The sequence below is a fragment of the Methanopyrus sp. KOL6 genome, from assembly GCF_002201915.1.
Classification (GTDB): domain Archaea; phylum JAADCQ01; class Methanopyri; order Methanopyrales; family Methanopyraceae; genus Methanopyrus.
On record NZ_CP019470.1, the window covers coordinates 1 to 114587 of the forward strand.

Annotated in this window: 132 protein-coding genes and 2 tRNA genes (1 of these 134 running past the window's edge); 63 read left to right on the forward strand and 71 right to left on the reverse strand. The window is 57.4% G+C overall.

From position 1 onward, the window contains the following. The coding region (locus tag BW919_RS00005) for a hypothetical protein (RefSeq protein WP_157665771.1) at positions 1-883 on the reverse strand (883 nt) is incomplete at its 3' end. 316 nt (positions 884-1199) lie between these two features. On the opposite strand from BW919_RS00005, the gene BW919_RS00010 reads away from it, so the two are divergent. The 5 genes from BW919_RS00010 to cutA all read left to right on the forward strand — a co-directional run bounded on the left by BW919_RS00010 (position 1200) and on the right by cutA (position 5093). After that, the gene (locus BW919_RS00010; protein ID WP_088334588.1) at positions 1200-2288 is read left to right on the forward strand and encodes a DUF512 domain-containing protein; all 1089 of its coding nucleotides are present in this window, start codon (positions 1200-1202) and stop codon (positions 2286-2288) included. A 137-nt stretch (positions 2289-2425) separates the two neighbouring features. Beyond that, positions 2426-3340, forward strand: coding sequence for a 2-phospho-L-lactate transferase (cofD, locus tag BW919_RS00015; RefSeq protein ID WP_232452981.1), 915 nt, complete (start codon positions 2426-2428; stop codon positions 3338-3340). A gap of 12 nt (positions 3341-3352) precedes the next feature. Continuing rightward, positions 3353-4051 (forward strand): SagB/ThcOx family dehydrogenase, encoded by a 699-nt coding sequence (locus tag BW919_RS00020; protein ID WP_088334592.1) that lies wholly within the window; start codon positions 3353-3355, stop codon positions 4049-4051. An 88-nt stretch (positions 4052-4139) separates the two neighbouring features. Further along, a complete protein-coding gene (locus BW919_RS00025) occupies positions 4140-4730 on the forward strand; it encodes a HemK2/MTQ2 family protein methyltransferase (RefSeq protein ID WP_157665772.1) in 591 nt (196 codons plus the stop codon). Positions 4731-4790: 60 nt separating this feature from the next. Further along, complete coding sequence (gene cutA / locus BW919_RS00030; protein WP_232452982.1) at positions 4791-5093, forward strand: divalent-cation tolerance protein CutA; 303 nt, start codon at positions 4791-4793, stop codon at positions 5091-5093. 12 nt (positions 5094-5105) lie between these two features. Here cutA and BW919_RS00035 read toward each other — a convergent pair whose 3' ends face one another. From BW919_RS00035 to BW919_RS00100, 14 genes are all read right to left on the reverse strand, one after another. Beyond that, positions 5106-6470 (reverse strand): AIR synthase-related protein, encoded by a 1365-nt coding sequence (locus tag BW919_RS00035; RefSeq protein WP_088334598.1) that lies wholly within the window; start codon positions 6468-6470, stop codon positions 5106-5108. A gap of 234 nt (positions 6471-6704) precedes the next feature. Then, positions 6705-7205, reverse strand: coding sequence for a bifunctional precorrin-2 dehydrogenase/sirohydrochlorin ferrochelatase (locus BW919_RS00040; RefSeq protein ID WP_157665773.1), 501 nt, complete (start codon positions 7203-7205; stop codon positions 6705-6707). Positions 7206-7322: 117 nt separating this feature from the next. After that, entirely contained in the window at positions 7323-8093 is a 771-nt protein-coding gene (locus tag BW919_RS00045) for a hypothetical protein (protein WP_088334602.1), read from the reverse strand. Positions 8094-8096: 3 nt separating this feature from the next. After that, positions 8097-9164, reverse strand: coding sequence for a DUF1786 domain-containing protein (locus BW919_RS00050; RefSeq protein ID WP_157665774.1), 1068 nt, complete (start codon positions 9162-9164; stop codon positions 8097-8099). Continuing rightward, complete coding sequence (locus tag BW919_RS00055; RefSeq protein ID WP_088334606.1) at positions 9139-9756, reverse strand: hypothetical protein; 618 nt, start codon at positions 9754-9756, stop codon at positions 9139-9141. Before BW919_RS00055 ends, BW919_RS00050 begins: the two co-directional genes overlap by 26 nt. Then, positions 9753-9989, reverse strand: coding sequence for a hypothetical protein (locus BW919_RS00060; RefSeq protein ID WP_148688159.1), 237 nt, complete (start codon positions 9987-9989; stop codon positions 9753-9755). Before BW919_RS00060 ends, BW919_RS00055 begins: the two co-directional genes overlap by 4 nt. After that, positions 9922-10416 carry a hypothetical protein gene (locus BW919_RS00065; protein ID WP_088334609.1) on the reverse strand — a complete coding sequence of 165 codons (495 nt, stop codon included), beginning with the start codon at positions 10414-10416 and terminating at the stop codon, positions 9922-9924. The genes BW919_RS00060 and BW919_RS00065 overlap by 68 nt, the downstream gene beginning before the upstream one ends. After that, positions 10413-11531 (reverse strand): tyrosine decarboxylase MfnA, encoded by a 1119-nt coding sequence (gene mfnA, locus BW919_RS00070; protein ID WP_157665775.1) that lies wholly within the window; start codon positions 11529-11531, stop codon positions 10413-10415. The genes BW919_RS00065 and mfnA overlap by 4 nt, the downstream gene beginning before the upstream one ends. After that, a complete protein-coding gene (locus BW919_RS00075) occupies positions 11528-12334 on the reverse strand; it encodes a MarR family transcriptional regulator (protein ID WP_088334613.1) in 807 nt (268 codons plus the stop codon). Before BW919_RS00075 ends, mfnA begins: the two co-directional genes overlap by 4 nt. Before the next feature lie 3 nt (positions 12335-12337). Then, positions 12338-12763, reverse strand: a complete 426-nt coding sequence (gene nikR / locus BW919_RS00080) for a nickel-responsive transcriptional regulator NikR (RefSeq protein ID WP_157665776.1) — start codon at positions 12761-12763, stop codon at positions 12338-12340. A 42-nt stretch (positions 12764-12805) separates the two neighbouring features. After that, complete coding sequence (gene yjjX, locus BW919_RS00085; RefSeq protein ID WP_088334617.1) at positions 12806-13318, reverse strand: inosine/xanthosine triphosphatase; 513 nt, start codon at positions 13316-13318, stop codon at positions 12806-12808. Continuing rightward, positions 13293-13757 carry a phosphopantetheine adenylyltransferase gene (locus BW919_RS00090; RefSeq protein WP_088334619.1) on the reverse strand — a complete coding sequence of 155 codons (465 nt, stop codon included), beginning with the start codon at positions 13755-13757 and terminating at the stop codon, positions 13293-13295. The genes yjjX and BW919_RS00090 overlap by 26 nt, the downstream gene beginning before the upstream one ends. Positions 13758-13762: 5 nt before the next feature. Next, on the reverse strand, positions 13763-14764 hold the full coding sequence (locus BW919_RS00095) for an ATPase (RefSeq protein ID WP_088334621.1): 1002 nt from the start codon (positions 14762-14764) through the stop codon (positions 13763-13765). Then, entirely contained in the window at positions 14673-15497 is an 825-nt protein-coding gene (locus tag BW919_RS00100; protein WP_088334622.1) for a DUF192 domain-containing protein, read from the reverse strand. Before BW919_RS00100 ends, BW919_RS00095 begins: the two co-directional genes overlap by 92 nt. 25 nt (positions 15498-15522) lie before the next feature. Here BW919_RS00100 and BW919_RS00105 point away from each other — a divergent pair, with 25 nt between their 5' ends. Beyond that, complete coding sequence (locus BW919_RS00105; RefSeq protein WP_088334625.1) at positions 15523-16242, forward strand: diadenylate cyclase; 720 nt, start codon at positions 15523-15525, stop codon at positions 16240-16242. Continuing rightward, on the forward strand, positions 16235-17428 hold the full coding sequence (locus BW919_RS00110) for a methionine adenosyltransferase (protein ID WP_088334627.1): 1194 nt from the start codon (positions 16235-16237) through the stop codon (positions 17426-17428). The genes BW919_RS00105 and BW919_RS00110 overlap by 8 nt, the downstream gene beginning before the upstream one ends. Positions 17429-17490: 62 nt before the next feature. On the opposite strand, the gene gatD is transcribed toward BW919_RS00110, so the two are convergent. Continuing rightward, a complete protein-coding gene (gene gatD / locus BW919_RS00115; protein WP_088334629.1) occupies positions 17491-18867 on the reverse strand; it encodes a Glu-tRNA(Gln) amidotransferase subunit GatD in 1377 nt (458 codons plus the stop codon). 37 nt (positions 18868-18904) lie between these two features. On the opposite strand from gatD, the gene hisH reads away from it, so the two are divergent. From hisH to BW919_RS00145, 6 genes are all read left to right on the forward strand, one after another. Continuing rightward, positions 18905-19501 (forward strand): imidazole glycerol phosphate synthase subunit HisH, encoded by a 597-nt coding sequence (gene hisH / locus BW919_RS00120; RefSeq protein WP_232452983.1) that lies wholly within the window; start codon positions 18905-18907, stop codon positions 19499-19501. A gap of 2 nt (positions 19502-19503) precedes the next feature. Continuing rightward, on the forward strand, positions 19504-19998 hold the full coding sequence (locus BW919_RS00125) for a V4R domain-containing protein (RefSeq protein WP_232452984.1): 495 nt from the start codon (positions 19504-19506) through the stop codon (positions 19996-19998). Between the two features lies 1 nt (position 19999). Next, on the forward strand, positions 20000-20626 hold the full coding sequence (locus BW919_RS00130) for an HPr kinase/phosphatase C-terminal domain-containing protein (protein ID WP_198324611.1): 627 nt from the start codon (positions 20000-20002) through the stop codon (positions 20624-20626). A 6-nt stretch (positions 20627-20632) separates the two neighbouring features. Further along, entirely contained in the window at positions 20633-20989 is a 357-nt protein-coding gene (locus tag BW919_RS00135) for a hypothetical protein (protein WP_088334635.1), read from the forward strand. Between the two features lie 5 nt (positions 20990-20994). Further along, positions 20995-21258: a PRC-barrel domain-containing protein gene (locus tag BW919_RS00140; protein ID WP_088334637.1), complete on the forward strand. Its 264-nt coding sequence runs from the start codon at positions 20995-20997 to the stop codon at positions 21256-21258. A gap of 222 nt (positions 21259-21480) precedes the next feature. Continuing rightward, positions 21481-22101 carry a helix-turn-helix transcriptional regulator gene (locus BW919_RS00145; RefSeq protein ID WP_088334639.1) on the forward strand — a complete coding sequence of 207 codons (621 nt, stop codon included), beginning with the start codon at positions 21481-21483 and terminating at the stop codon, positions 22099-22101. On the opposite strand, the gene cbiB is transcribed toward BW919_RS00145, so the two are convergent. Beyond that, positions 22067-22957, reverse strand: a complete 891-nt coding sequence (cbiB, locus tag BW919_RS00150) for an adenosylcobinamide-phosphate synthase CbiB (protein ID WP_157665777.1) — start codon at positions 22955-22957, stop codon at positions 22067-22069. The two genes, BW919_RS00145 and cbiB, sit on opposite strands and share 35 nt — an antisense overlap. A gap of 5 nt (positions 22958-22962) precedes the next feature. Further along, positions 22963-23994, reverse strand: a complete 1032-nt coding sequence (gene dph2, locus BW919_RS00155) for a diphthamide biosynthesis enzyme Dph2 (RefSeq protein WP_157665778.1) — start codon at positions 23992-23994, stop codon at positions 22963-22965. 37 nt (positions 23995-24031) lie between these two features. On the opposite strand from dph2, the gene BW919_RS00160 reads away from it, so the two are divergent. The 4 genes from BW919_RS00160 (at position 24032) to BW919_RS00175 (ending at position 25501) form a co-directional block, all read left to right on the forward strand. Beyond that, a complete protein-coding gene (locus tag BW919_RS00160) occupies positions 24032-24385 on the forward strand; it encodes a cobalamin biosynthesis protein (protein WP_257789237.1) in 354 nt (117 codons plus the stop codon). Continuing rightward, positions 24364-24900, forward strand: a complete 537-nt coding sequence (locus tag BW919_RS00165) for a hypothetical protein (RefSeq protein ID WP_088334645.1) — start codon at positions 24364-24366, stop codon at positions 24898-24900. The genes BW919_RS00160 and BW919_RS00165 overlap by 22 nt, the downstream gene beginning before the upstream one ends. 2 nt (positions 24901-24902) lie before the next feature. Continuing rightward, a complete protein-coding gene (locus BW919_RS00170; protein ID WP_088334647.1) occupies positions 24903-25124 on the forward strand; it encodes a hypothetical protein in 222 nt (73 codons plus the stop codon). Positions 25125-25237: 113 nt separating this feature from the next. Further along, positions 25238-25501, forward strand: coding sequence for a hypothetical protein (locus BW919_RS00175; RefSeq protein WP_088334649.1), 264 nt, complete (start codon positions 25238-25240; stop codon positions 25499-25501). On the opposite strand, the gene BW919_RS00180 is transcribed toward BW919_RS00175, so the two are convergent. Next, positions 25489-26436: a DNA cytosine methyltransferase gene (locus BW919_RS00180; RefSeq protein WP_088334651.1), complete on the reverse strand. Its 948-nt coding sequence runs from the start codon at positions 26434-26436 to the stop codon at positions 25489-25491. The genes BW919_RS00175 and BW919_RS00180 overlap by 13 nt on opposite strands. A gap of 122 nt (positions 26437-26558) precedes the next feature. Here BW919_RS00180 and modA point away from each other — a divergent pair, with 122 nt between their 5' ends. The 12 genes from modA to BW919_RS00240 all read left to right on the forward strand — a co-directional run bounded on the left by modA (position 26559) and on the right by BW919_RS00240 (position 37421). Further along, positions 26559-27314: a molybdate ABC transporter substrate-binding protein gene (gene modA, locus BW919_RS00185; RefSeq protein ID WP_088334653.1), complete on the forward strand. Its 756-nt coding sequence runs from the start codon at positions 26559-26561 to the stop codon at positions 27312-27314. Next, positions 27311-28096, forward strand: a complete 786-nt coding sequence (locus BW919_RS00190; protein WP_198324612.1) for an ABC transporter permease — start codon at positions 27311-27313, stop codon at positions 28094-28096. Before modA ends, BW919_RS00190 begins: the two co-directional genes overlap by 4 nt. Continuing rightward, entirely contained in the window at positions 28083-28769 is a 687-nt protein-coding gene (locus tag BW919_RS00195) for an ABC transporter ATP-binding protein (RefSeq protein ID WP_088334655.1), read from the forward strand. Before BW919_RS00190 ends, BW919_RS00195 begins: the two co-directional genes overlap by 14 nt. Next, positions 28756-30000: a molybdopterin molybdotransferase MoeA gene (locus BW919_RS00200; protein WP_198324613.1), complete on the forward strand. Its 1245-nt coding sequence runs from the start codon at positions 28756-28758 to the stop codon at positions 29998-30000. The genes BW919_RS00195 and BW919_RS00200 overlap by 14 nt, the downstream gene beginning before the upstream one ends. Positions 30001-30092: 92 nt before the next feature. Continuing rightward, the gene (locus BW919_RS00205) at positions 30093-30332 is read left to right on the forward strand and encodes a 4Fe-4S binding protein (RefSeq protein ID WP_088334659.1); all 240 of its coding nucleotides are present in this window, start codon (positions 30093-30095) and stop codon (positions 30330-30332) included. Between the two features lie 14 nt (positions 30333-30346). Further along, positions 30347-30742, forward strand: a complete 396-nt coding sequence (gene fwdD, locus BW919_RS00210) for a tungsten-dependent formylmethanofuran dehydrogenase subunit FwdD (RefSeq protein ID WP_088334661.1) — start codon at positions 30347-30349, stop codon at positions 30740-30742. Positions 30743-30820: 78 nt separating this feature from the next. Further along, complete coding sequence (locus BW919_RS00215) at positions 30821-32122, forward strand: formylmethanofuran dehydrogenase subunit B (RefSeq protein ID WP_088334663.1); 1302 nt, start codon at positions 30821-30823, stop codon at positions 32120-32122. A gap of 114 nt (positions 32123-32236) precedes the next feature. After that, positions 32237-32548, forward strand: coding sequence for a hypothetical protein (locus BW919_RS00220; RefSeq protein ID WP_088334665.1), 312 nt, complete (start codon positions 32237-32239; stop codon positions 32546-32548). A gap of 27 nt (positions 32549-32575) precedes the next feature. After that, the gene (locus BW919_RS00225; protein WP_088334667.1) at positions 32576-34321 is read left to right on the forward strand and encodes a formylmethanofuran dehydrogenase subunit A; all 1746 of its coding nucleotides are present in this window, start codon (positions 32576-32578) and stop codon (positions 34319-34321) included. A gap of 28 nt (positions 34322-34349) precedes the next feature. Beyond that, positions 34350-35147, forward strand: a complete 798-nt coding sequence (locus BW919_RS00230; protein WP_088334669.1) for a formylmethanofuran dehydrogenase subunit C — start codon at positions 34350-34352, stop codon at positions 35145-35147. Positions 35148-35209: 62 nt separating this feature from the next. Beyond that, positions 35210-35509, forward strand: coding sequence for a DUF2097 domain-containing protein (locus BW919_RS00235; RefSeq protein ID WP_157665779.1), 300 nt, complete (start codon positions 35210-35212; stop codon positions 35507-35509). Between the two features lie 97 nt (positions 35510-35606). Further along, the gene (locus BW919_RS00240) at positions 35607-37421 is read left to right on the forward strand and encodes a hypothetical protein (RefSeq protein WP_088334673.1); all 1815 of its coding nucleotides are present in this window, start codon (positions 35607-35609) and stop codon (positions 37419-37421) included. Here the strand turns inward: BW919_RS00240 and BW919_RS00245 are convergent. Then, positions 37374-38891 carry a prenyltransferase/squalene oxidase repeat-containing protein gene (locus BW919_RS00245; RefSeq protein WP_198324614.1) on the reverse strand — a complete coding sequence of 506 codons (1518 nt, stop codon included), beginning with the start codon at positions 38889-38891 and terminating at the stop codon, positions 37374-37376. The two genes, BW919_RS00240 and BW919_RS00245, sit on opposite strands and share 48 nt — an antisense overlap. A gap of 88 nt (positions 38892-38979) precedes the next feature. Between BW919_RS00245 and BW919_RS00250 the strand changes: the two genes are divergently transcribed. Further along, positions 38980-44307, forward strand: a complete 5328-nt coding sequence (locus BW919_RS00250; RefSeq protein ID WP_088334675.1) for a cobaltochelatase subunit CobN — start codon at positions 38980-38982, stop codon at positions 44305-44307. On the opposite strand, the gene BW919_RS00255 is transcribed toward BW919_RS00250, so the two are convergent. The 8 genes from BW919_RS00255 to BW919_RS00290 all read right to left on the reverse strand — a co-directional run bounded on the left by BW919_RS00255 (position 44273) and on the right by BW919_RS00290 (position 52924). Next, positions 44273-45562 (reverse strand): aspartate kinase, encoded by a 1290-nt coding sequence (locus BW919_RS00255; RefSeq protein WP_157665780.1) that lies wholly within the window; start codon positions 45560-45562, stop codon positions 44273-44275. The genes BW919_RS00250 and BW919_RS00255 overlap by 35 nt on opposite strands. A 43-nt stretch (positions 45563-45605) precedes the next feature. Next, positions 45606-45697, reverse strand: a tRNA-Ser gene (locus BW919_RS00260). 37 nt (positions 45698-45734) lie between these two features. Beyond that, entirely contained in the window at positions 45735-47636 is a 1902-nt protein-coding gene (locus tag BW919_RS00265) for a PINc/VapC family ATPase (RefSeq protein ID WP_088336443.1), read from the reverse strand. A gap of 68 nt (positions 47637-47704) precedes the next feature. Then, complete coding sequence (gene hisI, locus BW919_RS00270) at positions 47705-48130, reverse strand: phosphoribosyl-AMP cyclohydrolase (RefSeq protein WP_198324615.1); 426 nt, start codon at positions 48128-48130, stop codon at positions 47705-47707. Further along, the gene (gene hisS, locus BW919_RS00275; RefSeq protein WP_088334679.1) at positions 48127-49377 is read right to left on the reverse strand and encodes a histidine--tRNA ligase; all 1251 of its coding nucleotides are present in this window, start codon (positions 49375-49377) and stop codon (positions 48127-48129) included. The genes hisI and hisS overlap by 4 nt, the downstream gene beginning before the upstream one ends. A 15-nt stretch (positions 49378-49392) precedes the next feature. Continuing rightward, positions 49393-50745 (reverse strand): RsmB/NOP family class I SAM-dependent RNA methyltransferase, encoded by a 1353-nt coding sequence (locus BW919_RS00280; protein ID WP_088334681.1) that lies wholly within the window; start codon positions 50743-50745, stop codon positions 49393-49395. After that, complete coding sequence (gene moaA / locus BW919_RS00285; protein ID WP_157665781.1) at positions 50726-51649, reverse strand: GTP 3',8-cyclase MoaA; 924 nt, start codon at positions 51647-51649, stop codon at positions 50726-50728. The genes BW919_RS00280 and moaA overlap by 20 nt, the downstream gene beginning before the upstream one ends. Before the next feature lie 30 nt (positions 51650-51679). Continuing rightward, entirely contained in the window at positions 51680-52924 is a 1245-nt protein-coding gene (locus tag BW919_RS00290) for a hypothetical protein (protein WP_088334685.1), read from the reverse strand. A gap of 136 nt (positions 52925-53060) precedes the next feature. On the opposite strand from BW919_RS00290, the gene BW919_RS00295 reads away from it, so the two are divergent. Together BW919_RS00295 and BW919_RS00300 are read left to right on the forward strand one after the other, a co-directional pair. Further along, a tRNA-Tyr gene (locus BW919_RS00295) sits at positions 53061-53138 on the forward strand. Positions 53139-53329: 191 nt separating this feature from the next. Next, a complete protein-coding gene (locus tag BW919_RS00300) occupies positions 53330-54022 on the forward strand; it encodes a metal-dependent hydrolase (protein WP_088334687.1) in 693 nt (230 codons plus the stop codon). 57 nt (positions 54023-54079) lie between these two features. Here the strand turns inward: BW919_RS00300 and BW919_RS00305 are convergent, their stop codons facing one another. Both BW919_RS00305 and hypE read right to left on the reverse strand, forming a co-directional pair. Beyond that, a complete protein-coding gene (locus BW919_RS00305) occupies positions 54080-54829 on the reverse strand; it encodes a hypothetical protein (RefSeq protein ID WP_157665782.1) in 750 nt (249 codons plus the stop codon). Next, complete coding sequence (gene hypE / locus BW919_RS00310; protein ID WP_088334691.1) at positions 54829-55827, reverse strand: hydrogenase expression/formation protein HypE; 999 nt, start codon at positions 55825-55827, stop codon at positions 54829-54831. Before hypE ends, BW919_RS00305 begins: the two co-directional genes overlap by 1 nt. Before the next feature lie 62 nt (positions 55828-55889). On the opposite strand from hypE, the gene BW919_RS00315 reads away from it, so the two are divergent. Then, the gene (locus tag BW919_RS00315) at positions 55890-56294 is read left to right on the forward strand and encodes a 30S ribosomal protein S8e (RefSeq protein ID WP_088334693.1); all 405 of its coding nucleotides are present in this window, start codon (positions 55890-55892) and stop codon (positions 56292-56294) included. Here the strand turns inward: BW919_RS00315 and hypB are convergent. Next, positions 56291-56947 carry a hydrogenase nickel incorporation protein HypB gene (gene hypB / locus BW919_RS00320; protein ID WP_088334695.1) on the reverse strand — a complete coding sequence of 219 codons (657 nt, stop codon included), beginning with the start codon at positions 56945-56947 and terminating at the stop codon, positions 56291-56293. The two genes, BW919_RS00315 and hypB, sit on opposite strands and share 4 nt — an antisense overlap. After that, complete coding sequence (gene hypA, locus BW919_RS00325) at positions 56934-57362, reverse strand: hydrogenase maturation nickel metallochaperone HypA (protein ID WP_157665783.1); 429 nt, start codon at positions 57360-57362, stop codon at positions 56934-56936. Before hypA ends, hypB begins: the two co-directional genes overlap by 14 nt. A 58-nt stretch (positions 57363-57420) precedes the next feature. On the opposite strand from hypA, the gene cobA reads away from it, so the two are divergent. Together cobA and BW919_RS00335 are read left to right on the forward strand one after the other, a co-directional pair. Continuing rightward, positions 57421-58161, forward strand: a complete 741-nt coding sequence (gene cobA, locus BW919_RS00330) for a uroporphyrinogen-III C-methyltransferase (RefSeq protein WP_088334699.1) — start codon at positions 57421-57423, stop codon at positions 58159-58161. Continuing rightward, positions 58158-59303 (forward strand): NAD-binding protein, encoded by a 1146-nt coding sequence (locus BW919_RS00335; RefSeq protein WP_088334701.1) that lies wholly within the window; start codon positions 58158-58160, stop codon positions 59301-59303. Before cobA ends, BW919_RS00335 begins: the two co-directional genes overlap by 4 nt. 3 nt (positions 59304-59306) lie before the next feature. On the opposite strand, the gene BW919_RS00340 is transcribed toward BW919_RS00335, so the two are convergent. Genes BW919_RS00340 through BW919_RS00350 form a run of 3 tightly spaced genes read right to left on the reverse strand, consistent with a single transcriptional unit; the run spans position 59307 to position 61529 of the window. Continuing rightward, positions 59307-59993 (reverse strand): uroporphyrinogen-III synthase, encoded by a 687-nt coding sequence (locus BW919_RS00340; protein WP_157665784.1) that lies wholly within the window; start codon positions 59991-59993, stop codon positions 59307-59309. Next, positions 59990-60301 (reverse strand): signal recognition particle protein Srp19, encoded by a 312-nt coding sequence (locus tag BW919_RS00345; protein WP_088334705.1) that lies wholly within the window; start codon positions 60299-60301, stop codon positions 59990-59992. The genes BW919_RS00340 and BW919_RS00345 overlap by 4 nt, the downstream gene beginning before the upstream one ends. Beyond that, on the reverse strand, positions 60267-61529 hold the full coding sequence (locus tag BW919_RS00350; protein WP_088334707.1) for a hypothetical protein: 1263 nt from the start codon (positions 61527-61529) through the stop codon (positions 60267-60269). Before BW919_RS00350 ends, BW919_RS00345 begins: the two co-directional genes overlap by 35 nt. Before the next feature lie 24 nt (positions 61530-61553). Here BW919_RS00350 and BW919_RS00355 point away from each other — a divergent pair, with 24 nt between their 5' ends. Continuing rightward, on the forward strand, positions 61554-62069 hold the full coding sequence (locus BW919_RS00355; protein WP_088334709.1) for an ACT domain-containing protein: 516 nt from the start codon (positions 61554-61556) through the stop codon (positions 62067-62069). Beyond that, positions 62045-63058: a homoserine dehydrogenase gene (locus tag BW919_RS00360; protein ID WP_088334711.1), complete on the forward strand. Its 1014-nt coding sequence runs from the start codon at positions 62045-62047 to the stop codon at positions 63056-63058. The genes BW919_RS00355 and BW919_RS00360 overlap by 25 nt, the downstream gene beginning before the upstream one ends. A gap of 39 nt (positions 63059-63097) precedes the next feature. On the opposite strand, the gene BW919_RS00365 is transcribed toward BW919_RS00360, so the two are convergent. The 5 genes from BW919_RS00365 to BW919_RS00385 form a co-directional block, all read right to left on the reverse strand. Beyond that, a complete protein-coding gene (locus BW919_RS00365) occupies positions 63098-63625 on the reverse strand; it encodes a hypothetical protein (protein ID WP_088334712.1) in 528 nt (175 codons plus the stop codon). Continuing rightward, the gene (locus tag BW919_RS00370) at positions 63622-64059 is read right to left on the reverse strand and encodes a hypothetical protein (protein ID WP_088334714.1); all 438 of its coding nucleotides are present in this window, start codon (positions 64057-64059) and stop codon (positions 63622-63624) included. The genes BW919_RS00365 and BW919_RS00370 overlap by 4 nt, the downstream gene beginning before the upstream one ends. Positions 64060-64285: 226 nt before the next feature. Next, the gene (locus BW919_RS00375) at positions 64286-64687 is read right to left on the reverse strand and encodes an OsmC family protein (RefSeq protein WP_088334716.1); all 402 of its coding nucleotides are present in this window, start codon (positions 64685-64687) and stop codon (positions 64286-64288) included. A 16-nt stretch (positions 64688-64703) separates the two neighbouring features. Beyond that, on the reverse strand, positions 64704-65609 hold the full coding sequence (locus tag BW919_RS00380; RefSeq protein ID WP_088334718.1) for an AIR synthase-related protein: 906 nt from the start codon (positions 65607-65609) through the stop codon (positions 64704-64706). Further along, complete coding sequence (locus BW919_RS00385; RefSeq protein WP_088334720.1) at positions 65584-66243, reverse strand: hypothetical protein; 660 nt, start codon at positions 66241-66243, stop codon at positions 65584-65586. The genes BW919_RS00380 and BW919_RS00385 overlap by 26 nt, the downstream gene beginning before the upstream one ends. A 17-nt stretch (positions 66244-66260) precedes the next feature. Here BW919_RS00385 and BW919_RS00390 point away from each other — a divergent pair, with 17 nt between their 5' ends. Both BW919_RS00390 and BW919_RS00395 read left to right on the forward strand, forming a co-directional pair. Next, positions 66261-67157, forward strand: a complete 897-nt coding sequence (locus BW919_RS00390; RefSeq protein WP_088334722.1) for an AEC family transporter — start codon at positions 66261-66263, stop codon at positions 67155-67157. Further along, entirely contained in the window at positions 67154-67690 is a 537-nt protein-coding gene (locus tag BW919_RS00395; protein WP_088334724.1) for a hypothetical protein, read from the forward strand. The genes BW919_RS00390 and BW919_RS00395 overlap by 4 nt, the downstream gene beginning before the upstream one ends. Before the next feature lie 575 nt (positions 67691-68265). Here the strand turns inward: BW919_RS00395 and BW919_RS00400 are convergent. Continuing rightward, entirely contained in the window at positions 68266-69318 is a 1053-nt protein-coding gene (locus BW919_RS00400) for a GMC family oxidoreductase N-terminal domain-containing protein (protein ID WP_088334726.1), read from the reverse strand. Positions 69319-69549: 231 nt separating this feature from the next. Between BW919_RS00400 and BW919_RS07780 the strand changes: the two genes are divergently transcribed. From BW919_RS07780 to BW919_RS00440, 10 genes are all read left to right on the forward strand, one after another. Then, positions 69550-69741 carry a CAP domain-containing protein gene (locus BW919_RS07780; protein WP_343224399.1) on the forward strand — a complete coding sequence of 64 codons (192 nt, stop codon included), beginning with the start codon at positions 69550-69552 and terminating at the stop codon, positions 69739-69741. 107 nt (positions 69742-69848) lie between these two features. Next, positions 69849-70217, forward strand: coding sequence for a hypothetical protein (locus BW919_RS07785; protein ID WP_157665787.1), 369 nt, complete (start codon positions 69849-69851; stop codon positions 70215-70217). A 14-nt stretch (positions 70218-70231) separates the two neighbouring features. Beyond that, positions 70232-72466, forward strand: a complete 2235-nt coding sequence (locus BW919_RS00405; RefSeq protein WP_157665788.1) for a GTP-binding protein — start codon at positions 70232-70234, stop codon at positions 72464-72466. Between the two features lie 6 nt (positions 72467-72472). Beyond that, positions 72473-73150, forward strand: a complete 678-nt coding sequence (locus BW919_RS07790; RefSeq protein ID WP_157665789.1) for a hypothetical protein — start codon at positions 72473-72475, stop codon at positions 73148-73150. A gap of 2 nt (positions 73151-73152) precedes the next feature. Then, a complete protein-coding gene (locus BW919_RS00415; RefSeq protein ID WP_198324616.1) occupies positions 73153-73611 on the forward strand; it encodes a hypothetical protein in 459 nt (152 codons plus the stop codon). Continuing rightward, positions 73608-74159, forward strand: coding sequence for an MBL fold metallo-hydrolase (locus BW919_RS00420; protein ID WP_088334734.1), 552 nt, complete (start codon positions 73608-73610; stop codon positions 74157-74159). The genes BW919_RS00415 and BW919_RS00420 overlap by 4 nt, the downstream gene beginning before the upstream one ends. Positions 74160-74364: 205 nt before the next feature. Then, the gene (locus BW919_RS00425) at positions 74365-75372 is read left to right on the forward strand and encodes a hypothetical protein (protein ID WP_088334736.1); all 1008 of its coding nucleotides are present in this window, start codon (positions 74365-74367) and stop codon (positions 75370-75372) included. Further along, entirely contained in the window at positions 75369-76250 is an 882-nt protein-coding gene (locus tag BW919_RS00430) for a cation diffusion facilitator family transporter (protein ID WP_157665791.1), read from the forward strand. Before BW919_RS00425 ends, BW919_RS00430 begins: the two co-directional genes overlap by 4 nt. Before the next feature lie 556 nt (positions 76251-76806). Beyond that, positions 76807-78144: a cobyrinate a,c-diamide synthase gene (locus tag BW919_RS00435; protein ID WP_088334740.1), complete on the forward strand. Its 1338-nt coding sequence runs from the start codon at positions 76807-76809 to the stop codon at positions 78142-78144. Between the two features lie 13 nt (positions 78145-78157). Next, a complete protein-coding gene (locus BW919_RS00440) occupies positions 78158-78778 on the forward strand; it encodes an MBL fold metallo-hydrolase (protein WP_088334742.1) in 621 nt (206 codons plus the stop codon). 188 nt (positions 78779-78966) lie between these two features. Here the strand turns inward: BW919_RS00440 and BW919_RS00445 are convergent, their stop codons facing one another. From BW919_RS00445 to BW919_RS00470, 6 genes are all read right to left on the reverse strand, one after another. After that, positions 78967-80304 carry an RsmB/NOP family class I SAM-dependent RNA methyltransferase gene (locus BW919_RS00445; protein ID WP_343224400.1) on the reverse strand — a complete coding sequence of 446 codons (1338 nt, stop codon included), beginning with the start codon at positions 80302-80304 and terminating at the stop codon, positions 78967-78969. A gap of 18 nt (positions 80305-80322) precedes the next feature. Beyond that, positions 80323-81816 (reverse strand): APC family permease, encoded by a 1494-nt coding sequence (locus BW919_RS00450; protein WP_088334746.1) that lies wholly within the window; start codon positions 81814-81816, stop codon positions 80323-80325. Positions 81817-81905: 89 nt separating this feature from the next. Further along, the gene (locus BW919_RS00455) at positions 81906-82490 is read right to left on the reverse strand and encodes an ASCH domain-containing protein (protein WP_088334748.1); all 585 of its coding nucleotides are present in this window, start codon (positions 82488-82490) and stop codon (positions 81906-81908) included. Between the two features lie 18 nt (positions 82491-82508). After that, positions 82509-83120, reverse strand: coding sequence for a 30S ribosomal protein S2 (rpsB, locus tag BW919_RS00460; protein ID WP_088334750.1), 612 nt, complete (start codon positions 83118-83120; stop codon positions 82509-82511). 37 nt (positions 83121-83157) lie between these two features. Further along, positions 83158-83349, reverse strand: coding sequence for an ATP-binding protein (locus BW919_RS00465; RefSeq protein WP_088334752.1), 192 nt, complete (start codon positions 83347-83349; stop codon positions 83158-83160). A gap of 21 nt (positions 83350-83370) precedes the next feature. After that, positions 83371-83541, reverse strand: coding sequence for a DNA-directed RNA polymerase subunit K (locus BW919_RS00470; protein WP_011019948.1), 171 nt, complete (start codon positions 83539-83541; stop codon positions 83371-83373). A gap of 158 nt (positions 83542-83699) precedes the next feature. On the opposite strand from BW919_RS00470, the gene BW919_RS00475 reads away from it, so the two are divergent. Next, entirely contained in the window at positions 83700-84812 is a 1113-nt protein-coding gene (locus BW919_RS00475) for a M20 family metallopeptidase (protein WP_232452889.1), read from the forward strand. On the opposite strand, the gene BW919_RS00480 is transcribed toward BW919_RS00475, so the two are convergent. Both BW919_RS00480 and BW919_RS00485 read right to left on the reverse strand, forming a co-directional pair. Continuing rightward, positions 84809-85861, reverse strand: coding sequence for a DUF1611 domain-containing protein (locus tag BW919_RS00480; protein WP_088334756.1), 1053 nt, complete (start codon positions 85859-85861; stop codon positions 84809-84811). The genes BW919_RS00475 and BW919_RS00480 overlap by 4 nt on opposite strands. A gap of 33 nt (positions 85862-85894) precedes the next feature. Beyond that, on the reverse strand, positions 85895-87481 hold the full coding sequence (locus BW919_RS00485) for a DNA-directed DNA polymerase II small subunit (RefSeq protein ID WP_088334758.1): 1587 nt from the start codon (positions 87479-87481) through the stop codon (positions 85895-85897). A 62-nt stretch (positions 87482-87543) separates the two neighbouring features. Here BW919_RS00485 and BW919_RS00490 point away from each other — a divergent pair, with 62 nt between their 5' ends. Continuing rightward, positions 87544-88149 (forward strand): hypothetical protein, encoded by a 606-nt coding sequence (locus BW919_RS00490; RefSeq protein WP_088334760.1) that lies wholly within the window; start codon positions 87544-87546, stop codon positions 88147-88149. Then, positions 88146-88718, forward strand: a complete 573-nt coding sequence (locus BW919_RS00495; RefSeq protein ID WP_088334762.1) for a class II aldolase/adducin family protein — start codon at positions 88146-88148, stop codon at positions 88716-88718. Before BW919_RS00490 ends, BW919_RS00495 begins: the two co-directional genes overlap by 4 nt. Here the strand turns inward: BW919_RS00495 and BW919_RS00500 are convergent. Further along, positions 88702-88971, reverse strand: coding sequence for a UPF0147 family protein (locus BW919_RS00500; protein ID WP_148688226.1), 270 nt, complete (start codon positions 88969-88971; stop codon positions 88702-88704). The genes BW919_RS00495 and BW919_RS00500 overlap by 17 nt on opposite strands. A gap of 89 nt (positions 88972-89060) precedes the next feature. Between BW919_RS00500 and BW919_RS00505 the strand changes: the two genes are divergently transcribed. Genes BW919_RS00505 through ndk form a run of 5 tightly spaced genes read left to right on the forward strand, consistent with a single transcriptional unit; the run spans position 89061 to position 92733 of the window. After that, on the forward strand, positions 89061-89546 hold the full coding sequence (locus tag BW919_RS00505) for a sigma factor-like helix-turn-helix DNA-binding protein (RefSeq protein ID WP_088334766.1): 486 nt from the start codon (positions 89061-89063) through the stop codon (positions 89544-89546). Between the two features lie 37 nt (positions 89547-89583). Further along, positions 89584-90018, forward strand: a complete 435-nt coding sequence (locus BW919_RS00510; protein ID WP_088334768.1) for an Sjogren's syndrome/scleroderma autoantigen 1 family protein — start codon at positions 89584-89586, stop codon at positions 90016-90018. After that, the gene (locus tag BW919_RS00515) at positions 89981-91138 is read left to right on the forward strand and encodes an ATP-grasp domain-containing protein (protein WP_157665794.1); all 1158 of its coding nucleotides are present in this window, start codon (positions 89981-89983) and stop codon (positions 91136-91138) included. The genes BW919_RS00510 and BW919_RS00515 overlap by 38 nt, the downstream gene beginning before the upstream one ends. Beyond that, a complete protein-coding gene (locus tag BW919_RS00520; protein ID WP_157665795.1) occupies positions 91129-92235 on the forward strand; it encodes a hypothetical protein in 1107 nt (368 codons plus the stop codon). The genes BW919_RS00515 and BW919_RS00520 overlap by 10 nt, the downstream gene beginning before the upstream one ends. Positions 92236-92268: 33 nt before the next feature. Next, a complete protein-coding gene (ndk, locus tag BW919_RS00525; RefSeq protein WP_088334772.1) occupies positions 92269-92733 on the forward strand; it encodes a nucleoside-diphosphate kinase in 465 nt (154 codons plus the stop codon). Here ndk and BW919_RS00530 read toward each other — a convergent pair. From BW919_RS00530 to BW919_RS00540, 3 genes are all read right to left on the reverse strand, one after another. Beyond that, positions 92728-94032: a DHH family phosphoesterase gene (locus tag BW919_RS00530; protein ID WP_088334774.1), complete on the reverse strand. Its 1305-nt coding sequence runs from the start codon at positions 94030-94032 to the stop codon at positions 92728-92730. The two genes, ndk and BW919_RS00530, sit on opposite strands and share 6 nt — an antisense overlap. A 99-nt stretch (positions 94033-94131) precedes the next feature. Further along, positions 94132-94581, reverse strand: coding sequence for a 30S ribosomal protein S15 (locus BW919_RS00535; protein WP_088334776.1), 450 nt, complete (start codon positions 94579-94581; stop codon positions 94132-94134). A 6-nt stretch (positions 94582-94587) separates the two neighbouring features. Next, complete coding sequence (locus tag BW919_RS00540; protein ID WP_088334778.1) at positions 94588-95154, reverse strand: XTP/dITP diphosphatase; 567 nt, start codon at positions 95152-95154, stop codon at positions 94588-94590. 33 nt (positions 95155-95187) lie between these two features. On the opposite strand from BW919_RS00540, the gene infB reads away from it, so the two are divergent. Then, complete coding sequence (gene infB, locus BW919_RS00545) at positions 95188-97023, forward strand: translation initiation factor IF-2 (RefSeq protein WP_088334780.1); 1836 nt, start codon at positions 95188-95190, stop codon at positions 97021-97023. 56 nt (positions 97024-97079) lie between these two features. Here infB and BW919_RS00550 read toward each other — a convergent pair whose 3' ends face one another. Together BW919_RS00550 and pth2 are read right to left on the reverse strand one after the other, a co-directional pair. Next, positions 97080-97889: a succinylglutamate desuccinylase/aspartoacylase family protein gene (locus BW919_RS00550; protein ID WP_088334782.1), complete on the reverse strand. Its 810-nt coding sequence runs from the start codon at positions 97887-97889 to the stop codon at positions 97080-97082. Between the two features lie 7 nt (positions 97890-97896). After that, entirely contained in the window at positions 97897-98247 is a 351-nt protein-coding gene (pth2, locus tag BW919_RS00555; protein WP_088334784.1) for a peptidyl-tRNA hydrolase Pth2, read from the reverse strand. Positions 98248-98419: 172 nt separating this feature from the next. Here pth2 and rpl7ae point away from each other — a divergent pair, with 172 nt between their 5' ends. Both rpl7ae and BW919_RS00565 read left to right on the forward strand, forming a co-directional pair. After that, positions 98420-98791 (forward strand): 50S ribosomal protein L7Ae, encoded by a 372-nt coding sequence (gene rpl7ae, locus BW919_RS00560; RefSeq protein WP_088334786.1) that lies wholly within the window; start codon positions 98420-98422, stop codon positions 98789-98791. Between the two features lie 421 nt (positions 98792-99212). Then, a complete protein-coding gene (locus BW919_RS00565; protein ID WP_088334788.1) occupies positions 99213-99962 on the forward strand; it encodes a hypothetical protein in 750 nt (249 codons plus the stop codon). Here the strand turns inward: BW919_RS00565 and guaB are convergent. The 3 genes from guaB to BW919_RS00580 form a co-directional block, all read right to left on the reverse strand. Continuing rightward, positions 99922-101430, reverse strand: a complete 1509-nt coding sequence (guaB, locus tag BW919_RS00570; protein WP_088334790.1) for an IMP dehydrogenase — start codon at positions 101428-101430, stop codon at positions 99922-99924. The genes BW919_RS00565 and guaB overlap by 41 nt on opposite strands. Before the next feature lie 66 nt (positions 101431-101496). Continuing rightward, a complete protein-coding gene (locus BW919_RS00575) occupies positions 101497-102066 on the reverse strand; it encodes a hypothetical protein (protein WP_088334792.1) in 570 nt (189 codons plus the stop codon). A 52-nt stretch (positions 102067-102118) separates the two neighbouring features. Then, positions 102119-102832 carry a (5-formylfuran-3-yl)methyl phosphate synthase gene (locus tag BW919_RS00580; RefSeq protein WP_088334794.1) on the reverse strand — a complete coding sequence of 238 codons (714 nt, stop codon included), beginning with the start codon at positions 102830-102832 and terminating at the stop codon, positions 102119-102121. 95 nt (positions 102833-102927) lie between these two features. On the opposite strand from BW919_RS00580, the gene BW919_RS00585 reads away from it, so the two are divergent. From BW919_RS00585 to BW919_RS00595, 3 genes are all read left to right on the forward strand, one after another. Next, positions 102928-103476 carry a hypothetical protein gene (locus BW919_RS00585; RefSeq protein WP_088334796.1) on the forward strand — a complete coding sequence of 183 codons (549 nt, stop codon included), beginning with the start codon at positions 102928-102930 and terminating at the stop codon, positions 103474-103476. Then, positions 103446-105209: a type IA DNA topoisomerase gene (locus tag BW919_RS00590; RefSeq protein ID WP_088334798.1), complete on the forward strand. Its 1764-nt coding sequence runs from the start codon at positions 103446-103448 to the stop codon at positions 105207-105209. Before BW919_RS00585 ends, BW919_RS00590 begins: the two co-directional genes overlap by 31 nt. A gap of 397 nt (positions 105210-105606) precedes the next feature. Further along, positions 105607-106320 carry a 5-formyltetrahydrofolate cyclo-ligase gene (locus BW919_RS00595; protein ID WP_088334800.1) on the forward strand — a complete coding sequence of 238 codons (714 nt, stop codon included), beginning with the start codon at positions 105607-105609 and terminating at the stop codon, positions 106318-106320. Here the strand turns inward: BW919_RS00595 and BW919_RS00600 are convergent. The 13 genes from BW919_RS00600 to BW919_RS00660 all read right to left on the reverse strand — a co-directional run. Beyond that, positions 106303-107472 (reverse strand): acetylornithine transaminase, encoded by a 1170-nt coding sequence (locus BW919_RS00600; RefSeq protein ID WP_088334802.1) that lies wholly within the window; start codon positions 107470-107472, stop codon positions 106303-106305. The genes BW919_RS00595 and BW919_RS00600 overlap by 18 nt on opposite strands. A gap of 3 nt (positions 107473-107475) precedes the next feature. After that, on the reverse strand, positions 107476-108378 hold the full coding sequence (gene dapA / locus BW919_RS00605) for a 4-hydroxy-tetrahydrodipicolinate synthase (RefSeq protein ID WP_198324619.1): 903 nt from the start codon (positions 108376-108378) through the stop codon (positions 107476-107478). A gap of 18 nt (positions 108379-108396) precedes the next feature. Then, entirely contained in the window at positions 108397-108609 is a 213-nt protein-coding gene (locus BW919_RS00610) for a 30S ribosomal protein S17e (protein WP_088334804.1), read from the reverse strand. Further along, positions 108602-108874 (reverse strand): chorismate mutase, encoded by a 273-nt coding sequence (locus BW919_RS00615; RefSeq protein ID WP_198324620.1) that lies wholly within the window; start codon positions 108872-108874, stop codon positions 108602-108604. Before BW919_RS00615 ends, BW919_RS00610 begins: the two co-directional genes overlap by 8 nt. Continuing rightward, positions 108852-109694, reverse strand: a complete 843-nt coding sequence (locus tag BW919_RS00620) for a shikimate kinase (protein WP_157665796.1) — start codon at positions 109692-109694, stop codon at positions 108852-108854. Before BW919_RS00620 ends, BW919_RS00615 begins: the two co-directional genes overlap by 23 nt. Before the next feature lie 205 nt (positions 109695-109899). After that, positions 109900-110343 carry a hypothetical protein gene (locus BW919_RS00625; protein WP_088334809.1) on the reverse strand — a complete coding sequence of 148 codons (444 nt, stop codon included), beginning with the start codon at positions 110341-110343 and terminating at the stop codon, positions 109900-109902. Between the two features lie 4 nt (positions 110344-110347). After that, positions 110348-111691, reverse strand: coding sequence for a signal recognition particle protein Srp54 (locus BW919_RS00630; RefSeq protein WP_088334811.1), 1344 nt, complete (start codon positions 111689-111691; stop codon positions 110348-110350). Then, a complete protein-coding gene (gene ftsY, locus BW919_RS00635) occupies positions 111688-112725 on the reverse strand; it encodes a signal recognition particle-docking protein FtsY (protein WP_232452891.1) in 1038 nt (345 codons plus the stop codon). The genes BW919_RS00630 and ftsY overlap by 4 nt, the downstream gene beginning before the upstream one ends. A 41-nt stretch (positions 112726-112766) precedes the next feature. Beyond that, positions 112767-113240 (reverse strand): prefoldin subunit alpha, encoded by a 474-nt coding sequence (gene pfdA / locus BW919_RS00640; protein WP_088334813.1) that lies wholly within the window; start codon positions 113238-113240, stop codon positions 112767-112769. Next, the gene (gene rpl18a, locus BW919_RS00645; protein ID WP_088334815.1) at positions 113240-113482 is read right to left on the reverse strand and encodes a 50S ribosomal protein L18Ae; all 243 of its coding nucleotides are present in this window, start codon (positions 113480-113482) and stop codon (positions 113240-113242) included. The genes pfdA and rpl18a overlap by 1 nt, the downstream gene beginning before the upstream one ends. Before the next feature lie 26 nt (positions 113483-113508). Further along, the gene (locus BW919_RS00650) at positions 113509-114174 is read right to left on the reverse strand and encodes a translation initiation factor IF-6 (RefSeq protein WP_088334817.1); all 666 of its coding nucleotides are present in this window, start codon (positions 114172-114174) and stop codon (positions 113509-113511) included. A 2-nt stretch (positions 114175-114176) separates the two neighbouring features. Then, entirely contained in the window at positions 114177-114437 is a 261-nt protein-coding gene (locus tag BW919_RS00655) for a 50S ribosomal protein L31e (RefSeq protein WP_088334819.1), read from the reverse strand. A gap of 16 nt (positions 114438-114453) precedes the next feature. Further along, positions 114454-114587 carry the 3' portion of a 50S ribosomal protein L39e gene (locus tag BW919_RS00660; protein WP_011019986.1) on the reverse strand. It continues 22 nt past the right edge of the window, so 134 of the gene's 156 nt are visible here — the last part of the coding sequence; its start codon lies off the right edge, out of view; its stop codon occupies positions 114454-114456.

Below are 114587 nucleotides of genomic sequence, written 5' to 3' on the forward strand. Positions count from 1 at the left end.
TCGAGTTCAAAAACTCAACAAACTCGTATAATCTAGGATTGCACTCTCTTGCAATTCTAATACTCGGGTCTTCCACCATAATTATCTCATTATTATCCATGTCATAGAGTACGCTCATCATGGTATAACTCTGCTGGTCTATGCTCGGTAACCCACCATTAGACATTAACTTCTCAACCTCTTCATCCACTTTATCAGCCAATCTCTCCAGTCTTTCTAGCTCTTCACTCGACGGTGAACCCCTCCAAACCCTACCACTCGACAAGTCACAGTATAACTTGAAGAACTCCTTACTAGAACTCCTATAAACGTAGAATACTATAACATCACCCTGATGATCAACGCCTAAAATGAAATCCTCATTCGGTTTTAGAAGTCTACCAGTGTCGATCTTCACCACTTTATCAGGACTAGTACCAACCCATGCCTCCCAGAGTGTTGGGAATAAGTGATGACCGAACAAGTACTCTTTACCATTTTTTATCACCGAGAGCCCAATGTAATAGTATTCATCCGGTGGTTCACCCATGGTGGGTGGGGAGATTGGTATGCTACTGCTCATAGCAGCTATAATGTAAGCATAGGTATGGTCTGGGTTTAGTCTTATGGTATCAATTGTCTCACCGTCTACTGTAACTAATATTTTATCACCTTCAAGCCCGATCCCAATTGGCTCATTGGATATTATAACCTCCTTCTTATCCTTAGAGTAGTACAGTGTCGCTTCAAATGCCGCGTAAAGTGGGCCTTCTTTAATAGCCTTAATAGCCTTTTTCGTCGCCGTGATTCTCGCGTGTTTTAGGACTTCCTTCTCGAGTGATAAGGCTTGATCGTACACGTCCTGACAGTAAAAACCAGAGGATGGTGTCATCATAACGAGCACCGGGATTAAGACCATTACATAACCTAACATTAACCACTATCCCCCACGTTCCGTTATAAAATATCGTTACCAGTTTGACCACTCGCATAACCCGGGTTACAACCAGTGAGTGTTACTATGAACGGGCGGGGCGAGGGCAACTCACCCCGCGTTACCCTTCGAGAGGGTAGCCATCCCACTACAGAAATAAATTATGAGTCATAATAGGCGTGCCTAATCAGTTGACGCGTGCACTCAGATGCTCTGTCTGATCGTGTGGTGACCACCCTGAGAGAGGTTCTGGGGGGATCGGCGGATACCGTACGAGATCGATGAGATGGGAGTGGCACGGGAGATCGACGAGATCGACTTGGATTTGTTGGAGGAACCCGAGGATCTCGCGGTCGTCCCTCCATCGAGTGAGGCTGGATCGTGTGGTAATTCCTGCGTTTTCTGCTATATCAGGCAGAATCCACCTGAAGTGCTCAAGGAACGTGGCGGTAGTGTGGATACGACACGTCACGATACGTTGAACGATCCGAACTTGGAGGAGCGTGTGGAATCTGCCAAGGATAGGTACCATGATCTCAGGTTCAGGATAGTGGATACGGCTGGGAACGTCGGTGTTGATGAAGGGCGCATTGAGTCGTTGGCCGCGGCCGGGATCGATGAGATACAGATTTCGTTGCACACGACGGTTCCGGAGACCAGGAAGAGGTTGATGGGTAATCCTAATGCGGACGAGTTGTTGGAGCTATTACCGAAGTTTGAGGGTGTCGGTATCGACGTCATCGCCGATTTGGTACTCACTCCTGGGTACAACTTGGAAGAGTTACCGAGGACGTGTAAAGACTTGGAGAGCATGGGTGTTAGGCAAGTCCGCGTGTTCCCCGTCGGTGGTACTGACTACGCTCATGGGTTCCGGTTTCCGACGAGAGGTGAGCTGGAGTGGATGAGGGAAACTTCTCGACTGTTGGATCGTGAGCTGGACGTCGAGGTGATACCGTCACCGACCATTGACGCGCTGTTGGGGGAACCCGTGTTCGAACCTCCTGATCTTCCTGAGCCCGATTTTGAGGCTGTAATCGTCGTCGGTGAACTAGCGGCCCCTATCTTCGAACCGGCTGTTCGTGACCTCGAGAACGTGGAGCTGCTCGTGGTGAAGAACAGGGTGTTCGGTGGTGTGATAGGGGCGTCGAGCTTGCTCACGGCGAGGGATGTCTTGAGGGAGGTCGAGCGTTATGATTCTAGGACGGAGTTCCCTGTGATAATCCTTCCAGATGCCATGTTCGGTCCGGACGGTAGGACTCTTGACGGGTGGTCTCGTGAGGAGTTGGTAGGAAGGTTGGCGGCGCTCGGATACACGGTTATGACGTGCAGAAAACCCGAGGAGGTCGCCAGGATTCTCGCGTCCCCACTGCCGTAAGCCCTCCGCAAACGCTCCCTTCGTCATTGGTCCGTCCGGGGTGGGTTCGTCATCGGGCGCGGTAAGCATTTTGGTGCGGTACTTCATTCGAGTCGTGACCTTATCCCCCAGTAATGCGGGGTTTTAACTTGCGGCTGGTGGTGTTGTCAGGAGGTACAGGCACGCCGAAGCTGCTTCGTGGCCTCAGGGATCTTGACGCCGATTTTTCAGTAATAGTTAATACGGGGGAAGACGACGAGATTCTTGGATTGTACGTCTCTCCCGATGTTGATACTGTCCTGTACACGCTTGCTGGTATAGTCAACGACGAGACGTGGTACGGTATCGGTGGTGACGGGTTCCGCGGGCACGAGTTCTTGGAAAAGCTAGGAGTGAACGAGCCCTTGAGGATAGGTGACGCTGACCGCGCGCTTAAGCAGTATCGTACGTACTTGATGCAAGAGAAGGGGTTGAAACTCTCTGAGGCTGTGGACGAAATCCGACGTCGACTTGGTATCAAATGGAAGGTATATCCTATGACCGACGACCGTGTTACGACTGTAATCGAGACGGATGAGGGTGATTTGCATTTTAGGGAGTTCTGGGTCGAGCGTGGTGGTGAGCTCCCAGTACGTGGGGTTAGGTACGAAGGGGCGGAGGAAGCTTCTCCACCGCCCGACGCCGTCGACGAGCTCCTGAGGGCCGATGCGATCGTAATAGGACCGAGCAACCCGGTAACCAGTATTGGGCCTATCTTGTCGGTATCTGAGATCCGCCATATCGTTCGTGAGAAGTCCATCCTGATTGTGTCCCCGTTCATAGGCAAGGAGCCAGTGAGTGGTCCTGCCGGTAAGCTGATGAGGGCTGTCGGCTTCGAACCGTCGGTTCGAGGTCTCGTTGAGTACTATCGGGAGTGGGGGGTTGAGCCGGATATCCTCGTTATGGATGAGAGGGACGATGTCGAACCGCCGGACGACTTAGAGATCGTTCGGACTGACATCTTAATGCGTGATGAAAAGGACTCTGTGAGGTTGGCCCGTGAAATTCTCAGGGTCTTGGAGGGATTGGTGTAGAGGGGTAGCGAGATGTCTCCACGGATTATCGTGCCCGCCGTTATCGCCGTCGCGGTCGGTTGTCTAGCTTATTTGTATCTTCACCCGTCTGAGGGGGCTTCGGAGGTGCCCATCAAAGCTAGGGTGGAGCTGCCTAAGCCACTGAAGATGGAGATGTCGATGTCGGAGGCGTTGGAGAAGCGCCGATCGATCCGTGAGTACCGTGACGAACCTATAACCCTCAAGGAGCTCTCCACGGTGTTGTGGGCCGCACAAGGGATTACGGATCCGCGCGGCTTCCGAACGGCTCCCAGTGCGGGTGCTTTGTATCCGTTGAGGGTATTTGTAGTAGTTCGTAAAGTTGAGGGTTTAGCTCCAGGCATCTACGTGTATGATCCTAAGACCCACACGCTAGGACTCGTCAGGCGGGGCGATTTCACAGCGGAGTTACAACGAGCGTGTCTGGATCAAGAGTGGGTTGGTCGAGCCGCGGTTGACCTGGTCATCGTTGGGTACGAGCGGGTACTGCGTTCCAAGTACGGAGAACGATCGTTTCGGTATATGGCGCTCGAGGCGGGACACGTAGGTCAGAACGTGTACCTCGCGTGCACGGCGTTGGGTCTAGGTACAGTCGCCGTCGGAGCGTTCTACGACGATCGAGTTAAGGAGATCTTGGGAATAACCGAAGGTGATGCCGTACCGCTGTACGTCTTCCCGATAGGCCGGAAATAGCCGGGTCAGCACCCTCGGGACATCTCATCCCGGTCCCGGTCGAGCTGGGGCTAATCCCGCCATCATCCCCGGTGGCGGGTGGTCGGGCGTGGGTGTGGTCGTCAAGGACGTAATAGAGTACGGGCAACTTAAGCTCTTGGTGTTCGAGAACGTGTACTCGCCAGCAGAAGACTCATTCTTGCTCGTCGAGCATCAAGGAGTGTCCGGATCGGAACGCGTTCTGGACGTAGGGACCGGGTGTGGTATTCAGGGGTTATCTGCGGCCGCGGAAGGGTGCGAAGTGGTGGCGACGGACGTTAACCCCGCGGCAGTCCACTGTGCAATGTGGAACTCCCGTCTCAACGGTCTAGACGTCGACGTCCGCGAGGGTGATCTATTTGATCCGGTCCTGGGTGAACGTTTCGACGTCGTCCTGTTCAACCCGCCTTATCTACCCGGTCGTGAACTGCCTGAAGGTGACCCGATGTCTCGGGCCACCGAGGATCCGGTGGTCATTCGACGCTTCTTGAACGGTCTCCTCCGAGGGGAGATCCTGTGGGATGAAGCCAGGGTCGTCGTGTCCAGTCTGACTCCGGATGGGTGTTTGAAGCCGCTGAGGCACTTCGAAGTGGAGGTCGTGGCCGAGGAGTCGTTGTTCTTCGAGAGAGTCCGCGTGCTCGCGCTTCGACCTTGTGAGTAATTTGTGCGAGCGTTGATAATTTGTCGCGGTCTCACCTTCTACGGGGGATGGACGTTGTTCGTGGTCGTTTACTCCACCGCAGGAGACGAAGATGAGGCGAAGCGAATAGCCCGGAAATTAGTCGAGGAGGGACTTGCCGCGTGCGTGAATATCTGGCCGATACGGTCCGTGTACGAGTGGGGTGGAGAGTTACGCGAAGACGAGGAGTACGCCCTATTAGTCAAGACGACCGCGAAACGCGCAGGAGACGTCGTGGATAAAATCCTCGAGCTGCACTCGTACGAAACTCCAGCTGTACTAATCTTACCGGTGTTTGGAGGGTTCGAGGGGTTTCTGGAGTGGATAGTAAAGCGTACCGAGTGATCGTCCAACACTTTATCCGGACTCCTCGAGCAGTTCTAGTACCAGTTTGAGTTTTCGTTCGGCTTCCTCGTACGCTCGCTTGACCCTCTCCTTCATTTCTTCGAAGTCCTCAGGATGTTCCTCTCCGATAACACGCTTCACTTTGGTGTACGCGGCCTCCCGGAACTTCACGTCCAACTCGATTTCCTCGCCGTCCCGCTCGAGGAAGACACCGGAGCCCTCCTCGACGCGTCCTACGATGTCCGCACGCACTCCAGCACCGTCGAGGACCTCAACGCATCGTTCCGCCACGTCTTCAGGCGCTATAACCATGAGCATGTCCAGGGACAGCCCGAGGTAATCTATACCGAGCTCGTCGAGCATCTCTAAAACTCGGTCGTTCACGAGGGATCGTATCGCCTCCTCGTTGAATACGAGACGGACGCCTGCGGTCTCCGAGATTTCGGCCGCATCACCGCGGATGCCACCGTTCGTGATGTCGGTCATGGCGTCGACCTTCGAGAGTAGTTTCTCCTTGCGGAGCGCGTTAACCGCACGGACGAAATCAACGTTGAGGGTTTCCTCGACGACGTCGTAGTAACCGTGATAGATGGCGGTTGTGGATACGGTACCCCCTCCGGCGCCCTCCGTGAGAACGATCAGATCACCGGGCTTCGCGTTTCTTCGCGGTGTGAGATCGTCGGGTCGTGCGGTACCGACGCAGGCTATACCGGCGACTAGACGTCGCCCATGCACCATGTCCCCGCCGACGCGTAACGTACTACCGGCGAGTATCGGAACGCCGGTGGCAGCACCTACAGCGGTCACGCCGGCAGTGAAGTCGAAGAGACGACCTACATCCCCGTCGTCCGCTAAATGTAGATCGACTAAGAGACCGCGAGGACGAGCCCCGTTGACTAGTACGTCCCGCATGGCGGCCCTAGTCGCGTGAAAGCCGGCGAGAAAGGGGAACTCACTTAGCCGAGAGTGCATGCCGTCGACGGCACTCACTAGGATCACCTCATCCCGATCTACACGAACTGCGCCCGCATCATCGCGCTCTTCCGGCGATATCAGTGCGTTTTCCGACGCCTCGGCTGCGAGCTCCGTGAGCAATTCGTGTACGAAGAAATCACCTTCACCTCGAGATCCCACCCCCATTTCTCCCATACTAACTCCCGACTCAGGCGGTCGAAGGATGTCGCCTATCCCTCCGTCTATGGAGTGAGCTCTCCGGACGTATCGCACTTCATCGAGGACCGCATCCACGAATTCCCTGATTTCGTCCCTTGACCAATCCCGTTTCCATATTTCCACCAGGTCCGCGAGTAGCTCTCGGATTTCGTCCTCGGAGGCCCCTAAATCCATCATGTGCATAGCCAACCCTTCGAGATCCACCGCTCTGGCACCCCCGGGTCGGAGCTCACCTCGGTACCGACGCTCGAGGGAGAACCCGAGGGAAGCGTGATGAGGACGGATGTTCGAATGGTTGTAATCGCGGCGCTTTGGGCATTTTTGACTATAGAATCTCCGCTAGCAGTCGAACAGTCGAACCTGGTAATCTAGCGATCGGAGCGCGGGTCGCTGTTGAGATGGATTGTAGGAGGGGTTACTACGTAAGACGTGTAACGATCATCTCCTCACACCTGTCAATTCGCCTATCACACGCTCTAGCGACCACTTCCGGGCATCCTCTGGCAGTTCGGCGGCCTTCTTTAGGATAGGGCCCAGGAGTTCCGCGGCGATCATTCGGAGTGCCCTGGTAACTCGAGGTTTACCGGTGGAGATGGCCAGTACAGCGTCCCCACACCGGAGTACGGAGGGGAACCGCACTTTCGGTCTCGAGGTGTCGACGCGGTTGACGAGCGACAACTCCCTTTCCAATCGGGAGTTCAAGTCCGGGTCGTCCGTCGCAACCACATAAAGGTCAGCTTCAGGCAAGTCTTCCGGTCCCTCCACCCTCCGACGCACAAATTTCACTGGCAAGTCACGGGACCACTCTGGCTCTTCCGGTGCGACGACGGTCACGTCGACCCCGAGATCGATCAGGGTGCGCGCCTTCCGTTCGGCGACGCGTCCGCCGCCTACGATCACAACCCGCTCAACCCGGACGAATAGTGGTACGTACGGCAAGCTCCGGTCCCCGATCGATCCTCTCGCGGCCCACACTTGAAGCCGCTCGGTCTCCGGTCCGACGTGTCGACTTCTGGCGTAACCCTCTCGACCAGGAGTACTGTAGACGGGACGAGTTCACGCGTTCGGAAACTTCCTGTCCCAACTAGGCTCTTTCAATAATAGCTGGCCATAGACCTCTCGTCGATACTCGGGCGACATTCTGAGCAAATTACGTAGGAGCTCGGGGGAGTCTTTGGTCTTGACACGGAGCTCCGGATTAAGTCGTGGCGTTCCCACGACCCCGTGAACGTCCACTGGGATGAGACCCAGATATTCGCCTGAAACCAGGTCGAAGGAGGCGGCGACACCTATCCGGGCGTCCTCGCGGAGTATAGTTCGCTGCATCGCTTCGAAACCGCACACGTACCGTTTCACGCTCGGCTCGACGATCTCGAACCCTGCCTTTTTTAGGATCTCTTTGAGCTCCGTATCGTATTTCCGGGCCGCCTTACACTTCCGGTGTGGTATAACGACAGTGTTCGAGTGTGGCTCTCGGATCGGCTCGAGTTCATCGGGTTCAACCTCATCCACGTCGGGAAACAGCTCGAAGACGCGGTCGATCCTACCTTCCGGTCCACCGATTACGAGGACATCGTCTCCGGGTCGCGCGTCGACTACCTGTGCGACCCAAGGTGTTATGCAGGTGGAAGAGAGGCAGCCTTCTGGTGTCACGGTTCCGGTAATGGCGTTGCCGTTGACGCTGACCCGGAACCCGACGAGCCGTTTGAGCTCGAAATGTAAGTGCATAGGGGCGTGTCCGGTCCTGAAGACGTAGATGCGGTCCGGATCACCCATGAACAGCCACTTGGGGTCTAAGATATCGGTGGCGTCCACGTACACCGTCAACGATCACTCTCCCCGGTCGGTCAGGTACACCGCGGGTCCGTACGCTGGTATCATCCGATCGGGGAAGCGCTCCGGATCTCTACCTAGCTGGAACTCGGGCTTCTTCGGGCCCAGGGAGACGATATCTTCCAGCTCGTCCCAATCCATCGGCGAGACGTTGTGGCAACCGTGACCGCCGTCCCGATAGACATCCTCGTTCTCGAGTTTGCCTTCCACGAACTCGCGGATCTGCCTCTCGAACTTCTCCGACGATAATCGGATAGTGTGATGCTCGTAGACACCGACGACCCTGTCACCGTCGAATAGGAACGCCGTTACGTGCCCAGTCCCGTAGTCGATCACCAGAAGTCTGTCCGCGTCCGAATCGACTCGCCCGAGCATGGCGATCGGGACCTTCGAGTCCATCGCAACGGCGTCGGCTCCCGCCGATTCCGCTTCCATGTAAGCCGCGCGTAGTCTTGGGAAGTTCTCAGGCGGGACGTCGTCGAACGTCATCCGATCGAGCCTGCAACCGTTCGTCCCGAGATACCGGCGGAACAGCCGCTCGAACCTGTGCTTCCGGTTAGACTCGTAGTCCGGGTGATAACCATGGTCCTGGACGCAAGCCACGATCATCCCTACACCGTCCATGTCGACGTTCGAACGCTGTAGCGCCTCGAACACATCCGAAACACGGAAGTCGTACGTTTCGACCACGGGGGAGTCAGGTGGGACCTCCTCGATGGGGTCCTCGACAATATGAAGGTTGGGCATCTCCTTCAGCCTGCGCACGTCGTTATGAAGCGTCAGTGCCGCATCAAGCTCCGAGTAAATCTCGGTGCCCCTTTTCATGAGTTCCTTGAACTCGTGAGTGGTGGGTCCTCCGCCCATCGGAACGCCAACTAATGCCAAGTACCTCGGCGGTTCTCGCAGCATAGAGCGCAACCTCTGGGCTAGTGTCGACACGCGTGAGGGCCCCACGAATCTCGGTGAATACTCAGGATCTCCAGTGTAAGCCACCACGTCGGTCGTTCCCACTCCCACATCGATGACGATAGTTTTCACTTCATCCTGGAACGATACGGGTTCCAACGAACTCATCCCCGCGCATGGCTCTCAGGAGGTTGTCCGGGTTTCCTGCGTGAACGACGCGAAGTTCGAGATCGTACTCTTCTGCGAGTCTGGGGGCTACGGGATCCAAGGCGGTCCAGTTCCCCTTCAGTTCCCGAGCATCGATCTTGTGGATCAAAGAACCGGGGCACTTCGGATCCTCAAGGATGCCTGGTACGTCCTTAGCGAACACCACCAGGTTCGCGTCCGCTTCGGCTGCGACGTACACCGAGATAGCATCGGAGGTAACCTCCCACGAATGTGGCAGAGGATCTTTCATTCTAAGGTAACGGTACGGCAGTAACACCAGCTTATCGCCGAACTCTGGCTCCTCAGTGGTCGGCAGGTCGAGTAGGTCCGAGAGCAGATACCCGGTCTGGTCCATCGCGGCTATTGCCATCCAATGGGCCGCGTCGTCGGATAGATCCTCGTCTCCGTAGATCTCCCGCACGAGGTTCGCGAACCTCCATCCTCCCGGCACTACTAGGAGCTCGCCTTCGAACGCGACGACCGCGTCCCTCACGGCATCGATTTCCTTCACTGCCCCGGTTCCCGCTTTGAGTACTACCCTCACGATTTCAGCATCCCTTCCAGCTTATCCCTGAGGATACGCATGTCGGTGCGTTCCGTCTCAGTCTCTGCTTCCCGCTCGGCCTTTTCGAGGAACCTGATGACGCATTCCGGATCTTCGCAGCGGTCATACGCCCTCTCGAGTAGTCTGCGCGCTTTCTTGGCGTTCTCAATATAGGGCCGCGCTTCCACGTAGACCTTTGTCAGTAAGTCCTTCAGTTCCTTCGAGGACGACATCCTTCACCACCCGTACGACCGCGTCGGCGACGCTCTTAGCTTCCGGAGACATCGGGCCGAATCCCAACTTCACGGGGACGAGTCCTATCAGCAGGTGGATGTCCATCATCTCGTCGAGAGGTAGCCCGTGGGAACCCCTGTCCGGACCTAGTTTCGGCTTCTCCACCACAACCAGTGTTCCGGGCTCGCGATCGACACACACCGTGTCAACTAGAACTACGGGCTCGCTCGGTGGTCGAAGGCGTTCGAGCCACACGCCGGCGGCCACGGCTTTGAACTTGTGGGTCTTGAGGGGAGAAAGGCGTCGCGCGACCCAATGTCCGAATCCGTCATCCCCGGCCAATGGATTGCCGAGACCGACTAGAACGAATCCTTCTCCCAGTAGTTCTCGGAGGTAGTCTCGGAGTGGTTCCAAGGGTCCGATCATCCACCTAGCACCCTGGCGACGAGCTCGAGGAACCGTGAGACTGTCTCCGCGTTGAGGTGTGGCATCATTACTATCCTGACTCCGAGGGGATTGGTGGAAATGGAGATCTTCCAACCCTCCCGCTCCGCTTCCCGCAACAGTCGTTCCGCGGTCTCTCTGTCGGGCAACAGTATGTTTACCAAGTTGAGGTGGGGCGGGTCCACGGCTAGTTTTAGGCCGAGTTCTTTGGCCTTTTCTGCGACTTTCAGGGTCTCTTCGTAGCATCTGAAAGCTATCTTCCGATACCCTTCTTCCCCGAGCTCCAATATGTTCGCGTAGAGCGCTAGGACCGGAGCTCCAGGTCGTGTTCCGGTGATAGTGTACTGTGACGCCCCACCACCCGACAAGTAAGGTGCATACACCTCGATGGTTTTCGGGAACTCGTCGTCGCGGAACACGATACCACCCGCTGGCGGGGGTACCATCCCCATCTTATGGGGGTCGACGGTAACGGATACCACCGCCTCCAGATCGAAGCCGAAACGGGGTAATGGGTACTCATCCCGGAGGAACGGTGCCGTGAAGCCCCCGAACGCGGCGTCTACGTGGAGAGGAACGTCGTGATCCTCCGCCACGTCCGATAGCGCCTCGATGTCGTCGACGGACCCCGTCTCGGTGGTGCCGACGATGCCGACGATCAGCGCGGTATCCCGGGAAATCAGGTCCTGAACCGCGTCTACATCCACGGTATAGTCGGACTTCAGCGGCGCCTCGACGAGTTTCATACGTAACATCCGCGCCGCCTTCTCGAATGAGAAATGGCGAGTGGCGGGAACTATGATCTCCCTACCGCCTGTGACTTCTCGAGCCGCGTACGCGGCTAGGATGTTGGCCTCGGTGCCTCCCGACACTATACTACCCTCGGCCTCCTCCGGATCGGGGTGATCTAGGAGCGTCTCCGCCAACCATTCAATGCACTCACGCTCGACCCGGTACGCGTTGGGAAAGAGGTAAGGATCACCCAAATTGACGTGAAGCCCAGCTACGAACGCTTTGGCGGCGACAGGGTGAGGTTCGGTGCACATTGATCCGAGTACGGTACCGTCGGAATAATCAGAGTCACGCTGGATGATCATACGTACTCTATCCGGTATTCGGCTCCCCGCCGTTCCGCCTTGCCCCTCGCCCTCCTCAGCATAGGGGTGGTGATTACCACTAACGCCTTCAGGCCCTTGAGCGCCGCCATGATGGCTCCGTCCACCACCCCGAATTTCAAGTCCGGTTCGATCCCGAGCATGTTCAGGGCCGCCTTCGCCGCGGTGCCGGCCGCTCCGATAAGATCGTAGTCCTCCTTCTCCAGCACCTCTTTCAGCCTGTCGAGGTTCAGTTTGCGGGTCCCTCCTTCGCGCGCGCTCGGGACGCATACGAACACCACCTCCCCTTTTTCGAGCCCCGGAATGTCGCCCTCGATGTTCGTCACCGGCAGGTCTTGTCCTTTCTCCGCGTCGGCTTGGGCTATGGCTCGTGCTCCGGTCTTACGACTCTTCGACGCGTACAACAGCCCGCCTTCCATGTACAGGTGGACCTCTTCACCTTTCCGGATATCCTCCGCAGCTATGGCCGCCCAAGTCATGCGCTTCCCGAGAGCTTCCGCGATTTTAGCCGAGAACCTACGAATATTATTAATCGATTCGAGGGCTTTTTCAGCCCCTTTATCAGTCAGAACATATTCAGCTCGACCTTTTTTCTCTACCAATCCTTCGTCAATAAGTTCCTTTACGTAGTTGTGAATAGCCTGCAAGGAGACTCCTAACTCGTCCCCAATGTCACCTAAATGAACTCTAGGTTGACGCAATCCAATGAACGCTAATATCAAAGATTTCATCAGTTCGCGTCTATCCTTTAGCTCATTGGGCACCCTGATAGGTCCTTCTACCATTTCTTATTCACCCTCACTCGAAACTACAGTCAGCTTAGCTTGTTCCACCCCTCGGACCCCACGAATGCGCTTCGCGAGCTCGGCAATCCGTTTTCCAGGTCCTTGTAATAACAGTACTTCGAGACACTTTTCGTGGGAAACGTGTATGTGTGTCGTAGATATTATCAAATCCGTGAATTCGTGCTGCACTTTCACTAGCTCGGGCTCGGCGCGCTCGTGATGGAACACGTACGTAAGGACGCCAAAGTACTCCTCATCTCCTAATCGTTCGGTCCATTCGATCCTCTGAAGGTATTCCCGTAGAGCCTGGCGGAAGATCTCCGATCGGCTCGCGAAGTACCCCGAGGCTATTAGTTCGTTAACTTTCTGGAGTAGGTTGTTTGGTATGGTTATCGAGGTTCGTACCAGATTGTCCTCGCCTTTGCTCACCCGAGGATCCCCCACACGGTGAATTAATACTTGGTATCACCGTCATCTTGAAGTCTCGAGACCTATTAAAGCCATCAGGACCGCGAGCTCGCAGAGGTCTTCCCTCAACACCTTTCCGTCGGATAGTACCCCTATTGCACCGGAGCGCTTGCCTATCTCCCTGACTCCGACGAGCTCCGAGAAGACTTCTCCTACCTCCTCACCCGACAAAGCTTCCTCCGTTACGTCAGGAGGCAGTTGGAACCCCGGGCTCGTTCCCACCGCTTCTCGTCCTTCGGGGTCCCGCACCACGGCCACGTGGATGTCCACGTAGACGTCACCGACTTTTATCAGTCCGGCTTCCAAGCCCACCGAGTAGCTACCCAGGTTCCACACCTTCCGAGCCCTGTTCTTAGCGCCCTGATGAACCTCTCTCGTTCCCACAGGTTGAGGTGATACGTCTGAGTCGACGCTCACCGCCTCGACGATGATCTCACGGTCCGGAAACGCTCTGAGAAACGCTCGCTCCGTAGCCCGAACTTTTACTGGGTTAGTCGTCCCGACACGGACCTTCATCCACATCTCCCCGCAGCTGGCTTGATGATATCTTCCTTCCGTCACCGTCCAGCACGAACGGAACGACAACGATGGACAACGGTGGAAGACCGCGCTTCCTCCTGAGTTCGTTGATCTCCAACGCCACCGGTTCCGTCTCCGGACTCACAACGATCGCGTCCAACTCGTCATCCTCCAGCGTCGTGCCGTAGCGATCCTCCAACGGAACGATCTCGACCCGGTCCGACGCTCCTTTTTTCTCGACGAATCTTCGGACGTCCCGCACCCTCTCCTCGAAGGGCTCGACCCCTCTTTTTCCCTCTTCACGAACGAAGGAGTCCGTCGTGACCCCTATCACCACTCGGTTTCCCAGTTCGAGCGCTACGGACAACAGGCGCTGGTGACCTGGATGTAACCTGTCGAATGTGCCCCCGACGACTACTTTGCGGAACCTGGTCAAGGAGTTCAACCTCCTAAGATATCGTAAACGGCCTTTAGAGCTTCACCCACTTCCAAGAAGCCGTGACGGAGTTCTCGTAGTACCCTCTGAATCGAGGCCCTTCGTAGGTGCGGATGGCGTTGGTGAACCTGATGCAGGAACGGACACGCGTACTTGTAGTCGTGAAACTTCGGGAGGACCTCCTCTACGAGACGGCGTAGCTCGAACTTGGTCTTCGCCAGGGCTGCGGGGACATGTAGTTTGAACCGATCGTCCTCTGGTTGTACGCAGTGATGGCCTGTGGGTAACCCGTCCCCGAACGCTACGACGTCGGTATCGGATTCTTCCATCACTCTTTTCCGGATCTTAGCGTTACAGCGTCCACAAGGGTGGAAGCGACCCTTCTCCAAAGCTCCTTCTACGACGTCGGACAGGTCCTCCTCGACGAATTTAGGTTCCGTGCCGAGGTATTCGGAGAGTATCTCGACGTTTCTGCGCATCTTAGGCGTCAGGAACATCGGACCCGGGTCTACCGTGACAGATTCGACCTCGTAACCCAGCTTTCGGAGTATTATCGCGGAGGCCGTACTGTCGTATCCACCTGACGCCGCAACGGTGATCCGGATGTCGCGAGGTTCTTCTCCCTCCCAGCGTTCCCAGTAGTCCCACGGCAGTTCCCCGTAGAGCCTGGCTTTCTCTATCTCGATCCCCCGAAGGACGCCCTTTAGATCGGGCTGGCGACGGGAGTACCGCTCTAGAACCTCGTGCGATGCGTACAATCTCAACAGTCTCATCTTCAGATCCGTCCAGGCCTGGACAACCACGCGGTCTACACCGAGCTCTTCTTTGAGTCTACCGGCGACGTATCCACCCGGACCGATGAAATAAGACATGTCGGAACGGTCCCTACCTACGATCACTAGCGTGCCGTCCTCCTCACGTACGTCCACGATGTCGGGCTCTCCCTTCCCCTTCGTCCCTATCTCCTTCCTCAACTTGTCCACTACGGTCATCAGTTCCTTTTTCACGTTGCTTTCCCCACCGCACCGGTTTGGGTTCCTCCAGGTACGCTAGCTCTCCCCCACCAGGGCGGGAGACGCCGATCTTCTCGAGGACCGAATGCACGTCCTTCACGATCACGACGAGAGAATGATCGTCGGAGAGTATCTTCGCTCGCCCTTCGACGATCTCGACGCTGTCCCCGAACGTCTCTTTAATGGTGTCCGCAACGATGTACTTGTCCTCCCCCGAGATGTGGATGCAACCAGTGTCTTTGTTGTAGAACACCTCGCCCTGTAGCCCGGATTTAGCTACCGCCCGCATGATCACCTGGGCGAGCTTTCTCGTGACCAGCTTTCGGTTGAGGATCCTAACGGCCAGCTCCGATTCGAGGTCCCCTGCCACAACTTCGACGGAGTCTCCAACCTCGGTATCGGTCGCACTGACGATGCCGGCAGGGAGTTCCACGATCTCTTCAGGAGATTCTTCTGGTACGTACATTCGCCACGGCTTAAGGCGCTCGACAACGTCCACCACTTCCCCGTCTGCCAGGAATACCACATCGATCGGGAAACGCATGAAGAAGGTGTGGATCGCGCAACGTCTACGTCCGCGGTAAGGAGGCTTCAGAATCAATCCTTCCCCCTCCTCCAATCTTCGACGGAACATCAACCCCCGAAGCCTTGCGAAGAACGACTCCGCGATCTCGGCACTGTGAGCGAGCACGGTGCCTTTGCTCCGATTGATCACCGCGGCTTTCAACTGATCACCCCAGGGGGGTGCGACTTTGGACTTCGTCGAGACGTTCCGTCGAGCCCTACGATGCTTACAACCGTCGGCAGTAGTCGTGGACTTCGATCTTCAAACCGAATCGCTCCGCTCCACTCCGGTTATCAAGCTCCCTTCAAGCATACTGCACTCAGTGGGTCCTGTTGAAGCCTGCGCCAGTTTAGGCTTGAAAGAGGGAGAAACCGTGCTCATAGCGTCGTATTCACGATGTAGTCTGGAGTTCCGCCCCATACGCCCCGAGGAGGCGAGACTGGCGGCACTGGATTACTACCGCGTGGTCAGCAGGGTATTGGAAACTATGATGGAGCTGGCGGTTGAGGGGGTGGAGGGAGATCGGGTAGGTACCTTGTGCGTGATATCGGAAGGTGCCGATCGAATGTACCGGACCACGGTTCCGGTCAAGGTGGAGGATGTCAACGTGATGACGGGTTCGGGGAAACGCGTTCTCAAGGCACTGGCTAGGCTCGACGGTGCTATCGTCGTGGATCCGGAGGGCAACATCGAGGCGGCGGGCGCGATCTTCGACGTGGATTCCGGGAGTGCGGAGCCCGGATTCGGCGCCCGACACACCACCGCACTCCACGTCTCTAAGGAGCTCAACTGTCCCGTAATAGTATTATCAGAATCCGGCAGGATCCGGCTGTACCATGGTGGGAAGGAGGTCCTGAAGATATCAGTCTCGGACCTCGTCGCTATCCGGGGGTTCTGTGATGGCTAGAAACATCGTCGTCGAAACCATGGAACGCAGTCCTTTCACCGAAACCGAGGTGGAGATAGTCGAGCGAAAGGGTGTGGGACATCCGGACAGCCTAGCTGATGGTATCGCAGAGAGCGTATCTAGGGCTCTATGTCGGGAGTACATCGAGCGATTCGGACGGATTCTACACCACAACACCGACGAGGTTCAAATCGTGGCGGGTGAATCGAGGCCGGAGTTCGGAGGCGGGGAGGTAATCCGGCCTATCTACATCCTGGTAACCGGACGCGCCACGGCGTACGTAGGGGACGAGAAGATCCCAGTCGGCACCATCGCGCTAGAAGCCGCGACGGAGTACTTAGAGGAGACCGTCAGACACCTGGATACCGAAAAGCACGTGGTAATCGAGCCGAAGATCGGCCACGGTTCGGCGGATCTGCGTGACGTGTTCGAGCGCGGTGGGGAGGTTCCACTGGCGAACGACACCTCCTTCGGCGTAGGGTACGCACCACTGACTACCACCGAGAGGCTCGTGTACGAGACCGAGCGGGAGATCAACTCCCAGAAGCTCAAGAAGGATCTACCGGAGGTCGGAGAAGATGTTAAGGTCATGGCGCTTCGGGAAGGAGATGAAATCGAACTAACCGTGGCCGCCGCGATGGTGTCGCAGCGTATCGACGATATCGACCACTACATTTCGGTGGTCGAGGAGCTGAGAGACCGAGTCGCGGACTTAGCGGCCGAGATAGCCTCGGATCACGAAGTAAAGGTGCGCGTGAACACTGCCGACGACTACGAGCGGGAGTCCGTATACTTGACAGTTACCGGCACATCGGCCGAACAAGGTGACGACGGTTCCGTCGGCCGTGGGAACCGCGTCAACGGTCTGATCACGCCGTTCCGTCCGATGAGCATGGAAGCTGCGGCCGGAAAGAACCCAGTGAACCACGTCGGTAAACTCTACAACGTACTGGCCCACCGGATGGCCCGGGAGATCTACGAGGAAACGTCAGCCGACGAGGTATACGTCCGACTACTAAGTCAGATAGGTCACCCCATCGACGATCCCAAGGCAGTCGACGTGCACCTCGTAGGGGACATATCGAAGGAGGACGAGCGCATGGCTCGACGCGTTGCGGACGAGCTACTGGAGAACATCACCGAGCTCACGGAACGCATTGTAGAGGGAGAAATCATGGTGTTTTGAAGTGATGCGTGTACCGAACTAAACACCACAGAGTCACGCCTCTGCGACTCCAGCTACATGCGCTACATGCGATGGTGTGGACCGTCCGCTGGCTCGAATCCTCCCAGAACTCGACAGCCTTCGATCTCTCCAGCGATGTTTGTCCTCATGAGTCTCTCGACCTCCTCGAGGTCGTCGGTTTTATGGAGCACGTACATGAGCTTCACGTAAGCAACCTCTGGCAACATATCTTCTCCCGGTATAACACCAGCGGCTCTCAGCAGTCGCCCTGTCCTGTACACGTTCATGTTCACACGTCCGTACAGGCACTGTGAGGTCATCACGACGGCGATTCCATCGTCCACAGCCCGTTCGATCGACTCCAACCACCGCTCCGAGACGTGGCCCAAACCGGTGCCTTCGAGGACGATTCCACGGTAGCCCCGATCCACGTAGAAGTCTAAGATTTCAGGATCCATACCCGGGGCGAACTTCACCAAAGCCACCTTATCCTCGAATCCACCCGAGATCTCAGGCTCCCCGTCCTCCGGCCTCCGGTAATCGCTTCGTAAGAACTCTATTTTGGGATTCCTGAGATCCATTATGTCAACCTTCGCGATTGGGATGGATTCCACCGACCTGAACGCGTCCCTGCGTGAGGTGTGCATCTTCCTGACTCTCACTCCCCGATGCACGAGGCATACCTCGTCGGAGGTCCACCCGTGCATGCAGACGGTGATTTCACCCACCTCTCCGTCGCCCGCGAAGGCACACGCCGCGATGAGGTTCGAGGCCGCGTCCGAAGACGGCCTGTCCGAACTCCGCTGCGCTCCGACCAGCACGACCGGTCCGTTGAGTCCCTCGATGACGAACGACAGCGCCGCGGCTGTGAACGCCATCGTGTCCGTTCCGTGTCCGATCACGATACCGTCTACGTCCGGATCTGAAAGGGCATCCACGATCTCTTCGGCAATCTTCATCCAGTGTTTGGGTTCCATGTTCTCACTGAGCAGGTCAAGCACGGCCCTGGCGTCCACGATGTTGACCACGTCGAGGAGCTCCGGGACCGCTCCGACGAGCTCCTCTGCTGTGAACGCGGGTTTCACGGCCCCTGTCTCGTAGTCCACACGACACGCGATGGTGCCGCCGGTCGACATCACCGACACGTTAGGGAGTTCCGGATCGTGTCCGATCTCCCCCTCTATCGGTTCGAAGCTAGGTTCGTGTCCTTTACCCGGGGCTTCGAGCTTCTCGATCCTGTCGACGCGAACCCCTACGTTGTAACCGTTGTCCATTTTGACGACGATGTGCTCGTCGTCTCCAAGTTCCGATCTGGGCATAATGATGCCTTCCACAACCACCCCATCGTCCCGGACTATACGAACCCGGTCGCCGACACTAAGCCCATGCTCCTGTAGCAACTCCCTGGCCTTACCCTTGTACTCGGACAATACCCTCACCCCAACCAATCCCACCAAGGGGGCATCCGGTTTGAAAGTGGCGATAGTAGAGTACGGCGTCGGCAACTTGAACAGCGTGTGCCGCGCGGTTAAACACTTGGGGTACGAGCCCGTCGTTACCAATGATCCCTCGGAGTTGCACGACGCCGACGCCGTAATTCTCCCAGGTGTGGGAAACTTCCGCGCCGCATCGGAAAAACTCGAAGAGACCGGATTATGTGACGAGATTCAAGAGCTACTGGAGTCCGTTCCACTCTTAGGCATATGCCTTGGGATGCAGCTCTTGATGGAATCGAGCGAGGAGAGCCCCGGGTCACGCGGTCTAGGGTTGTTCCGGGGAACATGTGTAGCGCTTCCGGATGACGTGAAGACGCCACACATGGGATGGAACACGGTGGAGTTCCGGACGGAGGAGTTTCGGAAGTTCGACGGTGAGATGTTCTACTTCGTCCACTCGTACCGGGTGGCTCCCGAAGACGACGTTGTCCTAGGTGAAACGGAGTACGGAGAACGGTTTCCGAGCGTGATCGGGGACCGGGATAGACTGATCTACGGGGTACAATTTCACCCCGAAAAAAGCGGACCAGTGGGGTTAAAGTTGCTCGGTGAGATTCTAACAGGGGCGCGTCGTTGAGGATGTCCCGCGAAAGAATATTTCGGGAAGTTGAAGAATCTATGAGGAACATCCGAGAGGTGAGATTCGAGCTAGGCGGCGACGTGTCGCTGTCGACCCTGCGTTACATCCTAGCATCGATGGTCATCACCCTGGGCCGAGGGGCCGGATCCACCTTCTACAGGGCCGGTTACGACATCGGTGTTTACAAAGCGAAATCACACGGCCTGGAGGGCGTCAAAGAGGCCTTTGAATACGTAGAGAAAGCGTTCGAGAAGACTGGTATAGGCATCATTGAGCGCTGGGAAATTGAGGATGATGATAAGATCAAGATCACTATGCGCGAGTCGGCGACGGCTGCCGGTTACGACATAGGGAAGAAGTTGTGTTACTACCAAGCCGGGTTCATCGCTGGGATCCTACACGGGGCTACCAGCGAGCGCTGGGAGGTGCACGAGACCAAGTGCATGGCCGAAGGTCACGACCACTGTGAGTTCGTGGCTATACGGAGGGGGTAACGTGGAGCGGGTCGTCGTACATGGCACACTGATGGACGTGTTCGGGGTAGGGGTGCTCCTGGTAGGTCCACGTGGGGTAGGGAAGAGCGAGACAGCTTTGGAACTCATACGTCGCGGCCACAGGTTAGTGTCAGACGATGCGGTGATCGTGGAGTGCGATGACAGTTACGAGTACCCCGTCGGCAGGCCGCCGGAGAACTTAGCCGGAAAAATGGAGATCCGACTTGCCCTTGCGGAGCTGTACTGCCCCAAGTGCGGTCGAGTATATACTTTCTCCGCCCTCAAGATGAAGGAAGGGTGTGACTGCGGTAGCGACCTGAAGCTACGTCCTATTCAGGATAAAATCGCCGTGGACGTCGCGGAACTCTATGGCATCCGGGCGCTCCGGAGCCGTAAGGGTATAGGCGTGGTCATTAAGATGATTCCGGGACCCCACCACCCGCATCACGATCCATCCATGAGACCGGATGAACCAGTCTCTTCCACGCCTTCCGAGGAGGAGAAGGTAGTGAAGTGGGTGAAAAAAAGGGATGGAAAGGTGTTCCATCTGGACGTGGTTCCGGGTCGAGACACCGCCACGCTGATCGAAACGGTAGCACTTCAAGAGAGCTTGAGGCGCAGGAGGTGAACCGCGGTGCTATCGATACCCGACTGGCTCGGTGCCGCACTGTTGCTTTCACTAAGTGACGAGCTGCACACCGGTCTCGTGTGGGGAGCCCTTCGCAGTCAGTACCTCCTGTTGGGAGCGTACCTCAGGGTCCGACATTCGGCTCTGTTTGTCTGGTTGATACACGAAACCTTGGAGTTCCTTTTCCACGCTGTGGTCCTGTCGTTGATACTTCCGGTTCCGATGGCGGTAACAGCGGCCTCAGTACACTTCGGAATCGACCTATTTCACGAAGCGCTGTTAGGAACCGTTAAAGGTCGAGTGACACACCGGCTGATGCACCTGTCTTTGGAGTCCGCAATATTGTACTGGCTGTGGGGGTGATACCTATGAGGATCTTGCGCGATCTCATCGGCAAACCCGTAATCGACTCCAATGCCAAGCACATCGGCGAAGTCCTCGATGTTGAGTTCGACGAAGAGTCAGGAGAAGTCACTACACTGATAGTGGGGCACTCCAAGCGCCCCGGCGTTCTTCGGAAGATAAAGTGGCTAAGTGGCGAAGAGAAAGCCATCCGCATACCTTACTCGAAGGTCGTTGCCATCGAGGACATGGTACTGGTAAAAGGACGGTGGGGATCCGGGAAAAACTAACCCTTAGTACCGCGGTGGAGGTTCCGAACTCCCCAACCCCCCGAACGGTTCACTTCCTCGCCGTTTGTGTGGGTTGCATCGGGGGTTGTCGGATCGGTCACGAACTCAACATCACGAAACGATGAGTAGTGACAGGGGCAATCTCTACGGACAATCTACTGCGACAATGCAGTTTCTCCTCCCTTACATCCCAGAAGGTGAGACTTCCAGGGGTTGCGACCCATGGACGAATCTGAGATCCTGAGAGTACTCCGTGACTGGATCTCTGACCCTTTTGAAGCGGTACTCGTGGATGACGTACCGGTAGACCTGTACGACCCAGAGGAAGGTCACGCGTACCTCGTGGCCAACAAGAGTACCGTAGAGAAGAAACTGGGTCGACTTACGAGACTCGTCGGGAAGGTCCCGAAAGCATCGATCGCGTACTCTGGAGATACCGACGAGCTCGTAGACCCGTTGAGGAGGCTCGGTGCAGGCCTCCTAGATGTCTCCCCAGAAGGCGTCGAGGTCGTCCTCGAACCAGAGACGTTCGATGCCGACCCTGACATACGCCCCATGTCCGGACATCATGACGAGCTCGTCGCCGTCCTGAAAGCACTCGGAGATGAGCGTCGTGTCGCCGCGCTCGAGATACTGGGGCACAGTGAGGAGTGTTTATGCAAGCTAGCCGAAATTTTGGGGGAGAACCAACCGTCGACTGCATATCACTTGAAGAAGCTCCTGGAAGTCGGTTTGGTCACCAAGCGCTCCGAAGGCGGTAGAACGTTTTACAGGCTTACCGAGCGTGGCGAGCGCGTATTGAGAGTGATTAGAGATTTAAAAGATCAGCTGCGACGTACGTGATACTCGGAGCGACGAGCCCGAATATCACGGCGATCTGAGCCGCGCGACGCACGTCGTCGGGCTTCGGAAGCCGGTCCCCTCCTTTTAGGACGTACACGTTCGGTTTCTCCAGTCGGACTCCCAGTGCGCAGGCTCCCACGTACATAGGCAACCAGGAGCTCGGGCTCGGGACCTCCCGTACCGCCCGCAACAGTGACCGGGGCCTCGCCCGAAGTATCCACCAAGGTAGAGTTACCGTAAGCGCCGCGGCGCATGCGGGCAGTGAGAGCACATTCAGCAGGTCGTCCAACCTCGCCGGAATCTTACCGAACATCTTGTATTCGCCTCGGTATCCGAACATGGCGTCCGCGACGTTCGTCGCTCGGTACACGACAGCACCCGGCCACCCGAGGATATAGTACCACCACAAGGGGCCCACGATAGAATCTAGTAAGTTCTCGAAACAACTTTCCACCGCGGCCGAAGCTACCTCCGCCCCGTTTAAACAGCTTACGTCACGACTGACGAGCCTCTTCACGGCCCGTCGAGCCACGTCTAAATCCCCATCTTGGAGCGCCCGCTCCACCGGAAGCAAGTGTTCGACAAGTCCCCGTACGGAAATGCACACCCACAGGACCAGGGCATCTCCCACCATCGGGATGGAGTGAAGCAAGTAACACACTCCCAGCAGGAACCCACAACCGACCGTTAGGGACAGTCCTCCCCAGATTACGTCGAGGATACTTCCGCACCGTACTTTCTTCTCCACGAGCTCCATCACCCGGCCGCACCATGCCACCGGATGGAAACGGTTCGGCGGGTCTCCCAGGAGCAGGTCCAGAGCCACCGCCAGGTACGCGGTAAGGAGGGGGTCCAACGCCATCACCGCCGTAGGACGTTGAGGACGTCCTCAGGGGTCGGAATCTCATCGAGGCGGTACTCTCTCCACCCAGCACGCACCGCGGCTAGTTCGGCTGGGTTCAGCAACACCCATCGCCTGAACCTAGAGGCCTCGTCGACGGGCACCCTGGGACACCCGCAGAACACGCATTGACGTCTGCGGAGCGATCTTAGCGCATCTTCCGTCAGATATCTCAACCTCCATATTGGGCGGTTCAGGATCTGTACCACGCCTGGTCTCCTCTGACCCAACGCGGTGCTCTCTACGATCTCGAACCCCTCTTCCCAGTCGAACTCACGGATTTTAGACAGTCTAACGGCCAGAATCCTCTTGGTGACACCCTCCACGTCCTCTGGGTCTAAGACCCCCTTCGTGGGGTCGAGTTGTACCACGGGATGACTCGTCCTAATAGCGACACCGGCGGGATGGAAGCTTCCAGAACACACCACTACCGTTGGTAGGGAGGTATCGAGAGCGGAGAAATTGCACCCGAGCACCAACCCGGGCGTTGCCACCCTGCGACCGTCTCCCGATCGGATTACGGGCTCGATACCGGATTCCTGTAGGATCTCTGACACGAGCTCGAGATCGGTCACGTACTGTGCCGTTGCGCAGATATTCACACGCTCGATTCCTAAGTTTCGAAGTACTTCGGCGACTTCCTCGACCATCCATGGTTCCACGCGTTTACGTCCACGTACCGGTAGGAAATGTGCGGTCGCCCCGAGCTCCCGTATCCGTCGCTCGACCTCGGGTATGGGATAATGGCCGATGTGAACGATATAATCCGTCCGGATCACGGTACCGGGAGTGATGTCGCAAGCTCCGAACACGCGACCTGCGTCGAGCTCCACCTCGCAGCCACGGGCTTCCAGCACGTCGGCAACCTCACGGGCGATTCGCTTCAGCCCATCCGGGGCCTGAACCAGAACACGCCCTTCAACGTTGAGGGACTCGACGGCCCTCGGCACTTCGTCCTCGTCATAGGATTCGGCGGAGGTGCATCTCGTCATCGGGAGCACCACCATGGAGGTGTGATAGTTGTATGCTTTGGGAGTCGGGATGAGGCGGAGAGTGCGACGGCAGGACCTGGTGACTGCGATACGATGGGGTCTGGAGGAAGCAGGCGAACTCGGTGAGATCATCACGATAACCCGAAAGCGGGACCAGCCCTCCGGAAAGGCGCTGGTTGAAATTGGTCGCCGGTTAGGGATCCCCGTACGGTTCGTCGAGAAGTTCGCTGACTACACACCGAGCGATTCCCGAGCGAGGGACCTACTAGGGGTTCGAGGTTCCGTGTGTGAGGGTGTCCTTATAACCCACGGGTACGAAATCGTTCGGCCGAAACGGACTTTCGGGAACACCGTTACCGCGGCTTTGGGGTGGAAAAGATCCCGAAAGTAGTCTGCATAATCGGAGGGCGTGGGGACGGATTCACACGAGTGGCTCGGGTGCTTTCGAAAGCTATCAAACGTTCGGGACGCACTGTTGGCGTTCTGATGCTTCCACAGTCCACAGGTGGGTCCGGGCGGAAGTGGATCGGTGGATATCGATGGAATTGCGACGTGATAGTGGCGACAGTGGATAGGGTCTCGGAGTGTGATTACGCCATGATACTCAGCAGGTTCGGGGCGTGTACGAACGCCCGAAGGGCGGTGTACGATTTCTCTCATCAGTCCTTCGTAGGGTTCGATCCGCCCGAAGGATGGATCGGAATAGACTGCTCCAGAGTCGCTCGAGATGAAAGGGTTCCTTCATTCCATTCTCTAATCTTATTAGGAGCCATGTGTCGCATCGCGCGCCTCTGCGAGTTAGAAGACGTGAAAAAGGCGCTGCTTTCGGAAGAGGGACGGCTCGGTGCAGTATCCTATCGGGCCGTACAAGCCGGTTGGGAGGAGGCAAGGCGACGGGGGTACTGACGTTGGTTAACGCCCGAATCCATGTGGACCGTACGACCAGCTTCGACGCGGAAAACGGTACCAAGAGCTACGTGATTAAGGTGACCGTAGAGTTGGAGACCGACGACTACGACGAGGCGAAGCAGCTCACCAAGCGCTTGGAGGAGTTCATCGACGAGTTGAAGAGTGTTGTCAAAAGTGAGCTCCTGGAAAAAGACCTGGGAAAACGAGAACTGATACTGTAGTCAGGGGGGATGAGGAAGAGGCGGAGGAACGTACGGAAGCGTATGAAGGAGAGGAATACGAGGAGTCATATCGCGAGGAATCGTACGAGTACGGAGAGTACGAGGAGCGTGAGGTGGAAGGGATCGGCAGGGCCGAGAGTACCGAGGAAGATGTGATACTCACCGAGCGCGGGGAGGAGTTCTTCGGTAGGGCTCATGAGAGAGCAGAGGAAGCCGAGACCATTCCTCAGGAGGTTACCTGGGTAGAGGAGCCCGGAGAGTGGGATGAGTGGAGACCCAGGAGGTTACCGACGGTTCCGCTACCTAAGGAGTACCTCATTGTAGCCGCCGTGGCTATCGGCCTGTTAGTGGCGGCGCTACTATATTACGCGAGGTGATCACGGACTTCCTCGGCGATAACGCGTGCGAGCTCCGGCGGCACCGACTCCCCTACCTGGTCGTACTGCGTCTCGTACCCCCCTTCGAACACGTGATCGTCGGGATAACTCATAAGCCGGGCTTGCTCCCTGACGGTAAGCAGTCGGTCCTCGAACGGGTGTATGAACCTGGACCCACCCATCACAGTAGGGGCCGGCTTGAAGGGGTGCAACCTGAGCCAGTTCTTGAAGCTACCTCTAGCCCCCCTTATGACGCTCAGGGCCTCCCCCCACCTAAGGCGTCGGATCCTGCGGAGCTTCCTCTTGGACATGGGACGCAGTTCGTGGTTGGGAATCTCCGAGTCAGGGCTGGGGAGATCTCCGATAGCTTCCCACACAGTTTTCGGCCGTTCCGCTGTGGGTTCGGGGTCTATTCTTACGTTTGAAATGAAGACGCGGCGCCGATACGAAGGTACCTCGTAATGTACCGCTTGGAGTACGTTGAAGTGTATCCTCTCGTATCCAACACGTGCGAACTCCTTCCTCAACGCTTTTTCTAAAGGCCCCTCCATGATTGCGGGGACGTTCTCCATGACGAAAACCTCGGGCTGGAGGTCACCGATAATCCTCACGAAGTGGAGTACTAACCTGCCTACGGGATCGTCGTAGAGTCGATCCAGCGGGTTAGGTTTCCGATCCGCGTTGGCGGCTGTGAACGGCTCGCAGGGCGGCCCTCCGATAATCACATCCGGTTCGCCTAACTCGTCCACGATTTCCTCCGAGTCGACCCGCTGGATATCACGCTCGATCACCTCGGCTTCCGGGAAGTTCTTCCGATATGTCGCGGCCGGCGCGGGGTTGTTCTCAACACCTCCCAAGACCTTGAACCCAGCTTCCCTGAAACCCCTAGAGAAACCGCCGGCCCCGCAGAATAGATCCACCACTCTCGGCTTCAACGGATCACCCCCAGTCGAATTCTACTCAACACCCGCCGGTAGACGCCCCATAAATAAGAGGTAGTGGCCGGACTACTCCGACCATGCGAATCGCATGATCATATCAATCGGGGGTGTGGAGCGTGCGCGGGGTGCCGATCGCAATAGGGATCCTATCAGTAGTAGTGATCGCGGCGGCCGCCGGTTACTACTACACGTCCTCGAACCAGCTCACGGTGTTCGCTGCGGCCAGCCTGAAGAAACCACTCACCAAGCTCGCGAAGCAGTATGAGAAGGAAAAAGGCGTCAAGGTAGCCCTCAACTTCGGTCCATCCGGAGGACTGACTGCGCAGATACTCCAAGGGCAGAAGTGCGACCTGTTCTTCTCCGCGGATTGGAAGTACGTGGTCAAGCTCCAGAAGGCCGGCAAGACTATCAAGACTAAGAAGTTCCTGAAGGACTACCTCGTTCTGGTGGTATCCAAGACGGGCAAGGAGAAAGGCATCAAGGACGTCAAGGACATCACAAAGCCTGGCGTCACGGTTGCCGTGGCTGACCCGAAGGCACCTGTCGGCGAGTACACACAGCGCGCGCTGAAGAAGCTCGGACTCTGGGACACTATCGTGAAAAACGGGAACCTGAAGGCCAGACCGGGCACCGTCAACCAGGTCGCCACGATGGTGAAGAAAGACCAGATCGATGCCGGTTTCGTCTATCGGAGTGTGGCAATCGGCTTCGGTCTGCCGATCGTGCAGATGTTCCCTCACTCCCTGACTGGGCCGATAATCTGGGGAGCGGCCGTCATCAAAGGAGGTAACGAACGGCTCGCGGAGGACTTCCTGAACTACTGTCTCGAGCACATCGACGAGTTCAAGAAGTACAGGTGGAGTCCAGCATGATCGGGAGGTACGAAATCCTGAGTACTCTGTTCCCTCCCCTGTTCTTCGTATTCATAGTGTTCCCGTTGATAGCACTGACCATGAACCTAACGCCCCAAGGGATAGCGTGGGCGTTCAGTGACCCCTACTTCTGGTCCGCCACGTTCAACACGGTGCTCTGCGCTGTCGCAGCCGCCGCCGTGGGTGTGGTGATCGCGATAGGGTTTGGCTACTATCATCTGTTCAAGCGAAACTCGGTGATCTACAGGGTAGCGGACTTCCTAAACGACCTACCCATCGCCTTGCCGCACACCGTAGCAGGACTAGCGCTACTGTTGGCGTTCGGTCGCAACTATTTCGGATGGTTGGGTGAAAACGGGCTCGCGTTCACTTTGATCGCAGTAGTCCTCGCCATGCTCTTCGTATCGTACCCGCTAGCGGCCAGGACCGTACAGTCGGGTGTCGAGGAACTAGGACGTGAGCTCGTGGACGTCGCCCGCACGCTCGGTGACGAACCGCCAAAGGCCTACATACGAGTGGTCGTACCTGCTCTGCGGGAGGCGCTGCTCGGCGGTTTCCTACTAGGGTTCTCCAGATCCCTGAGCGAGTTCGCCGCGGTGATCATGTTCGGAGGTAACCTTCCAGGTAAGACACAGGTACTCGCATCGTACGTGTTCACCCGGGTGGAAGCAGGAGATCTAGAAGTCGCCGTCGCCGCCAGCGTGTTCTGTATGGTCCTATCGCTGACCATGGTCGCGTTAGTGCGCTCGGTAACAGGGGGACTTCGCCGTGCTGAGGGTTGAGGGAGTCGAGTTCTCCTACGGAGACCGGGAGGTCCTACGCGGTGTCGACCTGGAAGTAAAGCCTGGTAAAGTACGGGTACTCTTCGGTCCCAACGGGAGCGGTAAGTCCACGCTCCTCAAGATCGTCGCCGGCATTCTGAAGCCCGACAAGGGTCGCGTGATCATCGGAGAGGAAGACGTCACCGACCTCCCACCCGAGGAGCGCCACGTTGGGTATGTCCCACAGCAACCTGCGCTGTTCCCACACATGACCGTCAAGGACAACATCACGTACTCCCTCCAGAACGGTCGCGGCGATCCCGATCGACTGGACGAACTCGTGGAGCTCCTCGGACTGAAGGAATACCTCGATCTGAAGCCCGACGAGCTCAGCGGCGGGTACCAGAGTCGGGTATCACTCGCTCGAGCCCTATTCTCCGATCCGAAGGTGATGCTTCTGGATGAGCCCCTCAGCGACGTCGACCTGGCCGTGAAGGCGGACCTCGTCCCGAAGTTCCGCGAGGTACTGAAGGAAACGGGCGTACCCGCCCTGTACGTCACGCACGACCCATGGGAAGCCGAGCGTATCGGTGACACCTTCACGGTTTTAGTAGGGGGTAAGGCGGTGGATGTGGGTTCAGTGGACGAGGCGCTCGAGAAGTTGAAACGGGGTGTGGAAAGTGTCAAAGCGTAAGTACAAGGGCTTCGTGTACACAGACGATCTGGCCAAGCCCGAGGAGTTCATCCAATTCCTACGACGCTTCGTTTCACCTCCGGAACCCGAGACCGTGGAAGTAGGGTCCGAACTTTCAGGACGCGTGCTCGCGGAAGACGTTCGTGCGGAGCGCCCCTCTCCACCTTTCACCCGGTCCGCTATGGACGGGTACGCCGTGAGATCCGAAGACACCGAGCCCGGAACCAAGTTGAAAGTCGTGGGTAAGTCGAGGATAGGAGAAGGGACCGACGTCGAGGTTGGTCCGGGAGAGGCCGTGTACGTCGACACCGGAGCTCCGGTTCCGGAGGGTGCGGACGCCGTCATCCCCGTAGAGTTCGTGGAACGCGACGGTGACGAGATAATTGTGGAGAAAAGCGTCGATCCGGGGGACAACCTGGATCCGGCCGGCTGCTACGTCGAGGAGGGAGAAGTTCTCTACCGGTCTGGCCATCTCGTCGAGCCCGTGGACGTCGGAGTGATGCTCGAACACGGAGTGGAGGAAGTGGATGTCCACAGACCCCTGCGTGTCTCGGTCGTAGTAACCGGAAACGAGCTCGTCCACCGTCCATCGGAGCTGGAGAGTGAGACGCAGGTTGTGGATTGTATCGGCCCAGTGCTCACCGCGGAACTCGAGAACATGGGCTGTGTCGAGGTAGTAGGAATGAGCTTGGTCAAGGATGATCCGGAAGAGATCCGTGAGACAGTGAAGGACTACGCCGATTGCTCCGACGTAGTTCTGATCACTGGAGGATCCTCGGTTGGGGAGAGAGACCATGTCAAGGACATACTGGACGACACGTTCGATGCCTTCATCCACGGGATCAGAGCCCGACCCGGACGTCCATTTGGTATCGCCGCACGGGAGGGAACCGTCGCCTTCACCCTGCCAGGATGGCCCACCTCGTGTTACTCTACTTTCCGGGTTTGGGTGATACCTTCGCTACTCATGCTGGCCGGAGCGGACCCGTTAGTGGTCGGTTTCGAGGCAGAAGCCTCCGGGATCAAGTCCAAACGCGAGGTCGGCGTGATAGCACGTGTTCGTCTTTCCGATGGTGTCGAGAGGATGTCCAGGGACCGTTCCAGTCACTTCGCGCTGTTTCGGGAGACCGACGGCTTCGCCCTCGTTCCTCCCGGAGGCTCGGAGCGTGCTCTGATTCTCCCACTGCGCGGGTTCCTTAACTTGTTCGATGAGGTAGAGCGTAGGTTCTGAAGGCGTCCACCGATCATCCACTCGTCCCCACCGACCCCACTTATTTAACTCCTAACTCCGAGGCGGGCGTGAAGACTGGCGGGGGTCGCGGGTTGGTAGAGATAATCATCCGCGAGGAACGCTGTCACGGATGCGGTAACTGCGTGATCGCTTGCCCGGTCAACGCTTGTAATTCTCCAAACGCATGGGGTGGAAAGGGTCCCGAAGATGGTGAAGATGTGGTGATCAAGGTCGTGAACGGGACAGTCTCGGTGATTAACGAGGACTTGTGTGAGGCATGCATGACTTGCGAACTCGCTTGTCCCGTGGACGCTATCGAAATCAAAACGTAGGGGAGCCACGGGGAATGGTCGAATTCATCCTGCTCACGGGTCGAACGATCTGGCAGGGCGAAGCTATCGAAACCGACAAAGCTGGCGAGATTTACCCTAACGCCACTGCAATATGCTACTTCAATCCAAAGGACATGAGAGAGCTCGGCATTAGCGAAGGTGATCCAGTTAAGGTCAAGTCCGAATACGGTAAAGTAATCGTACGGGCTAAAGCCGCGGACACCGACGTGCCGCCTCGCGGTGTGGTTTTCATCCCGATGGGTCCCTGGGCAAATAAAGTCGTAGATCCGAACACCAAGAGCACGGGAATGCCCGGTTTCAAGGGGATAAAAGTCGAGATAGAACCCACTGACGATGAGCCGATCGAAGATATGTCAGAATTCATGCGCTCTGAGTACCTCTCTGAATAACCCGTGGTAGCTTGACAGCCGATCATTTTCATCTTCATCGAATATCAACATCGACTACAACTGAAAGGGGGTGAAAAAATGGCGAGGAAAGTAATCAGGGATGTGGTTTGTCCGTTCTGTGGTACGTTGTGTGATGATTTGGAGGTGGTCGTGGAGGACGGTGAGATCGTGGAGGTTCGGCACGCTTGTAGGATTGGTGCTGCAAAGTTCTTGAGTGCGCAGGAGGAGCATCGTCATACGGAACCAATGATCAGGGAGGATGGAGAGTGGAAGAAGATTGACTACGAGGATGCTGCGGAAGAAGCGGCTAGGATACTCGTTGAGGCTAAATTACCGATCCTGTACGGTTGGTCCGCGACGTTGGTAGAGGCACAGGAGAAGGGTGTTGAACTAGCAGAACTAGTCGGTGGCGTCATCGACAACACGGCCTCAGTGTGACACGGTCCTTCGGTGTTGGGGTTGCAGGATGTTGGTGTTCCGGGGTGTACGTTGGGCGAGGTGAAGAACAGGGCTGATACGGTGATTTACTGGGGTTGTAATCCGATGCATGCTCATCCGCGGCATATGAGTCGGTATCCAGTGTTTGCTAGGGGTTATTTCAGGCCGAAGGGTCGTGGGGATCGTACTGTGATCGTCGTTGACCCGCGGAGGACTGCCACGTCTAGACTGGCTGACGTTTACATACAAGTCAAGCCGAACGAGGATTACGAGTTAATCAGCGCGCTTCGAATGGCTGTTCATGGGCTTGAAATCGAGTGTGAGAAAGTGGCTGGGGTACCGGTAGAACTAGTCTACGAGGTCGCTGACTTGCTCAAGGAGGCTAGCTTTGGTACACTATTCTGGGGAATGGGTTTGACAATGTCTCGCGGTAGGCATCGGAACATTGATAATGCAATCTGCCTAATCAGGGATTTGAACGAGTACTCGAAGTGGACTCTAATCATGATGCGAGGTCATTACAATGTGACTGGGTTCAATGAAGTACTAGCATGGACGACGGGATACCCGTACGCTGTAGACTTCACTAGAGGATACCCGCGGTATAACCCGGGTGAAACGAGTACTGTAGACTTACTAGTCAGAGGAGAAGCCGACGCGATGATGGTCATCGCAAGCGACCCAGGCGCACACTTCCCACAAAAAGCAGTAGAACACATGGCTAGAATACCACTCGTATGCATCGACCCACACTGGACGCCAACAGCAGAACTCTCAGACTTATACATACCAGTAGCCATCGCGGGCATAGAATGGGAAGGAACCGCCTACAGAATGGACGCAGTACCAATCAGAATGAAGAAAATAACCGAACCACCAGAACAAATACCCAACGACAAACAAATCCTACAAATGATAATAGAGAAAATAGAGGAGATGTAAGCCCGGGCCGCCCCACGGGGCGAACCCCGTCCCGGGGAGCCCCGTGGGGTGAAGCGGGGGCAAGTCCCCCGCGGCCCGGGCCCCTCCACCTCGTATTCCTTGGGGTGAGTCTGTATGGAATACCGATGCCCGTATTGCGGCTCACGCTCCTGCGTGAACGAATCCGCTCTATCGTTATTCCTCAGGGCGTCCGAACGTGTCGCGAGGTACATGGTTGAGGAGCGAGACGACGTGGATGAAGATCCAAACTTCCGTCCCTCGTTCGGTGAAGTTGGAATCTGTAAGAAGACTTCCAAGCGTATATGGACGTGTCCGTACTGTCACTCCCTCATTCCGGAGCTAGAATCAGATGGGATGACAGCACGATGTCCCGAATGCGGGCGGGAGGCCAACGTGGCGCCTTCCCGCCGTAAGATCGTGTGTTAAACTCCGTACGGGGTTGGGGGGATCCGATTGGCCAAGGAGCTCCTGATTAAGAACGCGTGCGTGTACGACCCTCTCAACGGGATCGAGGGCGAGGTCATGGATATAGGTGTCAAGGATGGCAAGATAGTCGACCCGTCGGAAGTAGACGAATCCAAAGCGAAGGTCATCGACGCTGAAGGTCGTCTGACCATGGCCGGAGGCGTCGACATACACTCCCACGTGGCCGGTCCTAAAGTCAACGTGGGTCGTATATTTAGACCGGAGGACAGCCGTCGCCTGCAGATAGCGACCAAGAAACTTGGAACACGCTCTGGTACGGGATTTTCGGTTCCATCGACCACGATCACGGGATACCTGTACGCTCAGATGGGATACACCACCGTGATGGAGGCTGCCACTCCGCCGCTGCTGACCAGGCACACCCACGAGGAGATTAAGGACACCCCGATCCTGGACGAAGGCGCGTACACACTGATGGCTAATAACTGGATCCTATACGAGTACATCAAGGAGGGTGAGCTGGAGAAGGCAGCCGCGTACGCTGCCTGGCTACTCCGAGCGACTAAAGGCTTCGTGATCAAGATGGTGAACCCCGGAGGTACCGAGGCTTGGGGATGGGGCGAGAACGTCCATAGCCTGGACGATCCAGTACCATACTTCGAGATCACCCCGGCCGAAATCTACGAGAACTACGTAAAGATCAACGAGATGCTAGGTTTACCACACTCGATACACATCCACCCGAACCTGCTCGGCGAGCCCGGTAACTACGAGATCACGACGGACAGCTGGGATGTAATCAAGAAGACGGGTGTAGAACCGAACCCCGAAATAGGTGAGCGTGAGCAGATCGCACATAACACACACGTACAGTTTCATTCGTACGGCGGTGACTCGTGGCCCACTTTCGAGTCGAAGGCAGATGAAATCGCGAAGTACCTGAACAAGAACGACCATATGACGGTCGACCTGGGCGCGGTCACCCTGGATGAGACCACGACCATGACCGCAGACGGTCCGCTCGAATGGGAGCTACATGAGCTGACAGGCTTCAAGTGGGCAAACTACGACGTCGAGCTCGAGACGGGATCGGGCGTTGTACCGTTCATCTACAGCCCGAAGAACCCCGTGCACTCGGTTCAGTGGGCTATCGGTTTGGAGATCGCACTACTAACCGAGAATCCATGGCAAGTCGTGATCTCGACGGACCACCCGAACGCTGGCCCGTTCATCCGGTACCCGAGGATCATCGCGTGGCTGATGAGTGAACCGTACCGTGAGGAGTGGATCGAGAACATGCACCCGTGGGTGGGTCAGCGCGCGGCGATCGCGACCATCGACCGCGAGTACACATGGACCGATATCGCGATCACGACCCGAGCCGCCCCAGCGAAGATGTTGGGTCTCTCGGACCGTATCGGACACCTTGGTGAGGGAGCTTACGCGCACATCGCCATTTACGACATCAAACCCGACGAGGTGGATCCTTCTCGGGACTATGAGGAAGTGGAGAGGGCGTTCGAACAGGCGTGGCTCGTGGTGAAGGATGGGAAGATAGTAGTTCAGGAAGGTGTGGTGGTGAACGAGCCCGTCGGGCGTACTTACTGGGTCGATATTAAGGTCCCGGAGGATCTGCTCGAGGAAGTCAAGGAGGATCTCAAGACGAAGTTTCGGAAGTATTACTCGGTCAATATGGGTAACTATGAGGTCCAGGACGTGTACATACCGAAGGAGGAGCGAATTGAAATCGACGCCCGCGATCGCCTCTCGTAAATATTATTTTCCTTGGGGGGCACCTCGGTTGAAGGAGGTCGTGCTGACGCCGAAAGGAGAACCGGACGTACCAATCGAGGCCGAGGTCATATGTACGGACGAGTTCGCGGGTAAGTCCGAGGACGAGATTGCAGCGCTGAAGATATACGAAGGTAATTCGACAGTCGAGCTCGGCGAGTACTTCGACGTGGAAGGGGATGCGGGCGACTCGCCTGAGAACACCAGGATCGTGATCGAAGGAGACGTACCCTGGGTTAAGTTGATAGGGTACAGGATGAGCGCCGGCGAGATTCTAGTTAAGGGAGATATCGGACGGCACGCGGGTGCCGAGATGAAAGGGGGTAAGCTGGTCGTAGAGGGGGATGCCGACGACTGGCTCGGTCGGGAGATGAAGGGCGGGGAGATCACGGTGTACGGAAACGCTGGGAACTACGTGGGTTCCTCGTATCGAGGTGAGTGGCGTGGGATGAGCGGTGGCTGTATCCTAGTGAAAGGGGACGTTGGCGACGAGATAGGAGAGTGGATGTCTGACGGGAAAATCATCGTGGAGGGCGACGCAGGCATAATGATAGGAATCCACATGCAGGGGGGCACCATCATCGTGAGAGGAGACGTCGGAGCGCGTCCCGGCGCCCAGATGGAGGGAGGGACCGTCGTCGTCTGCGGCCGCGCCGAGGACGTACTGCCCAGCTTCCGATACGAAGGACTCCGAGAAGATCCGATAGGGGAAACCGGAACCTTCCATCTCTTTACGGGCGATTACGCGAACGGACCTAAGGTCGAGGGTGAACTGTACTTAAACGCAACGCTCAACGAGGTACCGTGAGCTCCGCCCCCATGACCTGTATCGTTATTTCCCCCTTAACGAACCTCCCGGGGATTGTCGACGTGAAGACGCTCCGAATGTCTCCTGAAGAGTTACTGAGGTACTTCCGAGAGAAGGTAGAAAAAGGGGATCAGTTAGAGCTCAACTACGCGTTCGTGCACGTACCCGGTGAAGTTGTTAAAATCACCAGGTACTACCTCCATCTGTACGTCGAGTCCGAGGTAGCACCAGGAATTCGACGCTACGACCTGGAAGATATATGCTCGATGATGCTGGAGGTAGTCCACAAGCCTAAGGCTGGGGAACCTGTCAAGATAGTCGTCGAGGGGACCGACGAGAGTCCGAGTATGAACATACTGTAATTCTCACGTGGCAGCCGTGTGTACTAGTTCTCAACACCGGAATGTTTAAGCTAAAGTTAAAATATATCAACTAAGGTTGTGTTGAAGGGCACATCGGTTGAGGAGAACTACCGCGCTACTGGCCCTACTAGCGGCGCTCGTAGGACAAGCATCGGCTGTTTCTGTGAGTCCTCAGCTTACCCTCGACACGGAGATGAAATGGGATCAGCAACAGGGCAGGTACGTGGACTCTGACGTGGCCGCCAGGGACGGTTACTACTACCAAGTCAAAGGGCCGGCCGTGGCAGTGGATAGTGCCGGTACGGTACTAGTAGCTTGGGAGGAATGGTCCGAGAACGGCAACGTGGTCGGTAGGATCGGCTTGAGAACTCCATCGGGTAGTGCTACCTATGTGACCCCGGAATCCGGCCACGTCGATTTCGCACCGGCTCTTGTGAGCTACGGTCAGGGTAAGTTCCTCCTGGCCGTGACGGAGGTGCCGCAGGACAACTTAGCCACTCAGGATTACGGCGAACTTCTGGTGTACAATGTCAGTGTCTCTGGTGATCAGATTTCGATGGATTCCCAACCGGTCCAAGTGGACGGGAACGCCGCGTATCCGCACATGGTATACCTCGGATCGGACAATGATGGTAACGAGTATGTGGCGATCGTGTACGAGAAGTGGAACGGTGGGAGTGGTAACGTCGTTCTACAGGTGCTCAAGATATACACGAACGGGAACATCACCCCGGTCTTGGGTCAGCCGCTAGTCATCGCGGAAAGTGTGTGCAAGGACTACGTCAAGGACGGCGTTCACTATTTCGGGCACGCCAGACCCGTAGCATCGGTGTACCAACAGGGCGGCTCTAAGTACCTCGTGGTGGTACTGACGGACTACTCGCAAGCGAGCCCCAACGTGACCAGCTGGGGCTTCTATGGCGAGTGGAAGGGATGCAAAGTGAAGGCGTACGTGGTGGATCTTCCAGCCGATCTATCGACGATCGGTGAATTGAACCAGGAGGACGTTCACGAGGTACAAGGATCACTATCGACCTCCGATGACACCAACGAGTGCCCGTGGGTATGCGACAACGTGGTAGTGTACCGGGTCGGATCGCTCTGGGGAGGGATGTCGGGAGACACCACAATCCCGGACATCAACGCCGCGCTGATAGTGAATTCAGGTGATGGGAACTGGACGTTCTCATCGGACACCACGATCTACCGCCGTATCTACACGCAGACGGGCCCCACAGTAGCCAAGGTTTACACGGACAACGGCACGTCGTACTACCTATCGGTGTTCGCGGATAACAGTGGCGGTTTTGGTAAGGAACGATTGGCGGGCGTCCTGTTCCGTGTCAAAGATGGCAAGATCCAGGTGATCGCGCAGTACGACCTCACTGGGTTCGGTAGTGGGTATTATTACTACTGTCCGGCCTTAGCCACGGTCAATAGCGAGTACAAGAACGCCGAGTTGGTCGTAGCCTGCTACAAGGGTGACAGTGGGAGCCGCGGCCATAGTATCGGCGACGCCGTCATACTGACGGTAGGCATCGGTGATCCCGTCGACGAGTTCATGTCGTCGGCCGCCGAGCTGCTCAACAACCTGACTGGTACCATGGATGTCGTGAACAACGCGATTTTCAACAGCTACTCAGGGCTCAAGAAGAAGGTCTCCGACCTGGAGAAGAAGGCGAGCGAGCTGATACAGACCGCTCAGGAGTTGAAGCATGCTATAGAAAACCTCGAAGGGAACCTCCAGGAGTTGAAGCATGCTGTAGAGAATGTAGAGAACCTCGAAGGGAACCTCGAAGGACGCGTGAAGAAGCTGGAGCAGAAGCTCGAGCGTAGGAAGGTCGCGATATCACCGATGGCGGTATTAGCGGCGATACTGACGCTGGCGGCGTACAGGAGGTATAGCCGGTAACAGAACCGGCAAACCCTTTCTTGACCTATCTCTCCTGTTCGTTTCCATCCCTCCTGACACGGTCTCACTCCTAGACACTTCGCTCCCGCTCGGTTTCGTTATTTTCCCGTAAAACAGCTCCGGGTTCAGGTAAGCCTCGAGTGCCCGCATAGCGTAGGCCGTAGCCCATATCGATGCCGGTTCGTAGCCAGCTCCACTATCAGTTGACATCACATTCCGGGCCGGCCACGGCCAAGCTCCGTACCACTCCGGGTGTTCGGTCCCTCGGTACTGCTGGGATACGAGCCACTCGACGGTGGCGTGAATGTTGTACTTCGAATCCGTCACGAGGTCCCGGAGCTTGCGTCTGCCCCCCGGCGTGCAGATTTCCGCGTCCGTCGCGACGTCGAACCACAGAGCCTTCAGCAGTGCCAAACTCAGGACGTTCCCTGTAACGGTCGTCTCCGGCGATCCCTGCGCCTCTAGGTAAGCCGAGGAGTACGCCCACGCGGGACCTCGACCGTGATTTCCAACTACCCACGCTATCCCGGACTTCTCGCTGTTGAAGAGCCACTCGATACCATTGCGGATGGCATTTAGGATCCGATCGCGGTCCACGTGGAGTCCGAGCCTGTCCGCTTTCAGGTAGACGTCGATCAGCGTCGAGAGGATGTACGCCTGAGTGTCGGCCGAGTACTCCTGACACATCAGCCCGGAGTACCAAGACCCGTCGGGGTTTTGACGCTCCAGCATCCAGGAGACTCCCCGCTCGATGGCGCTTTTGATCCGCTCTACCGTACGGTCGTCGAGGTTCAGCAGATCCCGGTGTTCCAACGCCATCAACAACGCCGCGACCGCCGCACGAGTGTGCCACGAAGACCCCTCCCGTGATTCCTCTTTCTTCCTGCTCCAGCTACCATCCCCAAGTTGTTGGTCCAGAAGCCAGGTCAATCCCCTGCGTACGGCGCTCACTAGCTCCTTGCACTCCACACCCGAATCGTGTCGCCGCTCGATCTCATGGATCAGCAGCATGACCGCTGCCGCAGTGTCGCTAGTTTGACTACCCGAGTGAGTTATACCCCGATACGTCCATGCTTGTCCCCAACCACCATCCTCGTTCTGGTTGTCTAGTACCCATCTGACGGCCTCCTCGGAAGCCTTAGGCCACTCCGATATCGGAGTCATCGCCGGCACACCGGCAGGTACCCTGTCGGCTAGTAATCCAGCGCGCTCAGCGCTCTCCAGCGTGGGATACGCCAGTGAGATCGCCTTCAGCTCGTATCCGAACGTCATCTGAGGGTTCCACAAGTGGATCGAAGCCAAGTAAGGACCGCCACGATCCGCGATGATGAACCACCATACGGTGCCCGCTTTCACGGCGTCCGTGCACTCCGTTTGGAGCTCCTTATACGGCTCCGTGTTCCTCCAGTCCAGCGCCGTCGTCGGTGCGGCGGTTACCAGAACGGCTATCGCGGCAGCGAGGACGCGCACGCACCCACCCCCAACTACAACGTATGGTAAGAGTAAGAAATAAAAATTTAGTAATCGCGCGACGGTTCGGTGGGGGTCCGCACGCCTCATGATACACTTGGCACCTTTCCTGATTCTCGTCGCCGTATCCTTAACCATTCCGACCCCAGCTCATTCGCTAGACGTGGTGATATTTGGGAACGCTGCGAGGGGATCACCCGAAGAAATCCACGCAGTGGAGGAGCGTGTGAAGAAGGATCTGAACGTGGATGTCCGAATTCACGTACACAACGTACTCGTCAGTTGGTCTGACCAAAACGCTCCGGTGGATTTCGACTCGTTAGCCAAGGATATCGAGCTCTCCGATATCGTCGTTCTGGACAACATGGGACCAATGCCTACGCCCTTCACGATGGAGTTGTCGAAGCGCGTCCTGGGCAAACCCGTTCCCTCGATGCAGGAGTTCCTCAGAGAACTCGCCGACAGAAAGCGAGTAGTGGCCTACGTAACGGGGGACCAACACGATTTCGTGATTTTAGGGCACGGTTGTCGGCGCGTAGTCGACAATACCGCGGCAGTCGTTAATCTCGGTTTCCTGTTCAGGTTCTCCTCGGATCTGACACCGGCCGTAGAGTTCCTGGTGTGGCTCGCGAACCCGACAGTACCGGCGGAGAACTTGCATCTTTCTGGGGTATGGATATCGTTCGTAGCCGTTTATGTACCTGGTCGAGGTTGGATTTTCCCTGAGACACCGGCAGGAGTTATCGAGGCGTCATACCACCGGTGGCTTCACGCGCTTGAAGGTCGGGATCGTATCACCGAGCCTCTCTGGACGGAGGTCCGTCTAGGCTCGATACCATCGTGGGTGAAAGCCATCAGGGAAACGTCTTCCAGGCTCTTCCAGTCCATAAAACTTCCGAAACGACGCACCGTAGTAGTGCTTGGTTACATCGATGCACTTTACAAGGGCGAGAAGGATCTCGTGGAGAAGCTCACAGATACCGTGTACCGTGAGGTTTCCCGTGAGTTCCGGGACGTGATGACGATAGCCGTCCTGTGTGATGGGAACGTGGTCTCTCCGATCGAAGCTCTACTCGGGTTGAAAGACGCCGGGTACGACATCGCGGCCGTGGTCTCCCTGTGGGCATTCACGCTCGATTACCCAAAGCCCGGTACCTGGGCGCTCGAGCGGATCGATGCCCCGGTCATCAAGGTGGTGTATCCGTTCTGGGCTAATTGGATGGACGAGCCGCAGCGCTATTTGAACATGAACGAGGAAGATCCGAAATCCGGCCGCATCGGCGCGCTCTTCGAGTGGGGTTACCAGGTAATCGGAGGTCCCGAACCCGAAGGTGCTTTTTGGTTCAAGATGGTGGCGCTCAAGGAGCGCGATCGGATGAGGGTGTTCCCGCTGGAGGACATGATCGAAGATCTGGCCCGGACGGTAACCGGGTTCCTGAGGCTGCGGTATCTGCCCGAGTCAAAGAAACGAGTGGCGTTCGTAGTGTACTGCTACCCGCCGGGACGTGGGTGTATCGGCGCCTCTTACCTGGACGTGTTCCGGTCCCTGGTGAGAATCTTCGAGGCGTTGGAGGAACGGGGCTACGACCTGGGCCCCGCGACCGCTTTATACCGGAAGCTGGTGGAGCTCCGGCAAGAGGACCCGAAGGCTGCCGAGGAGATGGAGAAGCGTCTAGCACACGCTCTGATGGCGGCGTCCGACCTCGTACTGAAGAACGTGGGTCCGTGGGCGAGAGGTGAGCTTGCCGACATCGTTCAGCTGTACCGAGGTGGGCGGGCCGAGGCGAGCGTAGATTGGAACGGGAAGTTGATGAAAGTAGTCGTCGATCGTGGTACGATCCGGTGGATCGACGTGGACGGGTCGTCGTACGTGCTAGGAACTGTGGGCGAAGATCAACTAGTCCCAGTGGAGACACTGGAGCGCTGGTACCGGGAGGACATCGTGCGGAGGTTCAAATACTACCTATCGCTACTGATCGGCGACGATCCACAGACTGAGTGGGCTCGGAAGTCCCTCATGGAGTGGATGAGGGCCATCGAGGAGAAGTTCGGACCCCCTACGGACAACCGTGGGATCATGAGGTACGGTCCGTACTACGTCATCCCGGCCCTGCGACTGGGCAACGTGGCCGTTATACTGCAGCCGGTACGCGGTTGGTCAGGAAGCCCAGAGTTGGTCTACCACTCCCCGGACCTGCCGCCGCAGTGGCAATACGTCGCCGTATACGAGTGGTTACGTAGAGTCTTCCACGCGGACGCCGTAGTCCACGTGGGTACGCATGGAACCTTGGAGTGGTTGCCGGGTCATCAGGTCGGTCTATTGGGTTTGGATTGGCCCCATGTACTGCTACCCGATGTACCCCATATCTACCTCTATATCGTCAGTAATCCCGGCGAGGCGATGGTCGCCAAGTACCGCTCCGGTCCGATCCTCATAACACATCTACCACCGCCGTGGGGTTACTTCAAGGACCTAGGCAAATATGGGGAACTGGAGCGCGAGCTCGCGAGGTACTTCCAGATGAAGAATTTCGGAGGAGACCCCCGCGTGCTGGAGGAGCTGAAACGGCGGATCGTCGAGACGGCGGAGCGCCTGGGACTTCTGAAGGATGTCGTCAACATGGTCGCCGTGGGGAAGAAGGAACCACCGCCCGAGAACCCAAAGGAGTGGGCGATGAGCCACATTGAGGAGTTCATCGACAAACTCCACGACTTCCTATTGGACCTCGCGCTGAGGAACGTCGCGTATGGATTGCACGTGTACGGCGAAGACGTAGACGAGGATGTGGCCGTAGAGCAGGCCGCGGCACTTGCGTCCTCACGAGTCGCTCCGGTGTTCGCGTACTATGCAGGGCTAATCGACTCCCCGGATCAGGTCGCACTGAACCGATTGCAGTCCGACGCTCCGGACCTGTTCACGTGGTTTAAACGCGAGCTCAGGGGGTGCCTGAAGGAGATCCTCCGGGCCGTTCTGAGGGACAAGGACTTGGCCTATCGGCTGAAGCGTTACGTGAAGCTAAAAGACCGCGAGGATTACTACGCAGAGTCCGACGACATAGAGGGACCGGGCAGGGAGGCTAAGCGCCTGTTCTGGCAGATATCGAACAAGTTAGTGATGGTGGCCCGAAGGGCGATCGAGTGGCACCTCCACGGCTGGCGAGACGATCCTAACCACGAGCACCTCCTCGCCGAGGCCGTGGTCGACCTGTACAGGATCTACGTGCACTACCGTGACTCGGGACGTGTCGAGTTGGAGGAACTGCTCGCAGCCCTCGACGGCAGGTTTGTCCCTCCGGGGATGTTGGGCGAACCGATGTGGAATGCCAAGGTCCTGCCCACCGGGCGGGACGGTTACCCAATCGATCCCTCCAGTATTCCCACGCCGGAGGCTTGGGACGTCGCGCGCAAGCTCGTCGATCAGATGCTCGCGGACTACTACCTGAAGTACGGCAGGTGGCCCGAAGCTGTGGGCGTAGTCCTGTGGGGTGTTCACGAGCTCTGTACCGGAGGTCTAGGCATCGCGGAGGTTCTGTACCTGCTGGGCGTGAAACCCGTCTGGAACCCGGACTCCGGCCGGGTCATCGGGGTCGAGCTGATCCCGTTAGACGAGCTGAGGGTGAAGGTCGGTAACCGGTGGATCAACCGGCCAAGGATCGACGTGGTGGTGTGGGCAGCCTTACACATGGAAGATCCGCTGAAGCTGCTGACCGAGGCTTATTACTTGGCCTCTCATGTGGACGAGCCTACCTATTATAACTACCGCAGGAAGCACTATTTGGAGCTGAAACCCAGACTGTTGGAAGAGCTCAATAAGAAGGGGTTCTCACCCGAAGAAGCCGAAGAGATGACCGACGTGATCGCGTCTTCGGGGTTCTTCGCCCAACCACCCGGGGTCTACGCGGGCACCGGAGCTTGCGACATAGTGGAACACGCCTGGACCGACGTCGCGGGTACGGTCGGTCTCTTTGAGGACTCCGAGACAGCGCTGAAGAGCTTCGAGCGGAGATTCTGGGAGAAGTTCAGGGTGACCTGTGAGAACCGGATGGCGTACGTTTACACGGTTAAAGCTCGGATCCTGACAATTCGAGAGGGGAACAAGGTCAGGATCGTCGTGCTGAGAACCAGTACTGACCGCGTCTACCACGCCATCCCATCGGTCGAGGCGTTCCGATACCTCATGTCCAAGGTCGACGTCGTCGTTCACAACGTCGTAAACACGTGGGGACTGATCGACACGGACGATTTCTACGACTGGGTCGGTGGAATGACTCTGTACGCGATACACGCCTCGGGTCACGCTCCGGAATTGTACATCGGGAACGCCGTCGATCCGACCGCCGCGAGGATGCTAACGGGTTATCAGCAACTGGTAGGCGAGGTCTATACGAAGTTGCTCAGCGAATCCTGGTGGAAAGCCATGATAGAGCACGGTGACTACGGCTGGTCTAGGATCGCCAGGAGAATCGAGTTCCTGGCCGGTTGGGGGATTACGGTACCATCACTGCGTCCGTACCTGAATTCAGTGTACACCGAAGTGTTCAGGACACTGGTCCAACGTATCAGTCAGGTACCACCCAGAACCGAGTACGGGTGGGCGTCCGTCGTCGATGCCGTCGCTTGGTTCGTAGAACTCGCCCGAACTGGTGTGTGGAGGCCTAACTCGAAGACCTTAGCGCGTGCTGCGGAAGTCCTATTGGATACGATGGCCAAACACGGACCCGCGACGTGTCACCACACCAGCCCCAATCCCGCGTTAGTAGCGTACGCCGCACGGGTCCTATTAGAGGCTGGTTACTCCAAATCTGAAGTTGAGCAGTTGGTATCCAAAATCGTGAAGTGGTACGCCAAGCTGGACAGTCCGAATATCGCTCGCGAGATCGAACGATTGGTGAAAGAAGTGACTGCCGCTGTCGCTACCAGGTCGCATCCCACAGAATCCATCCGGTCAACCTCAGGGACCGCACCGTCGTCTACCAGCCCTTCGGTACATCCGGTATCACAGTTTTCGGCTACGTCGGCGGTTGTCTCGTCTTCGATACGTCACAAACTTGGTGTGCCAGGAAGAAAGAGCGGAGTTCAAACGGTGGTGGGGATCATCGGAGCGCTGCTCAAGAGCTCGGTCCGGGGAGCCACTGGAGCCTCGACGGTTTCAGGTTCTGTCGCCGGTTCCACGACGTCCGCACACCGAGCGATCAACCGTACAGCGGTGACCGAGTCTAAGGTGCAACCCGAGAATGTCCCCCGGACGTTCGTCAGGACTTCTCAACTCTCTTCGGGCCCGAAGGTCATCTGGGAGTGGGTCATCGCCCTGCTTCTGACTCTACTGTTCATCTTGGTGTGGAGGATTCAACCGGCGGGTCCCAGGCCGCGAGCTACGTGGGCTACACCAACAACCGTTCCGCCAGTCGCCGCGTGACTTCGCGGATTTCGGACTCCGGTACCACGACGCTCACCGCTACAACCCTATGTGCGCTGCCCAACAAGTCGAACTCCTCGCAAGCTGCCAGGAACTCGGACACGTCCCGGGCCGACATTCCTTCGCCTATCACCGTGACCAATCCCACGTCCTTGTCGACTTCCCAATCGTAGTCCAGGCCGTTCAGAGCTTCCTCCGCGCTCTTCAAGTTTGTCTCCTCCACCAGGAGGTTGATGTAGGGCTCCGAGACCGTCGTGAATACCGCAAGGAGGTTCACGCCGGCGTTCCCCAGCGCGGAGGTCACCCTACCCACCACTCCGGGCTCGTCCACCATCCTGGCACCGCTCACCCTGATCAGCGCGACGTCGTCCCTGGACGCAACTACCTTAGGACCGGGCTCCGTACTGTCGGATATCACGGTCCCTATCTCCCCGGTGAACGAGTTCCCAATGAGAACCGTCACTCCGAGGTTCTTAGCAGCCTCCACGGCCTTGGGATGGATGACTTCCGCCCCTGAGGCGCCCGCCATCACAGCTTCCTCGTACGACAGTCGCTCGACGACCTCTGCGTCCACCAGTTCCGGGTCGGCGGTCATGATGCCGTCGACGTCCGTCCATATTACTGACCGCGATCCCAACACCCCGGCCAGAACGGTGGCCGTGTAGTCGGAGCCCCCTCGTCCCAGCGTGGTCACGTGGCCACGATCGGACCTCCCGATGAACCCCGTGATGACTGGAACGCGGCCCGAGCGGAGGTCTCGTAGGAGTCTCGAACGCGTTCCGTCCCATCTAATGATATCCGCGTTTCCTGGGTCGTCGGTGGTGACCAGCCCCACGTCCCAAGCGTCGTACGCCACCGCCTTGATACCCAGCTCCCTCAGGTACGCCGCTACGATGCGGGCGGACGCGCGCTCTCCGAGTGACAGAACCAAGTCGCGGAGGCGCTCTTCGGGTCTACCCAGTTGCTCGAGAACCGTGACGACACTGTGTAGGAGGGACTCCATATCTTTCAGGAACGATTCTACTTCCTCGTGTCGCTGTTCCAGGTGTTCCGCGATGAACTCCCTGTGACGCTCTAGTATGGGAGTCGGATCGGCGGAACCCTCGGCGGCACGTCGAACGAAGTCCTCCAGTGCGTCCGTGACACCGGCTAGGGCCGAGACCACGATAACATGACCGGAAGCCGCGGAAGCCTCGAGGGTCCGAAGTCCCTCCTCAGAGGATACCGAAGTTCCTCCGAACTTGTGAACCTCCAAGATCGGTCCCCTCTTCGTTATGAGACTCATAACGATTCCGTGTTGGCGCCGGGGCCGGGATTTGAACCCGGGCGGCCCGTTACGGGCCACGGGATCTCCAATCCCGCGCCTTGGACCGGGCTCGGCCGCCCCGGCGCTTCCAGGCGGCATAAAACCGTTGTCTGAATAAAGTTTACGGTACAGTCTGGGCCCGGACCTTCATCCCCTTGTGGAGGGCCTCCTCCAGCCGCTGTCCGACCGATGTATCCTTGTTCACCCTGACTTCACCGCTAGAGCCCACCGTGGCCGTAAACACGTACTCGTCTCCCACGAACACCTTCACAGGACGTCCTGAGAACCTGCCCCCCAGCTGCAGCCTGATGTATTCGCCGTCGTCGACGACGCGCATGGGGAACCGCTCTCCTGACTCCACCTCGATTACCTCCCCCTTCCCTTCGGGAACCGGAGAACCAGTCGGCTGCGATCGTTCACCTCGCCGCTCCTCCAGCGGCTTAACGGTTATCTTCAGCCCCGTGCGGTGCTCGATTTGCTCGACATTCCTGCCTTTCTTGCCTATCACCATAGGAACCATGTGCTCTGGGACGTAGACCGTGGCCTGTGAGCCCTTCACCTCGACGTCCACCGGGGCACGGCCGCCTATGAAGCGGCGAACTTCCCGTTCCACGACTTCGGCCGCGAGTCGTTCTGATGCCGTCTCCTGCTCTTCCTCTCCCTTAACGGGGACGACGAAGACTTCCTCTCCGTAGGTATAGATCTCGTACTCTAGTTCTCCAGTCTCGAAGTCCCGAATCTCCACAACGGGACGCGCTAGGTCCTCCTCCGTCATCCCGGTGGGGACCTTCACGGTCAGTGACACCTCGTACACCTTCTTGATCTCACCGTCTTCGATGAAGATGACCGTGTCCACGATCTGCGGGATGACACCCAACTCCACCCTGCCTATGAGCCGCTGGATCGCGTCGATGGGTCTGGTGGCGTGAACCACTCCGACCATCCCGACGCCGGCTAGCCTCATATCCGCGAAGACCTCGAAGTCCTTAGTCTTCCGGACCTCGTCGTAGATTGTGTAGTCCGGACGTACCAGGAGAAGTATGTCCGCGGTCTTCTCCATGTCGCCGTCCAGTGGTGCGTACTGGGTTATTTCGTCACCGACCTGCAGATCACGCGGGCTCTCCATGGTCTTGACGATCTTGCCCTGTTCGGCGTAGAACTCGGCAAGCGCCGCGCAGAACGTCGACTTACCGGACCCTGGCGGGCCGGCCACCAGGATACCCTCAGCACGCTCTCTTAGTCGTTCCTTCAACTTCTCGGATAGGTCGTAGTCGTCGAGACTCACCTTGACGACCGGCCGGACGGCAGTGATCTCCCATCCTTCAGAGAACGGAGGTCGAGCTATCGAGATCCGGAGGTCGCGTAGCTGCACCACAGTCGCTCCACTTCGGTCGATCTCCACGAAGCTTTCCTCGTCCGTATACGCCTTCTCGATGACCTCTCTAGCCCATTTTTCCATCTCCTCACGAGTACACGGCTCCGGGCGGAGCTCTATCAGCTTCCACTCTCCGGGTCGTCCCACCTTCGCCTTCGGGGGCACGTTCTCCTTCAGGTGGAGTGACATCGCGTTCTCAGGCATCATCCGCTCGATCTCGGTCTCACCTGCGCGGGTTATGGGCTCGAAATACACTACCTCGAGGCCCTCGGCTTTCGCTACCTCCGCCTGGACCTTGTCGCTGGTGATGAGCGTCGCGTTGTACTCCCTTGCCACCTCACGGATCATGGCATCGATCTCACCGCTCCGTGCGAGCCTGATCTCCTCGAGACCCGGCCGTTCGCCCGCGAACTCGATCTCGATGATTCCCTCCTCGGCGAGTCGCTGGAGCTCCTGCAGTTCTTGAAGTCCAGCGAATCCCGTCTCCCTACCGCGGTTGGCCTGGTACTCCAGTTCCGAGAGAACAGCACGTGGGATGACCACGATCTTACCCTCGAGGTAACCTTCCTCGGCGAGACGGGATATCCTACCGTCGATCACCACGCTGGTGTCCGGAACGATGTACTCCGTCTCGATCTCTACATCCATGGATCCCACACCTTCCCACGTGTAGCGTTCACCGACTTCGTCCTCTCCCGTAAGCACCTCTCAATATATTAACGGTACACCTCGTCCGGGCTGAAAACTCTATCCATCACAACCTCGAACGATCCATCCCGAGTAACGCGTCGGTAGAAACAGGACCTATAACCGGTGTGGCAGGCCCCACCTTCCTGCTCTACCACGTACAGGACTGCGTCTTTGTCACAGTCCACGCGGACTTCGACTACTAGTTGCACGTGACCCGACTCTTCCCCTTTCTTCCATACTTCGCGTCGACTCGTGCTCCAGTAGTGGGCGTAACCTGTCGTGAGCGTCCGGTATACCGCCTCCTTGTTCGCGAACGCCGTCATCAACACATCGCCATTCTCGGCGTCCTGGGCGATCGCGATCACCAATGGCTCCCCGCCGATCTCGATCCGGTAGTTCAGGGAGGACGTAACCTTCCGCGCGGTCTCGGGATCCAGTGGTACGTGATTCATACTTCAGCCGCCCTCTCGAGTTTATCCAGCGGAACCTCCTCCTGAACCCCTGTTCTCAGGTTCTTCACCGACACGTATCCTTCCTTCAGTTCCCGCTCCCCTACGATCACGGCGTAGTTGTACTCGAGTGAGTCCGCCAGTGATAGCGCCTTGCGTATGTGCTTTCCTGAAACCTCCACGTTCACTACCCACCCGAGCTCGCGCAGCTTCGCGGCTATCTCCCAGATCTTGCCCGACCTCACGAGTGGTATCAATAGGGCTCGAGTTTCCTCCACTCCGTTCGGAATTCGATCATACAGCTCGGCTGCGAGGAGGAGCCTGTCGAAACCTATGGCCATGCCGACGGCCGGAACATCGGGTCCTCCGAGCTCCTTTACCAAGTCGTCGTAGCGGCCGCCACCGGCGCATTGGGACCCTCCACCGAGCTCCGGCACATGTATCTCGAACACCATACCGGTGTAGTAATCCAATCCTCTCGCGACGGAGAAATCGAGTTCGTGGTCGACCCCAGCTTCCCGGAGCGCGTCCGAGATTTCCATGAGGTTCTCCAAGGCCCGCTCGGCGCGTTCTTTCCCACTCACGGTCTCCTCTACCTCAGACTCCGATCGTGCCGTTACTACCGCCAGGACCGTCTCGGCCGGTTCGGCCGGTAGCAACGTCCTCACTTCATCCAGTTCGCCCTTGTCGACGAGGTGCGCGACCTTGTTCTGTACGTCTTCACCTATCCCGTACTCTTCGAGCAATCCCCGGAGTATTCCCAAGTGTCCCAGGCGGACTTCGAAGGCACCGGAAGGCAGGATACCGTCGAAGATGCGGTAGGTCAGCTCGATCACCTCGACGTCCGCCTCCGGGCGGTCCGAGCCGAGTATCTCCACGCCGGCCTGCCAGAACTCACGCCAACGTCCACGCTGCGGCTGCTCGTATCGGAAACAGTTCACGATGTACGCCAACTTGAGAGGGTGAGGTCGCGTCTTCAGTTCCGTATTGTAAAACCGGACGACGGGAGCCGTCATCTCCGGCCTGAGCGCCAGCTTCCTCCCCTTCTTGTCTTCGAACACGTACATCTCCTCCAGTATCTCCTCACCTGATTTCTCCTCGAATAGCTTCGCGTGCTCGAAAGTAGGGGTGAGGATTTCCTCGTACCCGTAAGAACGGAACACGTTCAGCAGGTACCGCTCCAGCCACCTGCGTGCCCTCATCTCCTCCGGAGTGAAGTCGCGGGTTCCTTTGGGTCGCTCTACCTTCATCAGCGTAACCCCCCATCAGCCGGTCCGTCCCATGAGTGCTATGAAGAATCCACAGGTCTCATATCGATGCGGGAACAGTCGGCACGCTTCGGGCATGTCGAATCCCGGGTCACCGACCTCGACTTCCAGCAGCTCGAACTCTGGGTGCTCGTCCAAGAACCTCCGGACTACCTCTTCGTTCTCCTCGGGGAACATTGAGCAGGTGGAGTAAAGAAGTCGACCTCCGGGTTTGACCATTTCGGCGCCCGCTTTCAGGAGCTCGTACTGGAACTTAGGCAGTCGTTCCAGCTCATCCGAGGTGATCCTCCACCGACGCTCGGGATTCTTTGGAATAGTACCGTCGGCGGAGCAAGGTGGGTCGACTAATACGGCATCGGCGAACTCACGACCCAGCTTCTCTGGCGCTTCGCGTCCGTCCATCAAGTGTGTTTCAATGCAGTCTAGGACACCCATCCGTTCTGCGATCTCCCGAAGACGTTCCATCCGAACCTCATCCACGTCGATCGCCACGACCTTACCCTCTCCTCCCATCAGCTGCGCCATGTGAGTGGTCTTACCGCCCGGAGCCGCACAAAGGTCGACGATTACCTCCCCGGGCTTCGGATTGAGAACCGCCGATGCGAGCGCCGCGGCCTCGTCCTGGATCACGAAAAGACCTTCTTCCCATTCCGGCATCTCTCCGATGGGGAGTCCTTCAGGGATCTTCAGTATCTCATCCAAGAAGCGTCCCGGCTCGACCGTCACCCGATACTTCTTCTGTAACCGATCCGCCAGCTCTTCGGGGTCCACCTTGAGGGTGTTCACGCGGATGGTCAGCGGCGGCCTCCGGTTGTTGGCTTCCAATAGGGCGATCACCTCATCGTGGTCGCCGAACATCTCCATCCATCGCTCGATCAACCATCGCGGATGGTAGTATTCCCACTTCAACCTGTCGAGTTCATCCTCCGGCTCGGGAGGTTCGTAGTCCATTAAATCCAGCGTGAACGCTTTCACGATCGCCGCTGCCCCGGGATTAGCCAGCTTCCGGACCAGCCCGTGTAGTACGTCGGCTACCTCCTCGGGGTCGCCGTCTTCGAACACGACCTCGTTCACGGCGATCCGTGCCGCGTTCCTTACCCACGTGTCGAGCTCGGTCACGTCATCCGTGATCTCCAGGACGTCCTCTATCACCTCGTCCAAGAGTCCACGTTTCTGTAACACACTGTACAGCATCCCGGCGGACACGGATCTGGCCTCTCGAGAGGGATTCACCTCCTTCATCACCAGGCGTCTGGCGTACTGCGTGGGTTTAACCCTCTCCGCTTTCACCAACGTACGGAGCACTATTTCCATAGCCTCTTCGTAGGTCTTAGCGTTCCGGGACGTCACCGTGCATCATCCCCGTCACCGACGCTCCCTGATGCAGTTCGAACGTGTCGTTCCGGGTTCGAACGTATCCCTTCAGCGTACGAACGAGTTCTTCGAAGTCGTTCCGAGGAAGCGACTTGGGAGGTGCCATCAGGCACCCCTTGTACTTTCCATCGTGGGTTAAACGGATACGAGTGCAGGCTTCGCACATAACCCCGTCCATGGGTTTGACGACTTCGACGGACATACCGTTGTTAAGCCGGTATATCTCGCGGTTATGGAACGTGCGAACTCGCTCCAGCTCCGGTTCATACTCACCGAGCGCTTTCAGACCGTCTTCGGCACGTGCAGGCTTAAATCCTGGTATCGAACCCATCGGCTCGATCAACTGCAGCTTCAGATCCTCTAAGTCGGACAGCTCCTCCACGAGCGTCGGCAGCGTCTTCACGGTATCCGAGACCAGTACGACGTTTACCTTAACTGGGGTCAATCCCTCAGACACTGCCGCTTCTATCCCTCTGATGACGTAGTCAGGAGAGAAACGAGACCGGGTGAGCTTACGGTACAGTTTCCGATTTACCGTGTCGAGACTCACGTTCACGCGGTCCAGTCCGGCCTCAGCTAGGTCACCCGAGTACCTCGCGAGCAGTACACCGTTCGTGACAAGGGAAGTTTCCTCGAACCCCTTGGCGTTTTCGATTATTTCGACCAGGTCTTCTCGAAGCAACGGCTCGCCACCTGTGATCTTGACCTTCCTAATGCCGATTTCAGCACAGGCTCGGAGCAGTCGGCACCATTCGGCGGCACTCAGTTCGGATCTCCCAGGCTGTTCCCCTTCCCTGTGGCAGTACACGCAGGCCATGTTGCATCGCATCGTTACGGATATCCTAACGCTTCGAACCTCACGACCTAGCGCGTCGCGCAAGCGAGGGTACCCCACAGAAAAATAATGCGGTTAAGCGGGTAAGAGGGCGTATATGTTGCAGAATATGATCCCGCCGATCTTCGGCTTCCCCTTGAAACCTATTTCGATAAGTATCGGATACGGCTTCGTGTTGTAGACTACTACCCCTTCAGTAGGATGAAAACCGTACTCCATTGGGTGCACGCCCATGTCGATTCCCTTAGGTTTCGGGAGTCCTGCATCCAAGCATGCGTCCCTGAGCGCTCGGGCCGGTGGACAGCATCCGTGTGCGGCTTTCTCGTACCCTGGGACCTCGAACACGTCGAAGTACTGGCGCCTCCCGTGCGTCCAGGAATGTGGTGGTACGATCACTCCGTTCCATCCTCGGCACATCCTCGCGGCGTTGACCACCCTGAGATCGTCTAGGTGGCCGACACCCTCCATCGTTGTCTCGGCGTGTCCGATCAACTTCTTCCGGTACTTGCCGATCCACACGACCACAGCGGAATAGTCGGCCATCTCTACCATCCGTCGGTACGCCGCCTCACCGAACACCTTCTTGACCTCGTTCTCATCCATCGGTCGGCGGCCGTCCGTGAACTTCAGCTCGTAAACCAGCGCCGCGCGTTCCCCGATGTCAGCTTTCTTCAAGTATTTCAGTTTCTCCCAACCGTACTTCTTGGCCGCCTCCTCGAACGTCATGCGTTTGCCCTCGACCTCGATCTCGTCGCTCCCGACCTTCACGGCCACGACCTTCGGGACCTTCCGTCCCCAGACTACCAAGCCCGGTTTCTTCACGTACAGATGGCTGCCCCTTATCAGGACGACACCAGGTCCCTGGTAGTCAGCTACGATCCATCCGTGTTCCACCTTGTAATCCCCGCGCACCCACCGTTCTGCCGGCGATGGGACTACGCCGAAGAACACTGCCGACAGACCTGCGACAGCACCGTACTCCTCGATCGCCTTGCAGGCGATGAACGGGTGCGCCCACACGCTGTACCACGGCAGGGAATACGCAGACATTATCTTGTGTCCTCCCCAAACTGTGTCGCCGTTCTTCACCGGATAGCTGGGCTCCGACGGAGAGAAGGTCAAGTACAGGTGACCGGTCGCCTGACCCGCCGCGATCACTAGTGCCAGTGCGACCAACCCCCCTTTAACTGGACCCAGCTCGCGTATACGCTGTGGGAACTCCCGGACCAGTCGCTGGACTCTTTCGGTTAGCTTCTCCTCTTTCTTCTTCTCCTTCTTTCTCTCCTCTCTCTCCTTCTTCTCCCTGGATTCACTCCTCACCGTATCGTCCTTCCGCTCCTCGTCCGAACGTTCCTCTTTGCTGCTCTTACCCTTCAGTTAAACACCCCCGAGCGGCTTGATTGAGGCGATAGTTATTTATATTGTCGGTCAGTGTCCCGGCGCGGAGGGTGGGGGTCCGGCCGCAGCTCAGTCTGGCTAGAGCGCGGGACTGTAGATCCCGTGGTCCCGGGTTCAAATCCCGGCGGCCGGACCAAGCCGGGAATCGTTATGAAATCCATAACGAGCCCAGGTCGTGGGACGGAGAATTTGATGTTCTATCCGCAACACCACAACTCAGATACCAAAGTCCATGACGACATGCGGTACTACGGTGGGGGCGAGTTCGACCACTTTCGCTGAGTTTTTAGGAAGGTATTTGAGACGACTCGTAGCGGGGGGTAAGTCATGAGGGTAACGTGGTTGGGTCATGCGGCGTTCGAAGTGGAGATCGACGGAGTCAACGTGCTCATCGACCCGTTCTTAAGCGGAAATCCGAAGGCGGCCAAGTCGCCGGACGAGGTGGATCCGGACCTCGTCCTCGTGACTCACGGTCACGGCGATCATCTGGGCGACGCCGTCGAGATCTGCAAGCGCACTGGGGCTACGTTGGTCGGAATTTACGAGATCGCCATGTACGCCAAGGGACAGGGCGTCGAGAACGTGGAGGAGATGAACATCGGCGGCACTATCGAGGTAGAGGGACTGAGGATCATCCAGGTACCAGCATGGCACTCCTCGGAGATCGTAGAAGACGGTGAGATAGTCGCCGGCGGCACCCCAGTGGGTTACGTAGTGTCCGGTGAGGAGGGATCCGTTTATCACGCGGGCGATACCGGTCTGTCCATGGACATGAAGCTCATCGGTGAGCTCTACGAGCCAGAGGTGGCGCTGCTACCGATAGGCAGCAGGTTCACCATGGGACCCAAGGAGGCTGCTAAGGCCGTGGAACTGATCGAGCCGGAGGTGGTGATACCGATGCACTACGGGACCTTCCCACCGATCGATCAGGATCCTGAGGAATTCGAACGGGAGGTGAAGGAACTCGGGCTGGACGTGGAAGTCGTGATCCTGGAGCCTGGAGAGTCGTACGAAAGGTAGGGATGACGAGCACCTTTCCGACCGAGTGGTGAGGACCGCCGTCGGGCCCGACCTCCCTCATTCTACTTTCACGATTTCACGGTTGATCATCTCGACGAACCGCGCCGCCACGAACCCCATCACACACGCTGCGATCACCACGCCCAGGAACCCGATACCGAGGTACGGTAGGAGTAACGATGACACCAAACCCGCCAGAACGAGGAGGGCCAGAGAAACTGCCACGGGTACCGAAACCCTTTTCGGGCGATCGAGCGCGTCGTCGGCCAGTCCCAGGAGGCCTACACGCCATGGCAGTAGGCATCCGGCTGCCCCTGAAACCGCGATGGCTGGAGGAAGGAGTTTCACGACACGCTCAGGATACGCGAGTGCTTCTATTCCGAGCAGAGTCACCGAAGCCGATCCACAGAGAACACACAACTTCGTTATTCTGCGGATCACCTCGTGCTCCGGTCGAACGTCGTCTATGGTGGTCACACGCAGGGCTCCTCTTAGTGCCCAATTGAGCTTGTGGCGGATCTTCGGGTCCTCGATGTCCTTCACGATTCTATCTATAAGGTTCCGCTCTATGTCTTTTGCCACACTTCCGTCCCCTCGGATCAGTATCCACAACCTGTCGATACGACGGAAGATCCCTACGGATCGCCTGTAACCGTACGCCCGGATCTCTTTTATCTCGGCGTCCTCCGGTACGGCCGCGCTCAGCTCTTCCTCCAACTTGCCGAGTTCGGGCCCATGCTCCGATAGTTCGGTCTTGATCGCTCGCCAAACTCTCCGAGCTCCTTCTGACGGGCTCACGCGCAACATCAGCACACCCGTGGTACTGGATCTCCAACGGGCTTTTCCACTATTCTCCGACCACCGACTTCGGTTTCCATCTCGACGCGCGGTGTGCCCTCTTCCACGATTCCTATCACCTCGGCGTTTTTGCCGACCTCGGTAGAGCGGATCGCGTCGAGCACGTCATCGACAGTATCCGGACGGACTCCCATAACGACTTTGCCCTCGTTCGCCACCTCCAGGGGGTTGACACCCAGCATCTCCGAAAGCACTCGGACCTCTTCCCGAATTGGAATCCGCTCCTCCTCGATCACGATCCGTACACCCGACTTCTCCGCCATCTCGTTCAGTGCTCCGGCGAGGCCCCCTCGGGTGGGATCCTTCATCGAAGTGACACCACCGACTTCGAGCGCTGCGTTGACGGCCTCCCATACCGGGGCCACGTCGGACTCGAGATCAGTCTCCAATCCCTGCTGAGCAGCCAGAATCGCCATCCCGTGGTCTCCCACCGTACCCGTGACAATGATCTTATCACCGGGCCTGAGACCACGGTCTCGGACAAGCTCGACGATCTCACCCACACCGGTCATGGTGACGACGATATCGACGCCCCCAGTGTTTCCGACTTTAGTGTCGCCGGTGATCAGATGAGCGTCCAACTCGCTCAGTACCTCGTCGATCGAACGGTATACAAGCTTCAAGTCATCGATAGGGAACCCCTCGCGCACGACGATGGAGCACGCGAAGGCTACGGGCTTCGCACCCATAACGGCGAGATCGTTGGCCGTACCCGCGGCCGCGAGCTTACCCACATCTCCCCCGGGGAAAAACGGTGGGTCCACGATATGCGCGTCGGTTGTCATCACCATCTCACCGTCGACGGAAGGGAACGTCGCTCCATCGTCGAGGTCATCCAGCGTAACCGACCCTTCGCCACGCATCGTCAGGTTAGGCAGCAGCTCCTCCTTGATCAGGGACTCCATGAGTTCCCCGCCGGCCCCGTGTTCGCGGCGTACTTTACTCAAGCCAGTGTTTCCCCCGCCAGCTTTTTACGGCCGGGTAGATCGGCCGATCTGGGGGGTTCAGTTTGGGCGTATGGCACGGGCGCTCACTACGTAAGCCGACCGGAGGAAGGATTCGGCCACACCGGAAGAAGCGGAAGTTCGAAATGGGTAATCCTCCCACGGAGACGCTGGTAGGGGAAGAGAGGAAACTCAAGGAGCGACGCGGCATGGGTGGCAACGTCAAGAAGGGTCTCAAGTTCGCAACGCACGCCAACGTAGCCGACCCGGAAACGGGTGAGGTGAAGTGCGTGAGGATCGAGGAAGTTGTCGAGAACCCAGCGTCCCAGTACTACGAGCGTCACGGGGTGATCACTAAGGGAGCGATCATTCGAACTGAGATCGGGCTCGCGAAAGTCACGAATCGACCAGGTCAGGAACCCGTTGTTAACGCTGTCCTCATCAAGGAGGAAGAGGAGAAAGAAGGTTAAGGGAGCAGTCTCTCGGCGAGTTCCGCCATCCCTTCTCCCGTCTTGATGCTCGTGAGGTATACCTCGAGGTCCGGATTTATCTCCTTAGCCGTACTGACCATTGTCTCCGGAGAGACACCGCAGGCATCAGCCAGATCGATCTTATTAACGACCAACACGTCACCCCTCCGGATCATCATCGGATGCTTACCGACGACGTCCTCACCCTCCGTTGCCGAGACTACGATAACGCGCAGGTGGGCGCCAATGGGGAAATCGGCTGGGCACACGAGGTTTCCCACGTTTTCTATGAACAACACGTCCACCTCGTTCAGGTCCGTCAGTTCCTCGAGATGTTCTAAACCGTGTTGTACCATATGAGCATCGAGGTGACACTCACGACCCGTGTTGAGACCTACCGTCGGTACCCCTAGGTCCTTGAACCTGCTCTCGTCGTACTCGCTCACCACGTCTCCTGCGATAACTGCGAAGGAGTACTCGTCCCCGTACTCCTTCACGATCCACTCGATGAGCGAGGTCTTTCCGGAACCGATAGATCCAAGCACCTCCACTGCCCGGACGTTATGCTCGTCCAGTGTTTCCCGAACCTCGCGGGCCAAATTACGGTTGACTTCGAGCAGATCTTCGGAGACGTCGACTTCAACCTTGTGCATGCTGCTCACCCGGCACCTCAAGCCGTACGGACTCGATCGAGCAAGCATCCCCACCGTCCAGCTCCACCGCTCGGGAGCCACATTTCGGGCATTTAAGGTCCAGCAGTTCGGTTAACTCGGACATACCGAGCGCGGTATGCAGCGAAGGATCCTTTAGACTTTCGTTTTCCGGGCGCCATTTGTGCCCGCATTCCACACACTTGAAGTACCCACGTTCGATCTCGATCTCGAACTTCGCCCCCTCTACGGGCGTTCCTTCCGCGAGCACTTCCAGGCAGAACCGCAGTTGCTCCGGATTCAGTAGCGTGAACTCGCCTATCCGGAGTCGAACCGAGAGTACCCTTTCGGCACCTCGCTTTCGCGCGACGTCCAACACGGTTTCGAGTACTGACTGAGCCACGCTCAGCTCGTGCAAGATGACCTCACCCTCGGAACTTAAAGCACGATCATGTCCGTGATCTGGGGGATGAGGAGTGGCCGGTAAGCTCGTGCTCGTAGGAGCTGGACCCGGAGATCCAGAGCTGCTCACCTTTAAGGCGGCTCGGGCCATCTCGAGAGGTGATGTGATACTCAAGGACCGGCTGGTACCGGATGAGATAATCGAGGAACATGCGTCGGAGGACGCCGAAATCATAGACGTAGGGAAGAAACCCGGGGGCGAAGGGTGGACACAGGAGGAGATCAACGAGCTCATAGTTCGGGAAGGGACCAAGGGAAAGACCGTTGTTCGCGTGAAGAGCGGAGATCCGTTGATATTCGGTCGTGGGGCGGAGGAGATAGAGGTGGCATTGAAACACGGAATGGATGTCGAGGTCGTGCCTGGGGTAACCTCGGCCATCGGCGTACCGACGTCCCTGGGACTCCCTCTCACTCATCGAAAGTGTGCTTCAAGCTTCGTCGTCGCCACGGGACATGAGGATCCTTCGAAACCCGAAAACCGCGTCGATTTCGGCGCTTTGGCCGAGGCCGCGGACACCCTGGTGGTGCTGATGGGGGCCCGACGTCTTCGGGAAATAGCCCGAGAGATCCTGGAAAGGCGGGGGAACGAGTCCGTCGCTATACTGGAGCGAGGGACCACCGAGCAAGAGCGTGTCAAGGTAGGGACGCTGGAGGATGCAGCTGAAGGTAGGATGAAAGCCCGTCCCCCCGCCGTTGTCGTGGTGGGAGAGGTCGTAGAGTGGTGGAAGGAGATACTGGGTAGGGAGACGCGTTGAAGGCGAAGGTTCGAACGTTCAGGTACCTTTGGCATCTACTATGCGATGCGATCAGCGTACCGACCGTGAAGTACGCGATCGCGTACGTAGCGGCGCTCCTATGCATGGGTACTCTCGGGTACTGGATACTCGAAGGACGGTCGCCGGTCGACGCGTTCTACACCACGGTCCTTATCTTGACGGGGGTCGGGTGCGCCAATCCTCCCACGACACCCGCTGGTGAGATCTTCACGATAGGCCTCCTGGCCGTGGGTCTCGGGGCGCTCATTCACATCATTTCGAGAATATTCGCCGCACTTCTGCGGGGAGACGTTCTGTTGCGTATCAAAGAGAGCGACGCGATGGCACGGATAGAGCGCATGCGCGATCACGTGGTGGTGTGCGGGTACGGCAAGAAGGGTCGTGAAATAGCCCGCAACTTAGGGGAGCACGGGTTCGAGGTCGTGGTCGTGGACAAAGACTCGGAAAAGTGCGATCGGGCCTTCCGTGACGGCCACCTGGCGGTGCAAGGCGACGTGACTTCGGAGGAGACGCTACTGAAGGCCGGGGTGGAACGTGCGCAGGCCGTGGCACTAGTCACCGATTCAGACGAAACTAACGTCTTCGCCTGTGTGCTGGTTCGCGACCTCAACCCCGACGCGTGGATAGTGGCAGCAGCTCGGTCCAAAACCGGTGCGAGGACCCTGCAACGTGCCGGGGCCGATGAGGTGGTGAGGGTATACGAGGCGGCCGGGATAGTCATAGCCAACAGGTTGATGGACCCCCTGTCGTTCCTGGTGACTGTGAGGCATCCGTTGGAAGATACCTTTCAAGAGTTCCGGGAGATCATAAGACATGGCGGGATAGTCGTCGACGTTCGGTACCACATCCCTCCGTTACCGGAGCCGTTGGTGAAGGACCTCTGGGTAGAGGATGAGAGCGACGTGAAACGGCGCCTGGAAATGCACGAAGACTCGGAGACTAGAGAGGCCCTGGAGAGGCTTCATAGGATGTCGGACGACGTTCATTCTCACCGTATCATAGTCCGGCGGGAAGAGGACAAGGAAAAGATCGTGGAAGCCCTCCGGAGGCTCGGTTTCCTGATCGGCGTCGACATGACTCACGGAGAGGTTCTTAAGGAGGTGTTCGAAGTGGAGGCGTGAAACTCACTCCTCGTTCACCAGAAGCGCCGTCTTCGCTACGGCTTCAACGGTGCGTTCTTCGGCCTCCACGACCTTCAAGCCGACTCTTCGGAGCTCCTCGGTGGTGACCGGACCTATACTCACAACCGGCTCCGGAATTTCGGCAGGATCCACGCTCTCGAGGAAACACCGCGCGGTGAACGCGCTCAGGAAACATACCACGTCGAACTTCCTCGGGTTCACCTCAACGCGTTTGGGTTTGAGGTCGTATATCTCAAACTCCTCGACCTTAACCCCGCAGGACTCAAGTGTCCTTCTGAGGTCCTCCGTTCTCCGTCTAGAACGGAGCGCCAACACGGCATCGTATTGACGGAGTTCTTCGGCCAACTTTCCGGTCGTATATTCGGTAGGTATTACGTCTACGCGCAGTCCAGCTCGTTCGAGCGCCTCGCGCGTTCTGGGACCGACAGCGGCTATATCGACATCTGAGCGTTGCAATTCTTCAACCTCTTCTTCGGAGAGAAACTCGATGGTGCGCGGGCTGGTGAAAGCTACCGCGTCGTACTCGGATAGTAACCTGACACTTATCTTAGGACGGTCCAGCGGTACAAGCTCGACGGGACACACGACTTCAGCGTCTAGTCCGACCTTTCTGAAGGCTCGAACCGTTTCACTCTCGAGACCCGGTGCTCTAACGACCAGAGCCCTCAACTCTTCCTCCGCTCCCTCAGCTTCTCGGCAATCATGAGGAGAGTTTTCCTCTTCGATTCCACCTTATCCACGATCAACCTCCCCTTGTCGTCCCACCACCGCTTCGGGTACCGCTTATCGCGCTGGACCTCGGGGTTCAGGCCTAGCTTCTCCGCGATGCGACGGAGCTCGGTGAGCCGAGGATTCTTGACGGCTAACCGTTTCGGGACTTTACGTCCTTCGGACCTCGACCTGTCGGCGTCGAAGTATGCCGGCCACACTACGATCCTGTCTTTACCCTTCAACCTGATAGTCGGGGTCTCGGCCACGGTTCGTCCCCCTCGGGAGAGCTGGCACGATCGGTATCAAGGGCATCTTCCTTCGTTTTGAGGACGTTGTGGACGCATGGTTGTTCGCCTCGGACTCGTTCTCCTTAGGCTCAATCCCTTCCTGGGTGTTCGAGACCTTAACGGACTGGTTTTGGGCCTCGGCTCCGTTAGAATTAGTCGGTTGTACGACGACCGCGGTGATCGGAACGGAAAGTATTCGAAGTACGTGGGTACCCACCAGCGGCACTTCCAGTACTTGCCCTCGGTAAGCTAGCCATGCGAACGGTTCTTTCACTATACACATAACCGGAACTCCGGCTTCAGCCAGGTGTCGACATATTTCTAATACGTCGGATAACGTGGACGCCAGGAACACGTAGAATCGCACCTTCAGCCCACCACCGACGTCGACGGTTCTCTCCCCCTGGAAGAACTCGTCGAGCCCGGGTGGCAACTTTCCGTCGGTTGGGACCGGGAAGAACAGCACGGGTATAGTTGAAGAGTACTGCTCCAGCGGGTTAAAGGCGTCCTGGATAGCCCGCGATATGTTCAGCTCCAGTGAGTAAGCAGGCACCAGATAGTAGTCGTGCTTCCAGTCGTAATCCGGTCCCTGAATTGCGGAGCAATCTTTCACGACTAAGTAGCGTCCGTTGCTCGTCGCACCCATGACCACGACGGCGTGCATCATAGGCGGCACGACGACGAACCACCTCGATACCGTGACTAACGGTGCGTAGAGTACCACTCCGATGGCGTTAGGATGCTCGGAGTCCGCCGCCAGCGAGATCAGCGATGGGAACCACGGTGGATCCGTAGATGCAGTGGGGGCGTCGTATTGGGGGTCCTCGACCGGAATGTTCGTGGTCCTGACGAACCACTCCTCGCGCTTCTCGAGGTCCTCCGGGGTCAACTCATTGCCTGCGGTGGGCTTCCACCAACCTTTGGCTACGGCTACGTTGTACAAGGTTAGGGATGCGAGCTCCCCGCACCACGTGTGATCCGGTACTCCGTCCCCATCTACGTCTCTACCGAAGTCGACCTGACCGTAATCGGGTTCGGGAACGAGGAAGTGCACAGTTTGGGGTTTCGAGAACTTGGCCTTAATCACTCCTTCAGTCGTTTTGATGTTGATCGCGATGAGTTTCCATGTGTGCTCCTGTACACTGATTGCATGCGCCGCCCCTCCCAGCACCATGATAAAGGTCAGAATGGAGAAGGACCGAAGCACGCGGACCACCCCGGGGGATTCGGAATGAAACGGTTCGAGTTAGACGTAGTGTTGCCGGATAAGCCCGGACAGCTCGTAAAAGTCCTCGAACCGTTGTCGAAAATCGGTGGTAACGTGATCAGTATATCTCATTCGCGAGATGGTGACCGCGCCCGAGTGCATATAGTGTTCGAAGCCACGGAAGACGTCGCCCGTGAGTATTCGCGGAGCATCAGTGAGTTAGAGGGTGTCAAGATCCTGCGGTTCGGTAGGGGGCCGGGGCACGAGACGGACGTCGTGCTGATAGGGCACATCGTAGACACGGATATTAAGGACACGATCGACCGGGTGAACACTATACAGGGCGCCCGCGTCGTAGACGTCGACTTGGAGATGCCGGATCCGGAGCGGGAGTCGTCCGCGGGATTCACGCTCATCTACGAGGACGAGGAGGCACTGAGGGAAGCCGTCCAGACCATCGAGGAGATCGCTGAAGAGAAGGATCTCGTAGCCATCTTCCCGGTGGAGGTGATACGGTGCGCCAGGCGCGCCTCTTCGTGATCGGCCTCGGGGCTGTTGGACTGGGACTAATGCGACTTCTGGCCAAGAAGCGGGACGCGTACGCCCGGGAGTTCGGCATCGACGTTCGCGTGGTAGGAGTCGCGGATTCTCGAGGCGTCTGGGTGAAGAACGACCTTAACCCGGCCGAAGTGCTGAAGGCTAAGCGGGAACTGGGTACCGTGGCGGAGGTCGGTGAGAGCGGCGATGCGTTGCAGGTCATGGAGGAAGTGGAGTTCGACGTTCTCGTGGAGCTCACGCCCACCGATATAGAAACGGGCGAACCCGGTCTATCACACATCATGAAAGCCATAGAGTTGGGTAGGCACGTGGTAACTGCGAACAAAGGACCACTGGCAGTGGCTTACGGGGAAATCATGGAGGCGGCCGAAGAAGCCGGCGTCGTCGTGCGTTACGAGGCTACGGCTGGCGGTGCCATGCCTGTGTTCAACCTCGTACGCGAGACGCTGAAGAGTGTGGACATACGTTCGATAGAGGGTGTACTCAATGGCACTGTCAACTATATCCTCACCAGGATGGAAGAAGAAGGTATATCTCTGAAGGATGCCATCGCCGAGGCGCAATCTCGTGGGATAGCCGAAGCGGATCCGAGTATGGACATCGAAGGGTGGGATACCGCCTGTAAGGTTGTCATCCTCGCGAACGCCATCTTGGGACTAGACTGCACCATCAAGGACGTTGACGTTACGGGTATCGAGGACGTCACACCTGAGGCCATTCGGATCGCGGAGGAGCGTGGCTACAGGATCAAATTAATCGGTCGAGCGGACAGCGACGGCGAGCTCTCGGTACGTCCGTGTCTGGTGCCGAAGTCCGACCCTGTGGCCAAGGTGAGGGGCGTCATGAACGTCGTGAGACTCGAGACCGACGTAGCTGGGGACATTTACGTGTCGGGTCGGGGCGCCGGTCCCTTAGAAACCGCTAGCGCCGTCATGAGTGATGTCCTCTCCATTGCCGAGAACGTTGGCTAGTTCCGGTCCGAAGAATTCTAATTCGTGATCTCAAACCAATTATCGCCACCCCAAGATCTCGAGCAACGCTCTAACTGGATCCCAAGTAATCCATCCTTCGTTCTCCTCTACGTGTTCGTCGATGACGTCTAGTATTTCGGCTATGGTGGGGGAGCTACCTAGGGATCCCTCCATAGTCCTAAGGATGTCCTTGGAAAACCTCTCGACCAGCTTCTGGTCGTGGTTAAGCAGGGAATCTACGCGATAACGCAACGTTTGGGACATGCTCTTCAGAGCTTCTACGAATGCCTCATCAGGACGTTCGACGGACTTCTTCACCGCCTGGGCGAATCCGGGGACGTTCAGACCTATCTCTCGCTTGTAAACGTGGACATGTTCTAAACCACGAAACGCCACTAACGCGACGTTTTCTGGGATCGGGCTATCGGACAGGCGGAGACAGGTTGCGTACAGTACGGCACCCAGCTCGACGAGCGGCCTTCCTTCGGACTTCCAGGCTTCTTTACCGGGAGCGAGCTTGCCCCCCAAATAGATGGATGCAGCCCCGGCGGTCGCTACCGTCATCATCTGTCCCATCCCCATCTTCGACACGTTTCGAGTACCCTTCTAGCGGCCTCGCGGTCTCCTGGATCAACCTTCCCTTTATAACCGAGCTTTTCCAGCACGCGCGTGAGGAACGCACGGAGCGTGTCCGGTCTCTCTCCGACGCTCTTGGACTCTCGCCCCGTCACCAGCCTGAGAATACCAATGATCCACGTGTAAATGACGTGTGCTACGGCCATCAAGGTAGCAACGACTAGACCCACAGTTGGGAGCAGAGAGGAGAACTGGTGGCCAGTAATCCCGACGTAGATGGCCGCCGCGCAAACCGCTAGGTCGGCGATCGTGAACCAAGTAGTGGCTTCGATGGTTCCTTCCACGACTATCGCAGAAATCAGTGCGATGCCAGCGAGGACGAGACAAAGCCCCGCTAACGTTATCCACAGGGTGGTGTGGGTCATCGGGACCCCACGTGTTCGGAGTTTGGAAGGACGTTAGCTTTTCTCCCCGAGCAGTAACAGGGTCCCCCGTCATCGCTCGTGAGCCGACTGCTACACTCGCGTGCGACTGCGGGTCCGATCGAGCTCGAACCAAACACACATCGAGGACACCACATCTGTACCATCTGTGAAACGCAATCCAACCGTGATATGCGGGTGGAGAGAACGAAGAGTTGGGATGAGCGCGTTAGTTCTCCCGCTCTACGACCACTTCTTTACTGACGATGGCTGAGCCCAAGGTACGGCTCAGGATACACCGGTCGGCGCCCTTCTCTACAATCTTTCGAACTTCGTCGGAGTCGGTGTCATCCTTCAGTTTCACCCTGATCGTGATCTCTATCGTCACCGCCAGGCGGTCCCAGTCCTTCTTCCCGGTCGTCTCCGCCGTCACCTCGGCGTCGATTCCGGCTTTCTCCAACGCGCGACCCGCGTTCATCGTCACACAAGAGAGAATACCGGCCAGAAAGAGGTGGTACGGGATGACGTGTTCAGGCTCGGCCACTCTGCTGCTAACGAGCTTCATCCTCTCCTCTTCGAATTCAACGGCGCACTCACCGTCACCCAGGAACTCGGCGATGACGTCCGGCATCTCGTATCCCGAGAGTTTAAAATTCTTTGAAATTTTTAAATGTTTTGAGATGATCCTCGATCTTCGCCATGAGCTCACTGTCGACGAGTGTTCGACCGGCGATTCGAAGGATGGGTTCTTCGATTACCTCGCCGAGCACCGTCACAGGACACCCACGCTCGGCGCACACATCGAGGACTTCCTCGACGTCATCCTGGGATACGACGGCGAGGACGTTATCCCAGTTCCGAGTGATGGATGAGTAGGGAACCGAGTTCAAATCCATTCCAACACCGGACTTAGCGCAGACGAGGGCCGCCATAGCTACAAGACCTCCTTTAGTCACGTCTTTTGCCGCTTTCACCAGCCCCCTACGGGCCAACTCTGGGAATGCGTCGAACAGACGGCGTGCTCTTTCCATCCTCTCCTGGAAACTCCCATGGATAGGCTCACCCACGAGCAGGACCGAATCCCCGGACTCGGCCCCGCAGTCCGTGATCGGCTCGGGAGCTACGAGCGGCCCCATCACTGTCATCGATACTTTCGGCTCTTCGACATCGTCCTCGATCATCGTGTTGCCGCCGAGTATCTCGATACCCAGCGCACGCGCTTGTCGTCCTATCCATTTCGCGGCCTCCAGCGCTCCCTTCTCCGTAGGTGCGATGATGGTGTCGACAGCGAATCGTGGCTCCCCTCCGGCCACTAGCACGTCCGTTGAGGCGTGGACAAGGGCCGACTTCCTTACCAACCGGAACGCATATGGACCGTCAGAGCTGACTACGAGCTTTCCATCCACCATCACCACGGCCGCATCGTCGTAGTCGGCTAGACCGACTTCCGCTCGACCGAACTCCGGGAGTAACCTTACCACCTTGACGTCGTCCACGGTGTACCTGAGCACGTGCCGACGCAAATCTTTATAGGAGGAGGTCCCTCGGGCCACCCCGCCCGTCCCCCGTAAGCTCCTTCTCGACCCTCTCTAGGAGCTCTCGGACCTCCTTCCACGTTTCGATCCACTGAACCATCGCCGCATGGTTCAATTCGACCGACGTTCGGCTGAGCTCTAGCGGGCTGGGATCCTCTCCCACCCTACGAAGTATAGTTTTGATCATCCTCCTGAACTCGCTTCTGTCGAGCTTTCTGGGACCTTCCTGGACGAGCTCTTCCTTCTCGACCTCGTAATAGACAACGATTTCCCCATCTGTGAGGACCGCGAGAACGTCCTCCGGTCTCACATCCCGTTCTCTGACGAGGTAGGCGAAGTACCTGAGCAGCTGATCACGGGCTTCCTCGAGCCTCCCTCCGCTGTTTAGCTCACCCGGTCTCTTCGTTTCGATTATCACCCGGTCACGAACGAGGATGTCGATCCTTCTGGGTCTATCTTGGAAGGTTCCGACTTCCGATCCGACTCCTACCTCCAGCATCACGTCACCAGGGCATAAGTCTCCCACCACCTCCAACGCATCCTCCAAAGTGCGCGCGACCCAGTGCTGTAAGAATTGGGAGGGTATCTCCGAATATCCAGCTACTTCGACGGCCTCACGGAACCGCAGGTATAACTCGTCCAGAACGTCCAAGAGGGGGTCCCCCGCACGTGGGAGGGCTGGAAGTGTTCCCCGAGGTACTCGGACTAGTGTTCATTGGATACACGTTGCGTAAGGTTGGGATCTTCTCCGAAGATACACCCTCTCATCTCAACGCGTACGTGGTTTATTTGGCCATGCCGGCGTTAGTGTTCTCCGCGATGTTTAGGGCCCCGATCCAGGGGCTACTCCAACATCTCAAGCTCGTGGTTATCTCGATGTTGCTGTCGGTCACGTGTGCCCTCATCGGTTTCGCGATCGCTCGTAATACGGCGCGCGATCGGCGCGATGCGATAGCCGCTGCCCTAGCCTCGGGTTTGGGGAACACCGGGTTTTTTGGGTACCCCATATGCCTCTCCACATTCGGGGAACCGGGCCTCGAAGCGGCGGTTTTCTACGACTTCGGGACGACCTTGTCGGTGATAGCGGCTTACCTGATGCTGTCTTCCCGCCGCGAAAACCCATTGAAGATGAGCCTACGCTTTCCGCCCGCCTATGCCGCCGTCGCTGGGATATGTTGGACGGCCCTCGGACTTCACCTGCCCGATACCATCCGCTCGACTCTGCAGTTGCTGGGACGCTCCGTAGTGCCGGTCATCATGGTCTCACTCGGAGCCTCACTTCGGTGGGATCTCCCTAAATCCGTCATCAATGTGATACCGACCGTCTGGGTCGTTAAGTTGTGTACATCACCGGTAGTGGCGGTGGCAATCGCCCCATCGGGGTTGGACGGTAAAGTGGCCGTTCTAGAAGCCGCAATGCCTCCGGCCCTGATGAACTTGGTACTGGCGGAGCTCTTGGGACTGAGACTGCACGTAACCGCTGCCCTGGTGTTCTCGACTACCGTGATATCGATAGCGACGGTTCCGACGGTGGTCTACCTGATATTGGGTGGTGGTGGAGCGTGAAAGTCCCAACCGTGTGTTATCGGGACGTGCATCGCTGCGAAACCTCTGAGTGGTCGTCCTATGAAGAGTACCTCGACAACACCCTACGAGACATAGTCTCGGAAGAGCCGGAGGTGCTACGGTTTGAGATCGGCGGATGTAGGCGAGACATCCTTCACGCGATCACGGCGTTCGATGTCCTTTTCCGACTTTACCGCAGTAAGCGTAGAGTGGGTAAGGTGATGATCGACGGGACCGACGTGACCGAAATGTTAAAACCGATCTACGAACAGGTATTCTCGAACTACGACGTCGTGCGGGCTAAGGTCGGCGTCCCGGAGAGACACCGACATATTAGGACGGAGATTGAGATTAGGGACGGCCGAAAGATCGTATTTCAAGAGGCGACTATGTCCAACTTACTCAGGGCGTTCGTAACCGTGAAGACCAGACCGGATGTGGTGTACGTGGAGTTAAAGCGCAAGAAGTTCGACGTCCCGGAGTACTCGGAGTGGCAGCTCGTCGAGACTTCAACGCGTACTCGGCGGCGTTGATTCCGGCCACGCTGCCATGGTACACGGCAAAGGGCAAGTTCCGATGCGAGACCGTCGTGACGTCTCTGGCGGAAAACTCCCTCCAGGATGTGCGCATTTCACTGTCCACGACTATGTGGCCGTGATCGTCGGTTTCCAAGAGATACCGAAACGGTTCCGAGTTCGGCGCCTTACCGGCCTCTATGAAGACGCCCTCACAGGGTAGGAGAGGTTCCCATCGGAGAGAGCTCGATGCCCTCGACGCGCTCGTTCCCGACGATCCGCCGAATTTAGTTACGACCAACCTCCGCGTTGCGGCGTAAGAGCATACGTTCAGTCAGGGGTCTTACACTCGAGCGTACCGTCCGGATTCATACACGCCCGGCTATCTCCAAGAGGAAGAGACCCATGTTCGCTGCGTAGGTACCTCACACCAACAGCCGTGACGGTCCGGTTTTTGAAAGATAGGGTCGTCGCAAATCGCACAGTAGCTGACTCTCCAGCCTTCGTAGCGGCGGAGAGCCCGGCGGGTTCGGCCCCGATTACGATGATGTCGTACGAATTCACAGCCATCGGAAGACTTACCCTTGAGGACGTCAGCCGCTCCTCCTCAGCTTATCGCAGAAGTCCTCTGCCATCGCCAAGATAACACCGATTGGGGGTTTACCCAACGGCTCGGGCAATACGTTAGCATCCACGACGTAAACGTTGTCGTATCCCTCCAGCGCGTACCTGTTGTCGACCCTATCGGACAACGTTCCACCGGGATGTGCGCCCGAAGGCTCCGTGACGGCGCGTACTCTACCCCCCATTCTTGAGATGATTTCGCCCGCCACCGCGCACCCTTCAGTGAAAAGCTCTATCTCTCGGACGCTGATTGGTTTCTCCCCGCTGATGACGTTGCCCGAGAGTTCGTCCGCAATTTTCACCATGATCGAGTATTTGCCCTCATAAGCCGAAGTTCGATGTGGAGACAAGATGTACTCACCCATGTCGACGATTATTGGCATTTGAATGCCGGGCTCCGCCTCCAGGTCGGACACGACATGGATGTAAGCGTCCACGAACAGCGGACCGTCTGCGTCTATTCCGCTACGCTCCAGGAGCCGGGGTGTGCCGGGACAACCCGCGCACAATACAACAATGTCGTCGGTTTCAAGTTCTACTGTCTGGGATCTAAGTACGATAGCGGTCGCTTTACCTCCAGAAAACTCAAATCGAATGCACTCGTCTCTCAGTACGCTAACTCCTTCAGGCAGTTCGTCCTGTGGAACCCACTTCGCATTTCTCGGACACTCTAAGCATTCTCCACACCCATCACACAGATCAAAATGAACGGATTTAGGCATATGCTCTGGTTCAAGTCCGACGTCCTCAGAGGCCTCTTCGAACTCAATATCGAGGTTTGACATGACCGATTCAGGTGTTCTTCGTACCTCGCACGTCATGTCGCGGAGAACTCGCTCAAATGGCCTCCGGAGGCTCTCAGGGCCCCAAAACCAGAAGTTACCCATCGAGTACCTAGCGGAGCCACCGAGCCCCTCTCCGTAGTAAACCCTATAATGCCCGAAGCGCTCCGACTGCAGTCTGTTCTCGGGATGGGTAATCACGGTAACGTCGTATCCCATCTCATTAACTCGCCGCGCCACCCAACATCCCGAAGGGCCTGCGCCTACGATATAAACCTTCAACTCGAGCCCTGGCAGTCACACGTCAAACGTACCTTTTTAGTAGCTCCCTTCCAAGGTACGGTGGGTTACCAACTCGGAAATACGTGTATCCTCGGTCCCACTTGTCATGTTATCTCCGGCCTCGCTCGTTGCAGCAGGCGTTGATGAGACGTTTCGCCCGGAAATCAACGGATTTAGGGATTATTCCCGCTGAAATGGGGTCCGGGTTTGGCGAGACTGGCCGAGCAACATGCGGCGAGGATGAATGAGGCGAATTGCACTCACGAGTGTCGTCAGGAGTATAGCTTCGAGAACATGGCGCGTATTCCGAACACGGGAGAACCTACCCTGACGGCCAAGTTGCTCGCAATAACGGTGCTTTTCAGCACTCCACATCGGTAGAACGTTCGGAAGGGATTGCGAAGGTGTCGGTGTGTTGATCTCTGGAGATTATGGGGCGATCTCTCAGAAGACATGCTAAATTAAAGGTACTACCGTTTTGTTAGGTATTGACGGCGCACCGCGATGATGTGGAGATAGCTGTATCGAACGCTGTCTACCGAGAGCGCGAGCGGTCAGACTTCCCACAGTTCTGGACGAGGTACGAAACGAGCCTCGAAGAGCTCTGTGAGGCCACCAAGACACTGTCGATGGATGGCTCGTCAGGAACGCTGGCCCGACATTGTTACGGGACCCAGTTAAGATCGCCAAAAACGTGCTCAGTCCGCGCAGTATCTGCCGGTTGTGATCTCTGGGTTCCGAAAGGTCGCTTAGGAGTAGCCGCTCTCGAAGTTACCGAGGTAACCCTGCCGGACGGGGTCCCGTCGTACGTCGCTACCGACAACCGTCAAACGTTCTTTACCAGTCGACGGCGCTAGTGAGGGGCACCGCGGTGAAGAGACGTATCAACGTCGCGATCGCCGGTCACGTAGACCATGGTAAATCCTCGCTGCTCGAGAGCATCACCGGGGAGTTTCCTGACAAAGAGGAGTTCGAGCTCAGCCGCGGTATCACTGCGGTCATGAAGGTGATACCGACGGAATGGAAAGGCGTAGAGATACGTTTCATCGACACGCCGGGACACTCGGACTTCAGGGAGGAGGTGGGTAAAGCGCTGTTAGTGTCGGACGGCTTAGTGCTCGTCGTGGCGGCCGACGACGGCGTGCAAGCTAGGACGGAAGTCATCATCGAGGAGGCGAAGGAGCTCGGGCTGCCAGTGGTCCTAGCGGTAAACAAGATGGATAAGGAGGGGGCGAATTTCGAGCGTGTAGTCAGGGAGGTCAAAGAACGAGGGCTCGAACCCGTGGCCGCCGTCCCCACGTCGGCCAAAACGGGTGAGGGAATCGAAGACTTACTGGACGCTATCGTGGAACACATCGAACCGCGCGGGTGGGGAGACCCGGACGAGGAGACGGCTTTCCTCGTCGTCGACGTCGGAGAGCGGGAAGGACTCGGTTCGGTAGCTACCGGAGTGGTGCGTGCGGGTACCCTGAAACCTGGGGATGAGCTCCGATACGAGGGAGAGGTCTATAGGGTTCGGGCCCTCCTCTCCCCGGACGAGAAACGAATGCAAGAAGCTCAGCCGGGTGACGTAGTACTGGCCGCGATGGACCGTGCGCCGGAGACAGGAATCCTTCTTACGGAAACAGGAGGGTACAGGGTCGAGAACCCCGAGGACGTGCGCCCTTGCGTCCGGTACACTGTCGAGGTAGACGACTTGAGGAAAGCCCGTGATATTCTCGAAGACGTAGAAAGGAGGAACCTCGGGGTCGAAACCGAGATCATCGATGAACGCCACATTAAGATCTCGTGTCTTGGTGACGTACAATTCGACAAGATCCGCTCGGAGCTCGAGGAAGCGGGAATTCAGGTAGAGGTTACGTCCAGAGAGTTCGAGGGGGTGAAGACCGTCGGTGGAAGGGCGGTGGGTTGCTCCGGTCCGGTCGAGGTCGAGGTGCTCCCAAGAGCCTCTGAAGGCGTTCGGGTGTTCAAGCGGGGCAAGGATCGCGCCACCACGAAGGAGATTACAACGGTCCACCTAGTCTCGGAGGAACTCGGACTGGACGGACTCGTCGTGAACATACTCTCCGAGGGCGAATCCCCTCCCGAAGCTCTAGCGGATGCTATCGCGGCGGCGATTGAAGAGGTCGGGATCTTCGAACTGTACCCGATCGAGAACGTACTTATTGAGGTAGACAACGTCGGGAAGGCAGCTTCCCTGGTGTACAAGCACGAGGGGCAAGTCATCGAATCGGACGAGTCTTCGATCAAGGCGATAGTGCCGGCGCCGCGGCTTAACGAGCTCGTGAGCGATCTCATGACGGAGACGTCGGGACGGGCGAGGATACGACTGATCTCGTCCGCAGGTGCGGGTGGCCCGATACTATCCGTGGATCCGGGCGAGGTGAACTTTGGGATCGCATACATCCCCAGAAGAGGTCCTTGCGACGTCACCTCCGTCAAGCTAACCGGGCACACCCGTGACGCCAAGGTGGAAGAGCTGAGGCGTACACTGAAGATGTTCTTAGCGGACCGAGAAGAACCGAACCTCGTGTACGTCGGTAACGGACCAGGTCACGATGTGGCTGTCGAAGCCGTAGTGGATGTGCTTCCTGAGGTCGAGATAGTGTTAGTCGACGAGCGTGAGACGACGAAGGAAGCCGTGTACAGGTTATCGTCGGGCAAGCTCGAGAACGTTCGATCCAGGGACCTCCGGGATCACGGAGTAGCGGCGCTCGCAATCGCACGTCGCGGACAACTCGGTCGTAGGGTGAAGAAGCGCGTGGATCGTGAGACGGTCAGACGAGCCGTCGTTACGGCCTTCGGAGGTGGTTCTCGAAGGTTTGGCGATTACTCCAGACTACCGATACGCAATCCGGAGGAGTTGGAAGAAGGGACGATGCTACAAGTGAAGGATCCGAACGCAATCACGACTGGGCTGTCGAAAGGCGAAGTAGTCGTGTTCCAAGGTTGGAGGGAGGACGGAGGGATGATCGCGTCGACGTTGACCGGAAACCGGGTGATCATCAAGCCGCGAGACGGTCGGTCGCTGAAGAACCCGCGTCGGTTCTTCGAGGTGTTCAGGCCGGTGAAGCCGAAACGAGGCTCGCAGAAAGGAGAGGGGTGAGCCGAAGTGTTGGCGTTGTTCCCACTAGCGCACCCGTTCACGATCACCCCTGAAGACTTCCGGAGCGTTTGGCGTTGGATCAAGACGTCGGGTATTATTCGAGTGTACACCGACAGCGAGTCGTTAGCAGAGCTGCTGAAACGGCCATTACTCAGGGTCGTCCGCTCCTCACTCCGACCACCTACGGTCTCGTGGGCGGGTCCTTGCCCGGAAGAAGACCTTCGAAGAGCCGGTGCCGAGGTCGAGATGAACGAATATCGGCCGTTTGAAGCCTCGAACGTCCTCGCACTGTGTACACGAACGTTTGCGCTCTTCCTGAAGGGCGTCCGGGGAAGTACTGTAGGGTTGGTAGGGTTCGGGGACCTCGACGATCTCCACCGTTACCTGATCGAACTGGGATACCCGCGCACGTTCAAAGCGACATCCACGCTCATGTTACGTCGTCGGGGGTTAGAGGTGGACGAATTGTGGAAATTGTTCCCGGCATGGGTGGGGGACGAGGTCGAACCGTTGCTCCGAGAGACACTCAATTCCAACGTCGCGGAGGACCTCCTGGAGGAGGCGAGGTCTCTGACGTCCTCACTGGGACCGAGGGTCCGAGACCTCGAGACCACACCCACCGGACGCTTGCTACTGGCATCCTCTCAGACCGTGTGGGTCGTGAGGGGGGCGCTGAGCGGATGATCTTGGGAGAGCACGTACTACGGGAGCTGTTCCCCGACTTGGACGAGAACCAGTACCAGCCAGCTGGCATCGATCTCAAGCTGGATAGGGTTTTCCGTCTCGAGGGTCAGGGTGCCCTGTTGGAGGGCGACGATAAGCGGCTACCGGAGTATCGCGAAGTCGAAACCGAAAGTGGGGTGTTCGAGCTCGAACCGAATGTCCCTTACGTACTCGAGCTGGCACCCGAGCTCGAGGTCCCAGAAGACACTGCCGCCCTATTCCTACCGCGATCTACACTATTAAGATCCGGTGTCTCCGTACATACGGCCCTCGGCGACCCGGGTTTCAGGGGTAAGATCAGGGTTCTCGCCGTCAATCACCACACGGCACCGTACCGGGTAGCCCGTGGAGAACGTGTCGTTCAGGTTGTGTTCCTCCGGGCGGAAGACACTGGTCGGTACGAGGGGAACTACGGCCGATGACAGTAGTAGTGGTCGTGCGGAAAGGTAAACTGGTAAGATCGGCGTCCGGCGGCGTGCTAGAGGCCGACTCGTCGTCCACCCTCGTTCTCACGGAGGAGATGAACCTGTTGGTAGACACCGGAAACGAGGATCCGAAAGGACTGATCCGCGATCTCGAGCCGTACGGCGTCGACGCCGTTATCCTCACCCACGGACATCGGGATCACGTAGGTAACGCCCGGACGATCGCCGAGGCGTTCCACCCGGAATTCTACGCGCACGAGAAGGAGGTTGGATCGATCCCCGTCGACGTGGACCCTATCGACTCGTTCGACCCGCCCGAAGGTGTCGAGATAATCGAAACTCCGGGTCACACCCCTGGTCATATATCCGTAGTCGTGGGGGGCCGGATCGTGATCGCCGGGGACGCGTGTCCGACTCCCGACAACGCGCTGAAACGCGTACCACCGGCTGTCAGTTGGGACCGCGAACTCGCGGAAGACTCCCTCGAGAAAGTTCTGTCGTACCCAGTCGTTATACCGGGACACGGGGTACACCTTAGGCGGTGAAGGTGAAGACAATTATCTGGTGTACACGCCCGTGGTATCGTCAGCTGGATATAGCTGACGTTAAAGGATGATCCACAACGACGAACGGCTCGAAGACCCGGTACGGTTCTCCCACCTCCTCGGCCCCTCTTATAGATCCACAGACATCTGGCCCATCAGCCGTGAAGGTTTTTCCGCGCGACGGGGTGATACGCCCGGGGTAGCGGTGTCCGTCGTCCGTTGGTCCCTTTACGTCAACTCTGCGGTGATTTCGGCGGCGGCAGCCCTGATGCTCCCGAACGTACCGGTATACGTATACAGTCGTGGCGGGGATGAGCTCGCGGCCAGCCTAGTCCTATCGACGTTCTCGATCACGATGACTATCACCTCTTTGGCTTCAACGAGCCTCCTGGAAGGAGTTCGAGCTGGTATCCCTATATGTTTGGGATGTCTGGGATACGGTTGGGCCCTCCTACCTTTCTTCGTTCACGGCTCGATAGCGTCATTAACTCTCGCCAGAGCCCTTCAAGGAGTCTGCTCTGGATTCTCTTTCCCAGCTAACGTGGCCGCCGCACTGCAGTTTGGACGTTCCGTAGTGTCCAAGAACAATTTCTGGTCCAACGTCGGTTTCATCACCGGCTATTTGGCTTCCTCCCACGTACGGGACCCGTTCGGTATCAGCTCGGTCCTCAGCGTACTCGCAGCGGTCTTAAGTCTTCCACTGTTGACGCTGAAGATCCAACCGTTGGAAGACGTAAGCGCGTATCACGGGTATCCGGTGGCGTTCGGAGCTGCGCTCGCACTTACGCTGGCCTCAACACTACCCAACTCAGCCATCACACTCCTTGCCCCCAAATACGGAGGTGATTACGGGCTCGTAATCGCCATGATGACCGCGGTCGGGGGAGTAGCTCAACTTCTAGGTCCCAGGCTCGGTGAACTCGAGTCAACACTGCTGGCGACCGTACTCTGCGTGGTCAGTGCTGCTCTCGGCTACTCGATAGCGAGCGTGCTCGCGGCCGGAACCGCCACAGGTCTCATGTACTACGCGGCTAACATCTACAGCGGTGGAGGTAGGGGAGTTAGGGCCGTTTCCACGGCAATAGGAGTGGGTTACGCCGTGAGTCAGACGATAGTGGGAGCGATCCTGTCCGCGGGACTCGACGGTTGGAGGTTCGCCACTCTCGCGGCGGCGGCGATAACATTGGTATCTCTCCTCGGGGTGAGGCGTTGAGCCGCGTCGAGGAGCGTCTTCAGGAAGTTCGTAGAGGTGCGCTGATAGGGATTTACGGAAACGTCCTTTTATCGGCTCTCAAAATAGCGATAGGATATATCGCCAGCAGCTGGGCGTTGGTCTCCGACGGCGTTCATTCCCTGGGAGATACCGTATCTTCCGTAATGGTACTCTTGGGCGCCAAAGTCGCCCGAAAACCGCCGGACGCCCGTCACATGTACGGTCACTACAAGGCCGAAGCCCTCGCAGGACTGGGAGTTTCCATGATGGTCACGTTCACGGGTCTTCTACTGCTATGGGAGTCAATGATGCGTCTTCACAACCCGGAACCACCGACTTCCACACTGCCCTTAGCGGTGGCCCTCGGAACCGTGGCGGCTAAGGAAGGTATGTACAGGTACACACTAAGGCTGGCCGAACGCATAGGAAGCTCGGCGCTGAAAGCGGACGCTAAGCACCATCGCAGTGATGCCCTATCCTCGGTGGCTGCTAGCGTCGGTATCGCCGGAGCACTCTTGGGATATCCATGGGCGGATCCCGGTGCCGCGCTCGTAGTCTCGCTGATGGTCGCGCACATGGGTCTGGAGTTGTGTTGGGAGAGCATCCACGAGCTTATGGACGTGGCTCCCGAAGACGAACTACTCGAGCGCGTTCACGAGATCGTGGAGAACACACTTCAAGACGTTGATTTTGACGTTGAACTCATCGCGGTGCGTGGCAGGAAGATGGGTCCGGCCTACCATTTCGACGTTTTCATAGCCGCGGATCCGGAAGCACACCTCCAGGAACTCGATGTCGTCAGGAGACGGATCGTGAATGGGATCCGCCGAGAAATATCAGCCGCCGAGCTCGTAACCGTGGAATTCGTCCCAATGTAAGCTTCAAGAACCAGCTTCACTTTATGTGCACTCTTAACTATCTAAGTGCCCCTTCACCATCGGCGAAGTCTATCGAAATACCCCCCAGTTGTAGCAGTTTATAACGTTTCTGACATTAAACTAACCCACACCATACCAGAACCCTCTGCATTGACTCTCGCTCATTCTCACGTTCAATTACATCTAGACATTTAACATTACTTCTAGTTGATTATTATCATATACGGCAAAATTCTATCCTCTAAATTTGTTATATCCTTGTCATCGCCAACTACACTGCTGAAAGTTTTATTTGTAGTCTCATGTTCTAGTAAGACTAATCTACCCTCACCTTATAAGAACAAGCTTATGAACCTATATTGATAATTACTTCGTCAATATCCATCCAAGCACCATGGTGTTCACATCGTCATGTTTTTACGTAGGACGGTTACGCATCACGCGGTGATAGGATACGCTGTCACCATGGCTCATTCGAGTTCATTCGACATAGTCTGAATACCTCCGAGAAAAGTCCACGTAGACTGTCGAGTCGCGGAGTGGCTGGGTGGTCTCGATGCTAGCCGTGGCCGTCGCCGGAGTTCGAAGTGGCTGCGGTAAAACCTCGCTCTCGATAGGGTTGGCGAGGGCACTACGTGAAGAGGGAATCCGGGTACGCCCCTTTAAGGTAGGTCCTGATTACATAGACCCTACGTACTTGGAAGTCGCGGCCGGTCGGGAGGCGTTCAACCTGGACGTCTGGATGATGGGAGAAGGCGGCGTGGTAGATGCTTTCGAGAGGTATACACGGGGATGCGATGCGGCGGTCATAGAAGGCGTGATGGGAATGTTCGACGGGCACGGGGAAGGCACTATCGAGGGGAGTACCGCCCACGTGGCGGCCCTTTTAGGCGTCCCGGTGATTCTGGTAGTGGATTGTAGGAGTTACGCCACGACGGTCGCAGCCGAGGTCCGCGGGTTCCTGGACATGGCCTACGAAATCGGAGCCAGACTCGAAGGGGTGATTCTCAACAGGGTCGGGAGCGAGCGTCACAGGCGACTGCTAATCACAGCGCTGAGACGTTACTGCCCCGGTGTTCGGGTGTTCGGAATAATCCCCAGACTCGAGGACGCCGTCATACCGGACAGACATCTGGGCCTCATCCCGGCGGACGAGCGCAACGAGTTCGCCGAGCGGGTGGCGGAGTACTGGGGTGAGGTTGTCGCCGAACACGTAGACCTCGACGCGCTCCGAGAGCTGGAGGTCGAAGGATCCTCAGTAGAGCCCAGTCCACCCCCCGAACCGGAGCGAGTCGAAACCAGAGTTGCGGTAATCTCGGGCCGCGTATTCACCTTCTACTACAGGGAGAACTTGCGCTTTTTAGCGGAATCCGCGGAGATCGTGCCGGTGGATCCAGAGAAGGATCGGCTTCCGGACGTCGACGCCGTGTACATCCCGGGCGGATACCCAGAAGTGTACGCAGATAACCTCGACGGCCGGTTGATGAGGGACCTTCTGGAGTTCCACGAGGAGGGAGGTAAGATCCTGGGAGAATGCGGAGGACTGATGTACCTGTGTTCAGAGATAGTGGACGCGGATGGAAATCGTCATGATATGGTGGGAGTGTTCGATGCGGTGGCACGGATGCGGGAACGGTTGGCTGCGCTGGGATACGTCGAAGGTAGTGTGACTGACGCGCACCCGTTCGCACCGTCCGGATCCGAGATCCGTGGTCACGAGTTCCACTACTCAGTAGTGGACGTGAAGGAGGATCTGGAGTACGCGTACAAACTCTCACGGGGAACCGGGGTAGAGGATGGCCTAGACGGACTCGTTAAGGGGAACACGGTAGCTTCGTACACGCACCTCCACATCAGGTCGGACGGCGGTGTGTTCCAAGGTCTGGTGAAATAGGGGGTTCCGTCGGGTGGTGGCCGAGATCACAATAGTGGTGGACAACCGGGTCGGTATGGTCCGCGATCCTTACGTCGCCCGACACGGTCTGGCGATCGTCGTGGAAACCGATGACTCGCTGATACTCTTCGACACCGGTCCTTCTGCGAATGTTTTGGTTAACAATTTGAAGCTGGCAGGATTCGACGTGAGCTTCGACCACGTAGTGTTATCTCACGAACACTGGGACCATACGGGCGGTTTGGAAGCCGTTGAGGGAACCGTTCACCGACCCGGCGGCGGAGAGGAGACCCTCGACGATGTTGTCGTGACGAGGACATTCGAGGGAGAGTACGAGGGTAGACCAATGCCAGAGCAGGCGTTGATCGTTGGGAACGTAGCGCTGATAGGATGCTGTCATTTCGACTTGGAGGAGCTACTGAACGAGTACGAGCCGAGGACGGTGGTCGGCGGCCTGCACCTGATGGGTGCCACCGAAGAGGAACTAGAGCGGACTGCCGAGCTGTTCTGGGAATACGGGGTCCGAGAAGTTTACGCGTGTCATTGTACGGGACTCTCGGAATCTGCATACTTGGCGAAGGTCGTAGGTGGAGAGCCGGCGTACGTGCCGATGCGGATTTCGGAGAGGCTCTGATCTCGGTCCCCCCAAGGGACGCCTCCCCATCTCTCGTCGGAACCCGCCCGACAGGTCATCCCGGTCCTCAGGAACCACCGTTTCGGTCGTCGTCGCCCTGTAGTGTAGGTGCGTATCCTCATCGGCGGATTCAGCCGCCGCGGTAGGAGGGCCTCCGATCATCCGGACGTCACCAGCGACGGGCCTCATCACGCCTCAACTCGGGCCACGAAGAAACCGTCGGTATCGTGACGATGCGGCCAGATCCTGCGAGCTTCCGGCATCCTTATACCGGGCGAGGCCCATTCCAACGGGACGTCTACGAGCTCGAGGTCCCGGTAGCGCCGGACGAGACGTTCGATCAAGCGCTCGTTCTCAGTTAGCGTGATCGAACAAGTGGAGTACACCATCCTTCCTCCCGGCTTCAGCAGCCTCACGGCGACCTTCAGGAGCTCCCACTGGAGCTGAGCCCACTTGGTCGGTTCGCCGGTTGTCTCCCGATCCCACCTCTTCTCAGGCTTGGAATAAACGGACCCCGTGCCCGTGCACGGCGGGTCGACGAGGACTAAGTCCGCGATCCCCTCACCCAGCTGATCGGGCGCGTCGCGCGCGTCCATGCGCAGGGTTTCCACGATATCGTCCGCGTGGAACTGCCTGACCCGCTTCTTCAGCGTCTCGAACCTCTTCGGGTGCATGTCGATCGCGATGATCTCCCCGCAACCTTCCATCAGCTGGGCTAGATGGGTGGTTTTTCCACCTGGAGCCGCGCACAAGTCGACGACGGTCATCCCGGGCTCAGGTTCGGCGGCGTGAGCGACGGCTGCGGAGGCCTTCGTCTGAGGGTATACTACGCCCTTCTTGAACTCCGGAGTCTTGATGACCGGTGTTCCGGCGGACCTTACGCGGAGTACATCTGGTACGTCCGGGTCCCGTTCTGCTTCGATTCCCCTCCTTTTCAGCCGTCTCACGACTTCTTCAGGGTCGGATACTAAGGTGTTGACACGGACGTACCGGGCAGGCCTCCGGTTGCAGGCTTCCAGGAACCTGCTCAACTCGTCCATGCTGTCAAAGGCCGAGCGCACGAGCTCCACGTACCACTTGGGGAAGTTATAACGGGCCGCGAAGCGGGCCGTAGGGTCCCTAATGGAACTTACGACTTCCTCGGGGCTCACACGCTCCACCTGCCTGAGAATGGCGTTGGCGAAACGGGCGTGTTTAGGCCCGACACGCTCCTTGACGACGTCCACTACTGCCTTAGTGACTGGCCCAGGGTGCTCACGGCGCCAGTGAATCTCCCACGTACCTACCCGTAAAGCGTTACGGAGATACGGGTGAAGGTCCTCGACCGTGGAACCGCGGAGGACGTTATTGAGGACTAGGTCTACGTTACCTAGAACTCGTACGAGCTCGTGGGCTAAAGCCTGAACGAACCTATGTCGGCGTTCATCAATACCGCGAAGTGCGTTACGAAGGGCGGCTTTAAGCGAGTAACCTCGCTCTTCCATGTCTGTGAGCGCGTCGACGAGGGTTCCGATGACGGCGCGTATGGGAGGGGAGGCCCCCCATTACTCAGGTGGTATAGTCATTAGGCGCTCCCTGGCCTTCTCCGGACCCAGCTTCTTCACGGTCCTGTTGTACGCGTAGTAGAAGATGAACGGTCCCGGCACCATCAGGGCGATCCACCAGTAGAAGCTCGTCGAATCGCTGATGGCGATCTCACCCAGGAAGAGTAAGCTCAGCACGGTACCGATGGCTCCCAACCAGTTAACAGCCTTCTTGGTCTTGTCACCCAACGGGGCCTTCTCGTAGATGTCCGGTCTCACGAACTTCCAGACCAGTCCGGTCATACAGATGAACAGATATGTGAACAGTAGTGCTACCGTCGTGATGTCTACGGCCGCCAGGAACTCACCGACCGCCCACGTCAGGATCACCGAGATTATCATTAGGACCGTCAGTGCCCAGTGCGGGGTACCGAAGCGCTTGTGCACCTTGGCGAGCGCCTTCGGGAACATCCCGTCGTAGGCCCAGGCGAACGTCATCCTGCTAGTCGACAGGAACATCGGCGGCAGGTCGCTTAGCAGCGCGATAGCGGCTACGAACGCCACGTATCCCGCGAGTGCGCTCGGCATTATCGGAGCCATCGCCTCGGGGACAGTGAAGTTACTACCAGCCTTGTCGGCGAGCGCCGCCTTAGCGTAGATGTACTCCCAGGGCACGGCGTGGTACACCGCGGCCGAGTACAGCAGATAGTACGCCGTAATGATTCCCAGTGCGATCAGCATGCCTCTGAACACAGTCTTCTCCGGCTTCTTGACCTCACCGGCCGCCTGCGTACCCGTCTCGAAACCTACATACGCGAACACCAGCGTCGCTGCCGCCGAGAATATCGCGCTGAGGGTGCCCACATCTTTCGGTAGTCCTCCAGCCTGAGATATCAACGATTTCAGTGCGGTCGTTCCGCCTATCGCCTTGAGGTACTCGGCAGGGGAGTGTGTGAATCCATACCCGACGACGATGAAGAAACCCGTCAGTAGGATGAAGAACATCACATCGACGACGGCTTCATAAATCCGGATTCCTAAGACGTTGACTAGCCACGTGAAAATGATGATGGCTGTCGCCACTTCGAGGGTATGGGCGTTGAGCCAGTTTCCGGCTCCTGGTGCACCCCAGAACTTGCACATCGCAGCCAACAGTGCCACGTCTCCGATCGCGATCGCTACGAAGGCTCCGATCTCACCAACGAATCGGCTCCAAGAGCTGAAGAATGCCAAAAACGGGTCGAACAGTCTGCTCACGTACGTGTAGTGACCGCCTGCCCGTGGAACAGCCGCGCTGAGGGCTCCTGCTACGATACCGGCTACTAAGCTCGGAACGGCTCCGATCAAGAACGCCAACGGAACGTAAGGACCGACTCCCGGTGCCTTGACTTGTATCATACACGTCAGGACGTTGATTCCTCCTCCGATCACGGTGCAGCAGATCGTTGAAATGAAACCCAACATGGTAAGCTCACGCTTCAGACCCACCTTCTCCAATTCAGCGTCTCCGGTCACTTCTGACCACCACCCGGAAATCGTTTTCCAGTTTTATTGCGTCTACTCCGTAGAGGCGGATTAGTGCCGATTATAACCTTTCCGGTTCATCACCGACCTTTGAGCGCTCCGCGGGACTTTAAAAGTCGGAACGCCTTTCTCACGGCACGCCTGATTACGTCCCGCTTTCCGAGGCCGCCTAACGCTTTGGCGGCCTTACGAATGCTTCCGCATTCTACTAAGAGCTCCAATAGCTCACGGTCCCGCGGGCTCATGGGTATATCCTCCTCGAGGGCCAGCTTGGCGATCTTGATAGGATCGTGGCCCTCGTACGGAAGGTGTTCTGAAAGGATGGGTTCGTCGAAGCGCTCTACCCATTTGAACTCGATGATAGTGACGATATCGTCGTCCCGGAGGTTCGGGTAGTGATCCCGAAGGGCTTTCAGCAACTCCTCACGGTTTTCGAACCCATCGAGCTTAGCATCTTCGTCCGTCAAATCCCTGACTCTCTTTGTTCGAACGTTCGTGATCCTGACTTTTCCGTACACGTAGCCACCACAGTGAATGTACACCACTTTACCGGGTCGCGCTCCAGGAACACGTCCCACTCGGATCGTCGCTCGTTTCTCACCCCGGAGGAGTTTATCCCTGTACTCACCACTTATCTCTATGTGCTTCGAGATTCCGTAGGTCATGGGGGCGTGGACCCCGGTTCACTGCGGGGGTGGTCCTTCGAAGTCCTCCAGATCGTACTCGAACTCCTCGTCTTCCTCCAGACGATCCAGCTTTTTCAGGAGCTCGCGTGCCAACAGCCAGTACACCAGGGCCAGTGCCTTCCTGCCCTTGTTGTTCGTCGGAATCGCCAGGTCCACGTTACCTGTGAAGTTGTCCGTGTCGCACAGTGCCACGATCGGGATCCCGACGCTCTGTGCCTCGACGAGTGCCTGGAAGTCCGCACGCGGATCCGTGAGGACGATCACCTCGGGCTCCAGATATCCATCGTACTCTGGGTTCGTCAGTGTTCCGGGCACGAACCTGCCTGGAATCGCGGTAGCCCCGGTGGCCTCTGCAAACTTACTGACAGGCTTCTGACCGTAATAACGCCTGGATACTACAAGTATCTCGTCGGTATTGTACATGGACAGGAAGTTGGCCGCAATCCGGATGCGCTCGTCGGTCTTACGTACGTCGATGACGTGGAGTCCGTCGGCCCGCGTCCTGTAAATGAACGGTTCCATATCCTTCGTCTTCTGCTGGGTACCGATGTGCACGCCTGCCGCCAAGTAGTCGTTCAGCGGAACGAGTAAATCGTCGTTTTCAGACATCGAGTCACCCCCTGGAAGATACGTCAGGGGAGAGGGATTACACCTCGACTACAATGGCACCGTGTGGACAAGCTTGCTCGCAGAGGCCACAGCCGGTGCAGTCATCCTCGTTCACGACGACCGGCTTGTCGTCCTCCTCATCAAGGACGTCCATTGGACAGGCTTCGATACATTCGCCACACTCCGATACTCCAACGCACGCATCGTAGTCGATCACGACCTTCGGCACCTTCCCTTACCCCCACACCCTCTATCTCCGGATCACCACGACGGGCACAACACCCTCGTCGAACTCCCTTTTAGCAATTTCCAGCGGATCCTCATCCCCTTCGACCTCTACCAGCACTGGTGACCCCATAGCGATCTGGAGGGCACGTGCTCCAACGATCCTTGCGATCTCGAATCGCGTCAAGTCCTCCATAGGATGCTCCCCCGTGGATCTTGGGCCAGAGCTGTTTATACGTTGCTTGAGAACACGACACGTGAACTCTAGAACTCAGATAGTGAACAAGGCTCTTCATCCCTTACGCGGGACTCGGATAAGTGTGTGCCCGTGACCCTCCGAGGGCACTTCAGAGGGTGAACGATCTAGAGCTCGACCCGATTGAGCTCCTGAAGGATACCGTAGCCACTCCGAGTGTGACCGGAGAGGAACACGAGATGGTTCGTCTCCTGACGGAAGTGTTAGACGAACACGGCGTGCCTTACGAGGTAGACGATATGGGCAACGTCCTCGCTGGTGATCTGAGCGGGCTGATACTGAACGCGCACCTCGACACGGTCCCTCCTGGTGACGGGTGGGAAGTTACGGACCCTTTCGATCCCACAATCCGCAACGGGAAGCTGTACGGACGCGGTGCGGCCGACTGTAAGGGAGGACTGGCAGCTGCGACGGCGGCGGTGGTTCAAGGGCACTACGAGGAAGTGCCGATAGGCTTGTTGGCGACTGTCGGGGAGGAATCGAGTAGTGAAGAGGACAACGGGGCCCTCCACGTCTGCAGAACCCGTGAGTTAGAGGCCCGAGCCGGAATAGTGTGTGAGCCGACGGACGGTCAAGTTCACGTGGGTGATCGTGGGAGGATTACCCTTCGAGTCACGGTGCGTGGTCGCAGTGCCCACGCCTCGACCCCGGAAATGGGGAAGAATCCCATAGAGGCCGCAACTCGCGTCGTGGAGGAACTCTCCAAGATGAGACCCACGGAGTACAGGCTGCCGGGAATCGGCATCGTGAGGTCGGACTTAACGGTCACTGGAATCGAAACGGACGGACCTTCGAACGTGATACCGGAGCAGTGCGAGATGACCGTGGATTACAGAACGGTACCTGGGGAGAGTGCGGAAGAAGTGAAGAGGCGAGTCGAAAGGGCCGCCAAGCGGGCCGTACCCTCGGGGTTCGAAGTGAGTGTGGGTGTAAAGTCGGCTTCTCGGGCCACAGTTGTGAACGTTGAGGCGCCAGTGGTTAAGGCCGCGGTAATCGCCGCTCGTAAGGTCGGCTTACAGGGTAAGCTAGATTTCAAGCGGGGGCACTGTGACATCGAGTACTTGGTGCATGAAGCCGGACTAGACGCCGTTATACTGGGTCCCAGCGGTGGAAACATACACGGACCGGACGAGTGGGTCAAAGTGGAGGATGTGGTGCGATGCGCCAGAGCCTATCTGACGTGTGCGAACATCCTCCCTGCACCTTACTAGCCGGGAGCTATCAAGTCTAGGACCAAGTCGCTGAACTCTTCCTCCATCTTAATCGGATCGGCCGCCGGCAGTCCGAACTCGTCCTCGATCCTTTCACACACTTCGCGGACTTCTTCCTCAGAATAGTCCTTGCCGTTCACGCTCACGAACTGCACCCTCGCTCCCGTGAGCAGCGTGACCACTTCGACGACGTCCTGGAGCTCGTTAAGCAGCTCCGGTCGTGTGGTTACGACTACGCGGTCCGGGTCGCTACCTAGTAAGATAGTGAGAGCGGCTAGGGACCCACCACGTCCCGTCCCCACTTCTAACGGGTCAGCGGTGATCCCTGTCTGCGCACCCACGAGGATCAAGTCGGGTTCATACTCCTCGTCCAGCTTCTTCACTGCACCGTAGACGGTACCGGCCGCGTGAGCCATCGGTAGGACCTGTGGGATTACCATAGCCTCCGAACCCGTAAGCAGGCTGCTAGGTTCGGTCCCTACCGAGCGTACGTTGATACCCTCTTCCTCCAAGATCCTCCTGGCAGTGTTCAAGGTGGTGAACTTCCCTGTACGGCGGCCTGTACCTACGATCGAAACTACATCGGCGTTCACGCCCTCCTCACGCGCCTTCATTCCGTAGTGGAGGTATTCCAGGTACAGTTCGGGATCGCTCGTGTCAAAGTACTGGACCCCTCTCTTATGGGCTTCTAACCTCCAGTTCGGATCCTGAGCAACCATGTGGAGACGACCCATGTTGTACACATTAACGCCTCTCACGACGGCCTCGTCCACAGCCTCTCTCCATTTGAGGTAATGCACGTCCTCATCGAAGACTTCCTTGGTCCATATCAGCCACTCCGATTCCTCGAGTAGTTCCCCGAGATCCTCTATCGGTCTTATCTCGAACTCGGGAACGTCGTCACCTACCAGCTCTTTGGTTGTTTTTCCGACCTTCCTATCCCGATAGTCGCAAATACCGACGATCTCGATGTCTGCGAACCTCAGGATCCCGGCGGCAACCTTAGTGAACGGCACCATCACGGCCCGAGTGACTTCGGGATGTTCCAACGGATCCACCCCGTCCGGATGCTGTAGCGGGGTTCAATCGGTGAGATCCACGATCGTAAACCTACGCTTCGGGTTCTCGTACTCATCTCGACGCATGTTCAGCACGATGACGCGGCCAACCGTGGGACTTATCCCGACCTTTTTCTGGAACTCAGTCTGTTCTTGGAAAGTTGCCGTCGATATTACGTTACAACCGTTCCAGACCTCGACAGCGCTCACGTGGGTGTGTCCCACTGCGAGGACGTGCGGAAATTTCCGTATCACTAGGCGATCCTCGGGAAGTGGAGCTATCGGGACGGACCCACCGTATATAGGTACCAGGTGACGAGCGCGGAGGCACAGCTTGACGGCTTTCCTCACCCCGTCTGGGTTGTGTTCCGCGTCGGGGTGATCGATGATTATATCGTCCAGGGACTGCCCGTGGAACAGGAGTACGTCTAGTTCTCCGTGGATCCGCACGAGCGCAGGGTTGGACGGCAAGTGAACGCCGTCGAGCTCGGTGAGTGGTTGAGCCGGATCCGAGGAGCTGAGGCTCGGCTGTGGGAGTGCTTGTCGGATGGCATCGTGGTTCCCCGGTATCACGATCACTTCGATCCAGTCCGGCAGGAGTTCCAGGTACTCCGCGAACCGTTGGTATTGCTCGTCTATATCTGCGATCTCGAGCTCTTCGCGCTGACCTGGGTAAATCCCGATCCCGTCGACCACGTCTCCGGTCACTATGACGTACTTCACGTGACCAGCTACGGAGTCGTTCGGGTTGTTCAACCATTCCAAGAACCTGCGGAAGAGATCCTCCCTGAACTTCTTCGATCCGATGTGCACGTCTCCGATGAAGACGGCCTTCACGTCGTCCTCCACGGCCGGAACTCGACTCTTACGGTCTCCCTCACCCGGTAACGTCACCTCACCGTACCGGTCGCCGACGAACACCACAGGACCGCGCTCGACTTTGGCGAACCCTTTGACACCGATCACCATCCCTGGAGCGACGTCTCGCCTGACCTTCTCCGAGATTTTCGGAGCTTTAGATTTCGAGATCACCACCCTGACCTTTCCCACTTCATCCTCCAAGTCGAGCAAGAACGCGCGCTCCGTTTCCCGTAAGTCCGTCACCACTCCGGCGACGCAGTAATTCCCGGGCTCACGGCGCGCCCGCTCCACGAGCTCCTCGATGTTCTTTACCCATTCCCCGTCGAGCTTGGCTTTAACGAGCGGTCGGAGTTTCTCGAGGCGATCTCGGAAGTGCGCCACGAATCCCTTCACACTACCGTCCGCGGACACGGAACGTGCCTCTTCGAGGATTTCCACTTCCGCATCGACCTCGGCGGCAGGGGGCAACTTGGAGGGACGCTCCACCCGCGGGCGCGCCTCATGTTCTTCTTCACTTTCTTCCGCTCCGAGTATTTCGTAAACGTTCCCTTCCATCCCCTCGAGGAAGTCCGGATCCACCTCTCCTCGAATCAGCTTGGCGGTGAACACGGGAAGATCCACTTCATCCGACCTCTCAAGCATTTCGGGGATATCGTCGTCTCTCAGCTTCCGGAGCGCTTCGGGTGTTAGGAGTACGCCGTACTCTTCCGCGACCTTGCGCGCCAGTTGTTTAGCCTTTTCACTCTTCACGGAACTCCCCCCGAAACGGGATTAAGATGGGATCGGTGTGGCCGTTCGGGGGCCGGCCCGGGTTGCGGCCAGTGGTATGGACGGTGCGGATAGCGGCCGCCGCGATCATCCTCGTAGCGATGACGGCTTCCGGCTTCCTTTTCGCCGTGTCGCTGACCGGGAAGTCCCCGGTCGACCCTCAGTTAGTTATGAGGATGTCCTCTGACCTGGCGCGAGGTGACTACGATGCGTTCAACCGTGATTTCGCAATGGCGTATCTACAGTTAACGTCTAGACTCCACGAAGGTTTACAAACGTTACTAGAGTACTTCGGAATTAAGGCCAGATTCATAAAGGAAGAAGTTAAGGAGAAACTATTCAGGTATAGGGTCAGGGCCGCTAATTCGGAAGATGTTTGCACTAAGTTGATGGAACTAGCGCATGTTGATGATATTGCTAAAGGTAAGTTAATGGTATACGCGGATACAAAACCCGAACCGAATAAGGGTACAAAAATACTAATAAAAGCCGTCGGATATGTGGAAAGAGTGAAGATTAAGGGGGAGACTATAATTATATATTCGACACCTTACTACATTGAAGCTGAGGGAATGGGAGTTTACAACGAGGATAAAGAGGTTGTTGTCGATGTGAACACCATCAAGCTTCGGCAGGTGAGAAGATTATGAAAGTGCCCTCTAGCTCGTTTGCGGGATTGAGGAGAGCCGTCGCAGAACTGTGTAAGGAAGTACATCGGACCGGTCTTACGATAGGAGGATCAGGGAACGTTAGCGTGCGCTCCGGTCGCTACGTAGCGGTATCGCCCTCCGGGTTCAGGTTGTCCGATGTGCGCCCGCGGCACGTGCCGATCGTCGACATAGAGGGTCGCGAAGTCCTGGGGGTCACGAAACCCACATCGGAACTGCTCATGCACTTATCCATCTACCGGGAAGTCGGTGATGGGGTCATAATTCACACTCATTCACCATACTTGACGGTGCTGGTTCACTCCGGGAACCGCCCGATGGAGACGGAGGACATACGGAGATCCGTCGGAGAAATCGTATGGGTGGAATACCAGCCGCCCGGAAGCGAGCGTCTAGCTGAAGCCGTGGCGGAAGTAGCCCGTAAACCCATGGTAGCCGCACTGGAGCGTCATGGCGGCCTCGTCGTCGCGGATAGACCCGATGCGGCCTTGAGACTCGCGGAAGCCTTAGAAGGGGCAGCCAGGTTGGCGGTATTTAAACTTCATCCTTAACTTGTTCGAGGGTCGCTATCACTTGCAAGAGCACGGTGCGGGCGTATTCGGGCGTGTTTTGGTCGTTTACAACTTCCTCCAGGGTAGAGATAGCCGTGCTGGCCCGGACGCCTGGGGACTGTCCCTCTTCTTTCAACGCCTCGATCGCCTGCTTAGCCGCGCGGCGCACGTTCCTCGGGATCTGGTCGTCTTGGATAATCCGCTGTTCCAACAGGGTGCAACACTGTTCGAACTTCTCCTCGTAGTCCGACAAGTCGCCACCCCCCTTCGGTGAGGGCTGTTGCCGGGCTTCCGACACTTTGAAAAAAATCTTTCGGAACTGGACCTCGGGGGTCGTTCCTTATGCGTTCCGTGACAAACCGAGACGTAATCGAGGTGCTGATGAACGTATACAACTTGACAGAACGGCAGGCTACAGTCTCGGTCATGAGATCGGAAGGGATGTCGTATCGGGAAATAGCTGAGGAGCTAGGCATCACGGTATCGGGTGTAAGAAATCACTTAGAACAGGCTCGGATGAAGATGAAAGTAGATAATGACTTCCAAATGGCTAGGATCATAGGCAAGCTCGAAATGAGTTTAGGACCAGCGCTAGTTATTGCTATAGTGCCGGTCGATAAGTCGGAGGATGTAATCAACAGACTAATTCAGGAAGGCGAAGGAGTTACGGAAATGACTGGACGTGGCGGGTACACAGGTGAAGAACAATCCGTCCTGTTTATTATCACAGAGAACGAGAAGAAGGTGCGTGAGATCATTGAAGAGGAGGTTGGACGAGAAGTCCCGATGTTCGTGATGAGGACACCGACAGAGTTCCCTTCACACTGAGGGGGAACCCGTCATCAAAAGGTCAGATCTGAACAAGATGGCGGAACGATTGCTCGCGGGACACAAAATGCTTGGTATCCACTGCCCCGAGTGTAAGGTACCGCTGTTCCAGGACCCGAAAACGGGAACCGTGAGCTGCCCAATCTGCGGAACGGAGTTCGAGGTGGTAGAAGAGGAGAAGGCGGAGAAGGTCAAGAGAGAAGCGAAGGAGCGCAGGAAGCGGGCCGAAAATGGGAAAAGGAAAACGAAGCGGGTGAAAAAGAAACTGGATAGTGGCAAGAAGGAACGGGAACCTGAGAAGGAAAAACAGAAACGTAGGCAGGAGCTCCGAAGTGGTGAGGACGTACAGAAGGTTGTCCTTCAAGTGGTCACCACTAGGTTGAAGCGGGCCGCCGAGACGAAAGATCCGGAACACGCTTTGCGGGAGCTGGAAGTTGCCGAGAAAGCACTCGAGATTCTCAAAAAGCTGTAAGCTGGTGTTCGTGGGGGTGGTAAACCGCCAGTTCTCGGAGCTAGCGATCGAGTTGGAGCTCGAAGTAGGTGCCGTTCAGTTCTATGATCCAGATGACCAGCCGGGCGACGTCATGTCGTACGTACGGGAAGGGCCAGGTAGATTACTTCCCAGGTTCAGACCTCCGAACTATCGGTGGCTGATTAGGGCGCTCGAAGAACTTCAGCCAGATGTGGTGGTACCCACCTCGGAGTTCGCCGTCGAAGCGGCGTTTAGGACATCCAAAAAGCTCGGCGCGGAATACGCGGGCAACGAGCCCGAGGTAGTGAACATCGCGGCGGACAAGTTGGAGCTGTTCAGTAGACTCTCCGACGTCCTTCCCATGCCAGAAACCTCGGAAGATCCATCGGAGCTCGACGTCGAGACCTTAGTCGAGAAGCCCGTACGGGGAGCCGGTGGCCTAGGAGTTCGGAAGGTGAAACCCGACGAAGCCGATCCGCGCCCGGGCACGATCTTCCAGGAATTCGTACCTGGTCGTCACGTCAGCGTGACATTCGTCTCCGACGGGTCGGATGTCAAGGTGCTATCGGTCAACGACCAGCTGATCAACCTGCGATCCGAGTATTCTTACAAGGGGAATCTCGTACCGTCTCCTTACTACCTGGTACCGAGCGTAAGGGAGGAGGCACGGAAGGTCTGTGAGGTGTTAGTGGACGAGTTGGGCTTGGTCGGTTTGAACGGTGTCGATGCCGTACTCAACAAGGATGGACTCCACGTCATAGAGGTTAACCCTCGACCGACCGCGGTTACGGAGTGTCTGGCACGGGTATCAGGGGACAACCCCATTCGCCTTCACCTGCGAGCCTTCGATGGTAGCTTGCCAGAACGATGGAAGATACGAGGCTGGTCGTGCAAGAGGGTCATATACGCCTCGGACACGGTGCGCGTGCCTTATCTCTCATGGGCCCGAGACAGACCACGCCCCGGTACGGTTATCCCTCGGGGTGAACCGGTGTGTTCAGTTATCTCCTCCTCGAGTACGCCTTCCGGGGCCAGATCGATGGCGAAGCGTTTGGAACGGATGGTGGTGAACCGCTTAGAGCGTGTGTCGTCGACGCCACCCACGGAGGGTTGGTACTGAGCGACGAACTGCATGAGATGGGACACGAAGTCGTACTCGTCGATGTCTACGGGACGTGCGATGAGGCCCGGCCTTACCCGATCCTCCGTCGGGCCTTCGGAGGGTTCGATTTCATTGCCGTCCCAGTTCACTGTGGCGTGGATTTCGGAAACGTAGAAGGGCCACAGGTAACTCATCACGCACTCGCCGGAGCCCTCGCGACTCGCTACAAGCAGGACTTTCTCTTCGAGGTTACCGGAGTAAGAGGGAAGACGACGACCGCGACTTACCTCGCGTGGATACTGGAGGAAGCAGGACACCGGCCGGCTCTGTCGACTACGGACGAGTCTCCAGTAGGTCGTCCCTCGGTCACGCCTGCCCGCGTCCTCGAAGTAGTACGCGAGACGAGCGGACCCTACGTTTGTGAGGTCTCGTTGGGGATCACTTCGGCGGCGGACTACGCGGTATTCACAGGGGCCCCTTACGACTACCCAATAGCCAGCGGATCGTCGTCCGCACTCCGCGCGAAGAAGAAGACGTTACTGGAATCGGGTGCTGAGGTAGTGATCGAGCACCGTGAAGCAGTGAAGCTTTCGCTGATGGGTCCTAAAGTGCATCGAGTCCGTATTTCCGATGGAACCGTGAAATACGACGACATCCGCGTTGAGTTCGAAGCTTTCGGCATCCCGTTCCACGACCGCTGCTTCGGACTTGCGTCCGCTACCGCGTTAATCTCCGGCCTAGCGGACAGCGAGGACGTGGAGGCTGCTCGGGCTCGGGGACCAGTCCCTTCCCGACTTGAACTCAGTGGAAACGAGCTCGTCGACGCGCATCCGGCGGTGAACGAGCAGACTGTCCGGTACGCGCTGAGCGTGGCTTCGGATCTGTGGGGTGAGTACGGAGCGGTGATCGGAGGCACGTTAGGTGGTTACTGTGAGGAAGTCGATCCGGAAGCCGTGGCGGAAGTCCTGCAGGAACGCATCGAGAGAGGCGAGTTATTAGCACTGAAACTGGAAGGAAAACTCGGACGGGAAGTCGAGCGGTACCTTGAGAACGTCGATCTGCCGGAACCCGGACCGGATACTCCCACTGTTAGGATCGTCCGCAAAGGTGATTAAATTGAAGGAGGACGCGGCTCGGGGGTTCGTCCGTTGGCGGAAGTTCAGAGGGAGTTCGTTATGATCAAACCGGACGGCGTGGTTAGAGGTCTGGTCGGAGAGGTGATCCGACGCCTCGAGCGCAAGGGTCTCAAAATAGTCGCGCTGGAGATGCGTCAGCTCGACCGCGAGACGGCGGAGAAGCTCTACGAAGAACATCGAGACAAGCCGTTCTTCGATGATCTCGTCGAGTACGTGACATCCGGCCCAGTTGTGGTGATGATAGTCGAGGGCCGAGAGGCCGTGAAGGTAGTTAGGAATATTATCGGCGCGACGGATCCCGCCGAAGCTGCGCCGGGTACGGTCCGCGGAGATTTCGCGCTGGATATCGGCAGGAACGTGGTACACGCCTCCGACTCTCCAGAGTCCGCCAAGCGGGAGATCGAGATAGTGTTCGGCCAGGATCTACCCACGATAGATTACGAACGATGCGATGAGGAGTGGCTGTATGAATCATAGGAACTTCTCGAGCTCTAGAAGGAATTCCTCCAGCCGATCTTCAGGGACTTCAGCACCCGCAGCCCTCTCGTGTCCTCCTCCCTTTCCATCCACGCGATTAGCCGCGTCTTTGATCACTTCGGCGGCATCCACGTCCGAGTTCTCCGGACAGCGTATCGACACCTTCACGAGACCCTCTTCCATTTCAGCCACACCTACGGTCACACGCTCCCGCTCCTCACACACGAACTGGGCCACGATCCCCACTACGGTGTGCGGGATTCCGAGCTCGCGACCATCGATCACTACCATGCTCTCTCGGTCCGTGATGCCTTCCCCGCGACTAAGCCTACTTAAGGCCTCCCGAATGATGGCCTTGTGTTTGCTCCTGAGCTTCTTGGCCAGTTGCAGAGGATCCCAGGATCCCATGGCGATCAGGACACCCGCCCATCCTTCCCCGTACCTGCCGCAAGCATTGAGAAGCGTGGCCGTCTCTAAGGGATCCCGAAGGGCCTTGAGAGGACGCTCCTCGTAGAACACGTGGATGCGACCCGTTTTGGACTCGAGCTCCTTCCTTTTCTCACCATTCAGAAGTTCTCGATGCTCTCGAACTATTTCGGCTTCATCCTCTCGACTCAAATCCACAGGGACCACATCTAGATCGCCGAACCTGGCCTCTAACGCCTCCCGTACCGAGGCGCCGGAAACTCGCTCCACGATCTCCCCTACGGTCATCGACGCGCGTCCGAAAACCCAGTAGGCCGGGTCTCGGATTTCGATGATTTCATGCTTCTCTCCGTCCTCTTCCGGTACCCTGTTCAAACCTCGGACTCCTCTCTTGCCAGCTTGGTTGTCACCGTAGGCACCGACCAGCGCGGCCTTCGGCAGACACGTCTCTTCGACTTTAACCACGCGTCGGCACAGCAAGTACGCTACTGTGGAAGCCGAGGCTTCCGTACCACCGTCGACGCCGTGCTCTCGAGGATTCACCAGAAGTACGTTGTCCGAAGGTTTCGAGGAAATCTCATGGTGGTCGACGACGAGCACAGGATGGTCGTTCCGCAATTTGTTCAGGATCCCGCTTCCCATATCCACGACTACGGTGGGGCCGTCGAGATCTTCCTTTAACAGCTCCGTTTCCGTGTTCAGTACCCGAAGCCGTGTGGGTACCTCGAGGCACCGGAGCGTGAAGGCCATCAGCGCTCCTGCTGTGAGCCCGTCTGCGTCGTTGTGAACGTATAGGCGGACTGCAGTTCCTTCCAGATCCTCTAGGAATTCAACAGCTTCTTCCAGAGTACTTTCGAACCCGTCTTCGCTCAAAGTACCGCCCCGCTTCACCCCCAGCTGGGTATTTACCGAGTTGTAGCCATCGGTCGATCGAACGTTAATAGGATCGTAACAATTGAGCGAGGTGGGAGCTCACTCCACGTGTAGGGCCTCCGGATCGTACTTCCAATCCTCGGGTAGGATTCCCTTCCTCTTGTAGTACTTAACTAACCTGTGAATCTTGGATTCGATGAGCTGGAGTCCCCGCTTCGAATGTAAATCCTTCGGATGCCTCTTCAAGTGCTCGCGCACTCGCTTGGCTCTGCGAATCAAGTTCAGCAGGTCCTCCGGGAGTTCCGGAGCCAGTCCGTGTTCTTCGAGGATCTCAGTGACTTTCTTACCAGTAATCAATTTGACGTCAGGTATGCCGTACTCATCACGTAGCTTGATACCTATCATGGCGGGTTCGTAACCCTGCTTGGCCAGATCGACCACCAAGCTCTCCACTTCCTCGGGCGAGTACTCTACCCACGACGGAGGAGCTACTCTAGGAGGTCTGGTTGATCCTGACTTGCCTTTGTCACGTGAATGCATACGTGCCAAGACCGATCACCTCCCCGCCACGTTGTTCTCGTACCACTCCGCAAACCTCTCGAGCGCCCTGGTCCGGTGCGATATTTTACACTTTTCCTCGACTCCCAGCTCCGCGAACGTGCGGTCTTCACCCTCCGGGATGAAGATAGGATCGTAGCCGAAGCCTTCTCCACCCCGGGGTTCCTCCGCTATCCGTCCGCGGATCTCGCCGGTGAAGGTTACCGGTCGACCGCCAGGCTCGCAGTAGCCTACGACCGAGATGAACTCGGCCTTGCGGTTCTCCTCTCCCTCCAACAACTTCAAGATACCCTCGTTACCGATCGTGTCGAACACGTAGGCGGAGTACGGTCCCGGGAACCCGTTCAGAGCTTCGATAAACAGACCCGAGTCCTCGACTATCACCGGCTGGCCCAACGACTCAGCACAGTATCGGGCCCCGTAGGCGGCGATCTCCTCCAAGCTGTCAGATTGGAGCTCCGGATAGTCGAGATCAACGCGCTCGACTTCGATGCCGTATCGAGCTAATATCTGCTTAACCTCACGGTACTTTCCGATATTGCCCGTTGCAAATAACACTTTCATACTCCATCCACCCAAGGTTTAAATTCGAGTAAAATGGAGTTTCGACTAAAAATCTCGAGGGAGTGGTATAAGTTGTCCGAGAGCGATAAAGCCATACGACAACCGATAATTTCGGTGCTCGGGCATGTTGATCACGGAAAGACCACCCTCCTAGATAAGATCCGCGGTACTGCCGTAACGGCGAAGGAAGCCGGGGGTATCACCCAGCACATCGGGGCTTCAGAAATACCACTGGAAGTGGTCAAAGAGATCTGTGGACCGTTGCTTGAACAGCTGGACGTGGAAATCACGATACCCGGACTACTGTTTATCGACACCCCAGGTCATGAAGCTTTCACTAACCTTCGAAGGCGTGGAGGGGCGCTGGCCGACATAGCGATCCTAGTCATCGACATCATGGAAGGCGTGATGCCACAGACCGAAGAGGCTCTCAGGATACTCAGGAGGTACCGCACCCCGTTCGTCGTCGCCGCCAACAAGGTGGACAGGGTACCGGGATGGAAATCCCACGATGACACCCCGTTTCTCGAGTCGTTCCAGAGGCAGTCCCCGGAGGTACAGCAGCGGCTGGAAGAGAAAGTCTACGAGCTTATCGGACAGCTCCATCAGCATGGGTTCCAGGCGGAACGCTTCGATAGGGTGAAGGATTTCACGAGAACCGTCGCGATAGTCCCCACGAGCGGTGTCACAGGGGAGGGTATACCAGAGCTGTTGATGGTCGTAACCGGGCTGGCACAACGCTTCCTGGAAGAACAACTGAAAATAGAGGTAGAAGGTCCAGGAAAGGCCGCGATCCTGGAAGTCAAGGAGGAACCTGGACTCGGTCACACTGTCGACGCGATCCTCTACGACGGTATCGTCCGAACGGGCGACACGATAGTCATCGGTCATCCGGAAGAGCCTATCGTCACCCGGGTGAGATCCCTGCTGAAGCCGAAGCCTCTGGACGAGATGCGCGACCCGAGCGATCGATTCCGTAAGGTGGATGAGGTGACGGCCGCCGCCGGTGTAAAGATAAGTGCCCCGGAGCTCGAAGAGGCCGTGGCCGGCGCCCCGTTACGCGTCGTCTGGGAAGACGAGGACGTCGAAGAAGTCGTGCGCGAGGTCCAGGAGGAGGTCGAGGAGGTCACTATTGAGACAGACCAAGATGGAATCATCATCAAGGCCGATACTTTGGGGACCCTGGAAGCCGTCGTCGGGGAGTTCAAGGAAAAGGACGTTTCGATCCGCAAGGCCGACGTCGGAGACATTACCAAGAAGGACGTCATCGAGGCGCACGCGGTCGCAGAGAAGGATCCGCTACTCGGTGTGATCGTAGGGTTCAACGTGGGAGTCACTGAGGAGGCGCGGGAACTGGCCGACGAGTACAACGTCGACATCATCATCGACGATGTGATCTATGAGTTAGTCGAGAAGTATGAGGAGATAGTCGAAAAGCGGATCGAGCGGGAACGGCGAAAGCGCCTGGACGAACTCGTACGTCCAGGGAAGATAAAGGTGCTTCCTGGATACATCTTCCGCCAAAGTAAGCCGGCGATCGTCGGCGTTCGAGTCTTGGCTGGTGTGATCAAGCCCGGATATCCACTGATACGAGAGGACGGTAGAGAACTCGGGGAGATCAAGCAGATCCAGATGCACGGTGAACCGACTAAAGAGGCGAAGAAAGGACAGGAAGTGGCCATATCCATCGAGGGTCCCATCGTCGGTAGACACTTCGAGGAAGGCGATATCCTGTATACGGACGTGCCCTCCGAGCACGCGAAGCTCATGTTCGAGGAGTTCAAAGATCTCCTGACGGAGGATGAGCTGGAAGCCCTTGAAGAGATAGCCGAGATCAAACGCAAGGAAGACCCGTTCTACGGTATGTAACTTCGATACCGCCGATGACGACAAACCTGGGCTCGGACCCCGTGAAGAGCCGTGTCCTAGCCGAGGCGGCGTCGCGGCACTATTGTCGGGAGAACGGGTACTGTGACTTTCATCGAACCCGAAGTCGGAGTCCGCGAACGATTCAGTACACCAGTTAACCGCAAGAAGGCCAGGGCCGCATGGTACGCCCTCTCAACGCCCGACAGACCCGCGTCACGTGGTACTTCTAGAGTGATCACGTCAATTCCGAGCCGACGCGCCACGGATCTTATCGATCCCCTCGGGGCGCTCTTTACTAAGAGCACGAATCCAGAGGACCTCGCCAGCTCATCCACGAGTTCATCCTTCTCATCGGTTAAAAGCGCTCCTTGACGAGGTACCCCACTGCCGCAGTGCATGTCCAACCAATACTTCACTCTATGGGAGAGCGCAAACCGCACGAGATGCCACGTCAGGGATCCTGGTACATCCGCTACCCGGTTAGGATCTACACCATCGACTAACCTCGAGTTGGCCGCCAACCCCTCCGGGTTAACCGCGGGAATCACGTACACAGTGCCCACTGTGGAGGACGGGTCCAGTTCGTCCAATAATTTTAGCAGCGCTATCACTGTCCACACCTCGTCGCCGTGGACTCCAGCGGTCAAGAGCACGGCAGGTCCAGGGCCTCCACGGAATTCGAAGACTACGGTGCCTTCGACGGAGTGCTTGTATACCGCCTTCGAGCGTGGGCCGTGGGGCGCGTGCTGGACTAGAATAGGGTTCTTCAGTATGTTACCCTTGGAACCCCAATCATACACCGTCCACACCGCCTCACAACATCCGGACGTCGAGAGCGCGAGCAGGACTAACAGAACCGCGATCAACCCTCTGTCACCTCAGTAACGGCAAGTCGCCCGTAACTCGGTCGATCTCCTCCTCTCGCTCGGGCCCGATCCCGAGGCAAGTTATCGTCTCGGGCTCTAGCTCCGTAAGCCCCGCGTCTCGAACCAAGAACGACGGTAAGCCTCTTCCCTTAGCCAGCTCGTGGAGTTCCAGTAGTTCCTCCTCATCTCTACACTTGAGCACTACCTTCTTCTGACCTTCTCTTAACCACTCCTCAACCGGCGCCCCTGACTCTTTAGCGCGTAGAAAGGCCCCCAGTGAGGCGTGTGCCACCTGAGCCGCGAGCTTCCCACGACTGAGTTTCAAGTCTTCCCTAACCACTATCACCTGTTTGTACAAGGTAAACCCCCTCGGCTGAGAGGAGTCTCGTCACAGACTCGGCCCGTCAGCTCCTCTTCATTGGGGCCGCGAGGTACCGGCGAAACTTTATTTATTTCAACCGATCGGCGGGTGTGGGCGAGGAGATCGACCACGAGGATGAGGATGAACCGATGAGTGGGGGTGGTGGTTGATGTCCAAGCCCATGTACGTGAAGTTCGAGGTCCCGGAGGAACTGGCCGAGAAGGCTTACGAGGCCATAGAAATCGCTCGAGACACCGGTCGTATCCGTAAGGGTACTAACGAGACAACTAAGGCCGTCGAGCGTGAGGAAGCCGTGCTCGTGCTGATCGCTGAAGACGTGGACCCAGAGGAGGTAGTCGCTCACCTACCGGAGCTCTGCGATGAGAAGGGTATCCCGTACGTGTACGTCCCTAGCAAGGACGAACTGGGCGCCGCCGCCGGCATCGACGTAGCAGCGGCCAGTGCGTGCATCATCGACCCCGGAGACGCCAAGGACCTCGTGGACGAGATCATTGAGAAGGTCGAAGAGCTACGCGAGTAAGCCGATCCTTCCCCCCGCAGCTCCTATCGTTACAGTTATCGTAACGAATCCTGCACTTGGTCGGCTTCATGATCATTGAGCGGCCACGGATCTGGCACATCCGAGTACTTGTCTGATAATTCGGAGTAAACTGATGTGGGCGACGACTGGAATCTGCCGCACGGACCGCGTCCCACATTACCATATTTCCGTTTCCGATCCACCGCACGCTGCCAGGTGTGTAAGCCTTCTAGCAACCGTTGTACAGTCTCGGGACAACTAATGTGATACCGCCCCTATCCAGACATTTGAGAGTTACTAGATGGACTCCTGCGTAGACGATGCAATAGTACGGCATGGGGTGAACCGCCATATAATCGTCCCTCAATGGCTCGTGCACCACCGTATGGATGTTACACGCTGTCCCAAGGGGGTCGCCACCGTGGTGGGAGTGATTCCGCTGAAGGTCCTCGCGCTCCTAGTGCTGGCGTGGCTCGCGTATGCGTTTCTCGGTTTCGTGAAATTTTACGTGACGACGGGTTGCATGCCGTTGGGGCGACTGGCTTTCGTGAAGTTACACGATCCGGATATAAGACCGGGAGGTCTTCACGAGATTGTCGCCACTAACGTAGCGCACACCTTTGGATACCCGGCGGTCACGATCGTCCATAACGCTGGTAGTGAGAGTATGTACGGTTCGTGGACCGATAGGAACGGCGTACTAATGTGGAACATCGCAGCGCTAGACCCTCGTGGGAACCGAGCGTCAGTGGATTGGTATGGTGCGCTCAGGGAGCTGGTCTTCGCGGACAGGTTGAGGACCGCCACCTGGGTTCACGATGGGCCGATCGGCGGGCCACGATTCCCTAAGAACTCCGTGATCTTCTGGCATGGGACCGTGAGGAACGGTTTCCCGCTCCTCTACGGAGGATGTGGGTGCGAGCCGTATTACTACATCCTCGCGAACTATGGGAACATCCCTTTCGCGATCACGGCAACGGTGCTAGGGTGGTTCACACCGTTCCTGATATCACCGCTGGAAGCTTTTTGGGAACTCTCGCACTACAAGAGACTTCAGTACGAGTACTTGAAGAAGGTAAACGGGATTAGGCTGATAAACTTGAAAAACTACGAGGGAGTATCGGCGGCACCTACTGGTTCGATATCGGGTAGTTCGGCGCCTCGTCCGTGATGGCGATATCGTGTGGATGGCTTTCCTCGTACCCGGCCCTAGTGATCCGTACGAACCTCGCCTTCTTCTTCATTTCCTCGATGTTCTTGGCGCCAACGTATCCCATGCTGGATCTAAGTCCACCTACGAGGGTGTAGAGGACCTCACTCACCGGGCCTTTGTACGGGACAACTCCCTCGACTCCCTCCGGTACGAACTTCGTTTGGGCGACGTGGCGGCTTCCCTGTTCGGGTTGCTTGAAGTAGCGGTCGGCCAATTCTCCCTTCATCATGGCTCCCAAGCTCCCCATACCACGGTACTGCTTGTACAGGCGTCCGTGCAGCCGGATCACTCGGCCTGGGGCTTCGTCCGTGCCTGCCAATAGGTTACCCAGCATCACGGCGTCAGCGCCTGCGGCGATAGCTTTGGCGATGTCTCCAGAGTACCTGATACCACCGTCCGCGATGACGGGAATATCGTGTTCCTCCGCGACGTCGGCCACCCAGGCTACGGCGGTGATCTGAGGTACGCCGACACCGGCAACAATCCTCGTAGTACATATGGAGCCCGGACCGATACCGACCTTCAGAGCGTCGGCGCCCGCGGCGATAAGGTCCTCCGCAGCTTCGGCCGTGGCGATATTGCCGGCGATGACGTCCGCGTCGACTTCACGCTTGATCTCCTTCACGAAGTTGATGACCGTCTCCGTATGCGCATGGGCGCAGTCGACTACGAGGATGTCCGCGCCGGCCTCGTCCAGGGCGATCGCTCGATCGGGATCCTTCGGACCCACGGCTGCAGCCGCGAGGTATCGTCCTTCCTCATCGGTGGCCGCTTCCGTCTCCTTGCGAAGCTCCGTTACGTCCCTAGCGGTCACGATTCCCAGGAGGCGACCTTCGTCGTCCACTACGGGGACGCGTTCGATCCTCTCTTCTCTCATCACTCGTAAAGCTCTTTCCTCGATGTCCTCACCCTCCTCGATGACGACCGGTTCTTCCGTCATAACACTCTTCACATCCAACTCTCCGATTTCTTCCTCGGAAAGCAGGTCCACGTCGCGCCGCGTAATGATGCCGACGACTTTACCCTCCTCGTCGACGACGGGCAGACCTCCGACGTCATGCTCCTCCATTAGCTCCACTGCTCGCTTCACGCTCTCGTCCGGTGAAATCGTCACAACGTCACGTTGTACTATGTCCCTAGCCTCCTTGACACGCGTGACCTCCCTTACTTGCTCCTCTATGGTCATGTTCCGGTGGATTACACCGAGGCCACCGTGTCGGGCCATCGCGATGGCCATCTCGGCTTCGGTGACAGTATCCATAGCAGCACTTAGGATCGGTATGTTGAGTCGGTAGTTAACGGTGACTCGTGTGGATACATCCACGTCTGCGGGTTCTACCGAGGATCGTCCGGGGAGTAGGAGGACGTCGTCGAACGTGAGCGCTAGCTCGGCATCTTCCAGCTTTCGGGTGTACCGCCCGACCAAGCCCCCGTTCCCCGCGCCTTTTGCGGGGAACGGGGGCGGGGAGAGTTAAAGATTGCGCGAGGGAGGTTACTCGGACTCCTCTGCCTCCTCCGTTTCAGACGCTCTGCGCTCCAGTTCCTCGACTCGTTCGGCCAGGTTTTCCGCCAACTCCTCCAGCTTATCTCGGAACACCTCGTAGAATCCTGTAGCGGCCTTGACTAGGAGTAGTCCACCGAAGCCGATGCCGACCAGCAGTACGAGGAGGCTCAGTACGGCTCCAGCTCCTGGTATGGAGACCATCAGCGGGGACAGTAGAACGGCCACTACGAGAACGATTGCCGCCAGTACCAGGTTGTACGTGGCTGTATGGAGATCTTCCTCTCGACGGCCTAGCAGTGCCATCGATACGAGGTCAGCTGCAGGAGTGATTATCGGTTTCACGTGCTTTAGCACGCCGTAAGCGAAGTATAGTGCCAGTACCACACCCACGACGGTGAGCACCATGTTCACTGGCACACCGATACCTGGTACTATCGTTCCGAGCGACGCCAGTGGAGGCACCACTAACTGGACTACCACTATCACAATGATCAGGCCGATCGCATTAAGCGTGGCCGGAACTAAGTGCTCACGGACAGCATCCGCGAGCTCACCCATCTCCTTCCACCCCGAAGGGTACGGAGCCTGGAAGATAATAAATGGGTCGATTTCAGGCGAGCGCCTCGGCCAGTTTCCGGACTAGGTGGCTGCGGATCGCCCCACGGTTACGATCACCGCGCTCACAGGCCGCTCCCCGAATCCCTACTATGTCCGCTCCGAGGTCGCGTACGATAGGCATGTCTTCGTGCCGCAGAGACCCGGCGAGTGCCACTTCGAGCCCGTGCTCGTGGGCTAAATCGACGAACTCCCCCACCTCTTCCTCTCTCAAGAAATCGAACAATCGCTTACCGTCCTTTACCGCCGTATCCACCATTGCCACATCGCACTCAGCTTCGGCCGCTACCTCCGGAACGGACATGGGATCTATGCTATCAACCCGATGGGCGTCCGCGTAGCCGGCTGCAACTACGCGCGTGTCGTACCCGAACTCACGGACCGCTCGGGAGCAAGCCCGCATGACTTCCAGCGCTTCTTCTTCAGTCTTGGTTCCGTAAAGTCCTACCTTCGCGTAGTCCACTCCTACGGCGGCTACACCGAGCACGGCCTGAGCCACCGTACCAGGTTTGTAGGGGACGTCTCCAACGGTGGCACTGACCTCGCGATCCTCCGGGACTACTTCCATTATCTCACGTATCACCCACGGAAAGTTCGCGCCTAAGGATCCTTCCTCGGGGTTCTTCACGTCGATGATGTGAGCTCCACCTTCCACGGCCTCCAACGCCTCATCACGGTTTACGGGACTCACAAGGAGCCTCGGTCGCATGGTCACACCCCAACAACTTCGGAACCGGTTTACCGTAAATAGCTCCTTTGGGATGAGTGTTGGCGTCGTGTTCAAGGTAGTCGGGGTCGGTCACCGTGAGGTTGCTCTCCGTGCTCATAGCACTGGCGACACCCTTAGGAGTTGCAGGGCAAGTCATGACACCCGAAGAAGTGTCCGAACTGTCGTACAATCACCCCGTGATCGTGGACGTCGTAGCCGGGCCGCCGGAAGCCGATTCGATCGAGGCGTACACCCGAATCGTATGGGTGGATCCGATAACACATGAGCGTCATATAGAGGAAGAGGTCAGAGTGAGGACATCAAACACGCTACTGCTCAACGTGGTCGTCGCTTCCCCTCACCGCCCGACCACCTGTGCACTCACGGTGTCCTTCGACGATCGAAGGATCTTGGAACGTACGGTAAAGTTACAGGCTAACGGGATAATTCAGGAATCCTTGGAGCTCGATGTCACGCCCGGTCATCATACACTGTCCGTCCAGGTGACGGACGGGAGCACCGAGGATATCGTGTCCTGCAACCTCCGTGTGGAACCCTTAGAGGCGAACGGAGGCGAGAATAACCAGGTTCTTCCCTTTCAGGGGCTCGTACCATGGCCTCGTCGTCGAAGGAGACTATGGTAATCATAGCCGAAAAGCCAAGTCTCGCGGGAACGATCGCGGGGTTCCTCCGGGGAAGATGGAACGGTAGGAAGTTGCTGGGGTTCGGTAAATACCGAGGTAGGCGGTTCGCTATCACCAGTCTGTCGGGCCACGTCCTGGAGTGGTGGCCCAAAGACGACCCGGGATTCAGGCACCCTGATTACTTCCCTGATCCGGACGACTTCGAGTTGAGACCTATCGACGGCAAAGAAAGATTCCTGCGGGCCGTGGAACGTGTCGTGGAACGCTACGCCGGCAGTCGAGCCGACAGGGTCATCGTAGCGACCGACAACGACGCGGAGGGAGAGTTAATCGGTTGGGAAGCACTTGTATGGTTGAAACGGCAGGGTGTCCTCGACGACCCTGAGTGCGCTCGGCGAATGCGGTTCTCAGCGTACACCCGCGAGGACATCCTCAGAGCGCTCGAGGAAGCACTCCGTGGTGAGAGAATCGACCCGAGTCTGGCTTACTCGGCGCTCGCACGCACGATTGCGGACTGGCTGTACGGGATACCGCTAACCCGTCAGCTGTCGCTCTGCAACGACGACATCGTCTCCGTCGGTCGAGTACAGACACCTACACTCAAACTGGTCGTGGAGCGGGAACGGGAACGCAGGAAAGCCCAGAAGAAGCGCAAATATCACTGGATACTCCAAGCTGAGACTCCGATCGGAGAACTTAGAACTGAAGAGAAGTTCAAAAACGGGCGTCGGGCGAGGGAGCTTGCCTCCGAAATCGAATCGGTAAGAGTCGTGGAAGTGCGACGAGAGCACCGGTCCGTAAGACCACCAACCCCGTTCAATCTGACTAGCCTCCAACGGGCCGCCGGTGAGATCCTTCGGATATCGCCGAAGCGCACTCTCGATTTGGCTCAGCACCTCTACGAAGAAGGAATGATCACGTACCCTAGGACCGCGACTAACCGATACCCATCCACGTTCGATCACGAAAAGCTTCTCCGCAGGATGAGGAATGCCCACCCCGACGCCTTCCGAGATTTCCAGCGCGCCGGCCGAAGGTCCGAGCCCGTCTCAGGTAGGGAGTACGACGGAGCCCACCCACCGATCACTCCCACCGGTCGGAGGAAGTACATCCGCGGGAAACTAACTTGGCTCCTGTATGATCTGATCGTCCGTCGATATCTGGCGACGCTGTCCGAAAACGCCCTAATAGTGAAGTGGCGGATCGTAGCCGAGCATCCAGAGACCGGGACGAAGTTCGTGATGGAAGGCACGGAAGTCAAGCGGGACGGGTGGTACTCAGTGTACCCGTGGAAGAGGCCTCGGGAAAGGACCATGCCCGACGTGTCTAAAGGAGATGAGTTGCCGGCGAACGTAAACGCTTCCCGCCGTAGAGAACCTCTCCCTCGTCGGTACTCGCAGTCGCGGTTGGTGGCAAAGATGAAGAAGCTTGGATTAGGTACCGAGTCCACACGAGCGGAGATCGTGAAAAAGCTCTTCGATAGGGGTTACGTCAGGAGAGTGGGGTCAGGAGTGGCACCTACGAAGAGGGGAGAGCGCCTGGTAGAGCTACTCGAGGATCGAGTCCCGGAACTCGTGAGCGTCGAACTCACCAGGCGCATTGAGCGCGAGATGGAGGAGATTTCAGAGTTACCACCGAAGCGAGCCAGGGAACGATTGGAACGCGTAGCTCGGGAGATCCGAGAGACCGTCCGCAGGAACTCCAAGAAGCTGAAGTCGGTCAAGGTGATCTGACACCCCATGAGGAGCAAAGTTACTCAACCCATACTCAGGGAAATGATCGTAATTACTCCATCCAAGAGGATTCGAACCTTGTCACTACCACCACTGAAACAGCACTTACACGAACCAACGTTTGACCTTGAGCTTCTACACTCTGGACACATTGTGATAGCATGGTGGCAGTATCTTATCAACATTCACAACGGCGCCAGTGCTTTAGTTTCACCTATTCGATCCAATAATGTAACTGTAAACCGTATCGCAGTCTTTCACCGGCTACTTTTCGACTTAACCCCACCACGTCAAAGACCTTTCGAATATTCGAATATTCACCGATGATTATTCGAAACCCGAAGGCAACAACAACCCACAGCCTAAAAGGTGAGGCTTTTCATGGGGTTGTAAGTACATGACCTCGACTGGAAAGGCTAGGATCCGGAAAGCAGTGTGGGAAGAGCTCAAGGAGTCAGGCGAGGCCGCGCCCCCGTTCCCAGTTGAGGGTAGGATTCCGAACTTCAGAGGCGCCTTGGTGGCGGCTCGACGGCTCACTTCGACGCCCGAATACGAAGAGGCCGAAGTAGTGAAGGTGAATCCGGACTCGCCCCAACGGCCTGTACGTGAACGAGTTCTTCGCGACGGTAAGGTCCTGATAATGCCGACACCGAGGCTCAAACGTGGCTTCCTCGTCGTGAAGAACCCCGGGGATCCTCGACGTGCCTCAACGATTAGTGGGGCTTTCCAGGAAGGAAAGATAACGATGCCGGACGAACTCCCCGCGGTCGACTTGGTAGTTGCTGGATCCGTGGCGGTGGCTTCGGACGGCGCCAGGGTTGGAAAAGGAGGCGGATACTTCGACTTGGAGTGGGGGATTTTGGCACAATTGGATCTCGTGGATGAAAACACTCCCATACACACGACCGTTCACGATATCCAGGTACTTCCACCGGGAGAGATACCGATGGAAGAGCACGACGTACCGGTGGACGTCATCCACACGCCGACGGGGACGACGGAGTGCGATCGACGCTACGAGAAGCCCGAGGGACTCCTGGAAGACCGCATCGGCGAGAAAATTATGGAAATAAGGTGGTTACGGGAGTACGTTTCATCCGGAGGCACGTAACGCGTCGACTAGTTCGACCAAGGCCTTCTCGAGTTCGTCCTCTCCGATCACGAGCGGAGGTACGAGTCTGATCACGTCTCCTGAGGTTACGTTCACGAGAACTCCACGGTCCAACATCTCCCGAGCCACGTCTTCCGCTCTTTCGTCGTCGCCGACTTCCACCCCAATCATCAGACCGCGACCCCGAACATCTTCCGCGACGTCCTCCGCTTCGGACAGTATCCTCATCGCTAGCTTCCCTTTCCGCTCTGCGGCCTCCGGAAGGTTCTCCTCGAGTACTGTGCGGACCGCCGCACATACTGCCGCGCAGGCCAGCGGATTGCCACCGAAGGTGGACCCATGATCACCGGGCTCGAACGCTTCGGCCACCTCCTCCCGCGCTATCGTCGTGCCTACTGGCACACCGCCTCCGAGCCCCTTGGCCAGACAGACGATGTCCGGCAGGACGCCCTCGTGTTCGAACGCGAAGAACTTGCCGGTTCGTCCCATACCGGACTGCACCTCATCGACTATCAGGAGCACCCCGTGTTCGTCGCATAGCTCTCGTAATTCCCGGAGGAATCCCTCAGGCGGTATCCTCACCCCCGCCTCACCCTGCACTGGTTCCACGATGACTGCGGCGGTGTCGTCATCTATCGCTTTCTCCACAGCACTCACGTTGCCGTAAGGTACGTGCTCGAACTCCGGTACTAGTGGCTCGAATGGCTCACGGAACTCAGGCTTCCAGGTCGCCGATAGAGCCCCCATCGTCCTGCCGTGGAAACCGCCTTCGAACGCTATGAACTTGGTACGTCTGGTGAACTTGCGTGCCAACTTTATCGCACACTCCACACTCTCCGTTCCGGAGTTACAGAAGAAGACCTTGTTCAAGTCCTTGGGAGCCGCCTCAGCTAAAATCCTTGCAGCCTTCGCCTGCGGCTCGTTGTAGTAGAGGTTCGAACAGTGAATTAGCCGCTCCACTTGCTCTTTAACCGCCTCGACCACGGCCGGATGGCAGTGTCCGAGGACGTTGACCGCTATCCCGGCCACCAGGTCTATGTACTCGTTCCCCTCATCGTCCCAGACTCTGGCACCTTCACCACGGATCAGGGTGACCGGGAACCTGGAGTACGTGTTCATGTGGTACTTATCGATTAGTTCACGCGCGTCCAGTGGTCACTCCCCCTCGGACAACAACCCTAGCTTCTCGAGTTCCCTACGGAGTAACTCCTTGGTGTCTTCACGGGCTTCCTTGAGCGGAGGCCTTGGGGGACTCGAAGCCATCCCTACGAGCTCGGCTGCGGCCTTTACGGGTATTGGGTTCGTTTCAGTGAACAATGCCCTGTGGAGTGGCAAGAGCTCGTAATGGAGCTCTCGGGCGCGCTTTACGTCGCCGCCCTTCCACGCCTCGTACATCTCTACCATCAATTCGGGGGCTACGTTGGCCGTTACAGATATCACACCGGCTCCTCCGACGGCTAGGATCGGAAGAGTCAACTCGTCGACTCCGGAGATTAGAACGAAATCGTCGGGAGTCTCTTCGATGAAACGCTGAACCACGTCCATGTCGCCACTGGCTTCCTTGATGCCGACGATGTGAGAGTATTCTTCAGCTAGCTTGGCGGCCGTTTCCGGTTCCAACGCGCAACCAGTCCGTGACGGTATGTTGTAGAGGATGATAGGACACTCGACGGCTTCCGCGATTTCGGAGAAGTGGATGAAAAGACCCTCTTGAGGTGGCTTGTTGTAGTAGGGAACCACGGAAAGGATCGCATCTGCCCCTACGTCTTCAGCGTACGTGGAGAGTTCGAGGGCCTCGCGCGTCGAGTTCGAACCTGCTCCGGCGATCACGGGCACCTTACCATTCACCTCGTCAACGACGATTTCGATGACGCGTCGATGTTCCGCGTGACTCAGCGTGGACGATTCCCCTGTGGTCCCTGCGGGTACCACGCCATGCACGCCGGCCTCAAGCAATCGTGAGACGTTCTCACGGAGTCCTTCTTCGTTTATCCCCTTCAGGTCGTCCGTAAAGGGAGTTATCAGGGCTGGGATGACTCCCTCAATCTGAAATCCCAACGGGTACGCCCCTCCCGGTCACTCTGTCCATTCTTCCCTCTGACGCTCCTTGAGGCGCATGAGGTGCGTAACGTAGCCGGCGATCATGTTTCTGAGCTTTTTGGTCTTAGGTCTCGCTACGATCTCAACTACCTTCTTATTGTGCTCGAAGTCGGTGGTGAGGTACTCCTCGTATTTCTCCACGATCTCTCGGGCAGGACGCTTCACGAACGTCGGTCGGACCTTACCCATCCTCGATCACCCCCCGCTGGACTTTTTTGCTAACCTTTAGGATAGAAGCGAGCACGATGTCCGCGAGCGCCGGGTCCAGCCCTTCAGTTTTAAACCTCTTCCTCCACCTCTCCCGGAGCTCCTTTTCCCGCTTTTCGTCCGTCAGTGGTAACCCCTCTTGAGCCTTTACACGCCCTATTTCCCGCGCTACCTTCAGACGGTCTATGACCGCGTCCAGTAAACGTTCGTCGATGCGGTCTATTTCACGTCTGAGCTCCTCGAGCACGTTCAGGCCCCACGGTCCTCGTTTCCAGTACCTCACCTCTATCAGACCAAACTTCGGATACCTCCCTAACGTCCGATTTCGTCTCGCAGAGGGCGACGAACGCTGGACCGGTCCCCGAGAGCCCTGCCGCCGCAGCGCCTGCTTCTAAAGCTTCGACCACGGGTTCGAATTCGTGGCCCAGAGCGGAGCAGTACACTGCCGAGTTGATCATCATTGCTCCCCGATAATCCCCCGTCATCGCCCTCCGGAAAGCGGTCTCGGCTGCAGGAGCTAGCAACTCGAGACGGTTCACATCCACATCCGAGGTTTCGACCTTACCACCCGGGAGCAGGATCACCGCGTAGGGATACGGAAGCTCGCGGATATCCAGAATTCGGAGTTGATCGTTCAGCGTCAGCACTAAGCCACCTAAGTACGATGCACAGGCATCGTCGTAGGCCCCCGTTACCGTCACATCTGCCCTGATGCTTGCCTCGACGCCGAGTCGGACGACCTCGAGGGGTTCCGGCTCACGTCCTAGCTCTTTGAGCAGGGCTTCAACCACGGCGTTGGACACAGCACTGCTGCTGGCCAGTCCCATCGCAACTGGGATCTCGGAGTCGACTTCGATCTCGAAATTCAGTTCCTGACCGACGTGTTCGCCGACGACCTTCACGCACTGTTCGACGAGTGATGTGTCTTCCACATCCGTGTGAATCTCAGTGGAATCGGAAAGTTCTGCTTTGACTGAAACCGTTAGATCTATCGCGTAAGCACAACCTTTTTTGGCGGAGATAGCGTTAACAACGGTGCCGGCGGCGTATGCCGTTCCTTCTCCCAAACGGTTCTCACCCCGGAAAGCTCTGATCAGAGCCCGAGTGCGGGCCCGCCCCGGTTCGGCAGGCGGCGGTGAGGTGGTAGGTTACCCATCGATGAACCGCCGTTCAACGGCCGGGGTACACGGGCGATGAGCCCCGTGGCCCGACCGGGCGGAGGCGGGCTCGGTTCCCGGCGATGACGCCACGGTCCCGTCGGGCGGGGCACAGTCACTCCGTCCTCTCCATCACAAACCGACACTCTTCATCATCGACGTCGATACTCACGATCCTCATCTTAACTCCGAAAGTCTCCTCGGTCGCCTTTAGCACTAGGGAGGCGAATGGACACACCACCGGGACCTTGTCACGGTCCAAGAGTTCCCGCTTCACATCCGAGAACGGACACTCAACGATTATCAGCTCAATGGTATCCTCTCCTTCTTCCACTAGAACATCACCGACATCACCAAGTGATTCAATGATTTTCTTCACGTCATGTGCTAATGAATTAGCCGTATTCCCAGTTATCTCTAATAGTTCTTCATCTTCTATGTATTCCATCATTGCTCTACCTGCAACTCTATTTAGTGCCAACGCCATTTCACCGTGAGTCTCGAATAAGGCTTCTTGAAGCCCTACGATAAACGCTTTATGCACTCGTTCTCTCGACAACTACCTACCCCCACAGCACGTTTCGAATTACTCTTCCGAGCTCTCCGCCGATGCGTGGAATCTTTCCGCTCTGAATGTCTTCGATTACGTCCCTCATCATGCGATAGTGGTTCAGGAGCTCGATTACGTCGCGCTCTGACGTGCCCGAACCGATGGCGATGCGTCGGATCCGTGACTTGTTGAGAATTTCGGGGTTTTCCAGTTCCTTCTCCGTCATCGAATCCATGATAACCTTATACTTCTTCAAGCGCTCCTCGGTGATCTGTGAGACCTTCCTAACGTTCCTTCCGCCTCCCATGCCGGGTACGTACTGCAGGAGCTTGTCGACAGGCCCCATCTTATTCAGTGTTTCTAGCTGCTCGTAGAGATCCTTGAGCGTGAACTTTCCTTCCAGGACGTCTTCTGCCTTTTCCTCTTCTTCCAGCATCTCTTCGGTCCGACGCAGGAGCTCGTCGATGTCCCCGATGCCCAGGAGCCTCGCGACGAAGCTCTTCGGGTTGAATTCTTCCAGGTCATCCAAGCGCTCTCCGGTGCCGACGAACTTGATCGGAGCTCCGGTCCGCGCCACCGCGGAGAGGGCTCCACCACCTTTCGCCGAGGTATCCAATTTGGTGATGACTACGCCAGTGAGCTGAACCGCATCGTGGAACGCCTCCGCGTGATCTCCCGCCTTCTGTCCTATCGTGGCGTCCAGCACCAAGAGTACTTCGTGAGGTTCGATACGTTCCGCCATCTCCCGAAGCTCGTCGATGAGGTCCTCGCTCAGGCGGTCTCTACCCGCCGTGTCCACGATCACGACGTCACATTCGTCCTTGAGAGCTTCCACACCTTTGACCGCCATCTCGACGGCGTCGTCCACGTTCTCCACGTGGGCCGGGACATCTACCTCTTCGGCAAGTTGACGCAGTTGTTCACCTGCCGCGGGGCGATACGGATCCGCACCGACGAGTCCGACACGGTATCCCTTCCTCTGGAGATATCTGGCCAGTTTCGCGGCAGTAGTAGTCTTACCCATACCGTACAGTCCGACAAGCATGATGATGTTCACGTCGCGGGAGAGGTCGATGTCGAGACCCTCCGTCTTCTCACCTCCGAGAAGCTCCACGAGCTCCTCGTACACTATCCTCAGTAGGTAGTCACGTTTCGGTACTCCCGTGGGTGGTTCCTCCTCAAGGGCTCGCTTCTCGATACGTTTACTTAGTTCTAATACTAACCTTACGTCGACATCCGCCTCCAGAAGCGCGCGTTGAACGTCGCGTACCACCTCCTTGACGAAGTCCTCATCGATTATCGAGGCACCTTTGATCTTCTTGGCGATCTCAGCGAGCTTATCGGCGAATCCTATCACGATTCTTCACCCCCAATTACGCGCTCGACGAACCATTCCGATGAAAACGCCTTTAAGTCGTCGTAATCCTGGCCGACGCCCAGGTACAGTATGGGGGCTCCCGTAACTTTTGATATGGAAAGTACGGCACCACCCTTAGCGTCCGCGTCAACTTTAGTCAGTATCGCACAATCGATTCCAACGTATTCATGGAATGTCTTGGCCTGCTCGATAGCATCGTTTCCGGCCAGCGCGTCACCTACGAACACGACGAGATCCGGCTCCAGAACGCGCTTCATCTTTTTCAATTCTTCCATTAAGTTAACGTCGGTGTACGCCCGCCCGGCGGTGTCGACGAGGACGACGTCCTTCCCCTTCGCTTCCGCGTGCTGCACGGCGTTGAAGGCTACCGCCGTCGGATCGTCTCCACGCTCACCCTTGATCAGGGTGGCACCGAGCCTTTCCGCGTGCTCCTCCAATTGTTCAATAGCGGCCGCCCGGAACGTGTCGGCCGCGGCGATTACGACCGAGTAACCGCGGTCCTTGAGCAGTTTCGCGACCTTGGCGATGGTGGTAGTCTTACCGCTCCCGTTCACGCCGACGAACATGATGATGGCCGGTCGACCATCTCGCCGAGCCTTTTCAACGGTCTCTATAAGATCAACCTCTCTCTCCGGCTCGAGTACCGATAAGAGCGCTTCGCGTAATCCTTCCTCTACGGTCTTAGGAATTTCCGATTTGCCCTTAACCCGACGGCCGACCAGCTCCTTCTTGAGCTCCTCTCGGATGCTCTCGGCGACTTCGACCGCGACGTCGTTTCTTATGAGTTCCAGCTCAAGCTCGTCAAGGATATCCTCGATGTCGGCCTCCGTGATCGTAACCTCACGCTTGACTACCCTTTTCATGCGTTCCTTCAGCGTGGGCTTCTTGAGGTCCTCCGACATCGTTTCGACTTCCTTAACTTTTGCTTCCTTAGCCTCCCCTGCACGCTCCTCCACGCGCTTCGACACCCTCTCCTTTACCCTGCTCAAAACACTCTTCATCTTACCGAACAAGCCCTGGGGCACCCCCGAAAAACGTCGGGTTTCGGGAAGGATCATTCTCCACTAGACTGTTGGACGGTCCGCTGGGCACCTTCGAGTTGCTGCGCAAGTTCTTGTGCCTTCCTCTGCTTCTCCTGCAGCTCCTGAGCCAGCTCCTGGAGCTTCTGCTGTGCTTCTGCACGGGCTTTCTCTAGCTCCTGCCGCTGGCCGTCGATGCTCTCGAGTGCCTCATCGATCGTCCTCTCCACGGCAACGCCAGCTCCGATACCCACGATCACGCGCTCTGTGTCGGTGACACACGCTCTAACGAACGATTGAGCGCCCACCGGTACGAGGACTTCCTCGTCGCCCTCCAGCTCCTTGACGCCCTTCAAGGTCTCTTCGACACGGTTCAGCTCGCTGATCGAGGACTCTATGAGGTCTATCTGCGCGTTGATCGCCTCCATTTGCCCTTGAAGTCTGTTGATCTCGACTATCAGTCGCTGTAGTTCCTGTTGGATCTCCTGTTCGTTCTTCTTCTCCGTCATTACTCTTCCACACCCAAGAGCCGCCTTAGTATCGGATCCTCTACTTTAGATATGTCTATCTCTCGGATCTCTTCGATCTGAATCTCCGTGCGGCTGACGCCGTGCTCGCTACCGAGATCTGAGTACACCTTCTCCAGCGCTTCCTCTTCGGACGTGGCCGGAACCTGACGCGTGAACGGTTGTCGAGGCTCGTCACCCATGCGGAACGTACCGCGGACCTCGAACACCTTCACCTCGGACATCGGGAATACCCCCACGATTCAAATATTCAAATGAGGTATAATGCATCCTCCAGACGGGCGAGTTCGGGACCCGTCGTATCCTCACCGACGACAGCACCTTTAGAGTTCACCACGACACCCACACCGACGTAGGGAGATCCGCGGTTCACCGTGCCGACTTCCACGTCCACCCCTAGCACCTCCGAGACACGCTCCATTTCCTCCTCCGTCGCCCCCGGGTGTACCACGGCCCCCTTAGAGTTCGCTACACCTGCCGACCCTACGGTCTTCACACCACCGAGCTCACTACGCACCACCTTCCCGCCAAGGACTGACTCGATCACCTCCAATGCGTGATCGTCGAGATCCGGATGAACCAGCGCTCCATAATCGTTAGTGAGAACGAGATTGCCGACAGCGTTCATTTTGGAGGGGAGCACGTCGACTTCCACACCCAGCTCACGGACGGCCCGTATCTCGTACTCTCGGGCGTGTCTAGGGAACAGGGCGCCGTTGGAGTTCACGGCTAGTAGAGTGCCTACGAGGTTGCTGCCGGCCACGGTGGTCCGAACGACTTCAACGTCCAGTGCCTCTTTCATTCTTTCGACGATGTCATCCGGGACTTTGGGAGCGATGACGGCGTATTCCTCTGAGGCAGCTATCCACGCCCCGACGTTGGGGTCCCCGTGGACCGAAGCTTTGACTACGGTCATGCTTACTCCGCCAGCATGACTTTGACGGTGCCGTCCGCGTACTTCACGGCGCGGACTCTGATTTTAGATGGTGGTTTCTTGATACCCCGCTCCCAGATCTTCTCGTTCACGTCGTTGCCGATCTTGACTTCCTCCGCCTTCATGTGTCGTTCGATGAACTGCCTGAGCGCCTTGACGGCCCTCGGTGCGCGCTTCTTAAGCGGTGCCTTCTTCGCATCGCGAAGCGGCACGGTGTAAACACGCTCGTCGACGACTTCAGCCACGTTCCAATACCCCCCATTACGGCTTCAGCTTGCTACGTCTCCAGTGCCTCCGCTTCGGATTGTCGATGACGCGACCGCCTGTTTTAGCCACAACCCACGGTGGGACACGACGGTTCTGCTTGATCGCTTTGGCCATACGAAGCTTCTTGC

Excerpts from the sequence above, each read along its gene's own strand:
- BW919_RS00010 (WP_088334588.1), top strand. The coding sequence starts at position 1,200 with ATGGGAGTGGCACGGGAGATCGACGAGATCGACTTGGATTTGTTGGAG.
- BW919_RS00020 (WP_088334592.1), top strand. The coding sequence starts at position 3,353 with ATGTCTCCACGGATTATCGTGCCCGCCGTTATCGCCGTCGCGGTCGGT.
- BW919_RS00060 (WP_148688159.1), bottom strand. The coding sequence starts at position 9,989 with ATGTCGTCCTCGAAGGAACTGAAGGACTTACTGACAAAGGTCTACGTG.
- BW919_RS00065 (WP_088334609.1), bottom strand. The coding sequence starts at position 10,416 with ATGATCGGACCCTTGGAACCACTCCGAGACTACCTCCGAGAACTACTG.
- mfnA (WP_157665775.1), bottom strand. The coding sequence starts at position 11,531 with ATGATCATCCAGCGTGACTCTGATTATTCCGACGGTACCGTACTCGGA.
- BW919_RS00075 (WP_088334613.1), bottom strand. The coding sequence starts at position 12,334 with ATGGTAGAAGGACCTATCAGGGTGCCCAATGAGCTAAAGGATAGACGC.
- yjjX (WP_088334617.1), bottom strand. The coding sequence starts at position 13,318 with ATGAAGGTCCGTGTCGGGACGACTAACCCAGTAAAAGTTCGGGCTACG.
- BW919_RS00110 (WP_088334627.1), top strand. The coding sequence starts at position 16,235 with ATGGCTAGAAACATCGTCGTCGAAACCATGGAACGCAGTCCTTTCACC.
- BW919_RS00125 (WP_232452984.1), top strand. The coding sequence starts at position 19,504 with ATGTCCCGCGAAAGAATATTTCGGGAAGTTGAAGAATCTATGAGGAAC.
- BW919_RS00140 (WP_088334637.1), top strand. The coding sequence starts at position 20,995 with ATGAGGATCTTGCGCGATCTCATCGGCAAACCCGTAATCGACTCCAAT.
- BW919_RS00145 (WP_088334639.1), top strand. The coding sequence starts at position 21,481 with ATGGACGAATCTGAGATCCTGAGAGTACTCCGTGACTGGATCTCTGAC.
- dph2 (WP_157665778.1), bottom strand. The coding sequence starts at position 23,994 with ATGACGAGATGCACCTCCGCCGAATCCTATGACGAGGACGAAGTGCCG.
- BW919_RS00190 (WP_198324612.1), top strand. The coding sequence starts at position 27,311 with ATGATCGGGAGGTACGAAATCCTGAGTACTCTGTTCCCTCCCCTGTTC.
- fwdD (WP_088334661.1), top strand. The coding sequence starts at position 30,347 with ATGGTCGAATTCATCCTGCTCACGGGTCGAACGATCTGGCAGGGCGAA.
- BW919_RS00220 (WP_088334665.1), top strand. The coding sequence starts at position 32,237 with ATGGAATACCGATGCCCGTATTGCGGCTCACGCTCCTGCGTGAACGAA.
- BW919_RS00250 (WP_088334675.1), top strand. The coding sequence starts at position 38,980 with ATGATACACTTGGCACCTTTCCTGATTCTCGTCGCCGTATCCTTAACC.
- BW919_RS00265 (WP_088336443.1), bottom strand. The coding sequence starts at position 47,636 with ATGGATGTAGAGATCGAGACGGAGTACATCGTTCCGGACACCAGCGTG.
- hisI (WP_198324615.1), bottom strand. The coding sequence starts at position 48,130 with ATGAATCACGTACCACTGGATCCCGAGACCGCGCGGAAGGTTACGTCC.
- hisS (WP_088334679.1), bottom strand. The coding sequence starts at position 49,377 with ATGAAGGTAGAGCGACCCAAAGGAACCCGCGACTTCACTCCGGAGGAG.
- BW919_RS00300 (WP_088334687.1), top strand. The coding sequence starts at position 53,330 with ATGAGGGTAACGTGGTTGGGTCATGCGGCGTTCGAAGTGGAGATCGAC.
- BW919_RS00305 (WP_157665782.1), bottom strand. The coding sequence starts at position 54,829 with ATGTTGCGCGTGAGCCCGTCAGAAGGAGCTCGGAGAGTTTGGCGAGCG.
- hypB (WP_088334695.1), bottom strand. The coding sequence starts at position 56,947 with ATGCACAAGGTTGAAGTCGACGTCTCCGAAGATCTGCTCGAAGTCAAC.
- BW919_RS00355 (WP_088334709.1), top strand. The coding sequence starts at position 61,554 with ATGAAACGGTTCGAGTTAGACGTAGTGTTGCCGGATAAGCCCGGACAG.
- BW919_RS00365 (WP_088334712.1), bottom strand. The coding sequence starts at position 63,625 with ATGATGACGGTAGCGACCGCCGGGGCTGCATCCATCTATTTGGGGGGC.
- BW919_RS00370 (WP_088334714.1), bottom strand. The coding sequence starts at position 64,059 with ATGACCCACACCACCCTGTGGATAACGTTAGCGGGGCTTTGTCTCGTC.
- BW919_RS00375 (WP_088334716.1), bottom strand. The coding sequence starts at position 64,687 with ATGCCGGACGTCATCGCCGAGTTCCTGGGTGACGGTGAGTGCGCCGTT.
- BW919_RS00420 (WP_088334734.1), top strand. The coding sequence starts at position 73,608 with ATGACAGTAGTAGTGGTCGTGCGGAAAGGTAAACTGGTAAGATCGGCG.
- BW919_RS00435 (WP_088334740.1), top strand. The coding sequence starts at position 76,807 with ATGCTAGCCGTGGCCGTCGCCGGAGTTCGAAGTGGCTGCGGTAAAACC.
- BW919_RS00455 (WP_088334748.1), bottom strand. The coding sequence starts at position 82,490 with ATGACCTACGGAATCTCGAAGCACATAGAGATAAGTGGTGAGTACAGG.
- rpsB (WP_088334750.1), bottom strand. The coding sequence starts at position 83,120 with ATGTCTGAAAACGACGATTTACTCGTTCCGCTGAACGACTACTTGGCG.
- BW919_RS00470 (WP_011019948.1), bottom strand. The coding sequence starts at position 83,541 with ATGGAGGACTTGACGCGATTCGAGATCGCAAGGATCGTTGGAGCACGT.
- BW919_RS00495 (WP_088334762.1), top strand. The coding sequence starts at position 88,146 with ATGAAAGTGCCCTCTAGCTCGTTTGCGGGATTGAGGAGAGCCGTCGCA.
- BW919_RS00505 (WP_088334766.1), top strand. The coding sequence starts at position 89,061 with ATGCGTTCCGTGACAAACCGAGACGTAATCGAGGTGCTGATGAACGTA.
- BW919_RS00510 (WP_088334768.1), top strand. The coding sequence starts at position 89,584 with ATGGCGGAACGATTGCTCGCGGGACACAAAATGCTTGGTATCCACTGC.
- BW919_RS00540 (WP_088334778.1), bottom strand. The coding sequence starts at position 95,154 with ATGAAAGTGTTATTTGCAACGGGCAATATCGGAAAGTACCGTGAGGTT.
- infB (WP_088334780.1), top strand. The coding sequence starts at position 95,188 with ATGGAGTTTCGACTAAAAATCTCGAGGGAGTGGTATAAGTTGTCCGAG.
- rpl7ae (WP_088334786.1), top strand. The coding sequence starts at position 98,420 with ATGTCCAAGCCCATGTACGTGAAGTTCGAGGTCCCGGAGGAACTGGCC.
- BW919_RS00575 (WP_088334792.1), bottom strand. The coding sequence starts at position 102,066 with ATGGGTGAGCTCGCGGATGCTGTCCGTGAGCACTTAGTTCCGGCCACG.
- BW919_RS00580 (WP_088334794.1), bottom strand. The coding sequence starts at position 102,832 with ATGCGACCGAGGCTCCTTGTGAGTCCCGTAAACCGTGATGAGGCGTTG.
- BW919_RS00590 (WP_088334798.1), top strand. The coding sequence starts at position 103,446 with ATGGCCTCGTCGTCGAAGGAGACTATGGTAATCATAGCCGAAAAGCCA.
- BW919_RS00595 (WP_088334800.1), top strand. The coding sequence starts at position 105,607 with ATGACCTCGACTGGAAAGGCTAGGATCCGGAAAGCAGTGTGGGAAGAG.
- BW919_RS00610 (WP_088334804.1), bottom strand. The coding sequence starts at position 108,609 with ATGGGTAAGGTCCGACCGACGTTCGTGAAGCGTCCTGCCCGAGAGATC.
- pfdA (WP_088334813.1), bottom strand. The coding sequence starts at position 113,240 with ATGACGGAGAAGAAGAACGAACAGGAGATCCAACAGGAACTACAGCGA.
- rpl18a (WP_088334815.1), bottom strand. The coding sequence starts at position 113,482 with ATGTCCGAGGTGAAGGTGTTCGAGGTCCGCGGTACGTTCCGCATGGGT.
- BW919_RS00650 (WP_088334817.1), bottom strand. The coding sequence starts at position 114,174 with ATGACCGTAGTCAAAGCTTCGGTCCACGGGGACCCCAACGTCGGGGCG.